This window comes from Micromonospora sp. NPDC048835, assembly GCF_040649995.1.
Taxonomy (GTDB): Bacteria; Actinomycetota; Actinomycetes; order Mycobacteriales; family Micromonosporaceae; genus Micromonospora.
In genome coordinates this window covers 115,344-218,808 of the sequence record NZ_JBEZGM010000011.1, presented here as the reverse complement: position 1 = coordinate 218,808, position 103,465 = coordinate 115,344, and the positions used below count along the sequence as shown (strand labels likewise).

107 protein-coding genes, 2 tRNA genes and 1 pseudogene (1 of these 110 running past the window's edge) are annotated in these 103,465 nt (G+C 71.6%); 44 read left to right on the top strand and 66 right to left on the bottom strand.

The window, feature by feature from the left end:
• Positions 1 to 208: 208 nt before the first annotated feature.
• The 8 genes from AB0C15_RS16280 to AB0C15_RS16245 form a co-directional block, all read right to left on the bottom strand.
• A complete protein-coding gene (locus AB0C15_RS16280; protein ID WP_357352552.1) occupies positions 209 to 1,531 on the bottom strand; it encodes a GTP-binding protein in 1,323 nt (440 codons plus the stop codon).
• The gene (gene cysD, locus AB0C15_RS16275; protein WP_357352550.1) at positions 1,531 to 2,442 is read right to left on the bottom strand and encodes a sulfate adenylyltransferase subunit CysD; all 912 of its coding nucleotides are present in this window, start codon (positions 2,440 to 2,442) and stop codon (positions 1,531 to 1,533) included. The genes AB0C15_RS16280 and cysD overlap by 1 nt, the downstream gene beginning before the upstream one ends.
• 75 nt (positions 2,443 to 2,517) lie before the next feature.
• Positions 2,518 to 3,348, bottom strand: a complete 831-nt coding sequence (locus AB0C15_RS16270) for an inositol monophosphatase family protein (protein ID WP_357352548.1) — start codon at positions 3,346 to 3,348, stop codon at positions 2,518 to 2,520.
• 134 nt (positions 3,349 to 3,482) lie between these two features.
• A complete protein-coding gene (gene pth, locus AB0C15_RS16265) occupies positions 3,483 to 4,073 on the bottom strand; it encodes an aminoacyl-tRNA hydrolase (protein WP_357352546.1) in 591 nt (196 codons plus the stop codon).
• Between the two features lie 95 nt (positions 4,074 to 4,168).
• Complete coding sequence (locus tag AB0C15_RS16260; RefSeq protein ID WP_357352544.1) at positions 4,169 to 4,867, bottom strand: 50S ribosomal protein L25/general stress protein Ctc; 699 nt, start codon at positions 4,865 to 4,867, stop codon at positions 4,169 to 4,171.
• A gap of 332 nt (positions 4,868 to 5,199) precedes the next feature.
• Entirely contained in the window at positions 5,200 to 6,180 is a 981-nt protein-coding gene (locus tag AB0C15_RS16255) for a ribose-phosphate diphosphokinase (protein ID WP_139584190.1), read from the bottom strand.
• A 58-nt stretch (positions 6,181 to 6,238) separates the two neighbouring features.
• Positions 6,239 to 7,771, bottom strand: a complete 1,533-nt coding sequence (gene glmU / locus AB0C15_RS16250) for a bifunctional UDP-N-acetylglucosamine diphosphorylase/glucosamine-1-phosphate N-acetyltransferase GlmU (protein WP_357352541.1) — start codon at positions 7,769 to 7,771, stop codon at positions 6,239 to 6,241.
• Between the two features lie 110 nt (positions 7,772 to 7,881).
• Positions 7,882 to 7,953, bottom strand: a tRNA-Gln gene (locus tag AB0C15_RS16245).
• 311 nt (positions 7,954 to 8,264) lie between these two features.
• On the opposite strand from AB0C15_RS16245, the gene AB0C15_RS16240 reads away from it, so the two are divergent.
• On the top strand, positions 8,265 to 9,230 hold the full coding sequence (locus AB0C15_RS16240; protein WP_357352539.1) for an acyl-CoA desaturase: 966 nt from the start codon (positions 8,265 to 8,267) through the stop codon (positions 9,228 to 9,230).
• 223 nt (positions 9,231 to 9,453) lie between these two features.
• Complete coding sequence (locus tag AB0C15_RS16235; RefSeq protein ID WP_357352537.1) at positions 9,454 to 10,152, top strand: TetR/AcrR family transcriptional regulator; 699 nt, start codon at positions 9,454 to 9,456, stop codon at positions 10,150 to 10,152.
• A 5-nt stretch (positions 10,153 to 10,157) separates the two neighbouring features.
• Here AB0C15_RS16235 and AB0C15_RS16230 read toward each other — a convergent pair whose 3' ends face one another.
• From AB0C15_RS16230 to AB0C15_RS16200, 7 genes are all read right to left on the bottom strand, one after another.
• The gene (locus AB0C15_RS16230; RefSeq protein ID WP_357352535.1) at positions 10,158 to 10,634 is read right to left on the bottom strand and encodes a DUF4383 domain-containing protein; all 477 of its coding nucleotides are present in this window, start codon (positions 10,632 to 10,634) and stop codon (positions 10,158 to 10,160) included.
• A gap of 215 nt (positions 10,635 to 10,849) precedes the next feature.
• Positions 10,850 to 11,305 (bottom strand): DUF4383 domain-containing protein, encoded by a 456-nt coding sequence (locus tag AB0C15_RS16225; protein WP_357352533.1) that lies wholly within the window; start codon positions 11,303 to 11,305, stop codon positions 10,850 to 10,852.
• Between the two features lie 99 nt (positions 11,306 to 11,404).
• On the bottom strand, positions 11,405 to 13,210 hold the full coding sequence (locus AB0C15_RS16220; RefSeq protein WP_357352531.1) for an ABC-F family ATP-binding cassette domain-containing protein: 1,806 nt from the start codon (positions 13,208 to 13,210) through the stop codon (positions 11,405 to 11,407).
• A 120-nt stretch (positions 13,211 to 13,330) separates the two neighbouring features.
• Positions 13,331 to 14,278: a 4-(cytidine 5'-diphospho)-2-C-methyl-D-erythritol kinase gene (locus tag AB0C15_RS16215; RefSeq protein ID WP_357352529.1), complete on the bottom strand. Its 948-nt coding sequence runs from the start codon at positions 14,276 to 14,278 to the stop codon at positions 13,331 to 13,333.
• Positions 14,275 to 14,859 carry a Uma2 family endonuclease gene (locus AB0C15_RS16210; protein ID WP_357352527.1) on the bottom strand — a complete coding sequence of 195 codons (585 nt, stop codon included), beginning with the start codon at positions 14,857 to 14,859 and terminating at the stop codon, positions 14,275 to 14,277. The genes AB0C15_RS16215 and AB0C15_RS16210 overlap by 4 nt, the downstream gene beginning before the upstream one ends.
• 32 nt (positions 14,860 to 14,891) lie before the next feature.
• The gene (gene rsmA / locus AB0C15_RS16205) at positions 14,892 to 15,761 is read right to left on the bottom strand and encodes a 16S rRNA (adenine(1518)-N(6)/adenine(1519)-N(6))-dimethyltransferase RsmA (protein ID WP_357352525.1); all 870 of its coding nucleotides are present in this window, start codon (positions 15,759 to 15,761) and stop codon (positions 14,892 to 14,894) included.
• Positions 15,755 to 16,654 carry a TatD family hydrolase gene (locus AB0C15_RS16200; RefSeq protein WP_357352523.1) on the bottom strand — a complete coding sequence of 300 codons (900 nt, stop codon included), beginning with the start codon at positions 16,652 to 16,654 and terminating at the stop codon, positions 15,755 to 15,757. Before AB0C15_RS16200 ends, rsmA begins: the two co-directional genes overlap by 7 nt.
• A gap of 129 nt (positions 16,655 to 16,783) precedes the next feature.
• On the opposite strand from AB0C15_RS16200, the gene AB0C15_RS16195 reads away from it, so the two are divergent.
• Positions 16,784 to 18,031: a hypothetical protein gene (locus AB0C15_RS16195; RefSeq protein WP_357352521.1), complete on the top strand. Its 1,248-nt coding sequence runs from the start codon at positions 16,784 to 16,786 to the stop codon at positions 18,029 to 18,031.
• Positions 18,032 to 18,074: 43 nt separating this feature from the next.
• Here AB0C15_RS16195 and metG read toward each other — a convergent pair whose 3' ends face one another.
• On the bottom strand, positions 18,075 to 19,877 hold the full coding sequence (gene metG / locus AB0C15_RS16190; RefSeq protein ID WP_357352519.1) for a methionine--tRNA ligase: 1,803 nt from the start codon (positions 19,875 to 19,877) through the stop codon (positions 18,075 to 18,077).
• Positions 19,878 to 20,035: 158 nt separating this feature from the next.
• Between metG and AB0C15_RS16185 the strand changes: the two genes are divergently transcribed.
• On the top strand, positions 20,036 to 21,031 hold the full coding sequence (locus tag AB0C15_RS16185) for a hypothetical protein (protein ID WP_357352517.1): 996 nt from the start codon (positions 20,036 to 20,038) through the stop codon (positions 21,029 to 21,031).
• A gap of 15 nt (positions 21,032 to 21,046) precedes the next feature.
• Here the strand turns inward: AB0C15_RS16185 and rsmI are convergent, their stop codons facing one another.
• Entirely contained in the window at positions 21,047 to 21,895 is an 849-nt protein-coding gene (gene rsmI, locus AB0C15_RS16180) for a 16S rRNA (cytidine(1402)-2'-O)-methyltransferase (protein WP_357352515.1), read from the bottom strand.
• A gap of 132 nt (positions 21,896 to 22,027) precedes the next feature.
• Here rsmI and AB0C15_RS16175 point away from each other — a divergent pair, with 132 nt between their 5' ends.
• The 3 genes from AB0C15_RS16175 (at position 22,028) to AB0C15_RS16165 (ending at position 26,123) form a co-directional block, all read left to right on the top strand.
• Positions 22,028 to 23,689: a phospholipid carrier-dependent glycosyltransferase gene (locus AB0C15_RS16175; RefSeq protein ID WP_357352570.1), complete on the top strand. Its 1,662-nt coding sequence runs from the start codon at positions 22,028 to 22,030 to the stop codon at positions 23,687 to 23,689.
• Between the two features lie 362 nt (positions 23,690 to 24,051).
• Positions 24,052 to 25,341, top strand: coding sequence for a VWA domain-containing protein (locus tag AB0C15_RS16170; RefSeq protein WP_357352513.1), 1,290 nt, complete (start codon positions 24,052 to 24,054; stop codon positions 25,339 to 25,341).
• Positions 25,342 to 25,364: 23 nt separating this feature from the next.
• Positions 25,365 to 26,123: a peptidase gene (locus tag AB0C15_RS16165; protein WP_357352568.1), complete on the top strand. Its 759-nt coding sequence runs from the start codon at positions 25,365 to 25,367 to the stop codon at positions 26,121 to 26,123.
• Between the two features lie 45 nt (positions 26,124 to 26,168).
• On the opposite strand, the gene AB0C15_RS16160 is transcribed toward AB0C15_RS16165, so the two are convergent.
• Positions 26,169 to 26,438, bottom strand: coding sequence for a hypothetical protein (locus tag AB0C15_RS16160; RefSeq protein WP_357352511.1), 270 nt, complete (start codon positions 26,436 to 26,438; stop codon positions 26,169 to 26,171).
• Between the two features lie 198 nt (positions 26,439 to 26,636).
• Between AB0C15_RS16160 and AB0C15_RS16155 the strand changes: the two genes are divergently transcribed.
• Both AB0C15_RS16155 and AB0C15_RS16150 read left to right on the top strand, forming a co-directional pair.
• A complete protein-coding gene (locus AB0C15_RS16155; RefSeq protein WP_357352509.1) occupies positions 26,637 to 27,293 on the top strand; it encodes a 4'-phosphopantetheinyl transferase superfamily protein in 657 nt (218 codons plus the stop codon).
• A 202-nt stretch (positions 27,294 to 27,495) separates the two neighbouring features.
• On the top strand, positions 27,496 to 28,266 hold the full coding sequence (locus tag AB0C15_RS16150; RefSeq protein WP_357352507.1) for a hypothetical protein: 771 nt from the start codon (positions 27,496 to 27,498) through the stop codon (positions 28,264 to 28,266).
• A gap of 57 nt (positions 28,267 to 28,323) precedes the next feature.
• Here AB0C15_RS16150 and AB0C15_RS16145 read toward each other — a convergent pair whose 3' ends face one another.
• The gene (locus AB0C15_RS16145) at positions 28,324 to 29,340 is read right to left on the bottom strand and encodes a hypothetical protein (protein WP_357352505.1); all 1,017 of its coding nucleotides are present in this window, start codon (positions 29,338 to 29,340) and stop codon (positions 28,324 to 28,326) included.
• 114 nt (positions 29,341 to 29,454) lie between these two features.
• Positions 29,455 to 30,540, bottom strand: coding sequence for a Gfo/Idh/MocA family oxidoreductase (locus AB0C15_RS16140; RefSeq protein ID WP_357352503.1), 1,086 nt, complete (start codon positions 30,538 to 30,540; stop codon positions 29,455 to 29,457).
• A 59-nt stretch (positions 30,541 to 30,599) separates the two neighbouring features.
• Between AB0C15_RS16140 and AB0C15_RS16135 the strand changes: the two genes are divergently transcribed.
• Positions 30,600 to 31,307 carry a hypothetical protein gene (locus tag AB0C15_RS16135; RefSeq protein ID WP_357352501.1) on the top strand — a complete coding sequence of 236 codons (708 nt, stop codon included), beginning with the start codon at positions 30,600 to 30,602 and terminating at the stop codon, positions 31,305 to 31,307.
• A 36-nt stretch (positions 31,308 to 31,343) separates the two neighbouring features.
• Here AB0C15_RS16135 and AB0C15_RS16130 read toward each other — a convergent pair whose 3' ends face one another.
• Both AB0C15_RS16130 and AB0C15_RS16125 read right to left on the bottom strand, forming a co-directional pair.
• Positions 31,344 to 31,877, bottom strand: a complete 534-nt coding sequence (locus tag AB0C15_RS16130) for an SUKH-4 family immunity protein (protein ID WP_357352499.1) — start codon at positions 31,875 to 31,877, stop codon at positions 31,344 to 31,346.
• A 280-nt stretch (positions 31,878 to 32,157) separates the two neighbouring features.
• Positions 32,158 to 32,757, bottom strand: coding sequence for a hypothetical protein (locus AB0C15_RS16125; protein ID WP_357352497.1), 600 nt, complete (start codon positions 32,755 to 32,757; stop codon positions 32,158 to 32,160).
• A 1,117-nt stretch (positions 32,758 to 33,874) separates the two neighbouring features.
• Here AB0C15_RS16125 and AB0C15_RS16120 point away from each other — a divergent pair.
• Positions 33,875 to 34,048, top strand: a complete 174-nt coding sequence (locus AB0C15_RS16120; protein WP_357352495.1) for a hypothetical protein — start codon at positions 33,875 to 33,877, stop codon at positions 34,046 to 34,048.
• Positions 34,049 to 34,365: 317 nt separating this feature from the next.
• Here AB0C15_RS16120 and AB0C15_RS16115 read toward each other — a convergent pair.
• The 6 genes from AB0C15_RS16115 to AB0C15_RS16090 form a co-directional block, all read right to left on the bottom strand.
• A tRNA-Ala gene (locus AB0C15_RS16115) sits at positions 34,366 to 34,439 on the bottom strand.
• 412 nt (positions 34,440 to 34,851) lie between these two features.
• A complete protein-coding gene (locus AB0C15_RS16110; RefSeq protein ID WP_357352493.1) occupies positions 34,852 to 35,634 on the bottom strand; it encodes a hypothetical protein in 783 nt (260 codons plus the stop codon).
• 177 nt (positions 35,635 to 35,811) lie between these two features.
• A complete protein-coding gene (locus tag AB0C15_RS16105) occupies positions 35,812 to 36,462 on the bottom strand; it encodes a GNAT family protein (protein WP_357352491.1) in 651 nt (216 codons plus the stop codon).
• 109 nt (positions 36,463 to 36,571) lie between these two features.
• On the bottom strand, positions 36,572 to 37,885 hold the full coding sequence (glp, locus tag AB0C15_RS16100; protein WP_091394702.1) for a gephyrin-like molybdotransferase Glp: 1,314 nt from the start codon (positions 37,883 to 37,885) through the stop codon (positions 36,572 to 36,574).
• Positions 37,882 to 38,844, bottom strand: a complete 963-nt coding sequence (locus AB0C15_RS16095) for a UTP--glucose-1-phosphate uridylyltransferase (protein WP_357352489.1) — start codon at positions 38,842 to 38,844, stop codon at positions 37,882 to 37,884. Before AB0C15_RS16095 ends, glp begins: the two co-directional genes overlap by 4 nt.
• Before the next feature lie 9 nt (positions 38,845 to 38,853).
• Positions 38,854 to 41,229 carry a diguanylate cyclase gene (locus AB0C15_RS16090; protein ID WP_357352487.1) on the bottom strand — a complete coding sequence of 792 codons (2,376 nt, stop codon included), beginning with the start codon at positions 41,227 to 41,229 and terminating at the stop codon, positions 38,854 to 38,856.
• A gap of 85 nt (positions 41,230 to 41,314) precedes the next feature.
• Between AB0C15_RS16090 and AB0C15_RS16085 the strand changes: the two genes are divergently transcribed.
• Both AB0C15_RS16085 and AB0C15_RS16080 read left to right on the top strand, forming a co-directional pair.
• Entirely contained in the window at positions 41,315 to 41,992 is a 678-nt protein-coding gene (locus AB0C15_RS16085) for a 5-formyltetrahydrofolate cyclo-ligase (RefSeq protein WP_357352485.1), read from the top strand.
• Positions 41,989 to 42,195, top strand: a pseudogene (locus AB0C15_RS16080) (FmdB family zinc ribbon protein); the annotation flags it as partial. The gene AB0C15_RS16085 and the pseudogene AB0C15_RS16080, both read left to right, overlap by 4 nt.
• 14 nt (positions 42,196 to 42,209) lie before the next feature.
• Here AB0C15_RS16080 and AB0C15_RS16075 read toward each other — a convergent pair.
• Together AB0C15_RS16075 and AB0C15_RS16070 are read right to left on the bottom strand one after the other, a co-directional pair.
• Positions 42,210 to 42,434, bottom strand: coding sequence for a hypothetical protein (locus AB0C15_RS16075; protein ID WP_357352572.1), 225 nt, complete (start codon positions 42,432 to 42,434; stop codon positions 42,210 to 42,212).
• Between the two features lie 648 nt (positions 42,435 to 43,082).
• Positions 43,083 to 43,265: a hypothetical protein gene (locus AB0C15_RS16070; protein ID WP_357352483.1), complete on the bottom strand. Its 183-nt coding sequence runs from the start codon at positions 43,263 to 43,265 to the stop codon at positions 43,083 to 43,085.
• A 178-nt stretch (positions 43,266 to 43,443) separates the two neighbouring features.
• Between AB0C15_RS16070 and AB0C15_RS16065 the strand changes: the two genes are divergently transcribed.
• Positions 43,444 to 43,887: a hypothetical protein gene (locus AB0C15_RS16065; RefSeq protein WP_357352481.1), complete on the top strand. Its 444-nt coding sequence runs from the start codon at positions 43,444 to 43,446 to the stop codon at positions 43,885 to 43,887.
• Between the two features lie 127 nt (positions 43,888 to 44,014).
• Here AB0C15_RS16065 and AB0C15_RS16060 read toward each other — a convergent pair whose 3' ends face one another.
• Positions 44,015 to 44,497 (bottom strand): DUF2231 domain-containing protein, encoded by a 483-nt coding sequence (locus AB0C15_RS16060; RefSeq protein ID WP_357352566.1) that lies wholly within the window; start codon positions 44,495 to 44,497, stop codon positions 44,015 to 44,017.
• Between the two features lie 201 nt (positions 44,498 to 44,698).
• On the opposite strand from AB0C15_RS16060, the gene AB0C15_RS16055 reads away from it, so the two are divergent.
• Positions 44,699 to 45,127: a Fur family transcriptional regulator gene (locus AB0C15_RS16055; RefSeq protein ID WP_357352479.1), complete on the top strand. Its 429-nt coding sequence runs from the start codon at positions 44,699 to 44,701 to the stop codon at positions 45,125 to 45,127.
• A gap of 59 nt (positions 45,128 to 45,186) precedes the next feature.
• The gene (locus tag AB0C15_RS16050; RefSeq protein WP_357352477.1) at positions 45,187 to 46,050 is read left to right on the top strand and encodes an oxygenase MpaB family protein; all 864 of its coding nucleotides are present in this window, start codon (positions 45,187 to 45,189) and stop codon (positions 46,048 to 46,050) included.
• A gap of 19 nt (positions 46,051 to 46,069) precedes the next feature.
• Here AB0C15_RS16050 and AB0C15_RS16045 read toward each other — a convergent pair whose 3' ends face one another.
• The 11 genes from AB0C15_RS16045 to AB0C15_RS15995 form a co-directional block, all read right to left on the bottom strand.
• Positions 46,070 to 46,990, bottom strand: a complete 921-nt coding sequence (locus tag AB0C15_RS16045) for a PD-(D/E)XK nuclease family protein (protein ID WP_357352475.1) — start codon at positions 46,988 to 46,990, stop codon at positions 46,070 to 46,072.
• Positions 46,991 to 47,033: 43 nt separating this feature from the next.
• Positions 47,034 to 47,648: a MarC family protein gene (locus tag AB0C15_RS16040; RefSeq protein ID WP_238646462.1), complete on the bottom strand. Its 615-nt coding sequence runs from the start codon at positions 47,646 to 47,648 to the stop codon at positions 47,034 to 47,036.
• Between the two features lie 41 nt (positions 47,649 to 47,689).
• Positions 47,690 to 48,562, bottom strand: coding sequence for a PHP domain-containing protein (locus AB0C15_RS16035; protein WP_357352472.1), 873 nt, complete (start codon positions 48,560 to 48,562; stop codon positions 47,690 to 47,692).
• A gap of 52 nt (positions 48,563 to 48,614) precedes the next feature.
• On the bottom strand, positions 48,615 to 49,877 hold the full coding sequence (locus tag AB0C15_RS16030) for a hypothetical protein (protein ID WP_357352470.1): 1,263 nt from the start codon (positions 49,875 to 49,877) through the stop codon (positions 48,615 to 48,617).
• The gene (locus AB0C15_RS16025) at positions 49,874 to 50,656 is read right to left on the bottom strand and encodes a SigE family RNA polymerase sigma factor (RefSeq protein WP_357352468.1); all 783 of its coding nucleotides are present in this window, start codon (positions 50,654 to 50,656) and stop codon (positions 49,874 to 49,876) included. Before AB0C15_RS16025 ends, AB0C15_RS16030 begins: the two co-directional genes overlap by 4 nt.
• Positions 50,657 to 50,759: 103 nt before the next feature.
• Positions 50,760 to 51,635, bottom strand: a complete 876-nt coding sequence (locus tag AB0C15_RS16020) for a PH domain-containing protein (RefSeq protein ID WP_357352466.1) — start codon at positions 51,633 to 51,635, stop codon at positions 50,760 to 50,762.
• Between the two features lie 6 nt (positions 51,636 to 51,641).
• Positions 51,642 to 51,800: a hypothetical protein gene (locus AB0C15_RS16015; RefSeq protein ID WP_007455302.1), complete on the bottom strand. Its 159-nt coding sequence runs from the start codon at positions 51,798 to 51,800 to the stop codon at positions 51,642 to 51,644.
• 116 nt (positions 51,801 to 51,916) lie between these two features.
• Complete coding sequence (locus tag AB0C15_RS16010) at positions 51,917 to 52,594, bottom strand: DUF6758 family protein (RefSeq protein ID WP_357352464.1); 678 nt, start codon at positions 52,592 to 52,594, stop codon at positions 51,917 to 51,919.
• 78 nt (positions 52,595 to 52,672) lie between these two features.
• The gene (locus AB0C15_RS16005; RefSeq protein WP_357352564.1) at positions 52,673 to 53,296 is read right to left on the bottom strand and encodes an RNA methyltransferase; all 624 of its coding nucleotides are present in this window, start codon (positions 53,294 to 53,296) and stop codon (positions 52,673 to 52,675) included.
• Positions 53,297 to 53,347: 51 nt separating this feature from the next.
• Positions 53,348 to 53,884 (bottom strand): hypothetical protein, encoded by a 537-nt coding sequence (locus tag AB0C15_RS16000; protein WP_357352462.1) that lies wholly within the window; start codon positions 53,882 to 53,884, stop codon positions 53,348 to 53,350.
• Positions 53,885 to 53,976: 92 nt separating this feature from the next.
• Complete coding sequence (locus AB0C15_RS15995; protein ID WP_357352459.1) at positions 53,977 to 54,492, bottom strand: MaoC family dehydratase; 516 nt, start codon at positions 54,490 to 54,492, stop codon at positions 53,977 to 53,979.
• 548 nt (positions 54,493 to 55,040) lie between these two features.
• On the opposite strand from AB0C15_RS15995, the gene trxA reads away from it, so the two are divergent.
• The 3 genes from trxA (at position 55,041) to AB0C15_RS15980 (ending at position 56,991) form a co-directional block, all read left to right on the top strand.
• Positions 55,041 to 55,403: a thioredoxin gene (trxA, locus tag AB0C15_RS15990; RefSeq protein ID WP_030329190.1), complete on the top strand. Its 363-nt coding sequence runs from the start codon at positions 55,041 to 55,043 to the stop codon at positions 55,401 to 55,403.
• A gap of 155 nt (positions 55,404 to 55,558) precedes the next feature.
• Positions 55,559 to 55,999 carry a hypothetical protein gene (locus tag AB0C15_RS15985; RefSeq protein ID WP_357352456.1) on the top strand — a complete coding sequence of 147 codons (441 nt, stop codon included), beginning with the start codon at positions 55,559 to 55,561 and terminating at the stop codon, positions 55,997 to 55,999.
• On the top strand, positions 55,996 to 56,991 hold the full coding sequence (locus AB0C15_RS15980) for an HTTM domain-containing protein (RefSeq protein ID WP_357352454.1): 996 nt from the start codon (positions 55,996 to 55,998) through the stop codon (positions 56,989 to 56,991). The genes AB0C15_RS15985 and AB0C15_RS15980 overlap by 4 nt, the downstream gene beginning before the upstream one ends.
• On the opposite strand, the gene AB0C15_RS15975 is transcribed toward AB0C15_RS15980, so the two are convergent.
• The gene (locus tag AB0C15_RS15975) at positions 56,955 to 57,374 is read right to left on the bottom strand and encodes a DUF393 domain-containing protein (protein WP_357352452.1); all 420 of its coding nucleotides are present in this window, start codon (positions 57,372 to 57,374) and stop codon (positions 56,955 to 56,957) included. The two genes, AB0C15_RS15980 and AB0C15_RS15975, sit on opposite strands and share 37 nt — an antisense overlap.
• Before the next feature lie 92 nt (positions 57,375 to 57,466).
• Here AB0C15_RS15975 and AB0C15_RS15970 point away from each other — a divergent pair, with 92 nt between their 5' ends.
• Both AB0C15_RS15970 and AB0C15_RS15965 read left to right on the top strand, forming a co-directional pair.
• Positions 57,467 to 58,513: an Rv2578c family radical SAM protein gene (locus AB0C15_RS15970; protein WP_357352450.1), complete on the top strand. Its 1,047-nt coding sequence runs from the start codon at positions 57,467 to 57,469 to the stop codon at positions 58,511 to 58,513.
• Positions 58,514 to 58,575: 62 nt separating this feature from the next.
• Entirely contained in the window at positions 58,576 to 58,983 is a 408-nt protein-coding gene (locus AB0C15_RS15965; RefSeq protein ID WP_357352448.1) for a CoA-binding protein, read from the top strand.
• 578 nt (positions 58,984 to 59,561) lie between these two features.
• Here AB0C15_RS15965 and AB0C15_RS15960 read toward each other — a convergent pair.
• Entirely contained in the window at positions 59,562 to 60,758 is a 1,197-nt protein-coding gene (locus AB0C15_RS15960; RefSeq protein ID WP_357352446.1) for an acyl-CoA dehydrogenase family protein, read from the bottom strand.
• A 177-nt stretch (positions 60,759 to 60,935) separates the two neighbouring features.
• Here AB0C15_RS15960 and AB0C15_RS15955 point away from each other — a divergent pair, with 177 nt between their 5' ends.
• Positions 60,936 to 61,475 carry a DUF4190 domain-containing protein gene (locus AB0C15_RS15955; protein ID WP_357352444.1) on the top strand — a complete coding sequence of 180 codons (540 nt, stop codon included), beginning with the start codon at positions 60,936 to 60,938 and terminating at the stop codon, positions 61,473 to 61,475.
• 82 nt (positions 61,476 to 61,557) lie between these two features.
• Here the strand turns inward: AB0C15_RS15955 and AB0C15_RS15950 are convergent, their stop codons facing one another.
• Positions 61,558 to 62,463: an SDR family NAD(P)-dependent oxidoreductase gene (locus AB0C15_RS15950; RefSeq protein ID WP_357352442.1), complete on the bottom strand. Its 906-nt coding sequence runs from the start codon at positions 62,461 to 62,463 to the stop codon at positions 61,558 to 61,560.
• Between the two features lie 117 nt (positions 62,464 to 62,580).
• Here AB0C15_RS15950 and AB0C15_RS15945 point away from each other — a divergent pair, with 117 nt between their 5' ends.
• Positions 62,581 to 63,135, top strand: a complete 555-nt coding sequence (locus AB0C15_RS15945; protein ID WP_357352440.1) for a DUF4190 domain-containing protein — start codon at positions 62,581 to 62,583, stop codon at positions 63,133 to 63,135.
• Between the two features lie 75 nt (positions 63,136 to 63,210).
• Here the strand turns inward: AB0C15_RS15945 and AB0C15_RS15940 are convergent, their stop codons facing one another.
• Positions 63,211 to 64,167: a CoA ester lyase gene (locus AB0C15_RS15940; RefSeq protein ID WP_357352438.1), complete on the bottom strand. Its 957-nt coding sequence runs from the start codon at positions 64,165 to 64,167 to the stop codon at positions 63,211 to 63,213.
• Between the two features lie 128 nt (positions 64,168 to 64,295).
• On the opposite strand from AB0C15_RS15940, the gene AB0C15_RS15935 reads away from it, so the two are divergent.
• Positions 64,296 to 65,120 (top strand): SDR family NAD(P)-dependent oxidoreductase, encoded by an 825-nt coding sequence (locus AB0C15_RS15935; RefSeq protein WP_357352562.1) that lies wholly within the window; start codon positions 64,296 to 64,298, stop codon positions 65,118 to 65,120.
• On the top strand, positions 65,113 to 65,406 hold the full coding sequence (locus tag AB0C15_RS15930; protein ID WP_357352436.1) for a hypothetical protein: 294 nt from the start codon (positions 65,113 to 65,115) through the stop codon (positions 65,404 to 65,406). Before AB0C15_RS15935 ends, AB0C15_RS15930 begins: the two co-directional genes overlap by 8 nt.
• Here the strand turns inward: AB0C15_RS15930 and AB0C15_RS15925 are convergent.
• The 3 genes from AB0C15_RS15925 to AB0C15_RS15915 form a co-directional block, all read right to left on the bottom strand.
• On the bottom strand, positions 65,403 to 66,779 hold the full coding sequence (locus AB0C15_RS15925) for a hypothetical protein (protein ID WP_357352434.1): 1,377 nt from the start codon (positions 66,777 to 66,779) through the stop codon (positions 65,403 to 65,405). The genes AB0C15_RS15930 and AB0C15_RS15925 overlap by 4 nt on opposite strands.
• Positions 66,776 to 67,300, bottom strand: a complete 525-nt coding sequence (locus AB0C15_RS15920) for a SigE family RNA polymerase sigma factor (protein WP_130406991.1) — start codon at positions 67,298 to 67,300, stop codon at positions 66,776 to 66,778. The genes AB0C15_RS15925 and AB0C15_RS15920 overlap by 4 nt, the downstream gene beginning before the upstream one ends.
• Before the next feature lie 82 nt (positions 67,301 to 67,382).
• Positions 67,383 to 68,342: a DMT family transporter gene (locus tag AB0C15_RS15915; protein WP_357352432.1), complete on the bottom strand. Its 960-nt coding sequence runs from the start codon at positions 68,340 to 68,342 to the stop codon at positions 67,383 to 67,385.
• 106 nt (positions 68,343 to 68,448) lie between these two features.
• Here AB0C15_RS15915 and AB0C15_RS15910 point away from each other — a divergent pair, with 106 nt between their 5' ends.
• Positions 68,449 to 69,168, top strand: coding sequence for an HAD family hydrolase (locus AB0C15_RS15910; protein ID WP_357352430.1), 720 nt, complete (start codon positions 68,449 to 68,451; stop codon positions 69,166 to 69,168).
• 8 nt (positions 69,169 to 69,176) lie between these two features.
• Here AB0C15_RS15910 and AB0C15_RS15905 read toward each other — a convergent pair whose 3' ends face one another.
• Together AB0C15_RS15905 and AB0C15_RS15900 are read right to left on the bottom strand one after the other, a co-directional pair.
• A complete protein-coding gene (locus tag AB0C15_RS15905; RefSeq protein WP_357352428.1) occupies positions 69,177 to 69,707 on the bottom strand; it encodes a hypothetical protein in 531 nt (176 codons plus the stop codon).
• 12 nt (positions 69,708 to 69,719) lie between these two features.
• The gene (locus AB0C15_RS15900) at positions 69,720 to 70,589 is read right to left on the bottom strand and encodes a PhzF family phenazine biosynthesis protein (RefSeq protein WP_357352426.1); all 870 of its coding nucleotides are present in this window, start codon (positions 70,587 to 70,589) and stop codon (positions 69,720 to 69,722) included.
• Between the two features lie 33 nt (positions 70,590 to 70,622).
• On the opposite strand from AB0C15_RS15900, the gene AB0C15_RS15895 reads away from it, so the two are divergent.
• From AB0C15_RS15895 to AB0C15_RS15885, 3 genes are all read left to right on the top strand, one after another.
• The gene (locus AB0C15_RS15895) at positions 70,623 to 71,909 is read left to right on the top strand and encodes a CBS domain-containing protein (protein WP_357352424.1); all 1,287 of its coding nucleotides are present in this window, start codon (positions 70,623 to 70,625) and stop codon (positions 71,907 to 71,909) included.
• Positions 71,902 to 72,552 carry a DUF1003 domain-containing protein gene (locus AB0C15_RS15890; protein ID WP_357352422.1) on the top strand — a complete coding sequence of 217 codons (651 nt, stop codon included), beginning with the start codon at positions 71,902 to 71,904 and terminating at the stop codon, positions 72,550 to 72,552. Before AB0C15_RS15895 ends, AB0C15_RS15890 begins: the two co-directional genes overlap by 8 nt.
• A gap of 76 nt (positions 72,553 to 72,628) precedes the next feature.
• Positions 72,629 to 73,777 (top strand): Mrp/NBP35 family ATP-binding protein, encoded by a 1,149-nt coding sequence (locus AB0C15_RS15885; RefSeq protein WP_357352420.1) that lies wholly within the window; start codon positions 72,629 to 72,631, stop codon positions 73,775 to 73,777.
• Positions 73,778 to 73,929: 152 nt separating this feature from the next.
• Here AB0C15_RS15885 and AB0C15_RS15880 read toward each other — a convergent pair whose 3' ends face one another.
• Entirely contained in the window at positions 73,930 to 74,352 is a 423-nt protein-coding gene (locus tag AB0C15_RS15880; protein WP_357352419.1) for a preprotein translocase subunit TatB, read from the bottom strand.
• 76 nt (positions 74,353 to 74,428) lie between these two features.
• Entirely contained in the window at positions 74,429 to 75,769 is a 1,341-nt protein-coding gene (locus AB0C15_RS15875) for a trypsin-like peptidase domain-containing protein (RefSeq protein WP_357352560.1), read from the bottom strand.
• A gap of 256 nt (positions 75,770 to 76,025) precedes the next feature.
• Here AB0C15_RS15875 and AB0C15_RS15870 point away from each other — a divergent pair, with 256 nt between their 5' ends.
• Positions 76,026 to 76,634, top strand: coding sequence for an O-methyltransferase (locus tag AB0C15_RS15870; RefSeq protein ID WP_357352558.1), 609 nt, complete (start codon positions 76,026 to 76,028; stop codon positions 76,632 to 76,634).
• A gap of 54 nt (positions 76,635 to 76,688) precedes the next feature.
• Here AB0C15_RS15870 and AB0C15_RS15865 read toward each other — a convergent pair whose 3' ends face one another.
• Together AB0C15_RS15865 and AB0C15_RS15860 are read right to left on the bottom strand one after the other, a co-directional pair.
• Positions 76,689 to 78,164, bottom strand: a complete 1,476-nt coding sequence (locus tag AB0C15_RS15865; RefSeq protein ID WP_357352417.1) for a leucyl aminopeptidase family protein — start codon at positions 78,162 to 78,164, stop codon at positions 76,689 to 76,691.
• 147 nt (positions 78,165 to 78,311) lie between these two features.
• Positions 78,312 to 78,479, bottom strand: a complete 168-nt coding sequence (locus tag AB0C15_RS15860) for a DUF3117 domain-containing protein (protein WP_007455245.1) — start codon at positions 78,477 to 78,479, stop codon at positions 78,312 to 78,314.
• A gap of 190 nt (positions 78,480 to 78,669) precedes the next feature.
• On the opposite strand from AB0C15_RS15860, the gene AB0C15_RS15855 reads away from it, so the two are divergent.
• Genes AB0C15_RS15855 through AB0C15_RS15840 form a run of 4 tightly spaced genes read left to right on the top strand, consistent with a single transcriptional unit; the run spans position 78,670 to position 82,898 of the window.
• Complete coding sequence (locus AB0C15_RS15855) at positions 78,670 to 79,488, top strand: PaaX family transcriptional regulator C-terminal domain-containing protein (protein WP_357352415.1); 819 nt, start codon at positions 78,670 to 78,672, stop codon at positions 79,486 to 79,488.
• A 4-nt stretch (positions 79,489 to 79,492) separates the two neighbouring features.
• A complete protein-coding gene (locus AB0C15_RS15850) occupies positions 79,493 to 80,284 on the top strand; it encodes an enoyl-CoA hydratase-related protein (protein WP_357352413.1) in 792 nt (263 codons plus the stop codon).
• A 59-nt stretch (positions 80,285 to 80,343) separates the two neighbouring features.
• Positions 80,344 to 81,642: a DUF1800 domain-containing protein gene (locus AB0C15_RS15845; protein ID WP_357352411.1), complete on the top strand. Its 1,299-nt coding sequence runs from the start codon at positions 80,344 to 80,346 to the stop codon at positions 81,640 to 81,642.
• A 14-nt stretch (positions 81,643 to 81,656) separates the two neighbouring features.
• Complete coding sequence (locus AB0C15_RS15840; RefSeq protein WP_357352409.1) at positions 81,657 to 82,898, top strand: DUF1501 domain-containing protein; 1,242 nt, start codon at positions 81,657 to 81,659, stop codon at positions 82,896 to 82,898.
• Positions 82,899 to 83,163: 265 nt separating this feature from the next.
• On the opposite strand, the gene AB0C15_RS15835 is transcribed toward AB0C15_RS15840, so the two are convergent.
• From AB0C15_RS15835 to AB0C15_RS15805, 7 genes are all read right to left on the bottom strand, one after another.
• Positions 83,164 to 84,384, bottom strand: coding sequence for a cellulose binding domain-containing protein (locus AB0C15_RS15835; protein WP_357352407.1), 1,221 nt, complete (start codon positions 84,382 to 84,384; stop codon positions 83,164 to 83,166).
• A gap of 35 nt (positions 84,385 to 84,419) precedes the next feature.
• A complete protein-coding gene (locus AB0C15_RS15830; RefSeq protein ID WP_357352405.1) occupies positions 84,420 to 85,853 on the bottom strand; it encodes a cellulose binding domain-containing protein in 1,434 nt (477 codons plus the stop codon).
• Complete coding sequence (locus AB0C15_RS15825; protein WP_357352403.1) at positions 85,850 to 86,881, bottom strand: pectinesterase family protein; 1,032 nt, start codon at positions 86,879 to 86,881, stop codon at positions 85,850 to 85,852. The genes AB0C15_RS15830 and AB0C15_RS15825 overlap by 4 nt, the downstream gene beginning before the upstream one ends.
• A 303-nt stretch (positions 86,882 to 87,184) precedes the next feature.
• Positions 87,185 to 87,808 (bottom strand): hypothetical protein, encoded by a 624-nt coding sequence (locus AB0C15_RS15820; protein ID WP_357352400.1) that lies wholly within the window; start codon positions 87,806 to 87,808, stop codon positions 87,185 to 87,187.
• A 13-nt stretch (positions 87,809 to 87,821) separates the two neighbouring features.
• Positions 87,822 to 88,403, bottom strand: a complete 582-nt coding sequence (locus tag AB0C15_RS15815; RefSeq protein WP_357352398.1) for a DNA-3-methyladenine glycosylase I — start codon at positions 88,401 to 88,403, stop codon at positions 87,822 to 87,824.
• A 42-nt stretch (positions 88,404 to 88,445) separates the two neighbouring features.
• On the bottom strand, positions 88,446 to 88,943 hold the full coding sequence (locus AB0C15_RS15810; protein ID WP_357352396.1) for an SRPBCC family protein: 498 nt from the start codon (positions 88,941 to 88,943) through the stop codon (positions 88,446 to 88,448).
• A complete protein-coding gene (locus AB0C15_RS15805; RefSeq protein ID WP_357352394.1) occupies positions 88,940 to 89,599 on the bottom strand; it encodes a DivIVA domain-containing protein in 660 nt (219 codons plus the stop codon). Before AB0C15_RS15805 ends, AB0C15_RS15810 begins: the two co-directional genes overlap by 4 nt.
• A 156-nt stretch (positions 89,600 to 89,755) precedes the next feature.
• Here AB0C15_RS15805 and folP point away from each other — a divergent pair, with 156 nt between their 5' ends.
• Complete coding sequence (gene folP, locus AB0C15_RS15800; RefSeq protein ID WP_357352392.1) at positions 89,756 to 90,625, top strand: dihydropteroate synthase; 870 nt, start codon at positions 89,756 to 89,758, stop codon at positions 90,623 to 90,625.
• A 67-nt stretch (positions 90,626 to 90,692) separates the two neighbouring features.
• Here folP and ndhC read toward each other — a convergent pair whose 3' ends face one another.
• The gene (gene ndhC / locus AB0C15_RS15795; RefSeq protein WP_357352390.1) at positions 90,693 to 91,070 is read right to left on the bottom strand and encodes an NADH-quinone oxidoreductase subunit A; all 378 of its coding nucleotides are present in this window, start codon (positions 91,068 to 91,070) and stop codon (positions 90,693 to 90,695) included.
• A gap of 129 nt (positions 91,071 to 91,199) precedes the next feature.
• On the opposite strand from ndhC, the gene AB0C15_RS15790 reads away from it, so the two are divergent.
• The 3 genes from AB0C15_RS15790 to AB0C15_RS15780 all read left to right on the top strand — a co-directional run bounded on the left by AB0C15_RS15790 (position 91,200) and on the right by AB0C15_RS15780 (position 95,824).
• Positions 91,200 to 92,669, top strand: a complete 1,470-nt coding sequence (locus AB0C15_RS15790; protein WP_357352388.1) for a hypothetical protein — start codon at positions 91,200 to 91,202, stop codon at positions 92,667 to 92,669.
• Between the two features lie 280 nt (positions 92,670 to 92,949).
• Positions 92,950 to 94,797 carry a 2-oxoacid:acceptor oxidoreductase subunit alpha gene (locus AB0C15_RS15785; protein ID WP_357352386.1) on the top strand — a complete coding sequence of 616 codons (1,848 nt, stop codon included), beginning with the start codon at positions 92,950 to 92,952 and terminating at the stop codon, positions 94,795 to 94,797.
• The gene (locus AB0C15_RS15780; protein ID WP_357352384.1) at positions 94,790 to 95,824 is read left to right on the top strand and encodes a 2-oxoacid:ferredoxin oxidoreductase subunit beta; all 1,035 of its coding nucleotides are present in this window, start codon (positions 94,790 to 94,792) and stop codon (positions 95,822 to 95,824) included. Before AB0C15_RS15785 ends, AB0C15_RS15780 begins: the two co-directional genes overlap by 8 nt.
• A 72-nt stretch (positions 95,825 to 95,896) precedes the next feature.
• Here the strand turns inward: AB0C15_RS15780 and AB0C15_RS15775 are convergent, their stop codons facing one another.
• Entirely contained in the window at positions 95,897 to 96,541 is a 645-nt protein-coding gene (locus AB0C15_RS15775) for an NAD(P)H-dependent oxidoreductase (protein ID WP_357352381.1), read from the bottom strand.
• 82 nt (positions 96,542 to 96,623) lie between these two features.
• Between AB0C15_RS15775 and AB0C15_RS15770 the strand changes: the two genes are divergently transcribed.
• Positions 96,624 to 97,103, top strand: a complete 480-nt coding sequence (locus tag AB0C15_RS15770) for a MarR family winged helix-turn-helix transcriptional regulator (protein WP_357352379.1) — start codon at positions 96,624 to 96,626, stop codon at positions 97,101 to 97,103.
• 30 nt (positions 97,104 to 97,133) lie between these two features.
• On the opposite strand, the gene AB0C15_RS15765 is transcribed toward AB0C15_RS15770, so the two are convergent.
• The gene (locus AB0C15_RS15765) at positions 97,134 to 98,147 is read right to left on the bottom strand and encodes a potassium channel family protein (protein ID WP_124777438.1); all 1,014 of its coding nucleotides are present in this window, start codon (positions 98,145 to 98,147) and stop codon (positions 97,134 to 97,136) included.
• A gap of 168 nt (positions 98,148 to 98,315) precedes the next feature.
• Between AB0C15_RS15765 and AB0C15_RS15760 the strand changes: the two genes are divergently transcribed.
• From AB0C15_RS15760 to AB0C15_RS15740, 5 genes are all read left to right on the top strand, one after another.
• Complete coding sequence (locus tag AB0C15_RS15760) at positions 98,316 to 98,828, top strand: SigE family RNA polymerase sigma factor (protein WP_357352377.1); 513 nt, start codon at positions 98,316 to 98,318, stop codon at positions 98,826 to 98,828.
• 11 nt (positions 98,829 to 98,839) lie between these two features.
• Positions 98,840 to 99,958 carry a hypothetical protein gene (locus AB0C15_RS15755; RefSeq protein WP_357352375.1) on the top strand — a complete coding sequence of 373 codons (1,119 nt, stop codon included), beginning with the start codon at positions 98,840 to 98,842 and terminating at the stop codon, positions 99,956 to 99,958.
• Positions 99,959 to 100,071: 113 nt separating this feature from the next.
• A complete protein-coding gene (locus AB0C15_RS15750; protein ID WP_357352373.1) occupies positions 100,072 to 100,569 on the top strand; it encodes a helix-turn-helix domain-containing protein in 498 nt (165 codons plus the stop codon).
• 137 nt (positions 100,570 to 100,706) lie between these two features.
• Positions 100,707 to 101,303 (top strand): ATP-dependent Clp protease proteolytic subunit, encoded by a 597-nt coding sequence (locus tag AB0C15_RS15745; RefSeq protein ID WP_357352556.1) that lies wholly within the window; start codon positions 100,707 to 100,709, stop codon positions 101,301 to 101,303.
• Positions 101,304 to 101,387: 84 nt separating this feature from the next.
• Positions 101,388 to 102,704 (top strand): M23 family metallopeptidase, encoded by a 1,317-nt coding sequence (locus tag AB0C15_RS15740; protein ID WP_357352371.1) that lies wholly within the window; start codon positions 101,388 to 101,390, stop codon positions 102,702 to 102,704.
• Positions 102,705 to 102,733: 29 nt separating this feature from the next.
• Here AB0C15_RS15740 and AB0C15_RS15735 read toward each other — a convergent pair whose 3' ends face one another.
• Positions 102,734 to 103,465, bottom strand: the 3' portion of a protein-coding gene (locus AB0C15_RS15735; RefSeq protein WP_357352369.1) for a primary-amine oxidase. Its footprint extends 495 nt past the window's final position; only the last 732 of its 1,227 coding nucleotides appear in the window; its start codon lies off the right edge, out of view — the gene reads right to left on this strand; the stop codon is at positions 102,734 to 102,736.

Sequence of the window (103,465 nt, the reverse complement as noted above, 5' to 3'; positions counted from 1 at the left end):
CCCAAAGATCACCCCCGCAACGACCTGCACCCCCACCCACCACCCCCACACCGTCAAGACCCCCCGACCAGCCAACTCAGGATGGAACTACCCCATGGAAGTAGTGGCCTCCCGCGTTGGGGAGGCCACTACTTCCTGGATCGTGCGCGATCCGGTCGGCGCGGGCGGGGGCCGCGGCCGGTGGGGTGGGTACTGGTGGGCGGGTTGGCTAGCCGGCTTCGACGATCATGGCGGCGCCTACCGTGCGGTTCGTCGCCTCGTCGATGATGACGAAGCCGCCGGTGGTGCGGTTGCGGCGGTACTCGTCGGCAAGCAACGGCACCGTGGTGCGCAGTCGCACCCGACCGATCTCGTTGAGCCGCAGCTCGTCGGCCGACTCGTCGCGGTGCAACGAGTTGATGTCCAGCCGGTAGTGCAACCCTCGGACGATGGCCCGTGCCGACCGGGTGGTGTGCTTGATGGCGTACTTGGCGCCGACCCGCAGGGGTGCCGTCTCGTCCATCCAGCAGACCATCGCCTCGATGTCCTGGGCGACCGTCGGTGCGTTGTTCGGCCGGCAGATCAGGTCACCCCGGGAGATGTCGATCTCGTCGGCGAGTCGTACCGTCACCGACATCGGGGGGAACGCCTCCGGGACCGGCCCGTCGGCCGTCTCCACGGCGGCGATCCGGCTGGTGAAGCCGGAGGGCAGCACCATCACCTCGTCGCCCGGCTTGAGCACGCCGGAGGCGACCTGACCGGCGTAACCGCGGTAGTCGGTGACCGTGGTGGACTGCGGGCGGATCACGTACTGCACCGGGAACCGGACGTCGACCAGGTTGCGGTCGCTGGCGATGTGCACCCGCTCCAGGTGGTGCAGCAGCGACGGGCCTTCGTACCAGGGCATGTTTTCCGACCGGGCGACGATGTTGTCGCCGCGCAACGCGGAGATCGGCACCACGGTCAGGTCCGGTACGTCGAGTTTCGCGGCGAACGCGGTGAACTCGTCGGCGATCCGCTCGTAGACCTCCTGCGACCAGTCGACCAGGTCCATCTTGTTGACACAGAGGACCAGGTGCGGCACCCGCAGCAGGGAGCACAGGAACGCGTGCCGGCGGGACTGCTCGACCAGGCCCTTGCGCGCGTCCACCAGGATCAACGCCAGGTCGGCGGTCGACGCCCCGGTGACCATGTTGCGGGTGTACTGGATGTGCCCGGGGGTGTCGGCGATGATGAACTTGCGCCGGGGGGTGGCGAAGTAGCGGTACGCCACGTCGATGGTGATGCCCTGCTCGCGCTCGGCACGCAGACCGTCGGTGAGCAACGCCAGGTTGGTGTACTCGTCACCGCGGGCCGCGCTGACCGCCTCCACGGCGGCCAGCTGGTCGGTGAAGAGCGACTTGGTGTCGTAGAGCAGCCGCCCGATCAGGGTCGACTTACCGTCGTCCACGCTGCCGGCGGTGGCGAACCGGAGCAGGTCCATCGGTCGGGCCTCCGGCCCGGCCCCGGCAACGGGCGGCGCGTCCGCGGACGCCACGATCTCGGTGCTCATCAGAAGTAGCCCTCCCGCTTGCGGTCCTCCATTGCGGCCTCACTGACCCGGTCGTCACCACGGGTGGCGCCGCGCTCGGTGATCCGGGTGGCCGCGACCTCCTCGATGACCTTCTCCACGGTGTCCGCGTCGGAGCGGACCGCGGCGGTGCAGGAGGCGTCGCCGACGGTGCGGTAGCGCACCTGTGCCTTGAACCGCTCCTCGCCCGCGCGGGGGCGGAAGAACTCGTTGACGGCGTAGAACATGCCGTCCCGTTCGATGACCTCACGCTCGTGCGCGTAGTAGATCGACGGGAGTGGGATGCGTTCCCGGGCGATGTAGTGCCAGACGTCCAGTTCGGTCCAGTTGGAGAGCGGGAAGACCCGGATCGACTCGCCGGCGTGGTGCCGGCCGTTGTACAGCGACCACAGCTCGGGCCGCTGGTTCTTCGGGTCCCACTGACCGAACTCGTCGCGGAAGCTGAACACCCGCTCCTTGGCCCGGGCCTTCTCCTCGTCCCGGCGGGCGCCACCGAACAGCGCGTCGAAGCGGTGCTTCTCCACCGCGTCCAGCAGCACCGGCGTCTGGATCCGGTTGCGCATGCCGTCGCCGGACTCCCGGACCATGCCGCTGGCCAGGGCCTCCGGCACGCTCGCCACCACGAGTTGCAACCCCAGCTCGGCGACCCGTTGGTCGCGGTATTCGAGGACCTCGGGGAAGTTGTGCCCGGTGTCGACGTGCATCACCGGGAAGGGGATGTTTGCCGGGGCGAACGCCTTCTGCGCGAGCCGCAGCATGACGATCGAGTCCTTGCCACCGGAGAAGAGCAGCACCGGGCGTTCCATCTCGGCGACCACCTCGCGCATCACGAAGATGCTCTCCGCTTCCAGGGCGTCCAGGTGGGAGACCTGGTACGCCGCGGGGGTGGTCATGACACCGGCTCGATTCGCTCGCTCATCCGATTTCCAGACCTTTCCGGTCGGGCATGTCAAGAAAGTTGGCTCAGGCTACCCGGAATGCTTCTGCAACGCTGCAAGCAACCGAGTGGCGAGATCCTTGCGACAGACCAGTAGGTCGGGCAGGCGCGGATCCGCCTCGTTGTATTTCAGCGCAGAACCGTCGATCCGGGAAGCGTGCAGTCCGGTGGCCGTCGCCACAGCGACCGGGGCCGCCGAATCCCACTCGTACTGCCCACCTGCGTGGATGTACGCGTCCACCTCGCCGGTGACCACGGCGGCGATTTTCGCTCCGGCCGAACCCATCGGCACCAGGTGCGCGCCGACGTCCTCGGCCAGGTCGGTCAGGAAGACCGGCGGCCGGCTCCGACTCGCGGCCAGGCGGATCTTCCGCTCGCCGGCCGTCGCCGCCTCCACGGTCATCGGTGGGTACGCCGGCGGGTAGTCCGTGCCCAGCACCCGGTGCTGCGCCGGCAACCCCACCGCCCCGGCGACCAGCCCGTGCGGGCTCGGCGCGTTGCGCGCCCAGAGCGCCACGTGCACGGCCCAGTCCGAGCGGCCCTCCTCGGAGAACTCCCGGGTGCCGTCCAGCGGGTCGATGATCCACACCCGGTCCGCGTTCAGCCGGGACACCGCCCCGGTGTTGACCTCCGCGGCCCAGGCCAACCGCGACCCCTCGTCCTCCTCGGAGAGCACCGCGTCACCCGGACGCCACTTCGCCAACTCCGTGCGGATCAGGTCGTGTGACACCTTGTCGCCGGCCGACTTCAGCGCGCCGGCATCGGCGAAACCCATCTCGGTGCGCAGGTCGAGCAGCGCCTGCCCGGCTCGGGACGCCAACCATCGGGCGAACGCGCCATCGATCATCGGAGGACTGCTCATCTGCCCGCTCCCGTCGCCTCGCCGCGCTGCCCGCACGGGCCGATCGGCCGCGACCCGCGTCGCCGGTCGCGGTACGCCGAAAGGCGCAGACTACCGGCCCGGCGTTTCCGATCCGGTACGCCCCGCCCGCAGTCTCAACTGCCGTGATAGAGGTTCTGCGTCGGCTCGACGCCCTTCACGATCACCGACTCCACCACGTCGGCGGCCCGGTCCACCAGGAAGTCCAGCTCCTTGCGCTCGGCAGAGCCAAAATCCGACAGTACGTAGTCAGCCGGATCCTGCCGCCCCGGCGGTCGGCCGACACCGAACCGCACCCGGGAGTAGTCCTTCGTGCCCAGCGACTTCGACATCGAACGCAGACCGTTGTGCCCGCCCTCGCCGCCGCCGAACTTGACCCGTACCTGGCCGAAGCCGATGTCCAGCTCGTCGTGCACCGCGATCACCTGCGCCGTCGGCACCTTGTAGAACTGCGCCAGCGCCGCGACCGGCCCGCCGGACAGGTTCATGTACGTCAGTGGCTTGACCAGCACCAGCTTCGGCCCGCCGAACCCCAGCCGCGCCTCGGCCACCTCGGCGACCGCCCGCTTGTGCCGGCCGAAACGCGCACCCACCCGCCCGGCCAGCAGCTCGGCCACCATGAACCCGACGTTGTGCCGGTTCCCGGCGTACTCCCGACCCGGGTTGCCCAGGCCGACCACCAGCCACGGCCCCGCCTCGTCCGTCACGACCCGCCCCTTCCGACGCCAAACGCAGCCGACTCCTGATATGCAGACAGGCGCCCCCGATCATCCGGGGACGCCTGTCGCACAGTACGAACCGATCAGGCCTCGGTGCGCGCCTCGGTCGTCTCGTCGCCCTCGGCGGCCGGAGCAGCGTCCGCACCCTCGGAGCCCTCGGTGGCCTCGCCGGTCTCGGCCTCGGCCTCGTCGGTGGCGACCTCGATCTCGGGCAGCGTCGCCTCGAGCTGCTCGGCGGTCGGGGCGGCGGTCACCGACGCGACGGTCAGCTCCGAGTCGGCGGCCAGCTCGACGCCGGCCGGCAGCTGGACGTCGCCGGCGGTCACCAGGGTGCCCGCCTCCAGGCCCTCGATCGACGCCTCGAGGTGGTCCGGCACCTTGGTGGCGTCGGCGGTCACCGAGAGGGTGTCGTGGTCGTGCACGATCAGGGTGTCCCGGGCGGCCTCGCCGGTCAGCTGGACCGGGACCTCGACGGTGACCTTCTCGCCGCGGCGAACCAGGATCAGGTCGACGTGCTCGAAGGTGTCGCGGATCGGGTCACGCTGGATCGCCTTCGGCAGCGCCAGCACCTGGGTGCCGTCGGTGATGTCGATCGCGAAGAGCTGGTTGGCACCGCCCTTGCGGATCGCGGCGGCGAACTCCCGCGACGGCAGCGCGATGTGCTTGGGCTTCTCGCCGTGGCCGTAAAGCACGGCGGGCACCTTGCCGGCCCGGCGGGTACGGCGGGCACCACCCTTGCCGAACTCGGTACGGGGCTCGGCGCTGATCTTTACCTCGGACACGGGGAAACTCCTGATGCTTTTCGCTGCGGCGGCTTGTCGTCTAACGGTGCTGGGGCGAGGGGCTCGCTGGGGCTCATGCGTCATGAACGACTGCCCGGAGCACCGCGTCGATGACGGTGCCTCCGTGCGGCGCTTTTCAGCGGCCCGCCGGGCACCCTCGCCGTGGCAACCGCACCAGTCTACCCGAGCGGTTTCCAAGGTTTCCGGCAGTCCCCGATCACGGCTCGGGACCGGCGCGGCGGTGAGTTCCCCACCAGTGCGCCGGCCGCGTCTCCGCACCTGTGCCAGCCCCGTTCCCGCCAGGTGTGACGTGGCGGGAACGGGGCTCGGGCTCAGCTCAGGCCACCGAAGAGGGTGGTCACCGAGCCGTCGTCGAAGACCTCCCGGATCGCCCGCGCCAGCAGCGGCGCGATCGACAACACGGTGAGCTTGTCCAGCTGCTTCTCCGGCGGGAGCGGCAGGGTGTTCGTCACCACGATCTCGCTGATCGAGCTGTTCTTCAGCCGCTCGATGGCCGGGTCGGACAGCAGCGCGTGGGTGGACGCGACGACGATCTCCGCCGCGCCCGACTCCTTGAGGATGTCGGCGGCCTTGGCGATCGTGCCCCCGGTGTCGATCATGTCGTCGACGATCAGGCAGACCCGGCCCTCCACCTCACCGACCACCCGGTTCGCCACTACCTGGTTCGGCTTCATCGGGTCGCGGGTCTTGTGGATGAACGCCAGCGGGCAGCCACCCAGCCGGTCGGTCCACCGCTCGGCCACCCGCACCCGGCCCGAATCCGGTGCCACCACGGTCATCGGCCGGCCGGCGTACCTGTGCTCGACGTACTCGGCCAGGATGTCCATCGCGAAGAGGTGGTCCACCGGGCCGTCGAAGAAGCCCTGGATCTGCGCGGTGTGCAGGTCGACGGTGAGGATGCGGTTCGCGCCGGCGGTCTTCAGCAGGTCCGCCACCAGGCGGGCCGAGATCGGCTCCCGGCCGCGGTGCTTCTTGTCCTGGCGGGCGTACGGGTAGAACGGCAGCACCACGGTGATCCGCTTGGCCGACCCCCGCTTCAGCGCGTCCACCATGATCAGGGTCTCCATGACCCAGGTGTTCACCCCGTGCGTGACGGACTGCACCACGAAGGCGTCCGATCCACGTACCGAGTCCTTGAACCGTACGAAGATCTCGCCGTTGGCGAACTCGTACGCGTCGGCCGGGGTCGGCGCGACGCCGAGCACCTCGCCGATCTCCTTGGCCAACTCCGGAAAGCCACGTCCGGAAAAGAGCATCAGGCTTTTGCGGTTTTCGGCGACGATGCTGCCCATGGGCCCGTCTGCTCCCGTTTTGTCGGCGGTACCCGACCCGGTGGTGGTGGGTCGGGGACTATTCGGTTGCAGTATCTCCCGGGCCGGATGCGCCGCCCACCGTCTCGGCCACCCCGTGCATTGCCTCACTGTCGCTTGCGGCACCGGCCGCCCCCGACGCACCCTCCGCGTCGCGGGCCCGCTGCGCCGCCTCCGCCGCAGCCGTGCCGGCGCGCCGCTTCACCACCCAACCCTCGATGTTGCGCTGGCGGGCCCGGGCCACACCCATCGCACCTGCCGGCACGTCGTCGACGATCACCGAACCGGCCGCCGTGTACGCCCCGTCGCCCACCTGGACCGGCGCCACGAACATGTTGTCCGCGCCGGTCCGTGCGTGGCTGCCGATGACGGTGCGGTGCTTGTTGACCCCGTCGTAGTTCACGAAGACCGACGCGGCACCGATGTTGGTCTGCTCGCCGATCGTCGCGTCGCCGACGTAGGTCAGGTGCGGCACCTTCGACCCGGCGCCGATCTGCGAGTTCTTCACCTCGACGAACGTGCCGACCTTGGCCTTGTCGGCCAACCGGGCGGCCGCTCGCAGGTAGGCGTACGGCCCGACGGTCGCACCCGCGCCCACCTCGGCACCGACCGCGTGGCTGCGGAGCACCGACGCGGCGGGGCCGACGATCGTGTCGATCAGGGTGACGTCCGGCCCGATCAGCGCGCCCGCGCCGACCACGGTGGCGCCGCGCAACTGGGTGTTCTGGTCGACCACCGCGTCCCGGTCCAGCGCGACCGTCACGTCGATCCAGGTGGTTGCGGGGTCGAGCAGGCTCACCCCGGTGCGCATCCACGCCTCGTTGACCCGGTCGCGCAGCAGCCGGCGCAGCGTCGCCAGCTCCACCCGGTCGTTGCAGCCAAGCGTCTCGACGTGGTCCACGGCGACGTGCACCGCCACCGGCTCGCCGGCCGCGCGGAGCAGGCCGAAGACGTCGGTCAGGTACTCCTCGCCCTGGTCGTTGTCGGTGGAGAGCTTGCCGAGCGCCTCGCGCAGCCGCACCGCGTCGAACGCGTAGATGCCGGCGTTGATCTCCCGGATCGCGCGCTGCGTCGGGTCGGCGTCGCGTTCCTCGACGATCTGCTCCAGGTGGCCGTCGGCGTCGCGGACGATCCGGCCGAGGCCGGTCGGGTCGGGCACCTCGGCGGCCAGCACGGTGGCCGCCGCGACGGCCTCCTCGTGCGCGGTCACCAGCGCGCCCACCGTCTCGGGTCGCAGCAGCGGCACGTCCCCGTTGATCACCACGACGGTGCCGGCACCGTCAGGCACGGCGTCCAGCGCGATCCGTACGGCGTGCCCGGTGCCGAGCTGCTCGGCCTGGAGCACCGGCGTCGCGTCCGGGGCGACCTCGGACAGGTGCGTCCGGACCTGGTCGGCGCCGTGCCCCACCACGACGACGGTGCGGTCCGCGCCCAGCGGGGCGGCGGCGCTCAGCACGTGACCGAGGAGGGTCCGGCCGAGCAGGGGGTGCAGCACCTTGGGCAGTGTCGACTTCATCCGCTTGCCCTCACCGGCGGCGAGTACGACGACGGTACGGAGGTGGGGCTGGGGCACGACGTGGCTCCCGTCGGGACGGCGGACACTCTCGCGGTCATGCTAGCCGCGAGGCCCGGCACGGTCCCCTCTTACCCCCACCGCGCCCGAAAACGGACGTAGATGGGCAGCTCGGCCGCCAGGGTTCGAACCTGAAATACGGGTACCAAAGACCCGGGTGTTGCCAATTACACCACGGCCGATCAGCGACGCGAGCACGTCGCAGCGGGATGAAGATCCCGCCGCTACACCTTAGCGCCCCGACCGCCGGACGCCAGCGCTCATCCCGCCGCATTGCCCGCGGTCGACGCCGTCGGCCGCCCGGGGGTGACCGGCCATCGATCCAGCGCCTCTCTCCGGACCCGACCCCGGACCCGCCTCACGAGCGGTTGAGCTGCGGCTTTGAGTGGTGACGCGAAGGCGATTCCAAACTTCCCCGTGCGATCTACGGTGCCGTAAGTTACGGTGACGTAGGCGTAACTTAGTGATCGTCACCATCCCCCTGCGAGGTCCCGTGTCTACTGCTCTGCTCGATTCGAACACCACCGCGCCCGGCCCCAAACCCCTGACCGACGGCAGCCAGTCCCCCGGCATCCTGGCCGCCCTCTGGGCATTCGTGGTGATCCCCTTCGTCGCCCTGCTGGTCGCCGTGCCGATGGCCTGGGGCGGCTGGCTCGGCTGGACCGACGTGATCATCGGCCTGGTCTGGTACGTCGTCTCCGGCCTCGGCATCACCGTCGGCTTCCACCGTTACTTCACGCACGGCTCGTTCAAGGCCAAGCGGTGGCTACGGGTGACCCTGGCGGTCGCGGGCTCGCTCGCGGTGCAGGGCGAGATCATCCAGTGGGTGGCCGACCACCGACGCCACCACGCCTTCTCCGACCTGGAGGGTGACCCACACTCGCCGTGGCGCTTCGGCACCAGCTTCTGGGCGTTGACCCGGGGCCTGTTCCACGCCCACGTGGGCTGGCTGTTCCGCCGCGAACTGTCCAACCGCGAGCGTTTCGCACCGGACCTCATCGCGGACCGGGACATCAGCCGGGTCGACCGGCTCTTCCCCGCGCTGGTGGCCGTCTCGCTGCTCGGCCCGGCGCTGATCGGCGGCCTGGTGACCTGGTCCTGGCAGGGCGCGCTGACCGCGTTCTTCTGGGCCGGGCTGGTCCGGATCGGCCTCCTGCACCACGTCACCTGGGCGATCAACTCGGTGTGCCACGTCTACGGCGAGCGTCCGTTCGCGATGCGCCAGGGCGACCGCGCGTCCAACTTCTGGCCGCTGGCGATCCTGTCGTTCGGCGAGAGCTGGCACAACCTGCACCACGCCGACCCGACCAGCGCCCGGCACGGTGTGTTGCGCGGTCAGGTGGACATCTCCGCCCGGGTGATCTGGGTGTTCGAGAAGGTCGGCGCGGCGACGCAGGTGCGCTGGCCAAAGCCGGAGCGCCTGGCCGCGAAGCTCGTGAAGCCCGTCGCACCACGCTGAAACCGGGCGGTGCACGGGGATGTCGCCTGGCAGGATGGCCGGATGACCGAGCCATGCGGGGGGACCGGGCGGCTCGGCGAACGGGGGCCGAGCCCGATCCGGGTACGGTCGAACGGCGCGTCAGGGCGGTCCGACCGCCCGACAGTGAGGCGACGACGTGAACGGGCACAGCGGAGGCACCATTCCACGGCAGGGCGTCACCGAGCGCCAGCAAGGCGGCGACATGCCTGAGGTCAGCGACGATTCGGTGGCGGCTGTCGGCGGCCGACGGGCGACGCCGACGGCGGCACCGAAAGCCAAACCGGCCTCCCGGGTCCGCATGTCGGCGGCCCAGCGACGGGAGCAGTTGATCGCCACCGGCCGGCAGCTCTTCGCCGAACGCGGTTTCGACGCCACCTCCATCGAGGAGGTGGCGGCCCGCGCCAAGGTCTCCAAGCCGGTGGTGTACGAGCACTTCGGCGGCAAGGAAGGGCTCTACGCGGTGGTGGTGGACCGGGAGGTCCGGGCCCTGTTGGATCGGATCACCACGGCGCTGACCGCCGGGCACCCGCGCGAGCTGCTCGAACAGGCGGCGCTGGCCCTGCTCGGTTACATCGAGGAGGAGACAAGCGGTTTCCGGGTGCTGGTCCGGGAGTCACCGCTGATGTCCGGCACGGCCAACTTCAGCAGCGTGATGAACGACGTGGCACACCAGGTCGAGCACATCCTGGGCGCCGAGTACAAGAGCCGGGGGTACGACCCGAAGCTCGCCGAGCTGTACTCGCAGGCGCTCGTGGGCATGGTGGCGCTGACCGGTCGCTGGTGGCTGGAGGTGCGTAAGCCACGCAAGGAGACGGTCGCGGCGCACCTCGTCAACCTGGCCTGGAACGGGCTGTCACACCTGGAGGCGAAGCCGACGCTGATCACCGCGCGGCGGCACTGACCCGATCAGCTGCGGTGCACGTCGGCCACCGGGTGCTTGCGGTTCTCCAGCTCGGCCTCGGCGGACTCGGGCGGGCCGACCTTGTCGTACAGGCCGGTGCCGAGCAGGATCAGGCCGAACAGCATCGACACGATCACCGTCGACATCGAGAAGTTGAGGAAGTTCGCCTCGGTCTGCAGCACCGACATCATCAGGATGCTCGTCACCAGGAACACCACGCCGGCCGTGAGGTTCATGTAGTGGCCGAGGTTGGTCCTCCGCGAGGCCCCGATGATCAGGACGATCCCGAAGATCACCGAGGCGAGCGAGAAGGCCAGGTTGGTCCGGAGCCCGAGGGCCCAGGTGCTGTTGCGGGCGAAGAGCGGATCACCGATCGTCTCGGCCACGCCCCACACGCCGAAGACCAGGATGTAGACGCCGACCAGCCCGGAGAGGACCCGGTAGAGCGGCCGTGCCGGATGGTTCACCGGAAAGTGCGGCATGCCCAGACCCCCTGAATAGACCGTTTCAGGGGAATTGTCACCCGAGGCAGAGCCAACTGTCCGAAGAACAACAAAGCCGACCGGGTCCGCCGAAGGCTGGACCAGGTCAGGTTTTCGCCGGAGCCCGAGCTGCGCAGGGATCAAGCCTGACCGCCCGGAGCAGATCGGGCTCCGGCGAAAACCCACGGCCGCAACCAGCAAGCCGCGACCAACGATCAGAGAACCAGGCGAGCCTTCTGGAACGCCTCCGCCTCGTCCTCCGAGCCGACCTTGCCGTACATGCCGACCATGAGCAGCACCAGGGCAGCCGTCATCACCACGACCACGGTGGTGATGGTGAAGTTGAAGATGTTGGCGTCGGTCCGGATGAACGCCAGGCCGGCCAGGCTGACCACCATGAGGCTGTACGCCAGCCACTGGTTGACCACCACGTCGATGTTGCGGCCGAGCGCGGTGCCGACCAGCACGACCACCCCGAGCAGCACGCTGAGCAGCGAGAAGCCGAGGTTGGTGCCCTGGCCGAGGACCCGGGTGTCGTCCTGGGCGAGGATCTCGTTGCCGGTGCTCGCGATGATGCCGAGCACACCGAAGACGACCAGGTACAGACCGGTGAGCCCGCCGATCGCCCGGTAGATCGGCCGCGCGGGGTGGTTGACGGGGGTGTGGGCCATGTCTGTGTCTCCAACGCCGTGGGGTAGGTGTCCCGACGATTGTCTCGCATGTGGTGGTGTGACGCCGCACACGGGGCCCGGGCCGGCGCGCCCGGTCGGTCAGGTCTCCGGCAGGTCCTCGGCGAGGGTCATCCAGCTCTCCTCGATCCGCTCCCGCTCGGCCCGCAGATCCTTGAGCTGGGTGTCCAACTCGGCGACCTTGGCGTAGTCGGTGGCGTCCGCCGCGAGCTGGTCGAGCAGCGTGGCCTCGCGCTGGTCGAGCTTGCCCAGTTGCCGCTCCAGCCGGGTCAGCTCCTTGCGGGCCTGACGAACCTCTGCGGCGGACATGCCACTGCCCGAGGGAGCCGCGGACACGGAGGTCGAGGCCACGCCCGCCCGAGCGGAACCGGCCCGCTCGGCGGTCCGCGCGAGGTACTCGTCCACCCCGCCCGGCAGGTGCACCAACCGGCCGTCGCCGAACATCCCGTACGCCGAGTCGGTGACCCGCTCGATCAGGTAGCGGTCGTGGCTGGCCACGATGATCGTGCCGGGCCACGAGTCGAGCAGGTCCTCCAGCGAGGCGAGGGTGTCCGTGTCCAGGTCGTTTGTGGGCTCGTCGAAGAGCAGCACGTTGGGCTCGCCGGCCAGCAGTCGCAGCATCTGCAACCGGCGGCGCTCCCCACCGGAGAGGTCGCTCACCGGGGTCCAGAGCCGGCGGTCGTCGAAGCCGAACACCTCGGCGAGCTGGGACGCGGAGACCTCCCGGTCGCCGAGCTGGACCCGGCGGGCGACCTCCTCGACGGCTTCGAGCACGCGCAGCTGCCCGGGCAGCTCGGACAGCTCCTGGGAGAGGAACGCGGGCCGGACGGTGGAACCGGTGCCGAGGCGGCCACCGTCGGGGCGGGTGATGCCGGCGAGCATCCGCAGCAGCGTGGTCTTGCCGGCACCGTTGGCACCGAGGATGGCGATCCGGTCGCCGGGGCCGACGAGCCAGGAGGTGTCGCGCAGGATCTCCTTCGGGCCGGCGTGCAGCTCGACGTTCTCCAGCTCGTACACCTGCTTGCCGAGGCGGGAAACCGCCATCCGCTGCAACGACATGGTGTCGCGGGCCGGCGGCACGTCGGCGATCAACGCGTTCGCGGCGTCGATGCGGAACTGCGGCTTGGACGTCCGGGCCGGCGGGCCACGGCGCAGCCAGGCGATCTCCTTGCGGAGCAGGTTCTGCCGGCGGGCCTCGGTGGCGGCGGCGACCCGTTCGCGCTCGGCGCGGGCGAGGGTCCAGGCGGCGAAGCCGCCCTCGTAGGCGCGGACGGTCTGGTCGGCGACCTCCCAGGTGGTGGTGCAGACCGCGTCCAGGAACCACCTGTCGTGGGTGACCACGACCAGGGCGCCCTTGCGCCCGACCAGATGCCGGGCCAACCAGTCGACGCCGCCGACATCCAGGTGGTTGGTGGGCTCGTCGAGGATGAGCAGGTCGGCGTCGCGGACGAGCAGCGCGGCGAGCGCCACCCGACGGCGTTCGCCACCGGACATCGGACCGACCGGCTGGTCGAGGCCGAGGTGCGGCATGCCGAGGCCGTCGAGGATGGCCCGGACCCCGGCGTCGCCGGCCCACTCGTGCTCCGCGCCCATGCCCTCGTCGAGCCAGGCGGTGCCGAGCACCACGTCCCGGACGGTGGCCTCGGGGGCGAGGGTGAGTTGCTGCGGCAGCCAGAGCGCGCGCAGGTCACGACGGTGGGTCACCCGGCCGTCGTCGGGCTCCTCCTGCTTGGTGAGCAGCCGCAGCAGGGTGGACTTGCCGGCGCCGTTGAGGCCGACCACGCCGATCCGGTCGGAGTCGTCCAAGCCGAGGGAGACGTCCGTGAGCAGCCGCCCGGCAGCGCCGTACCCCTTGGACACCCGGTCCAGATTGACGATGTTCGCCACGATCCACCCTTCATGATCAAGGCGCCCCGGTGCCGGCGGGCACCTGGACGCCTGCACCAAGGGTACGCGGACACCCTGGACGCCCGCGCCGCGCGCCGGCAGCCCCGGTGGGACGGGTCGTCAGCCCACCCGGGCGCCGGCGACCGGACCGTGCGCGACCCGCGCCACCCGGCAGACGCCCGCAGCCCTCAGCTCGGCGGCGATCCGTTCCGCGTCCGCCGCGTCGGCGGCGAGGAACACGCAGGTCGGGCCGGAGCCGGAGACGATACCGGTGAGCGCGCCGGCCTTCTCGCCGGCCTTCAGGGTGTCGGCAAGCGCCGGGCGCATGGCCAGCGCGGCGTCCTGGAGGTCGTTGCCGAGCGTCCGGGCGAGCACCCGCGGGTCGCGCTGACGCAGCGCGCCAAGCAGGTTGTCGGTGCTGCCCAGCGGGTCGCCTGCGGCACCGGAGTCGCGCAGCCGATCCAGCTCCCGGTACGCGGCCGGGGTGGACAGGCCGACGTCGGCGATCGCCACCACCCAGTGCCAGGACGTGGGGCGGGCCAGCACGGGGCTGATCGCCTCGCCCCGGCCGGTGCCCAGCGCGGTGCCACCGTAGATCAGGAAGGGCACGTCGGAGCCGAGGTCGGCGGCGATGCCGGCCAGCTCGTCGCGGGACAGCCCGGTGCCCCAGAGCGCGTCGCAGGCCACCAGCGCGGCGGCCGCGTCGGCGCTGCCACCGGCCAGCCCACCGGCGAGCGGGATCTGCTTGCGCAGGTGCAGCCGGGCGTGCGGCATCACCCCCGCGTACCCGGCGAGAGCGTGCGCGGCGCGGATCACCAGGTTGGTGTCGTCCAGGGCCAGCTCGCCGGTACCCTCACCCTCCATGGTCAGGGCGAGGGTGTCGCCCCGACGGGCCGTCAGCTCGTCGTAGATCGAGATGGCGTGGTAGATCGTGTTCAGCTCGTGGTAGCCGTCGCGGCGCAACGGCCCCACCCCGAGGTGCAGGTTGATCTTCGCGGGCACCCGCACCCGTACCGGGCCGATGGCCCCGCGTGGCTCGTCGTCGTCCGGTCGCCAGGCCTCGGTCACGGGGTGATGTCCCGCACGCGCAGGCGGATATCGAACGGCTTGGCCACGATCAGCTCCTCGGAGGAGGCGGCGGCCAGCTCGTACCTGCCGCCGACCAGGTCATACGCGTACACGTGCAGCGGGTCCTGCTCGATCCGCCAGTAGTGCGGGATGCCGGCGTCCGCGTAGTCGGCCGGCTTCTCCAACCGGTCCCGGCGACGGGTGCCGGGCGAGACAACTTCGATGGCGAGCACAACCTGAGCAGCCTCGAAATAGTGGTGGTCGGCCGCCACCGGACGTTTCAGCAGGACGACGTCGGGTTCGAGAGTGTTCCGATAGTTGATCGCCACCCCGACAGCGGTGGCCGGCGTCAAATCGGCCGGAGCGTGCTGCCGCAGCCACATCCACAACAGGTTGCCGATGTTCTGATGACCAAAGGTCGGGGAGGGAACCACGACGAGGACTCCGTCACGTAGCTCGACGCGGGGGGCGTCGTCGGGCAGGGCCAGCACGTCCTCGATGGTGTGGTTGGCCAGCCGCTGCCGAACGGGATCCGGGGTCCACATCCCGTGGGCGGCGGGCTCGATCGGCTGCGCGGTCACTCGTACACCTCCTCGGCGGGCACGGCGACAGCCTACTTCGCGGCCGGCGTACCCACCGGAGCCGACGCGGCGATGGCGGCGAACTGCTCGACGGTCAGTGACTCCCCGCGGGCGCCGGGGTCGACGCCGGCGGCGGTGAGCGCCGCGGCGGCACGGTCCGCGCCGCCCGCCCAGCCGGCCAACGCCGCGCGCAGGGTCTTGCGGCGCTGCGCGAACGCCGCGTCCACCACGGCGAAGACCCGGTCCCGGGGTACGTCGGCACGGGGCGGCTCGTGGCAGGTGAAGGCGACCAGGCCGGAGTCGACGTTGGGCACCGGCCAGAACACGTTCGGTGGCACCTTGCCGGCGCCCCGGGCCTGGGCGTACCAGGCGAGCTTCACCGACGGGATGCCGTACACCTTGGAGCCGGGACCGGCGACGAGCCGGTCGGCGACCTCCTTCTGCACCATCACCAGGCCGTGTCGCAGGGTGGGCAGCACGGCGAGCAGGTGCAGCACCACGGGCACCGCGACGTTGTAGGGCAGGTTCGCCACCAGCGCGGTCGGCTGCGGCTCGGCCAACTGCGCGGCGGCGATTCGCAACGCGTCCGCGCGGTGCACGGTGAGCCGGGCGGCGTCGGCCCCGGCGTGCCGTGCGACGGTCTCCGGCAGCGCCCCGGCGAGCACCGGGTCGATCTCCACGGCGTGCACGTGCCCGGCGGCCGGCAACAGCCCCAGGGTCAGCGAGCCCAGCCCCGGACCCACCTCCAGGGCCACGTCGTCGGGGGTCAGGCCGGCGGCGGTGACGATGCGGCGCACGGTGTTCGGGTCGTGCACGAAGTTCTGACCCAGCTTCTTGGTGGGCGCGACGCCCAGCCGGGTGGCGAGTTCCCGGATCTCCGCCGGGCCGAGCAGGCTCACCACGGGCCGAAGGCCCGGTCGCCGGTGGCGGAGATGGCCGCGCACAGGTCGTCCAGGTCGGTGCCGGTGGTCGCGGCGAGCGCGCGGACGGTGAGCGGAATCAGGTACGACGCGTTCGGCCGGCCCCGGTACGGCATCGGGGTGAGGTACGGGGCGTCGGTCTCCACCAGCATCTGGTCCACCGGGGTGAGTGCGGCGGCCTCGCGCAGCGCGTTCGCGCTGCCGAAGGTGACGGTGCCGGCGAAGCTCAGCAGGTAGCCGCGGCGGACGCAGTCCCGGGCGAAGTCGGCGTCACCGGAGAAGCAGTGCAGCACCACCCGGTCCGGCGCACCCTCGTCGTCGAGGATCCGCAGCACGTCGGCGTGCGCGTCGCGGTCGTGGATGACCAACGTCTTGCCGTACCGCTTGGCGATCGCGATGTGCGCCCGGAAGCTCTCCTCCTGCGCGGCGCGTCCCTCGTCGCCGGTCCGGAAGAAGTCCATTCCGGTCTCGCCGATCCCCCGGACCCGGTCGCGGGCGGCGAGCGACTCGATCTCCCGCAACGCCTCGTCGAGATCGCTCAGCCGGGGCGCCTCGTTGGGGTGCAGCGCCACGGCGGCAAGCACGGCAGGGTACTTGTCGGCGGTGTCCGCGCCCCACCGGGAGGAGGCGACGTCCACCCCCACCTGGACCAGCCGGTCCACGCCCACCTTCGTGGCCAACGCGATGGCCACGGCCACCGGGTCGTCGGCCGGCCCGCCGCCGGGCACACCGGCCTCGCTGACCGTGAGGTCCAGGTGGGTGTGGCTGTCCAGCACCGCCCGGGGCAGCGACTCGGGGGCGGGCGGAAACTCTCCGGCCCGCCGGGCGGCACGCTCGCGGCGGGATTCAGTGGGCTCGCTCATCAGCGACAGCATCACACACCGGGCCTGTCCATCTGCCCGCCACCCGACGTTCACCCCGACTACGTCGCGCGACTCTACCGTCGCCACCGAGCGGGCGCGACAGCGTGCGGACCGCATCCGATCGAGCAGGGAGGTGACGGCATGAGCGTCACCCCCCAGGCCGGTGGCACCGCCGACGAACGAACCGGACTGCACGTGGCCTTCGGCGGCGGCGTGTACCCGGCCGAGGAGATCGCCCGAGGCGCCGCGTACGAGTTGTTCAGCGCCGACGAGGTGACCGGCTTCGAGTGGGCGCCCCGCCCGGGAAGCGCCCTGCCGTGGCGGCGTTTCGTGCACGTCACCGAGGTGACGGCCGTGCACGGGGCGACCGAGCCGGCCGACGAGCCGGAGACGCCGCTGCTGATGCCCGCGCACCGCGAGCGGGGCTGGGCGTACCTGCACCAGCTCAGCCAGCAGCCGGCAGCGGCGGGTGACCCGATGCTGGCGATGGCCCGCGCCTCGGCGGTGGTCCGGCGGGGCACCCGGATGGTGAAGGTGCTCTCGGCCCAGCAGCTCGCCGGCTATCTACGGGGCTGGCTGCCGCACGGCTTCTGCTACCGCGAGCACGACGTGGCGCACCTGCGTACGCCGGCGACGACGACGGTGCTGCGTACCGATGGGGACGCCGGCCGGGACGGCCCGGAGGTGGCGTACGCGTTGCGCTGGCGCGCGTCCGACCCGGGCGACTACGACGTGCCGGCGGGCCCGGCACACCGCGGCCTGACCGCGCTCGCCGCCCGGGACCGGCTCGGCGCCCCGGTGCTGGGCACCGGCTTCGCGCCCAGCAACGGTCAACTCATCCCGGAGTTCATCACCCGGGACTTCGCCGACCTGCCGATGCCGGCGAACGCCGCCCTCCTCGCCTACCCGGCGGAGGGGGTGGAGGTGGTCCTCTACACCTACCAGGCCGAGCAGCGCGGCTGGCTGCGGATGGTGGGCCCGCAGTGGCGACACCTGCTGGCCGGGGTGGCGGGTCTGTCCCCGGACCAGGAGTACGTGCCGAACGCCGACGCGCCCCGCTCCACCCAACTGGTCGGCATGTACGGCGAGGACGAGTACGAGGCGGTCGCCGACCTGCCCGGTGGGTTCCGGGTGCTGGCGATGACCCGGGCGGCCCGCTACCCGGTGGACGCGGTGGCTCGTCGGGTCCGGTTCGCCCAGTGGCGGGGCGTGCCGTGCCTGGTGCTGCGGGAGGAGGCCGGCTGGCTGCGGTTGCGCCTGCGCTACCCGAACCCGGACACCGTGGTCACGACCGGCGCGCAGTGCCAGGAACGCGGCGTCTACGAGGCCTGGGCACCGGGCGCCGAGGTGACCGACGACCAGGTGATGGACGCCCGGTATTCGATGTGACGACGCGCGGCGGTGGGACGTCCCGCCGCCGCGCGTCGTGCGGTCAGTCGGAGAGCCGGGCCAACTCCTCGTCGACGATCGACGGGTCGAGCTTGCGGAACACCGGCTTCGGCGCGGCCAGCGCACGGCCCGCCTCGATCGACACCGACTCCCAGCGCGCGCCGACGGTGTAGTCCCCGGTGAGCACCGGGTACGCCGGACCGCCGTCCAGGTCGTCTACCTGCTCGATCACCGGCATCGGGGCGTGCACGCCGGTGCCGCCCAGCAGTTCGTGCACCTGCTGCGCGGAGTGCGGCAGGAACGGGGTGAGCAGCGTGTTGGCGTCGCTGATCACCTGGAGGGCGACGTGCAGGATGGTGCCCATCCGGGGCTTGTCCGCCTCGTCCTTGAGCTTCCACGGCGCCTGCTCGGACAGGTACCTGTTGGCCTCGGCGACCACCTTCATGGCCTCGCCGATCGCCTGCTTCTGTCGGTGCCGGCCGATCAGGTCGCCGACCGTGTCGAACCCGGCCCGCGCCACCGCCAGCAGCGCCTCGTCCGCCTCGGTGAGCCCGGCCGGGTCGACCGGCGGGATCGTCCCGAAGTTCTTCGCGGCCATCGAGACGCACCTGTTGACCAGGTTGCCCCAGCCGGCGACCAGTTCGTCGTTGTTGCGGCGCAGGAACTCGGCCCAGGTGAAGTCGGTGTCGTTGCTCTCCGGGCCGGCGGCGGCGATGAAGTAGCGCAGCGCGTCGGCGTCGTAGCGCTCCAGGAAGTCACGGACGTAGATGACCACCTTGCGGGACGACGAGAACTTGCGCCCCTCCATGGTCAGGTATTCGCTCGAGACCACCTCGGTGGGCAGGTTGAGTCGACCCAACTGACCCGGCTCGCCGTCGCGGGAGCCCTCCCCGGAGTAGCCGGAGAGCAGCGCCGGCCAGATCACCGAGTGGAAGACGATGTTGTCCTTGCCCATGAAGTAGTAGGAGCGGGCGTCCTTGCCCTCCCCGTCGGTGGACCAGAACTTCCGCCACGCGTCCGGATCGCCGGAGCGACGGGCCCACTCGATCGAGGCGGACAGGTAGCCGATCACGGCGTCGAACCACACGTAGATCCGCTTGTCCGACCGGTCCCGCCAGCCGTCCAGCGGAATCGGCACGCCCCACTCCAGGTCCCGGGTGATCGCCCGGGGTTGGAGGTCGTCGAGCAGGTTGCGGGAGAACCGCAGCACGTTGGGCCGCCACCCCTCGCGGGTGTCCAGCCACTGCCGCAGCACCTCGGCCAGGGCCGGCAGGTCCAGGAAGAAGTGCTCGGTCTCGACGAACTTCGGAGTCTCCCCGTTGATCCGCGACTTCGGGTTGATCAGGTCGATCGGGTCGAGCTGGTTGCCGCAGTTGTCGCACTGGTCGCCACGGGCGCTGTCGTACCCGCAGATCGGGCAGGTGCCCTCGATGTAGCGGTCGGGCAGCGTGCGCCCGGTGGACGGGGAGATCGCGCCCATGGTGGTCTTCGGCACGATGTAGCCGTTGCGGTACATCCCCTCGAACAGCTCCTGCACCACCGCGTAGTGGTTGCGGGTGGTGGTGCGGGTGAACAGGTCGTAGGTGAGACCGAGGCCGTGCAGGTCCTCGACGATCACCCTGTTGTACCTGTCGGCCAACTCGCGCGGGGTCACCCCGTCGGCGTCCGCCTGCACCTGGATCGGGGTGCCGTGCTCGTCGGTGCCGGAGACCATGAGCACGTCGTGGCCGGCCATCCGCATGTACCGGGCGAAGACGTCGGAGGGAACGCCGAAACCGGAGACGTGGCCGATGTGGCGGGGGCCGTTGGCGTACGGCCAGGCCACTGCCGCGAGAACGTGACTCATGAGCAGCAAGCCTAGTGACCCGTCCGGGGCGTCCGCGAACCAATAGGGGGTGCCCGACCGGCGGACCGGGCCGACCGTCTCGCCCGTTGGTCCGATTTGTCGTCGACACGCGGCTCAGCTGCCCGTTTCGCCTCCCGCAGCGGTGTGCAATGAACGTCGTGACGGGCAGAGGAGCGGCGCGGGACCACGAGGACCGTCCCACCGGGGCGGCGGTCGGCGACGACGTGGGGCCTGAGCCCGCCGCGCCTCGGGTCACCGGGGTCGCGCCGCAACCCCGGCTGGTGCCCGGCGCCGACCCGGGCGCGCAGCGGCCCACCCCGGCTGGGCGGTCCGCCACCTCGGCCCGGCCTGCTTCGTCGGGCCCACCGGCTGGCTCCGTGCCCGTCAGCCCGGTGCCCGCCAGCCCCGAGTCGGTCGAGGTGGAGCCGACCACCGGCGCGCCGGTGGACGCGGTGCCACGTCGGGTGCCGATCCGGAAGCAGGGTCGCCGGCAGCGGGACCACCGGCCCGACGGAGACACGCCTGACGACGACGGCGGGGCGTTCTGGGCACCCATCGAACAGGTGCACTGGGACGGCACCCCGGTCCGCAAGGACCCCGCGCCGCAGCGGGCCCACGGCTTCCGGTTGGCGCAGCGCCGGGCACCCCGGCGTACGCCCCCACCGCCGGATCCACTGCCCGGGCTCGCCGCGCTCGTGGTGCTGAGCCTGGTCACGGCCTTCTTCGCCTGGGTCAGCGCCGGCCCGTTCTGGCTCGCGGTCGGGCACGCCCGGACGGGCACCGTGGTGATCGACGCCTGCACCGGCGGCGGGCTCACCCAACGCTGCCGGGGGATCTTCACAGCCGAGGACGGCCGGTTCGTCGCCCACGGTGTCCGGGTCAGCGGCGTGCCCGTCGACGGGAGCGCGGCCGGTACGCCGATGCCCGCGCGGATGACCGGCCCGGACAGCGGCACCGCGTACGCGGACGTCGGCCTGGGCCGGCACCTGCGCTGGCTGCCCGGTCTGCTCGTGGTGCTCGGCTGCGCCGCAGGCATCGTCAGGTGGACCGGATCGGCCCGACTGCCGGGCCGCCGGCACCGTCGCTGGGCGGTGGTCGCCGCCGTCGCCGGCCCCACGCTGATCACGGTCGGCTTCCTGGCTACCGCGTGGTGACCACAACCACCTCGGTCAGCTGTGCACGATCGTGTAGACCTCCCGGCGGCGCAGCGCGTACTCGGTGGCGACGTCGGTGATGGCGTCCCGGCGGGACCGGCCGGCGGCCTCCCGCTCGGCGACGGCGGCGCGCAGGGTGTCGTCGTCGGGGCGTTCGGCGGCGGTCACCGGCGCTCCGGCCACCACCAGCGTGATCTCTCCGCGCGGGGCACCCTCGGTGGCCCACCGGGCCAGCTCGCCGAGCGGGCGGCGGAGCACCTCCTCGTAGGTCTTGGTGAGTTCGCGGCAGAGCGCGGCCGGCCGGTCCGCCCCGAACGCGTCGGCCAGGTCGGTGAGGGTCGCCCCGATCCGGTGCGGCGCCTCGAAGAAGACCAGGGTGCGCTCCTCGGCGGCGAGCGCGCGCAACCGGGACCGACGGCCGCCGGGGGTACGGGGCAGGAAGCCCTCGAAGCAGAACCTGTCGCAGGGCAGCCCCGAGACGGCAAGCGCGGTGGTGACCGCGCTCGGCCCGGGGGCGACGGTGACCGGCGCCCCGACCTCCAACGCGGCGCGGACCAGCCGGTAGCCGGGGTCGGAGACGCTCGGCATCCCACCGTCGGTGACGAGCGCCACCACGTACCCGGCGAGGATGGCCTCGACCAGCTCGGGGGTGCGCCGCTCCTCGTTGCCCTCGAAGTAGGAGACGATCCGACCGCCCACGGTGAGGTCGAGATCGCGGGCCAGCCGGGTGAGTCGCCGGGTGTCCTCGGCGGCGACCACGTCGGCGCTGATCAGCACCTCCCGGAGCCGGGCCGAGGCGTCGGCGGGGTTGCCGAGCGGAGCACCGAGCAGGATCAGGCGCCCAACTTCGGACATTTCACCCACAGATTCGTCTCCTTCACTGACTGGGAATACCGGTATCGGGGACGACGGACGCCACCGGACACCTTGGCAGCCTACGATCGCCGGGTGACGAGTGCGTCGACAGCGCAGAGCCCGAGCGCCGATCCGGACAAGATGATCCAGGTGCAGGGCGAGCCCAGTGCCACCCAGGAGCCGACGGCGCCGAGCGCCGAGGGCGGCGGGGTGGCCGCCATGGTCCGGCGACGGTTCGCCACCGTCGACAGCCAGGTCGACCGATTCTCCTGGTTGGCCACGGCGGTGGTGGTGGCGATCGCGGCGATCGTGCGGTTCGTCGGGCTGTCCAGCCCGAAGGGCAAGATCTTCGACGAGACCTACTACGCCAAGGACGCCTACGGGCTGATCTCCCGCGGCGTGGAGTGGAACTACAAGGACAACGTCCCGTCGTACGTGGTGCACCCTCCGCTGGGCAAGTGGCTGATCGGCGTCGGCGAGTGGGCGTTCGGCTACCAGGACGCCGATTCCAAGGTCTCCGTCCCGGGGCACCTGATGACCACCGCCCCGGAGTTCGGCTGGCGCTTCTCGGCGGCCGTGATCGGCACGCTGTCGGTGCTGCTGCTGATCCGCATCGGCCGGCGGATGTTCCGGTCCACGGTGCTCGGCTGCGCGGCTGGCCTGCTGCTCGCCCTGGACGGCTTCCACCTGGTGCTGTCCCGGGCGGCGCTGCTCGACATCTTCCTGCTCTTCTTCGTGCTGGCCGCGTTCGGCGCGCTGGTGCTCGACCGGGACGCCCGCCGCCGACGGTGGGCACGGGCTCTGGACGACGGGCTCGATCCGAGCCAGCCGGGCCGCGCCGGCCGGCCGCCGACCGGTTGGCGCACCTGGCCGTGGTGGCGGTTGGCGGCCGGGGTGCTGATCGGCTGCGCCTGCGCGGTGAAGTGGAGCGCCCTCTACTTCGTGCCGGCCTTCGCACTGCTGGTGATCTTCTGGGAGGTCGGCGTCCGCCGCTCGGCGGGAGTCCGCCGCCCCTGGCGGGACACGCTCGTCGACGAGCTGCCCTGGCTGGTGCTCGCGGGCGTGCTCATGGTCGGCACCTACCTCGCCACCTGGTCGGGTTGGTTGCTCACCGACGACGGTTACTACCGGCTCGCGTCGGCCTACCCGAGTGCCCCGCTCAGCGACCGCCCGGTGATCGGCCCACTGATCAACCTCTTCGAGTACCACCGGGCGGCGTACGGCTTCCACGCCCAACTCGACGACGCGCACAAGTACCAGTCCTGGCCGTGGCAGTGGTTGCTGTTGGGTCGGCCGGTGGCGTTCCACTGGACCAACAACGGCGCGTGCGGCGCGTCGAGCTGCGCCTCCGAGATCCTGCTGCTCGGCACTCCGCTGCTCTGGTGGTCGTTCCTGCCCGCCCTGGTGGCGTTGGTCTGGCTGGGTGTGGCCCGTCGGGACTGGCGGGCCGGCGCGATCCTGCTCACCGTGGCCGCCGGGCTGCTGCCGTGGTTCTGGTTCGCCCTCGACGGCCGGACGATGTTCTCGTTCTACGCCGCGCCGGCGGTGCCGTTCCTGGTGCTGGCCGTGGTGTACGTGCTGGGCGCGCTGATCGCGCCCGACGGGGGTGACGTGGGTGCGGTGACCCCGCTGGTGCCGGGTGACCCGAGCTATGAGCGCCGACTGGTGGGCAGCATCGCGGCGGGGGCGTACGTGCTGCTGGTGGCGCTCTGCTTCGCGTACTTCTATCCGATTTTTGTCGGCAAGTGGATTCCGTACTCGGACTGGCTGTCCCGGATGTGGCTCGACGGTCGGTGGATATAAGCATCGAAAAGCGACGCGCCGCACAGCGCGACGGAAGAAGGGCCCGCACGCTGAGCGTGCGGGCCCTTCTCACAAAGACGCGCGCCCCGATCGCCTGCCACGGGGGAAGCGGGCGATTGGGGCGCGCATGAAGAGCTTAACCACCACGCACCACCGGCACAACGGGTCGACTTGGGTCAGATTTCCGACGGATGCCGGCCGGGCCGACACCTCCCCTCACACAGTTGACCGAGGGTGACCCGGCGTGGACCCTGAGCGCGGTCGCGACCGGTCGACGGTGATCGTGGCCGGGCCGGAGCCGCCGGCTCCGCACTCCCGCACCCGAACGATCATCCAAAGTGGATCTCACTACACTGCGGGCCGTGATCAACTTCAGACGATCGACGGCGGTCCTTCTCGGACTGCTGGCGACCACCGCGCTCGCCGGGCCCGCCCCGGCCCGGGCCGACGAGGAGCCAGCACCCGAGCCACCCCGGGTCGAGCTGGTGCTCGACGTCAGCGGGTCGATGCGCGCGGCCGACATCGACGGACGCACCCGGATCGCGGTCGCCCAGCAGGCCTTCAACGAGGTGGTGGACGCGCTACCCGAGGAGACACAGCTCGGCATCCGGGTGCTCGGTGCGACCTACCGCGGCAAGGACAAGAAGGTCGGCTGCCAGGACACCCAGCAGATCGTGCCGGTCGGTCCGGTGGACCGCACCGCGGCAAAGGCAGCGGTGGCGACGCTCCGACCAACCGGGTTCACTCCGGTGGGGCTGGCACTGCGCTCCGCCGCGCAGGACCTGGGCGCCGGGTCCACCACCCGACGGATCGTGCTGATCACCGACGGTGAGGACACCTGCGCTCCCCCGGACCCGTGCGAGGTGGCCCGGGAACTGGCCGCCAAGGGCACCAGCCTGGTCGTCGACACCCTCGGCCTGGCCCCCGACGAGAAGGTCCGCCGGCAACTGCTCTGCATCGCCGGCGCGACCGGTGGGACCTACACCGCCGCGCAGAGCGCCGAGGAGCTGACCGACCGGATCAAACAGCTCGTCGAGCGGGCCGGCGACACGCACACCCGGGCACCGACGGTGGTGGGCGGTACGAGCGCGTGCGACTCGGCGCCGCTGCTGGCCCCCGGTGTCTACGCCGACCGGGAGACGTTCTCCGAGCACCGCTACTACCGGGTGCCGATCCGGCCCGGGCAGGAGCTGCGGGCCTCGGTGAGCATGGCGCTGGACCGAGCCGTCAACCGCGACTACGGGGTGTTGCTGCGGGCCACCGCAGCCGACGGCCGGGAACTCGTCCGGGGCGCGGACGCCGGCAGCGGACGGGCCGACGTGCTCTCCGCCGGGCTGCGCTGGTCGGCCACCGCCGACGACGAGGAAGAGGAAGAGGCCGAGCCCGCAGAGAGCGCCGCGCCGGTCGTCGAGCCCACCACCGTCTGCCTGGTGGTGAGCAACTCGTTCGCCCCGCGTCCGGGCACCGCGGCGACCCCGGGCATGCCGCTCGAGTTGACCATCGACGTGGTCGCCGCCGCCCCCGCACCGGACGGGCCGGACCTCGGCCGGGGCTGGGTGCTGCTCGCCCTGCTCACCGTCGTCGGGCTGATCACCGGGCTGCTCGCCGGGCTGCTCACCCGCTGGTGGGTCGCCACCTGGAGGGAAAACTGATGCGTACCGCACTGTTCCGGTCGATGGCGGTGCTGCTCACCGTCGGCGGGGTCGCCCTGGTGCCCGCCGCGGCCGTCGCCGCGCCGACCCCCTCCCCGGGTGCCACGCCGGTGAACCGCGCCGGCACGTCGTTCCTCACCGCCACCCCCATCACCGCCGGGCAGCCGGTACGGGTGGACGCCTCGATCGGCGACCACCTCTACTGGTCGTTCCCGGCGACTGCCGGCCAGGTACACGAGATCACCGCCACCGTCACCTTCCCGAAGGGACGCAGCGGGGCCTCCACGTGGACCGTGGACGTCTTCGACGGGCTCCGCCGACGCCAGGCGTGCACGGCGGGGGCACAGACCCCGACAGTGGACGCCAAGGCGTCGAACGTGGCGCTGGGGTGCACGCTGCGCGAGGTACGACCGTGGGCCGAGCCCTGGTCCGCCGATCCGCTGCCCGGCACGTACGTCATCCGGCTCTCCGTGATCGACCTACCGGAGCCGGATCTGGGCGCACCGATCGACGTCGACCTGCTGGTCGGCACCGTTGCCGACCGCGGCTCCTCGGCCGACGACGGCGAGTTGGCCGCGCCGCTGGTGCCGAACACCAAGGCCGGCACGGTGCTCAACGCCGTACCCCCGGTGGAGGCGGAGGCCGACGACGAGGGCGACTCGCTGACGGACTGGTTGCCGGATCTGGGCTCGCGCTGGGTCTGGACCGGCATCGGTGGAGCCCTCGCCGCGGTAGCTGGTGTGTTCGGCTTCGCGATGACCCGGCGCCCGCGACGTCGCTGAGCGCCCCCGCTGGCGGCCCCGCCCGGTGGCGGGGCCGCCAGCGGCTCAACGACGCCGGGAGCCGCGCGGCAGCCAGCCGATGAACCGACTCTGGAGCGACATCACCGGGGCGGCGCGCAGGTCCTCGGTGGCAGCGGCGAGGCACGAGCCCAGATAGACGCTGAGCATGGCGCGGTCACCCCCGTACTCCGCCAACAGCCGGGTGCGCTTCGTCGCGCACGGCCACTCGTCGCCGCAGGAGCCGCAGCTCCAGCAGGGGGTCTTCGGGGCGTGTTCGTCAGCACGCACCACCGGCTGTTTCGCACCGTCGGTCATCGCACGTCCTTCCAGATGTCCACGGGACTGGCGGCTGCCGTGCCGGCCAGCATTGATGGTGGTCCCCCCGGAGCCATCAGGGATGGCGCTGCGCGTCCCTCCGGTGTTACATCTTTGCGGTACCTTCGGCGGTCGTGGGAGTCGGAAAGTTGACGGTTGACCCGATGCGTCATTCCTACCGACCAGTAGGTGGGCGAAATGCGTGACCTGCTGCCCTCGACGGTCGCCGTCGCCGTCGCCGAGCCGGAGGACTGGACGGGCGAACTGCTCCCCGCTGAGCGTGCGGGCCTCGGGGAGCGGGCCGTGCAGACCCGTCGGCGGGACTTTGCCGCGGGGCGGAGTTGCGCGCGCCGGGCCTTGCGCGACCTCGGCCTGCCACCGACCGCCGTGCCGGCCGCCGCCAACCGCGCGCCGGTCTGGCCGGTCGGGGTGGTCGGCACCATCACCCACACCGCCGGCTACTGCGCCGCCGCCGCGGCGCACACCACCGACATCCGCTCCGTCGGGATGGACGCCGAGCAGCACCGCGAGGTCAACACGGGAGTACGCGGACTCGTGCTGCTGCCCGAGGAGGAGGCGGCCTGCGCGCGGCTGCCCCGCGGGACCTTCTGGCCGGTCGTGCTCTTCAGTGCGAAGGAGACCGTCTACAAGGTGTGGTACCCGGTCGTCGGCACCTGGCTGGACTTCCACGACGCCCGGCTCGACCTCGACCCGGACGCTGGCACCTTCACCGCCCGGATCGCACCGGCCCGGGTGGCCGCCGCAGCGGTCGACGACCCGCCGACGATGATCACCGGCCGCTTCGTGGTCGCCGACGGGCTGGTCCGTACCGCCGCTGTGCTTCCGCTGTGCTGAACCCGTCCGTTACTGAAAGCGATGAATGGAATACTGATCCACTTTGGCCCCCGGTAACCGGCAGGTCATCGTCCACGCTGGCCAGAACCGTGTCGGGTCGCGATCGGTGGGAAGCCCGCAGGCGTGCCAGCCGGGCGCCCCGCCACCCACGGTAACGTCGAAGAGTTCCCGCACCGCACGTACCGATGCGTCAAGGAGTACGGTGACCCACCCCCAGCCCTCCGTCGGGCCGCACGACCCCCAGCAGCCGAACCCCCAGCAGCCGAGCCGTTCGTTCGCGGCGACACCACAACCACCGTTCTCGGGGGCGGCGCACCCGGCGGCCGGCGGGCACCCGGACTCCGGCGGCGGATATCGGGCACCAGGCGGCCCGGGCTACCCGATCATCGCACCACCGGCGGTGCAGACGGACCGTTCCAAGAAGGCCGCTGTGGTGGTCGCGGTCAGCGCGGCAGTCTTCACCCTGCTCTCCTGCGCCGGAGGCATCGTGGCGGTCGTGATGGGCACCAAGGGCACCTCGACCACGGTGAGCGAGGCACGGGCCACCCCGTCGAACCCATCGTCGGTGTACGGCGACACCCGTGCGCTGTCACCCGGCGACACCCTGGTCGTCAACGGTGCGGCCGGCACCGTCGAGATCACCGTGACGAAGTTCAGCAGCGCCACCAAACCGTGCAAGTCCCACGGGCTGAAGCCCGGTGAGGGTGTGTACGTGATCGCCGACGTGACGGTCTCCGTCACCAGGGGCACCGCGTCGACGAACCCGCTCTACTTCCAGTGGGTCGCCGCCGACGGCACCAAGACCACCGCGATCGGTGGTGCCTTCTCCGGCTGCGGCAAACCGATGCCGGCCGTCGACGACCTGACCGCCGGCACCAGACGCACCGGCAGTGTGGTGTTCGACGTGCACGACACCTCGGGCGCGTTGGAGTACCAGGACCAGTTTCAGACCGCCGGTTCCTGGAAGCCGTGACGCGACGTGGGGCCGGCCCGTCCGGGCCGGCCCCACGCGCTCAGCGGTGTCGGTGACTCAGCAGCCCGTCCAGCGCACCGGAGTCACCCGGTCGGCGAGGACGTTGCGGAACCCGACGATGGTGCCCGTGTCCGAGATGGACCGCGCTCCGATGCCCACTCCCTCGCCGCCGCCCGGCAGGACCCGGGACGTGGCACCCCTGGCAACCCGGTCGCCGCCCACCACGACGCCCTTGGCGTTGACGTCGGCCAGTGCCGGCATGTCCGCGTCGAGCAGCGTGTGCGCGCCGTTGCGGAGGTCCCACCGCACCCTGGTCGAGCTGGTGCCGCCCAGCCACACCTGGCCGATCGCCCAGCGGCCGGCGGCCGCGCTGGCCGTGCTCCATTCGGCACCGGGGAAGGTGAGCGCGTCGATCCGGCCGTTCGGCCTGCGGACCCAGCTGTTCCAGTCCCCGAAGGGCCCGGCGCTGCCGACGATGGTCCCGTTGTCGGTGATCCCACCCGCCTGGGCGTCGACCGGGGCGTCGAGCACCTCGACGGTGCCCGGACGGGCGGCCGGCCAGCGCAGCGCGACGAACTCCCCGGCAACGATGTCGGTACCGTAGCCGACGATGTCGCCGGCGTCGTTGATGGCGCTGACGAAGATGCCACTGGACGGCAGCACCGGCAACTGCTCGAGCTTGCCGTTGCGGTACCGCCACGGCTGCCCCTGGCCGTTCTCCCCCCAACCGTTGCCGATCACCACGCCGTCGGCGTTGATGTCGGCGGGGGCGGCGTCACTGCGCGACTCCACCTCGGTGACCCGCTGCCCGTCCCAGAACAGCAGCAGGTACTGGTTGCCGGTCTCGCGGACCCGCAGCGCGTTGCCCGCGACGTAGCGCCCCGTCGGGTCGATCGCGGTCGCGTCGGCACGATAGGTGTCGGCCGGGTACGGCAGCGTGCTGATCTTGCAGGTGCGGAAGGCCGTCCCGCCGGGCGCGGCGGTCGCCGTGGCGGAGACGGCGACGCCGAGCGAGGTGGCCAGCAGACCGGTTGCGGTGGCTGCGAGCATCCTGCGTCGAGTGCTTCGATTCATCCTTGCTCCCCGTGTGGGGCCCGAGTGGTGGTCCCGGGCATCGGCTGATACCCGGTTTCACTTTTGATCTGCCGACGTGGTTGCAGCCTGTCGGCCAAACGACACAGTTCGGGCCTACCGCGCCCACGGCTGTCGGCCGGTGACGACCGGTTCGCCGGTGCGTACCGATTCTTCGATGGCGAGGCTGATCAGGTGGTCCTGGCATGCCTCGGCGAGCGGGTACGGCGCCGGCCCCTCCTCCCGCGCCCACGCCCCGGCGCGGGCGATGACGTCGGCCACCGCGATGTCGTCGTCGGACATCCCGCTGCCGACGAACGGATTGCGGTAGACCACGTCGCCGTCGAAGCTGATGTGCTTCAGGTCCAGCCCCTCCAGGTTGAGGTCCAGACCCGTCTGACGTCTGGTGAGGAACGACTCCACCGGCGTGGTCGGGTCGACCAGGCGGACCACCCGGTCGTCCACCAGCTCACCGCGGGAGCCCCGCACCACCAACCGACGAGTACGCAGCGGGTTCCACCACTGGTTGTCGGTGAAGTCGTACAACCCCATCCGCCCGCCGAAGTCGATCGTCGCGAGGGTGGTGGAGAGCTGCTGCGGGGTGTCGTCGCCGCTCCAGCCGGCCGGCGACAGCGGGTTGGCCAGCGGCGCGGCGAAGGCACGCGCGCTGACCTCGGCGCTGTCGTGCCCCACGTCGAGCAGGCCACGGATCAGCGACACCGCGTGGTAGAGGTGGGTCGAGGAGATCTGGACCGAGGTCGGCTCCCCGAGCACCCCGGCGCGGACCAGCGCCAGCCGGGCCGCGTGCCCGGGCATCAGCAGGTACTGCTCGGCGACCTGCACCAGGCCGCTGCCTCCGACGTCGGCCCAGAGCGACCGCAGACCCGCCAGGTCGGGGGCGGGTGGCGTCTCGGCGAGCACCGGTACGCCGGCCGCGACCAACTCCCTGGTCGCCTCGGGTGTCACCGGCCACGGCACCGACACGATGACGAAGTCCGGCCGCTCGTGGGCGAGCAACTCCGCAGTCGTGCGGAAGGTCGACACGCCCCAGTCGGCGGTCACGGCAGCTCCCCGCGATTCGGTACGCGTCACCACCCCGGTCACCCGGAACCGCTCGGGGAGCAGCCGAGCCAGCCGGAGGAAGAACTCCCCTCGCCAGCCACTGCCGACGAGGCCGAACCGGGTCTGCGCCACCGCTGCCATCCGCGCTCCTCACGTAGAGGTCCGGATGCTAACCGTTCTCATTCGCTACGGTTGCGCCGATGAGCACCGACCTGTTGGGCACCGCACCCGTGCCGGCGCTTCTTGACTACCACCTGGTAGGCGTCGGTGCCCCGAATCCCACTGTGGAGGGGATCCTCGTCGAGGAGTTCACCCGCCACCACGACTTCACCACGACCGGGCTGGACAGCGCAGCCTGGACTCCGGCTGTCGGCTGGTGGAGTGCTGCTGCGCTGAGCCGCGGCATGCGCACCGACCCCGAGGTGCTGGCGCGGGTGCTCCCCGCCTCGCGCCAAAGGGCCGAGGCCGTCTATCGCGCGCTCGGTGGCGGGCAACTACCGGGCGAGACGGTGCTCCGTACGCACTTCCGCGACCACCAGCCGATCGCCACCACCGCGCCGCTGCGGCTCGGCCCGGCCCACCCGCCGGCCGGCTTCCACGAACGGCGGGTGTACCGCGTTCTCTTCGTCAAGGATCTGGACGCCGAGCAGATGACCAGCCTGCGGACGGCCTGGCGGACACCTGCGGACTGCCCGAGCGGGTCGGCCGCGAGCGGTCGCCGCGACACCGGCACCGAGCAGATCACCTGGGAGCTGCGACGGGTCGGCCGGCACCTGGCCTGGGGTCTGGACCTGACGGCTCTGCTGAGCACCGATGCGACCGAGGCGGTGGGCTCGACCCTGGCCGAGCTGACGACGGTCCTGCGCGGGCACGGCCTGATACCCGTCACCACCGAACGCTTCTCCTGAGGACGGAGTGCCGGCTCGGTGCACCCGGAGACTCGGTCAGTAGAGCCACCTGTCGAGCGTCCCGGGCCAGAAGTGGGTCGTATGGTCGCCGGCTCCGAACGCGGGCGGGTCAAGGACCCTGATGCGTTCCAACAGGTCGGCGAGCTCCGCGAGCGCCTGCTCTTCGGCCTGTTCGTCCTCGTCCCAGCGGTCGATGACGGTCGAGCTGGTCAGCCAGCTACCGACCATGTGCAGCGAACAGAGCCAGTGGACGACCGTCGAGTTGACGAACTGGGCGCTGCCGTCCGACGACCACAGGTGCACCTCACCGGTCCTCGGCACGGCGGCGTACACACAGCCCGGGTTGCCGAGGGCCGCCAACCGGTACCTCGTCGGCTCCGCGCCGAACGACACCGCGCCGACGACGTCGTCGATCAGCGGCACCCCAGGGGAGACCAGCGCGGCCTTCTGCGGCTCGGGAAGCCGCCACCTCGCCACGTCCAGCTCAGGAGCACGCACCACCCGGCCGGCACCCGCCCAGGCGGTGACCGCCGCGTACGTGGGAGGTGACGGAAGATCACCAGCAGGCATGCCGACGAGGGTAGTGTCCGGGCCACCTCCAAGCGTCAAGTGGTGGTGACGCGGCAGGCCTGCCTGATGAAGGCACCTCCCACTTTCACGTGCGGTGGAGGCACGAGTGATGTCAACCAGCGGGGTTTCGATCTGCGGGTGATTCCGCTTTCGATCCGCGGTGCGGATCCTGCGGCACAGCCAGATCGCAGTGACCATGATTATCTACAGCGAAGCCACCTCGGAGGCAGCCCAAGCTGCCTTGCAGCGACTTGGTGGGCGGCTCGACCCCTGTCCGTAGTCAGCCGATTGAAGTCAGCAGATCCTCAACCAAAGCAGAAGCAGCGGCCGAAACGACGGGAGGATCTCCGATACCTTCCTCAGCTCTTCCCGCCATCACCGATCCCAGCGCATCGGGGCCCGCGGCGAACAGGTCCGCAGCAAATCCTAGAGCTTGGTCAGTCACCTGTCCGGCTAGATCATCAGCCCGCAACTCCCGCAGCTTGGCCGCAAGCTGCTCAGTTGGCACCGTTACGAGCAGACGGTAGATATCATGCGCATCCTTGTCCACAAGGCGCTTAGGCGTTTCCTGGCGCTCGCCGATCTTGTGCAACTTGGCCACGAGCAAAGCGGCGGGGCCTGCAACATTGGCCGTATAGACCCGACGGTCCCCCAGTGCGAGCGCATGTATTTCAACCGCGTCATTGTCGATAACCGCAGCCTCCAATCCGACGGCTCGCCTCGCAGCATTTTTGGAGTGCGGCGGGATTTTCACTGCGCGGCGACTTGATCCACCAGCAAGCGCTTCCGGAACCATCAAGTCAACGGGAATGCCTTTGGGGTTCAGCCACGCTCCAGGCTGGTGCGCCTTAACATCGAGATGAAAGCCGGCTGCGCTCATGGCCTCCTCTAGCAACGGCTCCTGCGGGAGCGCACGTGCGTCGAGTGCAAGGTCACAATCCTTAGTAGCCTCAGCTAAGGCGATCGAGGCGGCCCCCGTGTGCATATATATGGCTTGCGCTCCCACTACGACCACAGCATCGCTATGCTCGCGGAGGGCTTCCAGTGCATCCAGTAACGCGCTACGTACGGCTACCAGTAGGTCAGCGTCGCCAAGCCCGTTCATGCCTCTCCATCCAATCGAGGAGCTCCTGTCCCTCAGCAGGAGTCCGCCCAGGACCTGTTAGTAGGTCGACAGCAGCTTGGCTCGGAGCCACATAAAGTAGACCGTCATCCTGCATCAGTCGATCGAATACGACGTCATATTTGCCTTGAGCGACAAGTACGTTTGCGCCGGTATCAACAGCGCGCAGCTTGAGCCTTTCAACGGCTTGGTCGACGTCGTCTACATAAACCATCGCTAGTTTGGCGGGAGCGTACGGTGCTAAGCGATGAGCCGCCAGAGAGCCAGTCAATGCGTAGCGCAAACCTTGGGCTCCCCGCAGGCTTTCATTCAACGCCGGCAGACCTCGCAGGCTCAAGTATGAGCCGACAGTGTTGCTGCGCTGGAAACCGTAATCCTCACTCCATCGCTCTAGGATTCGACGCCACTCGACGTTCACTATCGGGCCGCGTCCATCACGTCTGACAAGCGCTTCGCGCTCAAGGAACTCAACCACTCGGTACGTCGCACCTGTCGACGCCCCAGACAGGCGTATCAAGTCTGGAACGGTCATGGGTTCAGCGATATCGACCAAGGCACGCACAACACGGGCTGCTGGAGACCCCTGCAAAGTTCCGCGCGGCCTGCCTGGCCCGCGCCAGGGATCTCGATCAGCACCCCTGTCACGCAGGTACAACGCTGGACGTTCAAGCAGGACGTGCATATTCCCAGTAGCGTCAACGTAGGAAACCCTGCGTTCTTCTAGCCATGCACGAGCGGAAGATCCAATGTATCGTGCGGCGAGCATAGGCACCGAACGATCGATGTGAGGCGGGCTGTAGGAGCGAAGTTGGTCAACGGCCGCAGCGAGATCGTTCGTGACGACTGAACGCTTCGCCTCAATGAGGAAGACCGCTTGCGTCCCATCAGGAGCGGTCAACTCGGCTACACCGTCGATCCGGCGGTCTACCCGTTGCCCAGCAAGGCGCATCGACCACCCAGGCGGCAGGCGATCCTGCACGAGTGCCACGGCGCGGCGGAGGACATCGACCTCGCGCTCCGGCGGCGGATCGAGGGAAGCTTTGCGTGAGGTTCGCATGCTTCACCTCCATGGCTGGGTTCGGGTAAGTGGCTAGTTCCGTTCCGAACGGAAACAGCATATATCCAGAACCCGTCAAGGTTGACCATCGCGCCGAAACCCGGCGCGTTAACCTCCCTGTCCAGGCGACTTCAGAGACGAACGCTAGGAAGACGGGGCTAAGCCTGGAGACTCGCGGTCGAGCCCACCTCGCAGCCTCCTGTGGCCACCTCGTCCTGGCGGCCCATCTCGCATGGCTGCTGTATTTCGCTGCTGTACAAGATTGAAAAAGGCCGTCTCCCGACACAGGAAACGGCCTTCGAACTGGGTGGAGCTGAGGGGATTTGAACCCCTGACCCCCTCGATGCGAACGAGGTGCGCTACCAGTCTGCGCCACAGCCCCCCACCGGCGAACCGGCTTCGGTCCCACCCGGCTTACACCGGGCGGGCCGGCAGCAAGGCTAACAGGTCGCCGGCCCGCACCGCGAATCCGCCCCCTACCCGGCGCTGCGACCTGCCCGAAGATCGACTCGCGCTTCATGAAACCGGGCCATCCCGGACGCCGCGACCACCCGACTTCCAGGAACCCGAGTCGATCAAGCCGCCGGCCGCAGCCAGGGCCAGTAACGGCACGTCCAGGCCAGGCCCTAGCCACGGCCCACGGCCACGGCGCCACGGCCAAGGCCAGAACCCGGCCAAGGGCCAAGGCCAAAACCCGGCCAAGGCCAAGGCCCGGCCAAGGCCAAGACCCGGCCAAGACCCGGCCAAGGCCAAGGCCAGGACCCGGCCAAGGCCAGGGCCCGACCAAACCCGGGTCAGGCGCCTCGGCCGGCCTCGTAGGGGCGACCGCGCAGGCCACCTGAGCGCCGGTAGGAGACCGACCCGCCGTTGACCGCCGCCGGCAGGTCGCCCGGCCGGTCCAGGCCCATGGCGGCTCGGCGTACCCCTTCCCGCTGGGCGGCCAGGCGGCGCTGCGCCTCCCGGCGGGCCGCTGCCCGGCGGGCCTGCTCCCGGCGCACCTCGGCCTGCCGGGCCGCCAACCAGGCGGCCTCCCGGGCTCGGGCGCGGCGGCGGCGCCGCCCGGCGAGGGCCCGGCCCCGCAGGTGGACGACGTACACGGCCAGGAGCAGGAAGGTGACCCCGAAGCCGACCCAGAAGCCGGGGCTGACGAAGAGCACGCCGATCAGCTCGACGACGTTGAGCAGCAGCAGGGCGGCGAGCACCCGGCGACGTCGGTACACGGCCGGGGTGTGCTGTCGGCGCGGCGACGGACGGCGACGGGACCGTTTCGGCGCGGCGGGCACGGCACGCAGCCGGCCCGAGCGGCGGGCGGCCGGGGGTGCGGAGACCGGCACGCCCAACGTGCCGGTAGTCGCGTTCTCGCTGAGGGTGACGACGAGTGAGCGCGGAGGGTGGACGGGTCGCCGTCCCGGCACAGTGCGGCGCCGTCGGCGGCGCTGGAGCACCCGCGCCGTCGACTGCGCCCGCTCCGCCACCAGCCGCTCGGTGGCGTCGTACCGGCGAACCAGCGCCGGGGCCAGGGCGAGCAGGCCGGCGGCGGCGAGGACGGCGAGGAGCACCGAGGTCGGCACCCTCACCCCTCCCGTCACCGAATTCGAAGCAACCGCTCTCCGACCGCAGGATCTTCCATCGATCACGCCTTGGCGCGTGGATCGTCCGGCCGGGGAGCGCTTGCCGCAGCTTGCAGTTACTTGAGGTTACGGCGCACCGACCGCGATGCCACCGCGCCGCGCCGATCCCGTCCGTGGGACGGCTCACCGAGCGGCGGCGCGTACCCGGTGCCAGCGGGCCAGCAGGCCACCCTCGGCAGCGATCTCCTCACTCGTCATCGCGTACCCGATGTGGTCCCGCCACGCGCCGTCGATGTGCATGTAGCGCACGTGGTACGACTCCTCGCGGAAGCCGAGCTTCTCCACCACCCGCCGGGACGGCCGGTTCTCCGGACGGATGTTGATTTCCACCCGATGCAGCCCGCCCGGGCCGAACGCGTGGTCCACGGCGAGCGCGAGCGCCGTCGGGATCACACCTTGACCGGCGACCCGTGCGTCCACCCAGTAGCCGACGTAGCCGGAGCAGAGCGCACGCCGCACGATGCTGCCCACGTTGATGTGCCCGACCAGCCGATCCCGGTCGGCCTCACGCAGGCAGACCGCGAACGGCATGCCCTCACCCTCCCGGGCCGAACGCCGCTGGTCACGGTGCACCCAACGGAACGCGGCAGGCGAGTTCATCTCGTCCCAGCCACCGGGCAGCGACGACTCCCAGGGCGCCAACCAGGCCCGGTTGGCGCGTCGCACCTCCGACCACGCCGCCGCGTCGGAGCGCCGATAGGGCCGCAGCAGCACCGGGCCGTCGGCCAGCTCCACCGGCCAGCCCGGAGACCGCGCGGGTCCGAAGAGACTCACCGGCACAGTCTCCCGCGCGGGACCGTGTCGCGCGCAAGTGGACCCACCGGTAGGTCCCGGTGACCCCCGGACGCCGCAGCAGTCGCCCTGCGGATCGACCGGGACACCGTCACCGGCGGCGGTCCAGCAGCAGGACGTCCACGGTGGAGCCGGCGGCAGCAGTGGTGACCCGCTCGCCGAGCACCAACAGCCCGTTGGCCTCGGCCAACCCGGAGAGGGTGAACGGCCCGCCGCTGAGCGGCTGGACCGTGTACCCGCCACCGCGTCGCTCGGCGACGTGCGCCGGACGGAACTCCCGCAGCCCGGTCGGGGACGAGACGGTCTCCAGCAGGTGCGCCCGCACACTGGGTCGGAACACCGGCTCGGCCCCGGCGAGCAGTTGGATGGCGGGGCGGGCCAGCACCTCGAAGCCGATCAGCGCGGCGCCCGGGTCGCCGGGCAGGCAGACCACCGGCACCTCCTCGGCGCCGACGGTGCCGAACCCGAGTGCGGTGCCGGGGTAGAGCGCCACGTCGGTGAAGGTGACCGGCCCGGCGCGACCGCCCTCGCGGCGGGAGAGGATCCGGCGCACCATGTCCCCGGGGCCGGTGCCGGTGCCCCCGGTGGTGATGATCAGGTCGGCGCGCAGCGTCTGGTCCTCGAGCAGCCCGCGCAGCCCCTCCGGGTCGTCGTCGCAGATTCCCACCCGGTACGCCAGTGCGCCCACCTCGGCCGCCGCCGCGGTCAGCGCGTGCGAGTTCGCGTCCACCACCTGGCCGGGCTGACTGCCCCGGCCCACGTCGACGAGTTCGTCACCGGTGGCCACGATGACCACCCGTGGGCTGGGCCGCACCACCACGTGCCCGATGCCGGTGGCCGCGAAGACGGCGACCAGGGCCGGGGACACGTAGGTGCCGGCCCGGGCGAGCAGGGTGCCGGCGGGCAACTCCTCACCGGCGCGGCGTACCCCGTACCCCCGTTTCGGGGTGCGGAAGATCTCCACGGCGGCCATGCCCTGGTCGGTCCACTCCACCGGGACCACGACGTCCGCGGCGACCGGCAGCGGCGCCCCGGCGGCCACCGAGAAGCACGAGCCGGGGGTGAGCCGGACCGGCCGCCAGCTCGCGGCGCCGAGATCGCCGACCACGTTGAGCCGGATGGTGCGCCCACCGGGCGTGCCGGAGGGGGCCGGGACGTAACTCGGCCCCCGGCCCCCTCCGGAAATGTCCTCCCAGCGCGCGGCGTAGCCGTCCACGGCCGCCTGGTCGAAGGCCGGGAAGGCGTGCGGCGCGACGACGTCCTCGGCGAGGACGTTACCGTGCGCCTGGGTGAGGTCGAGGTCGAGTGGCGGCAGCGCACGCAACCTGCGCAGCACGCTGCCCAGGTAGTCGGCGAGCGGCGTCAACTCGTTCGCGGCCGCCTCGGCGTCGGCCGTCGCGGTCATGTACCAGATCCGCCTGCCGCGTCGGCCTTGACGAAGTCGGCCAGCCAGGAACGGAACTCGGTGCCCAGGTCCTCGCGCTCGGCGGCGATCTGCACCACCGTCTGGAGGTACCCCAGCGGCATGCCGGTGTCGTAGCGGGTGCCCCGGTAGACAATCGCGTGCACCGGGGTGCCCTCGGTGCGCAGCAGCTCCATCGCGTCGGTCAGCTGGATCTCGCCGCCGCTGCCCGGCTTGGTCCGCCGGATCGCGTCGAAGATCGTGCCCGGCAACACGTAGCGGCCGAGCACCGCGAGGTTGCTCGGGGCGTCCTCCGGCTGCGGCTTCTCCACCATCCCGGTCACCTTGACGACCTCACCGATGTCGGTCAGCTCCGACTCGGCCGGCTCGACGGAGGCGATGCCGTACCGCTTGGTCTCGGCCGGGTCGACCTCGAAGAAGGCGAGCACCACACCGCCGGTGCGGGCCTGCAACTCGATCATCGCCGGCAGCAGCGGCTCCGACGGCTTGACGAACTCGTCGCCGAGCAGCACCGCGAAGGGCTGGTCGCCGACGTGCGACTCGGCGTAGCCGACGGCGTGGCCGAGCCCGAGCTGCTCGGGCTGTCGCACGGTGTAGACCTCGGCCAGCTCGCTGGGTCGACGCACGGCGGCGAGCCGTTCGGCGTCGCCCTTCTCTTCCAACCTGGCCTCCAGGTCCGGACGACGGTCGAAGTGGTCCACCATCGACGTCTTACCCCGACCGGTGATCAGCAACACGTCGCCGATGCCGGCCTGCGTGGCCTCCTCGACGATGTACTGCAACACCGGCCGATCCACCACCGGCAGCAGCTCCTTGGGGACCGCCTTGGTGGCCGGCAGGAACCGGGTGGCCAGTCCGGCGGCCGGGATGACGGCCTTGACCGCCAGGGGACGGCCAGTTGCGGCGACCGTCGATGAGGGGTTCGCTGAGTGCTCCGACATGCCGCGAGACTATCGGCCACGGCTCTGCCGCGGCGGGTGTGGCCCAGAAGACGCGCCGCCACCCGACCCCGGCCGGGCCGCGTCCGGGCCGGCCCGCGTGCCGCCCGTCGCGCTTCCTGGCGTGTCGTCGGCCGAATCCGGCCGGGCGTGCGCCGGGCCCGGCACCGATGATTCCGGTACGCCCGCCGCCGGGTCGGACCGGGCGGGCCCGCCCGGCTCCCGGGTGGCCTGCACGGGCTGGCCGGCGCGCGGCAGCCCGTCGGGTGGGCTGACCGCACACGCGAGCACCGGGATCTCCCGGGTCGGCAGATCCGAGCGCACCTCGGCGACCCGGTACGTGTCACGGCCCGCCGCCTTGGCCGCGTAGAGCGCGTCGTCGGCGGCCTCCAGCACCTCCCGCCCGGTGCTGCCGTGGTCCGGGAACACGGCGATGCCCACCGAGACGGTCACCAGGACCGGCCCGGCGTACGCCTCGACGGCGATGGGCGTGTCGCGTACGGCCGCACCGAGCCGCTCGGCCACGATCGCCGCGCCCCGCGCGTCGGTCTCCGGCAGCAGCAGCACGAACTCCTCGCCACCCTGGCGGAAGGCGAGGTCGACCTCGCGGATCTCCCCGCGCACCCGCCTGGCGAACTCGGCGAGCACGGTGTCCCCCGCGGCGTGCCCGTACGTGTCGTTGACGTCCTTGAACCTGTCCAGGTCCAACGCGAGGACGCTGAGCATCCGCCCGAAGCGGCTGGCGCGTTCCACCTCCCGCCGGATCGACTCGCGCAGGTAGCGGTAGTTCCACAGCCCGGTGAGCGGGTCGGTGAGGGAGAGCCGCTGCGCCTCCTCGTGCACCCGGACGTTGTCCACCGCGACCGCCGCGTGGCCGGCGAAGGTGCGCAGGGTGGCCAGGTCGTCGTCGTCGAACTCGTCGGCCCCCAGCCGGTCGTAGAGGGCCAGCACGCCGAGCGCGGCCGCCGCCCCCGCCTCGTCGGCCGACCCCGGGGTTCCGCCGACGGTGGCCGTGGCCCCGCCACCCGGGGCGGCGAACGGCACCGCCACGTACGTGCGGCAGCGCGGCTCACCCGTCGGCGCCTCGGTCGGCTCCGCCCTCCCCCGCTGCGGTTCCCCGGTGGCGGCGACCGCACCGACCACGCCAACACCGACCGGGACCCGCAACGTCGACGACCCGTCCGCCCCCTCGTCCGGCCAGCGCCCGTCCAACCCCTCCGTGCACTGCGCGACGAGCACCCCGCCGGTCTCCACGAGCAGTACGGCACCGGCCCGCGCGCCGGTCGCCCCGATGGCGCTGCGCAGGATCACCCGCAGGATGCGTTGCAGGTCGTGGGTGCTGGCCAGGGTGTCGCCGAGCACCGCGAGGTGCCCGCGCAACTGGTCCCGGTTACTTGTCAACGCCGCGACGTAGGAGCCGGTCTCCCTGGTCATCCGGTTGAACGCGGCGGCCAACCGCCCCAACTCGTCGCGGCTGCGTACCGGCACCCGCGCGGTCAGGTCGCCCTGGGCCACCCGGTCGACCGCCCCGGCCAACTCCGCCAACGGTCGGGTGGTCACCCGGGCCAGCCGCCAGGCGGTCAGCACGGCGAGCAACCCGGCAAGCACGACCACCCCGACCAGCGTGGCGTGCAGCCCCGGTGGCCGCTCACTGGGCACGGAGAGCACGAGTGGCAGCGGCTGCTCGTCGGACGGCCCGAGCCGGCGCACGTACCGACCCTCGTTCGTCTCGGTGACCTGCTCGCCCCGGACGGCGACGGCGGCGGCCAGCACCGCGTCGCGTACGTCCCGGGACTCGGTCGTGTGGGTAACCCGTGCGGCGCGCGCCCCACTGTCGAGCAGGGTGACCGCCGCCCCGGTCACCGCCGCCAGTCGGGCCACGAACGCCGGGTCGACACGTTGCGCGGCGGTCACCGTGCCCCGCCGGGTGCCGGCACGATCGTGCAGGTCGACCCGGGCGGCCAGTGCCCGGACCGCGCTTGTCGCACCGTCGGTCGGACCCCCCGGGCCCAGCGGCGAAGCGCCGTCGGGGCCGTCGTCCGGTCCGGAGCAGTGCTGCCACGGGCTGGACGGCGCACCTGGCGAAACGTAGGTGACCTGGCCCGCCACGTCGGTGATCTGCACCGCGGCGGCCAGGCCCCGGCCGACGAGTTGCGCGGCGGCGACGGCGGGGTCGGGGGTGAGCGCCACCGCGTCGGCGGTGGCGCGGAGCTGCTGGCAGAGCGCGTCGACCGAGGTACGCACGGTGGACGCCGCCACCGCCAGGCGCTCGGTGGAGCGGCTGCGGTCGACAGCCGCGACGGTCGAGGCGACGAAGAGCGCGCCGAGCAGGACCGGCCCGAGCACCACCGCGAGGAAGGCTGCCGTCAACCGCCCGCGTAGCGTCACTCGGTCCCCCCGGAAGTTCCGCCTCCGTTGCTTGCGATGCTGACACAGAGCAACCGTGGGAGAGGCGTTGCGTCAGGAGTGTTGCGTGCCAGAATTTTCTGATGAAGCGGAAGTGACCCGGGTGACGAAGCGGAACACCCGCGCCGACCTCCTCGCTCGCCGTCGTTCGCTGCCCGCCGCGACGAGGGCTGCCGCTGCCCGGCGCGTCCAGGCCGAGCTTGTCGATCTGGTACGCCGGCTGCGCCCCCACCGGATGACCGCGTACGTGCCGGTCGGCTCGGAACCGGGCGGCGGGGACCTCCCCGAGGTGCTGCGGGCGGCTCTGCCGGCGGACGCCGAGTTGCTGCTGCCGGTGCTCCTCGACGACCTCGATCTGGACTGGGCGGCGTATACCGGGCCGGGTGCCCTGGTCGCGGCAGGCCGGGGTATCCGGGAGCCGGCCGGAACCCGCCTCGGGGTGACCGCGGTCGCCCACGCCGAGCTGGTGGTCGTACCGGCTCTCGCCGTCGACCACCACGGTCGGCGGCTCGGGCGCGGCGGCGGCTCGTACGACCGCGCGCTCGCCCGGGTGCCCGAGGTGGCCCTGACGGTGGCACCCCTGCACGACGGTGAGCTGGTCGAGGCGCTCCCGGTGGAGCCACACGACCGCCGGGTGCGCGCGGTCGTCACGCCCGCCGACGGGGTGCGTACGCTTGACGGCGGCCCGGGTGCGGCGCACGGTGTCGCGCCCCACACGTCCGCTGGACGAACCCGGGGCGAATGACGCACCATTGGCACTCGAATACGTCGAGTGCCAACTGGCCGAGCCCAGATCCGGAGGAGAACGTGCCCACGTACCAGTACGCCTGCACCACGTGCGGTCACCAGCTCGAGGCGGTGCAGTCCTTCTCTGACGAGCCGCTGACCGAGTGCCCGGCGTGTCAGGGGCGGCTGCGCAAGGTCTTCAACTCGGTCGGCATCGTCTTCAAGGGTTCGGGCTTCTACCGCACCGACTCCCGGGCGTCCGGCTCCGAGACGGCGGCCGGCGGCACGACCAGCAAGCCGGCGAAGTCCGAGTCGTCCTCGGGTGACAGCTCGTCGTCCTCGTCCTCGTCGGGGTCGTCGTCCTCGTCCGGGTCGTCCTCGTCCGGATCGCCCTCGTCTGGGTCGTCGTCCTCGTCCGGGTCGTCTTCGGGGTCTTCCTCGGGTGGGTCGGGCGGCGGCAAGGCGGCAGCGGCCAGCTCCGCATCCTGATCGTCGAAGGCCCGACCAGACCGGTCGGGCCTAGATCCACTCGGGTTTCAGGAAGTCGGCCCGTCCCCGCGGCCCCGACAGCCCGGTTTCCTGGTCGCCCCAGGCCCGACCAGGCCCGGCCGGGCTAGATCCACTCGGGTTTCAGGAAGTCGGCCCGTCTCCCTCGCCTCGATGCCGCGCCTTCCTTGAACGCGAGTCGATCAAGGCGGGTCACAGGCGAGTCATAGCAGAACGAACCGACGGGCGGGCGTTTTCCACAGGCCGGGCGGTTGTCCACAGGCGTTGGGTGTGGGCCGGCCGAGGCGCTGAAATATGCCTAGCCTGCCGTCCATGGGTGCCACTGCGGCGCCCGGGGACGGGAGGCGGCAGCGGCGATGGTCGATCCGGATTCGGCGCGGGCTCTGCGTCCGCTGCGTCAGCTCACCCTGCCCGGCGGGCGCACCCTGCTCCGGGCCACAATGGTCGCCGCGCTGCTCGGCCTGGCCGCCGCAGTCCTGCACACCCCGGCCGGATGCCCGCCGACCACCGTGCCCTCCGACGCACCGACGGAGTCCGGCGAAACGCCCCGACAGCCGGCAATCCACGGTCGGCTGCCGGACGGACGTCGCGAGGCGCCAGCGTCAGTCCCAGTGCGGGGGGCGTTCGGCGAGCAGCCAGTCGTCGTTGCCGCCCGGCCGCTCGCCCCAACCACGGTCGGTGTCGTCAGAGGTCTGCTCGGGCAGCACCACGAAGTCTTCGCTCAGGTCGACGGTGCGGTCGTCGTCACCACGTACGCCGTGCGTGCCGGGGTCTTCGGTGCTCACGAGCGGCAAGACTAGCGCAGCCGACGGTGGGTGACCGGGGCCAACGACGTGGCACGCCGACCAGAAACGACCGAGCCGACCGCCGTGGCACGCCAGCCAGAAACAACCGAGCCGACCGCCGTGGCACGCCGACCCGAAACGACCGGGCCCGGCGGTGGCGTTGGTAGCGTCGGACGGCGTGACGACCCCCAGCGGTGGCAGCAACCCGGACGACTACTGGCGACGGCCCGACACCGGCGACGACGCGGTGGCCGACCAACCCCCCACCGCCCCGGTGACGACACCACCGGCCGGGCCCACCCCCCAACCGCCGCCGAGCCCCGGCGGCCCAGCACCGACCGGGCCCGTCGGCCCCTCACCCACCGGTCCCACCAACCCAGCTTCGACCGGGTACGCCCCCGGCGGGTACTCCGGCCCGCCGCCGAGCGTGCCGCCGCCGGCGGGGTGGCGTCCACCCGTACACCTTCAGCCGGCGCCGCCGCGACACCTGCCGCCGCAGGACGTGGCCGACCTGGACGCGGCCGAGCAGCGCTCGCAGCGGGTCACCTACGGCTTCGGGGCGGCGGCCGGCGTGGTGTTGCTGTTTCTGCTCTGTCTGCTCTGCTCGCGAGTCATCTTCTGATGTCCGCCTCCGGTGCGCCCGGCGAGAGGTGCTGGCCCGGGACGCCCCCACGCGTCGCCAGCCCGAAACGCCGCCACGGGACGCCAGCCCGAGACGCCGGCAAGGGGCACCGGCAAGGGGTGACAGCTCAGAGGGTGGTGCCCCAGACGGTCTCGGCGCCGGAGTGGCCGGTCAGGTAGACGTAGACCAGGGCGGCGATGGCGAGCGCCACGGTCGCCACCGACAGCACCGGGATGACAAGCGCGGGCAGCCGCGGCACCCGGGGGTGCCCACTCGTCGCCACGAGCAGCAGGATGGCCACGATCCCGAGTGGCACCACGATGCGGAAGAGGATGTCACCGTAGCGGGAGTGCTCGAAGATCTGGTCGAGGATCGGGCCCTGGAAACCCCGGGCCACAAGTGCGTCGGTGAGCGCCTCACCAGACTCGACCGCCACGAAGGCGGTCACCGGCGCGGCCAGGGCGAGGAGGCCAAGGGCCCAGTCGAGCCGGTGCCGCCAGCGCGGCAGCCCCACGTACGCGACGGCCAGCACCGCCAGGAGCGGTACGAACACGACGACCGCGTGGACCACCAGGACGTGTACCGGTAGGCCCAGGATCTCCTCGAACATCGAACCCTCCAGGTGGATCATGGTCAGGGGTGGTCAGCCTATGGTCCGCCGATCGTCCCCAGGCTCTCGACCGGACACACGCGCGCCGCGTCGATCAGGTTCACCCGGTGGGCCGTACTCCCGATCTTGCCTGGCTGTGTCGGTGGCCACCCGGAGCGGGCGACGGTTGTCGATGCTCAGCGGGCGTGCTGTCATTGGCGAATGTCCGGTGCGGAGGAGTTGCTGCGGTCGAAGGGCCTGCGGGTCACGCGGCCGCGCCTCGCGGTGCTCGACGTGCTGTCCGGCGGCGGCCACCTGGAGGTCGACGAGATCACCCGGCGGGTTCGTGAACGCCTCGACTCGGTCTCCACCCAGGCGGTCTACGACGTGCTGGGCGCGCTGTCCCGGGCCGGGCTGTCGCGCCGGATCGAGCCGGCGGGCAGTCCCGCCCGCTACGAATCGCGCGTCGGCGACAACCACCACCACGTAGTCTGCCGGGGCTGCGGCGAGATCGCCGACATCGACTGCGCGGTGGGCAGCGCACCGTGCCTGGAGCCGAACACCGCGCACGGCTTCGAGGTGGACGAGGCCGAGGTGACCTTCTGGGGGCTCTGCCCGGGCTGCCGGGCCCTCCGCTCCGCCGACGTCTGATCCCGGGCACCCGCGACCCGTCACCGGCGAGGTCGGCCCGACCGTGGCACTCTTGGGCGGTGGACTCCGATGACCTCGGCCTGTTCGGTCCGGGTTCGGTCACGTGGAAGGTGCACGAGGAGCCGATCCTGATCGTCGCCGGCCTGCGCTCGCTCTACCTCCAGGCGTTGCACCCCCGGGCCATGGCCGGGGTGGCACAGAACAGCAACTACCGCACCGACGCCTGGGGCCGACTGCTCCGCACCGCGACCTATGTGGCGACCACGGTCTACGGGACCACCGCCGAGGCGGAGGCTGCCGGAACCCGGTTACGTCGTCTGCACGACCGGCTGCGAGCCACCGACACGCTCACCGGCGAGGAGTTCCGGATCGACGAACCGGACCTGCTGCGCTGGGTGCACGTGACCGAGGTCGAGTCGTTCCTCAGCACGGCCCGCCGCGCCGGCCTGCCGCTGAGCGACGACGAGGTGGACGGCTACTACGCCGAGCAGCGCCGCGCCGCCGTCCTGGTCGGTCTGGACCCGACCACCGTCCCGGGCACCGCCGCCGAGGTCGCGGAGTACTACCGGGCCGTACGACCACAGTTGCGGATGACCCGGGAAGCCGCCGAGACGGCGGTGTTCCTCACCGCCCCGCCGCTGCCGTGGAAGGTCAGCCTGCCGGTCCGGTTGGGGCTCACGCTGGGCCCGCCGCGCTGGGCGTACCTGGGGATCGCGGGCACCGCGTTCGCGCTGCTGCCGGCCTGGGCACACCGGATGTACGGGGGCATCGGCCTGCCGACCACCGCGCTGTCGGCGGATCTGAGCGTGCGGGCGCTGCGGCTCGCCTTCGCCGCCGTCCCCCGGCGTTACCTGGAGGGGCCGTTGATCCAGGCGGCCAAGGAGCGGGCCGCGCGGCACGCCGCCGCCACACCGGCCGGCTGACCTGCCCCCCGGCAGGGGATCAACCGTCGGCGGGCCGGTCCATGGCCGCCCACGGCTCCTTGCCCGGAGCCTGCGCGCCGGTCGGGCAGTGCCGTCGGAAGTCGCACCAGCCGCAGCGCGGGCCGGGCGCCACCGGAAAGGCCTCGTCCGCGTCGGCACCGTCGGCGACGGCCCGTTCGGCGGCCATGATGTCGCGGGCCGTCTCTTCCGCGCGGGTCAGTTGCCGGGCCAGCGACTCGACCGTGTGGTCGTGGCCGGCGACGGTGCCGGTCGGCAGGTGGTGCAGCTCCACCCGGCGGCACGGCCGACGGAACACCCGCTCGGCGGCGTACGCGTAGAGCGCCAGCGCCTGCGAGCCCCGGGCGTCGTCCGTGTCCAGCCCGGTGCGACCGGTCTTGTAGTCGACGATGACCAGCTCCGGCCCCTCCGGCCCGGGGCGCGAGTCGATCCGGTCGGCGCGACCGTTGAACGCCAACACCGCAGTCTTGACCGCCACCACCCGCTCCACGCCGAGCGGGTCGGAATCCGGCTCCAATGTCTCGACGTACGCCTCCAGCCACCCCAACGCCCGCCGGTAGGCGGCCCGCTCCTGCTCGTCGTCGCGGTAGCCCTCGCGGACCCAGGTGCCCTTGAGCAGCGTGGCAAGCGCCTCGGGGCGCCGCCGGTCGGTGGGCAGCGCATACCAGTTCTTCAGGGCGGTATGCACGCTGGCGCCGAGCGAGTTGTGCGCCCACGGCGGACCCTTGGGTGGGGCGGGCCGATCGACGTAGGAGTAGCGGTAGCGGCGCGGGCAGTCGGCGTACGCGCCGAGCTTGCTGGGGGTGCAGACGAACAGCCGCTCCGGCATGCCCTCGAAGCCGAGCTGCTCGGCGTCACCGGCGCGCTGGCGGGGGGCACGGCCGCCGGCTGCGGGCCGGCCCGCTGATGAGGATCGTCGCACGCCTGCGATCCTGCCATCCGCCCCTGACATCGCGCGCGTGCCGTCAGGTCATGTTGACGTACTGCGTGACGAAGGCGAACACCGCGTCGGCGATGAGTTGCACGGCGATCGCGGCCAGCAGCAGGCCGGCGATCCTGGTCAGGACCTCGATGCCACCCGGTCGCAGGATCTTGACGATGCCGCCGGAGAAGCGCAGGACGATCCAGACGGCGAGCATCACGGCGAGGATCGCCACGGCGATGGCGGTGAAGTCCGCCAGCCCGTCGGCCTGCTGGACGAAGAGCATGGTGGCCACGATGGCGCCCGGTCCGGCCAGCAGTGGGGTGCCCAGCGGCACCAGTGCGATGTTCGAGGTGGCGTCCGAGCTGGGGCCGTCGGTCTTGCCGGTGAGCAGTTCGAGTGCGACGAGCACGAGCAGCAGCCCGCCGGCCGCCTGCAACGCCGGGAGGTCGACGTGCAGGTAGTCCAGCAGGGTCTGCCCCGCCACCGCGAAGACCACGATGACGCCCAACGCCAGCGTGACGGCCTGCCAGGCGGCCCGATTGCGATCACGGGCGGGCAGTGGGCCGGTCAGCGCCAGGAAGATCGGCATCATGCCCGGCGGGTCAGTGATCACCAGCAGGGTCACGAAAACCTCGCCGAACAGCTTCAGATCCACGCGATCAACCTAGCCGCGGGGCGATGGGCGAAATACCCGGATCACCCCGAAGCGACCTCGGTCACCCCGTCGGCGACGATCCGCTCGTACGCCTCGACGCTGGTGCTGAACGCGCCGAGCTGAACGGTCTTGTGGGTGCCGTGGAAATCCGAGGAGCCGGTGACGAGCAGACCCAGCTCGGCGGCGAGCGCGCGGACGTGTTCCCGCTCGGCGGGGCTGTGGTCCTCGTGGTCGACCTCGAGCCCGGCCAGCCCGGCGGCGGCCAGCTCGGCGATCAACTTGTCGGGCACCACACGGCCACGTCGGGTGGCCCGCGGGTGGGCGAAGACCGGCACCCCACCGGCCGCCCGGACCAGGCGGACGGCCCGGAACACGTCGATGTCCTCCTTGGGCAGCCGGTACCGCTCGCCCAGCCAGTCCGGGCCGAACGCCTCCCGGACGCTGCCGACCAGACCAGCGCGGATGAGGGCCTGCGCGAGGTGCGGGCGCCCCACGGTGCCGCCACCCGCGCCGGCCAGGATGTCCGGCCAGTTCACGTCGATGCCGTCGGCGCGCAGGAGGCCGACCATCCGTTCGCCGCGCTCCTCCCGGGCGGCCCGGACCCGCGCCAGCTCGGCCACCAACTCCGGATGATCCGGGTCGAACAGGTACGCGAGCAGGTGCAGCGGCACCGCCGGCTGCGCGCCGGACCAGCGACACGACAGTTCCGCGCCCCGGACCAGACGCAGACCTGGCGGTAGCGCGTCCACGGCGGGCGCCCAGCCGGCGGTGGTGTCGTGGTCGGTGATCGCCAGCACGTCCAGCCCGGCGTCGAAGGCCGCGCCGACCAGCTCGACCGGGGTCAGCGTCCCGTCGCTTGCCGTCGAGTGGGTGTGCAGGTCGATGCGGGGGGCGGATCCGGTACGCGAGGTCACCGCCCGACGCTACCGAGAAAACCGTGAGCCCGGCTCACTTGGGCTGCCGGGGTCAGAAGCCCTTCACCAGGATCGGCCGGTCTCCGGCGGGCAGATCGGGCACCGCGGTGGGGCTGGCCGGCTCTCCCGCCCGGGTCTGGCCGACGTCGACCCGGACCAGTTCGCCGTCGCCGTCGAGGTAGGAGGCGTTCGTCGCGTCGCTCCAGACGATCGCCCCGGTCGCCGGCGGCCCGGCCGCGACGGTGCTCGCATCCGGCCCGAGCCGCTGCAGGTCGACAAGCAGGGACCGGCCGACCTTGCCGGTCATCCCGTTGACCAGCAGCCACCGCCCGTCCGGGGAGACCCCGCCCACGCCGTCCTGGCTGAGGTGGGGACCGCAGCCGGTGCGTACTGGCTCCAGGTACCGGGTCGGAGTGAGGACGGCGAGGCAGGGCCGGTCCGGATCGCTCGTGGCGACCTGGCCCACGAGCCGCCCGTCGGGCAGCCGCCCGTAGATGTTGAGGCTCTTCCGGTCGAGGGCCGCCGGCAACGGCCCGGCACCGGGTCGCCAGAGGGTGTGACCGGCGCCGGCCGGGTCGAGTCGGACCAGCACGTTGTCGGCGACGAATCCGACGGGCTCCGCCGCCGTGGGGACGGGGGTACGCACCGCCCCGATGAGTTGGGTGCCGACCACACCCGCCACCAGCAGATCGCCTCGGTCGCGCCAGGCGACCTGGAGGCTGTCCGGGGCCAGTACGATCGCGCCCGCCCCGGCCAGCAGCACCTGCACCAGGCCGTCGTTCTGCACCACCCACAGCGAGCGCCCCGCGGTGGTCTGCGCGCCGACCACCAGCCAACCGCCGCCGTTGGGCAGGGGCTGTGCCTGTTCGGCCGGCCCGACGTCGGGCAGCACCAATCGCCGCCCGTCGGCGTCGACAAGCGTCACGCTGACCATTGGAGGGGCCGGTGTCAGGGGTGCGGGGCCGGGACCTGGCACGCTTGTCGTCGGGAATGGCCGGCTGGTCGGGTCCGGGTCACCGATCACCACGATGGGTGGACCGTCCCGCCGGGTCTCGGCACCGAGCTGGGCCATTCCGGCGCTGAGCAGCACGGTGGTGACCGCCGCGAGGGCGAGGCCGGCAGCGGTGCGGCGACGCCGGATCCGGTTCGCCCGGCGAATGGCCTGACCGGCCGGGTCGACGCCCAGTGGCCGGGCAACAGCGACCCGGTGCGAGAGAGTCTCCCGCACCGCACCTTCCAGATCGTCAGGCCGCACCTGGTAGGAACGCGACGGGCCGTCCGCCAGGTTGTCGCGCCGGCTTGGAAACTCGCTCACTGCTGCTCACCGGAGCCGGTGCCGACGGGCACGGCCGCCGGGGCGGGGGGCAGCACGACCTGCGGGGTGATCGCACTCGCCACGGCGGGACGCGGAGCGGCCGGGCGGGGTACGGGTCGGGCAGCCGCCCGCCCCGACCCGGGTGGGGCAGCGGTACCGGTGGCCGGGACCCGTCCGGGCCGGGAGCCGGAACCCGTCGTCCGGTCGGAGGTACCGGGCGTGGCCCCCGCACCGGCGGCAACTCGCGAACGACCGGAGACACCGGCTGCGGCGGCGAGGTCCGGTGCGTCCTCGCCCAGTCGCCGACGCAGCGTGGCCAGTGCCCGAGATGTCTGGCTCTTCACCGTGCCCGGTGAGATGTCCAGCATCGCGGCGGTCTGCGCCTCCGACATGTCCTCGTAGTAGCGCAGCACCAGCACCGCCCGCTGCCGGTTGGGCAACTGCCGCAGGTGCCGCCACAGCAGATCACGGTCGAGTTGCTGCTCGATCTCGTCGACACCGGCCCGCTCGGGCAGCACCTCGGTCGGGCGTTCGCCGTGCCAACGCCGCCGCCACCAACTGGTCGACGTGTTGACCAGCACACGTCGGGCGTACGGCTCGACCGCCTCGATCCCGCCGAGCCGCTTCCACGCGAGGTAGGTCTTGGTCAGCGCCGTCTGGAGCAGATCCTCGGCAGTGGCCCAGTCTCCGGTGAGCAGGTATGTGGTGCGCAGGAGCGCGGCGGAACGTGCCGCGACGAACTCGCGGAACTGCTCCTCCAACGAGTCCCTGCTCGCCACCGCCCACCTCCACACCCCTGCCGTCCTGGCAGAGTGCCACGTCAGGGGCACTCCGGTCCATGACGAAAGGTGCGCACTTGCTCCGATGTTCGGTCGAAAACTTTCACGCCCCGTCGTCGGCCTTGGCCTCGTCGGCCTCCTTGCCGAGCCGCGCCTCGACCGCCTGCGGCTCGTACATCTCCTCGACGACGCGCAGGTAGAGCTCGTTCGGGTTGGGTAGATTCTTGATCTCCCGGAGGGCCTGCTCCTGGCCGGCGGACTCCAGCACGAAGGTGCCGTAGTTGAGCGCCCGGCCGGTCGGGGTCTGCTCGTACTTCATGTCGGTGACCCGGACCAGCGGCATCATCGCCACCTTGCGGGTGACGATGCCGTTGACCACCATGACCCGCTTGTTGGTCAGGATGAACCGGTCATACCACCAGTCGGCGACCTTCCACGCCACCCAGCCCATCACCGCGAACCAGAGCAGCACGGCGATGGTGGTCAGCGCGCCCACGTCCTGGCCGGCGAGGAAGCCGGAGAGGTAGCCGAGCACGAAGGTCGCCGCGATGCCGATCAACAGCGGGTTGGTGAGGTGGATCCAGTGCCGCTTCCACTCGCCCCGGTAACGCTCGGTGGGGAAGAGATAGCGAGCCACGAGCGAACTGGGCTCGTCCTCGAGTGGCAGCACCCGTCGAGGGGTCGAGCCGGTCGCGTCGGCGCGCAACCCGGCCAGCTCGTCCTCGGAGATCTGCGGGGGCTGGTAGCTGGCCTCCGGATCACGGATCCAACCCCGACCGGAACGACCCTGGCCGGCATAGCCGGGCCCGTCGCCATAGCCGACATCGTCCGAAAGGGACGGACCGTCGGACAGGCCGGGACCGGCCCCGTAGCCCGGGCCGTCGTCGGGCCCGACCCGCGGGATCGGCTCGGTGTCACGCTCGCGGCGTTCCCGGTCGGGGTCGTCCGGGTCGAAGGGTGGACCGGAGGGGCTGCCCATCGGCGGCTAGGCGACGAGGCTGGTGAAGAAGTCGCCAAACCCCTGGGCGATATCCATGATCCCGCCGCCGAGCGACTTGAACACATCCGCCGCCGAGTTTGGCCGGTAGGCGACGAAGAAGATCAAGAATGCGATTCCGGCCCAGGTGAGGACCTTCTTGACCATGGCGGGCCATCCTCTCGCGCGGCGCCGGGTCCCATTACCGCAGCGGCACCCAGAGTATCAGTGTGGTGTCGTACAGTGAATATCTGCGTCCGTTCTCCGTCAAACCGGGAGACTTGTCAAGGTCTCCCAGGTAGGTACGGGGACGGTGCGCCGTACACGAGCTCGGGCGGAACCCACTCGGTCAGGTCGTGTAGCACGACATCTTCCGCGAGCAGGTGACCCGCACTCGCCGGCCAGGCTATCGCATGGAGCCACATTCCCCGAGCTTCGCCCGCGTACGCGCTTCGATCCGTCGAAGAATTCACCAACCACAGTGGAGTGGGGTGCCCGCCGACCTTGATCTTCGCCTGTCCGACGTGGTCAGGGTGGCCGGGCCCCGGGTCGGTCAGCGCGTCGACCAACTCCGGCCCCGGATCCGGGCCGGCCAGCCCGGCGAGCCAGGTGCCCAGGCCCACGCCGGGTTCCTCGGCCACGAAGACCAGATCGGCGGGACCGCCACCGAGTGGCGCCGGGCCCGCACACGCCACCGCGGTCGCCCGCACTCCCGTCCGTTCGTCCCCGGCGTACGCCACGCCGGTGAGTGTCCAACCGGGCGGCAACGGCCACGGGCACCACAGCGGAGTCACCGGCGGATCGGCGGTCGTGGTGATCCGCTCCACCACGCTCGCCACGATCTCCGCTCCGATGTGCTCAGGCACGTGCAGCGGCGGCACCGGGCCGCAGCGCACGCACCTGGAGTCGGTGTTCATCAGATCCGGCGCCCTTACCGGGCCCCCGCATCTCGGACAACTCACCGCGACACTCACATCCCCACCGTCGCCCCGGACCGCCGGCACGTCAAGCCGGAACGTCCGATTGGGCACCGGACGGGGTCAGTCCGGCGGCGGGCCGGCGTGCGTCCGGATCCAGGTGTGCATCGCGATTCCGCTTGCCACGCCCGCGTTGATCGACCTGGTCGAGCCGTACTGGGCGATGGAGTAGAGCTGTTCGCACGCGGCGCGGGCCGGTTCGGAGAGGCCGGGCCCCTCCTGGCCGAACAGCAGCACGCAGTCCCGTGGCAGCGTGCCGGTCTCCAGCGGACGCGACCCGGGCAGGTTGTCGATGCCAAAGACCGGCAGGTGCCGCCCGGCGGCCCAGGCGACGAACTCCTCGATCGTCTCGTGGTGCCGTACGTGCTGGTACCGATCGGTCACCATCGCGCCGCGCCGGTTCCACCGCCGCCGTCCGACGATGTGCACCTCGGCGGCGTTGAACGCGTTGGCGTTGCGCACCACCGTGCCGATGTTGAAGTCGTGCTGCCAGTTCTCGATCGCGACGTGGAAACCGTGCCGGTGCTGGTCCAGGTCGGCGACGATCGCCTCGTGCCGCCAGTAGCGGTAGCGGTCGACGACGTTGCGTCGATCCCCCTCCGCCAGCAGCTGCGGGTCGTAACGGCTGTCGTCCGGTGGGTCCCCCGGCCAGGGGCCCACACCCACCTCGAGCTGGTCGTCGGTCACGGTCATCAGAGGGTACGGACCGCGTCGACGCCCGGCGCGACGACCTGCCGGTCAACCGAGGTCGAGAGCGGCACCGAGCCGGTCCAGGAGACGCCGGTCCGCCGGACTGGCCGGTGGATCCACCCGGCCCGCGCCGGCGCCGGGCACCGCGCGACAGACCCGGCCCGCGACCGACTGCACCCACTGGCGGTACGCGGCCGAGTCGGCGGGGTCGGCCCGCCGCCGCAGGACCCGGCTCGCCGCCCGGCAGGCGGCCAGCAGGTCCACCAGGTCGGTGAGCCGCTCGGGGGGTTGCGGGGTGCCGTCGTGGCGGGCGTAGATCGTGGCGACCACCGCGCGGACCAGGTCACTGTCCGAGGCTCGGCCGGCGGCCACCGCGTCCAGGCCGGCCAGGCTCGCCATGACCCCACGTTCCGTCCGACCCGGAGCGGGTGCCGCGGCGGCCACGAGGACCCGACCGGGCAGCGTGGTGAGCAGGTCCCACTCGGCGGCGGAGTAGACAGCGGTGGTCAGGGGCACGCCTCGGCGGCCGGCAGCGGACGGCTCTCCCTCGACGGAGTGGCTCATCGGGACCTCCGGCGTCAGCATATGCCCCGAGACGAGCGCCGGGCCCCATCCCCAGCAGACCCGCCACGGGGATGGAGCCCGGTGCCCGTCGTCGGTCGAGCCCGCCGCGACGGTCAGCGCGGCTCGGGGAAGCTGGGCCGCTCCGGGTCCACTCCGTCGGGCACCGCAGTGGCCGCGTACTCCCGCTTGGGGACCATGACCTTGCGCCGGAAGACGCAGACCATCGTGCCGTCCTGGTTGTAGCCGCGAGTCTCCACCGACACCACGCCCCGGTCGGGTTTCGAGCCGGACTCCCGCTTGTCCAGCACCGTGGTCTCGCCGTAGATGGTGTCGCCGTGGAAGGTCGGCGCGACGTGCCGCAGCGACTCGACCTCCAGGTTGGCGATCGCCTTTCCACTCACGTCGGGCACCGACATGCCGAGCAGCAGCGAGTAGATGTAGTTGCCAACCACGACGTTGCGCTTGAACTGGCTTGCCGTCGCGGCGTAGTGCGCGTCCATGTGCAGCGGATGGTGGTTCATGGTGAGCAGGCAGAAGAGGTGGTCGTCGTACTCGGTCACGGTCTTGCCCGGCCAGTGCCGGTAGACCGCGCCGACCTCGAACTCCTCGTAGTAGCGACCGAACTGCATGCTGGTCCCTTCGACGGGCGGCGATGGAGTTCGGCACAGCATGCCTTATCGATGGTTAAGGCGACTGGTGGGGCGCGGTGGCGGCGGAAATGTCACACCTGTCACATGCCCGGGGGGAGACGCAATGAGCGGCGGGGCCCTCCCCGGCACCCGCCGCCCACGCTCTGATGTGAGAAATTCTGCCCTACGACTGCGTAGGTTCAACAGAGATCGCGGTCACATTTATCTTTTTGTAACACTACTCTCCGTGACGGAGCGAAGGTTGATCAGCGATCTCCGCAGGCCGGATACCTCCTTGTCAATGCCCAAGTTACCGATTCGTAGCGCTCAATCGCGTGGATCTCCCTGGAAACGCTCCCATTACCGCAGGTCACGCAAGTGCGCGATGCAAGTGCGTTCCGCAGGTCGGGTGTGAACAGACATGTGTCGATGGGCTGCGAGGCCCTCCGGCAGCCCCGAGCACGTTTCGTGCCCCACGACCCGGGAATTCGATACGGTCAGCCCTGGTTCTACGGGACGTACGCAAACCGCGGTGATCGGAGAGTGCAATGGCAACCGTTGAGCTGACCTCGGCGAACTTCGACGAGGTGACGGGCAACGACGGCATCGTCCTGGTCGACTTCTGGGCCGACTGGTGTGGTCCGTGCAAGCGGTTCGCCCCGGTCTACGAGCGCTCCTCGGAGAAGCACCAGAACATCGTCTTCGGCAAGGTCGACACCGAGGCTCAGCAGGAGCTGGGCGCGAAGTTCGACATCCGCTCGATCCCGACGATCATGGCGATCCGGGACGGCGTCATCGTCTTCGCCCAGCCGGGCGCCCTCCCCGAGTCCGCCCTGGAGAACCTGATCGAGCAGGTCGAGGCGCTGGACATGGACGACGTCCGCAAGCAGCTGGCCGAGCACAACCACTGAGTCGTCCGCTGACGACACGGAAGGCCGGGCCCGGTACGGGCCCGGCCTTCGTCGTACCCCGCCGCCAGCTCTCGCATGATCACCTTCCCGGTCAGGTCGGAGTGGCCGTCGGAGGGACCCGACACCTCCGGTACATCCCGTATCGTCACGACCCGATGGAGAATCTGACCACCCGCGGGCGCGTGACCCGGCTGGGCGCGACCGCACTCGGCCTCGTCCTGCTCGTCGGCGGCACCTTCTGGGGCAGCGACGACGACTTCCCGTTCGGCCCGTTCCGGATGTACTCCACCTCGAACCCGCCGAACGCCCCAGCGCCCGACACCCGGGTCGAGGGAGTGAACAGCGCCGGAGCGGTGATCGACCTCGACCAGAACGCGACAGGCATCCGACGCGCCGAGATCGAGGGTCAGCAGGCCCGGTACGCCGCCGACCCGACACTGCTCACCGAGGTCGCCGACGCGTACGCCGAACGGCACCCGGACGCCCCCGCGCTTGTCGAGGTCCGCATCGTCATCCGCTGGCACGGCATCCGCGCCGGCCGACCCACCGGCCAACACACCGACCAGACCGTCGTCCGCTGGCAGGCCACCCGATGACCCGCTGGCTGACCGAGGCCGTGCCCCGGGGCCGGGTGGCCGCGTTCCGGACCCTGATCTACCTGTTCGTCGCCGCCGATCTGGTGATCTTCACCCCCTGGGTACGCACCCGGGTCAGCGTGCCCGGCGACCTCTACCAGCCGCTCCTGGTCGGCCGCCTGCTCCCACTGCCGACGCCGACCGAGACCCTGGTGACGGTGATCTTCTGGGCGTTGCTGCTGCTCGCCCTCCTCGCCGCCACCGGACGGGCACCCCGGCTGCTCGGCTGGGCGGTGTGCGCGCTGTACCTGGAGTGGATGATCATCGCGATGAGTTACGGCAAGGTCGACCACGACCGGTTCGGGCTGCTCGTCGCTCTTGCCGTACTGCCCACCGCCGGTCGCGCCCGGCACGGCGACCCCACCCGCACCGAGGCCGGTGGCTGGGCCCTCCGCGTCACCCAGATCGCGGTGATCTGCACGTACTTCCTGGCCGCCTTCGCCAAGCTGCGCTTCGGCGGCCTGGACTGGCTGACCGGCTCGGTCCTGGCCCGCGCGATCATCCGCCGCGGCACCGACCTGGCCGACCTGATCGCCCAGGTGCCGTACCTGCTGATCGTCGCCCAGTTCGGCATCGTGGCGTTCGAGCTGCTGAGCCCGGTGGTCTTCTTCCTGCCACCCCGCTGGCGTCACGCCATGGTCGGCTTCTTCTACTCGTTCCACGCGGTCACCATCGCGACCATCACGATCTCGTTCGCGCCGCACCTGGCCGCGATGACCAGTTTCCTACCGCTGGAGCGGGTACGCCCGCTGGTCTGGGCCCGCCGGCTCGTCCGCCGCGACACTCCCGACGACGCGCCTCCAGCCGACCCGACGGAAGCCGACCCGGTGCCCACCGGCCAGCGCTCGACGGACGCCAACCCGGTGCCCACCGGACAGGGCCCGGCGGGCTCCGGCGCGGAGCCGGCGCTCGACGGTCAGGCTTCGGCGCTGGGGCGACCGCTCGGGCCGTAGAGCCGCTCCCGGGCCTCCTGTGGCAGGGCGCAGGCCGCCGTGCCCCCGGGAAGCCGGTGCCGGTTGCGCGCGACCCAGCGGTACAACGGCCAGGCCGCCGCGCGCACCGGCGGGAACCGCAGACCGGCACCGGCGACCCGCCAGAGTGGGCCGCTCGCCGCGAGGAGCTTCGCGATGGCGTCCGGGCCCGCCGCGCGCGCGCCGTCCGCGCCGACCCACTGCACGGCCTCCTCACACTCGGCCACGCTGAGGCCGAGCGCGGCCAGGTCGGCGAACTGCCAGGGCACCACCCGCGCGGACGTGGGGATGCGGCGCTCGATGAACTGCGCACAGGTCGTGCAGAACGCGCAGTCCCCGTCGTAGACGAAGGTCGACGTCTCCATGCCTCCATCCTTCCCTCTCTGACCACCTGGATGTGCACCGGTGTACGGCGGGTCACTTGCGCGGCGCTCGTACACGTGTTCGAATAGTGCCCATGCGCTGGGACAACCTCACCGCTCCCCCGGTTGAGGGAGACCCCGAGCGGGCAGCGCCAGCGACGCCACCCCTGCCGCTGGCGCTGCCCGGCGCCGTCACCCGCACCTTCGACACCCCCGAGTTCGCCGGGATGACCTTCTACGAGGTGCAGGCCAAGTCGATCCTCAACCGGGTGCCCGGGCAGTCCCGCGTCCCGTTCGAGTGGACGATCAACCCGTACCGGGGATGCACTCATGCCTGTCGATACTGTTTCGCGAGAAACACTCACACCTATCTCGACCTCGACGCCGGTGCCGACTTCGACCGCAAGGTGATCGTCAAGGTCAACGCCGGCGAGCTGGTCCGGCGGGAGCTGGCCGCGCCGCGCTGGCGGGGCGCGCACGTGGCGATGGGCACCAACGTCGACTGCTACCAGCGGGCCGAGGGTCGTTACCGACTGATGCCGCAGATCATCGGCGCCCTGCGCGACTTCGCCAACCCGTTCTCGATCCTCACCAAGGGCACGCTGATCCTGCGCGACCTGCCGCTGCTGCGCCAGGCCGCCTCGGTGACCACGGTGGGCATCTCGTTCTCGGTGGGGTTCGTCGACGAGCACCTCTGGCGGACCGTCGAGCCGGGCACACCACACCCACGCCGCCGACTGGACGCCGTCCGGGCGCTCACCGACGCCGGCATCCCCGTCGGGGTGCTGATGGCCCCGATCCTGCCCGGCCTCAGCGACAGCGACGAGTCGATCGAGGCCACCGTCTCGGCGATCGCCGCCGCGGGAGCGACGAGCGTGACCGCACTGCCGCTGCACCTGCGCCCCGGCGCCCGCGAGTGGTACGCACGCTGGCTCGCCGACGAGCACCCACACCTCGTGCCCCGCTACCGCGAGCTGTACCGGGCCGGGGCGTACGCGCCGCAGGCGTACCAGCGGGAGGTGACCGCACGGGTGCGGATCGCCGCACGCCGGCACGGGATGCACCGTGGCGAGCGCGGCGACAACCGCAACCTGCCCGAGCCACCGCCACCGGCGGCAGCCGAGCAGCTCACACTGCTGTAGGCCGCCGCCAACCGCGCGCCGGTCTGGCCGGTTACTGCTGTAGTCGGAGCTACAGTCGGCGGGTGCGTACCGCTCAGCAGATCCTCGCCGACTCCGCCGTGATCGCCGTCGTGGGCGCGTCCCGCGACCCGTTCAAGGCCGCGCACGGCGTGCCGTTGCAGATGCAGCAGTACGGCTGGCGCATCATCCCGGTCAACCCGACGGTCGACGAACTGTTCGGAGAACGGGCCTACAAGACGCTCGCCGACATCCCGCACCCCGTCGACCTGGTGGACGTGTTCCGGCCGGCGGCCGACGCCGTGCAGGTGGTCCGGGACGCGGCGGCGATCGGCGCGCCCGCGGTCTGGCTGCAACTGGGCATCGTCTCGGCTGAGGCCCGGCGCATCGCCGAGGAGGCCGGCATGGACTACGTCGAGGACCGCTGCCTCATCGTCGAACGCGCCGCCGCCAACCTGACCCGCCGACCCTGACCTACCCTCCCCGACCCGCACCCGGCCCCACCCCAGCTCTCGGCCCGCGCCCTGCCCCGGCCCCGCCCCACCCCGCCCCCTCCGGCCCTCGGCCCCCGCCCCCTCCGGCCCTCGGCCCCCGCCCTCTCCGGCCCTCGGCCCCCGCCCTCCGCCGATCTTGCACTTACTGTCCCGGCAAGACCGACATAAGGGTCAATCAGGCAACAGTAAGTGCAAGATCGGCGGACAGGTGGGGGCCCGACGGCCCATCCCTGCGCCTCTCACCGCCCCGCCACGCCCTTGCCTCGATCACGACCCCGGCACGCCCTCGTGTCGCGTCGATCATGAAGTTGTGGTGCCAGATTCACGGTCTTTTGCCGCATATACTCCCCACCACAACTCCTTGATCGACGGGGCGGGGCGGGAGCCGGGCCGGGGCGAAGGCCAGGGCGGGGCAGAGCCGGGCCGGGGCGAAGGCCAGGGCGGGGCAGAGCCGGGCCGGCGCGGAGGCCGGGGCGGGGTGGGGCCGGGCCGGCGCGGAGGCCGGGGCGGGGTGGGGCGGGGGCCGGGGCGGCGCGGGGGGTGCGCCGGCCGGGGAGTTAGAGCTTGTATTCCTTGAGGAGGCCTCGGGAGATGATGGTCTTCTGGATTTCCGAGGTGCCCTCGCCGATGAGCAGGAACGGGGCTTCCCGCATCAGCCGCTCGATCTCGTACTCCTTGGAGTAGCCGTAGCCGCCGTGGATGCGGAACGCTTCCTGGACGACCTCGGCGCAGTACTCCGAGGCGAGCAGCTTGGCCATCCCGGCCTCGACGTCGTTGCGCTGACCGGCGTCCTTGAGCCGGGCGGCGTTGACCATGAGGGCGTGCGCGGCCTCGATCTTCGTGCCCATCTCGGCGAGCTTGAAGGCGATCGCCTGGTGCTTGGCGAGTGGCTGACCGAAGGTCCTGCGCTGCTGGGCGTAGCTCACCGCCAGCTCGAAGGCGCGGAGGGAGATGCCGCAGGCGCGCGCGGCGACGTTGACCCGGCCCACCTCAATGCCGTCCATCATCTGGTAGAAGCCGCGGCCCACCTGGTCGGCGCCGCCGAGGATCGCGGTGTCGGGCACGGTCACGCCGTCGAGCACCATCTCGGTGGTCTCGACGCCCTTGTAGCCCATTTTTTCGATCTTGCCGGGAATGGTGAGGCCGGGGGCGGTCTCACCGAAGCCGGGCTCCTTCTCCAGCAGGAAGGTGCTCATGTTGCCGTAGACGGACTCGGCGCCGGTGTCGGTCTTGACCAGGGTGGCCACCACCGAGGAGTACGCCCCGTTGGTGAGCCACATCTTCTGCCCGTTGAGCACGTAGGTGTCGCCGGCGCGGACGGCCCGGGACTTGATCGCCGAGACGTCGGAGCCGGTCTCGGGCTCGGACATGGAGAACGCACCGCGTACCTCGCCGGTGGCCATCCTGGGCAGCAGGCGGGCCTTCTGCTCGGCGGAGCCGTGCTGCGAGATCAGGTACGCCACGATGAAGTGGGTGTTGACGATGCCGGAGATCGACATCCAGCCCCGGGACAGCTGCTCCACCACCAGCGCGTAGGTGAGAAGTGATTCGCCGAGACCGCCGTACTCCTCGTCGATGGTGAGGCCGAACAGCCCCATCTCGCGCATGCCGTCGAGGATGTCGGTGGGGTACTCGTCGGCGTGCTCCAGCCGCTGCGCGTGCGGGATGATCTCCTTGTCGGCGAAGTCCCGAACGGTCTCCAGGATCGACTGTTGCACATCGGTCAGGCCGGGCGTCTGGGCGAGTCGGGCCATCTCAGCCTCCGGGGATCCGCGCACTACTCGTGGGTAACTGAACGCTGGGTCAGTATCGGCCTCTCGGGTCGACGAGGCCAAGGTGACCAGTCCACACAACCGCTGTGAAAAGGTTCACCGCTACGGGTAGCGTCCGGCAAGAGGGACTTTTCCGGCACCGGCAGGAGGAGGACAGCCGTGAGCTACCCGCCGCCGTCGGGACCGCCCGGGGACGAGCCGCCGCCGTCACCCTACGAGCCACCGAAGGACCAGTCGCCGTACGCGCCACCGCCGGCCGGGCAGTCGCCGTACGCGCCTCAGCCGGACCAACCGGCGTACGAGCTGCCGACGGAACGGTCACCGTACGGGCCGCCGACCGGCGAACCGTCGCCGTACGGTCAGCAGGGGCCGCAGCAGTCGGCGCACTGGAGCCAGCAACCGCCGTACCCGCCGCAGGGCCCCTACGGCCAGTACGGCCCACCACCGTCCGGGCCGGGACGGGGCACCAACGTGCTGGCGATCCTGTCGCTGGTCTTCGCCTTCGTGTTTCCGCCGGCCGGCGCCGTCCTCGGCCACGTGGCCAAGCGGCAGATCCGCACCACCGGCGAGGAGGGCGACCAGCTCGCGACGTGGGGGCTGATCCTGGGCTACGTCTTCACCGGGCTCACCGTGTTGGCCTGCTGCGGTTGGCTGGCCCTGGTGGCCTTCGGCAACACCGGCGACAGCGGCAGCTACTGACCGGCCCGCCGGCACGGGTGGCTACTGACCGGCCCGCCGGTGCTCGCGGTTACTGGCCAGCCGCCGGCGGGGACCGTTGCGCTCAACGGAAGCGGGACTCGCGGACGCTGTTGCCGCCGTCCACCACGAGCATCTGCCCGGTGATGTACGAGGCGGCCGGCGAGCAGAGGAAACTGATCGCCGCGGCGACCTCGTCCGGCGTGCCCGGCCGCCCCACCGGGGTGCCCAGCCCCTGCTTGACCTCGGCCATGGTGGAGGCCGCGGTGTAGATGGTGCCGGGCGCCACCGCGTTCACCGTCACGCCGTCGGCGATCATCTCCATGGCCAGGGCGCGGGTCAGCCCGACGACCCCGGCCTTCGCCGCGGCGTACGCGGCCTCGGTGGGCAGGGCGTTGACCGGGCCGGCGGTGGCCGCCAGGTTGACGATGCGACCCCAGCCCCGCTCGGCCATCCCGCCGATGAACGCCCGGCTGCACAGGAACGCGGTGGAGAGGTTGCGGTCGATCTCGCCGCGCCACTCGTCGTAGGTCAGCTGCGCCACCGGCCGCAGCACGCCCTGGCTGGCCCGACTGGCGAGGCCGGCATTGTTGACCAGCACCTCGACGTCGCCCAACTGTTCGGCGACGGCATCGGCGAGGGCGCCGACCTCGGACTCGTCGGTCAGGTCCGCGACGAAGCCGGTCACGCCCAGCTCGGTCGCCCGCTCGTGGATGCGTCGGGTGGTGGAGACGATGGCCACCCGGGCGCCCAGGTCGGCGAGGCGCCGTGCGGTCGCGTACCCGATGCCGTCCGGGCTGCCCGCCCCGGTGACCAGGGCGACCCGCCCGTCGAGGCGCATGGTGACCGGGTCGGCGAGCGCGACCGGCTCGTCGGGGCCGGAGTGGCCCGCCGTCGCGGTGGTCCGGGCTCGACGGGCCGCACCCGGGCGGCTGACGTCCCGTCGGGGTCGACTGCCGGAGCGATCCGCGGCGCGCGCGTCGTATGCCATGCCAGGGATCCTGCCCGTTACGACCGGCCCGAGCAACGCGGCACCCGGAAGCAGGGGCGTCGGGTTTGGGCGTCGGTGGCTACCCTGTTCCCGCACCCGAGCCGACGGAGAGTTCGCATGACCAATCCCCCGCCGCCCGGCAACTGGACCGACCCCACCTGGTCGGCTCAGCCGTCGAGCCCCGCACCCGACCCGACCCTGGTGGCCGGTCAGCCGGTCCCCGCGCAGCCTGGCCCGGCCGACCCGTACGCCACCAGCCCGTACCCGCCGGTCGACCCGTACGCCGGCGCGCAGCCGCCGGCGACCCAGCCGATGCCCGGATACGCCGCGCCCGGCTACCCCGCGCCCGGTTACCCCGCGCCCGGCTACCCGCCGCAGTACCCCGGCTACGGCTACCCGCAGCCGCCGAAGACCAACGGGTTGGCGATCGCGGCGTTCGTGCTGGCGCTGATCGGCTTCACGTCCTGCATCACCGCGCCGATCGGCGCGATCCTCGGCCACGTCGCGCAGAAGCAGATCCGGCTCAGCGGCGAGGGCGGGGCGGGGATGGCGAAGGCCGCCATCATCGTCGGCTGGATCCTCACCGGGTTCCTGGTGCTGATCATCCTCTTCTACGTTGGCGCGATCATCTACGCGATCGCGACGAGCGACAACAGCAGCAGTAGCTACTGACCGACGGGCGGGCCGGCGTACCGCCGATCGTCGGGCCGGATCGGCTGCCGGCGGCGGTCGTCCCGGCCCGGCCGGTCACCCCTCCGGCGGGGTGAACGACGAGGTACGGCTCATCCCGGCGGCCCGGCCCTTCGCGGCGACCACCAGCGCCATCTTGCGGGACGCTTCGTCGATCATCTCGTCGCCGAGCATCACGGCGCCGAGCCGGCCGCCGGCCTCCGAGGTGTAGTGCTCGTACGCGTCGAGGATCAGCTCGGCGTGGTCGTAGTCGGCCTGCGCCGGCTGGTAGACCTCGTTTGCGGCGTCGATCTGGCCCGGGTGCAGCACCCACTTGCCGTCGAAGCCCAGCGCGGCCGAGCGCCTGGCCACCTCGCGGAACGCGTCGACGTCGCGGATCTGCAGGAACGGGCCGTCGATGGCCTGCTTGTCGTGCATCCGCGCAGCCATCAGGATGCGCATCAGGATGTAGTGGTACGGGTCGCCCGGGTAGTCCAGGATCAGGCCGCCGACCACCATCGACTTCATGTTGATCGACGCCATGAAGTCGGCCGGGCCGAAGATGATGGTCTCCACGCGCGGCGAGGCGGCGGCGATCGCGTCAACGTTGACCAGGCCGGCGGCGTTCTCGATCTGCGCCTCGATGCCGATCCGGCCGACCTCCAGGCCGATCGTCTTCTCGATCTGGGTGAGCGTCAGGTCCAGCCACTGCACCTGGGCGGCGGTCTGCACCTTCGGCAGCATGATGCAGTCCAGGTTCGCGCCGGCACCCTCGACGACCTCGATGACGTCCCGGTAGGTCCACGGGGTGGTCAGGTCGTTGACCCGGACCACCCGGGTCTTGCCAGCCCAGTCGCCCTCGTTGAGGGCGGCCACGATGTTCTTGCGCGCGTCCGGCTTGGCCAGTGGGGCGACGGCGTCCTCCAGGTCGAGGAAGACCTGGTCGGCCGGGAGGCCCTGGGCCTTGCCGAGCATCTTCACGCTGGAACCCGGCACGGCGAGGCAGGACCTGCGGGGGCGACCGACTGCGGCCATGGATGCGCTCCTTCCAGCGTCCGGCGGGCAGGCCGACGCCACCTGACGACAGATCCGAGACCTTAACGATCCCAAAGGGCGTTGTGACGCCACGGTAACCTCGCGCCATGACCGGGGTGAATGGACCTGTGGAAGATCTCACTGGGCGCCGACTGGTGGTGGTGACCGGGGCCAGCTCCGGCATCGGGCTGGCCGCTGCCGTGCACCTGGCCTGCCGGGGCGACCAGGTGGTACTGGTCGGGCGGGACCCGGCCCGCCTGCAGGCTGCGGCCGAACGGGTGCGGGAGACCTCCGGTGAGCGTCCGGAGCTGTTCCGGGCCGACTTCGCGATCCTCGACGACGTACGCCGACTGGCCGAGCGGCTCCGGGCGGCGTACGACCGGATCGACGTGCTCGCCAACAACGCCGGCGCGATCGCGCTGCAACCACTGAAAACCGTCGACGGCTTCGAGATGTCCATCCAGGCCAACCACCTGGCCCCGTTCCTGCTGACCAACCTGCTGGCCGACCGGGTGGGCCGGGTCGTGGTGACCGCCTCCGGCGCGCACCGCTTCGGCGCACTGGACCCGGACGATCTGAACAAGCCACTGCGTAGTTACCGGCCGATGGGCGCGTACGGCACCAGCAAGCAGGCGAACGTCCTGTTCACCGCCGAGGCGGCCCGACGCTGGCCGGACGTTGCCGCGTACAGCTTCCACCCCGGGGTGGTCCGCACCCGGTTCGCCAACGACAGCAGGATCGTCGCGTTCGGCATGCGTTTCATGCCGTTCCGCAGCCCGGAGAAGGGTGCCGAGACCCTGGTGTGGCTGGCGAACCAGGACAGCTCCCGGCTTGTCGACGGGGGCTACTACGTCGACCGTCGACCGCGTCGGCCGTACCGGAAGGCGACGAACCCGCACCTCGCGGCCCGGCTCTGGAAGGCCAGCGCCAAGGCGGTCGGTCTCGATGACTGACCGGGCCGATGAGCTGACACTCGTCGCGATCGTCGAGTTCGCCGTCGGGGCGGGGGCCGCCGGGCAGCGCTACGAGGACGCCGTGCTGGCCCTGTTGGAACGGCACGGCGGCCGGTTGGAACGGCGACTGCACGGCACCGACGGGCAGACCGAGGTGCACGTGATCCGGTTCGCCGAACGGGCCGGCTACGAGTCGTTCCTCGCCGACCCGGACCGGGCGGCACTGCGCGCGGCTCTCGCCGAGTCGGCACCGACGACCCGGGTGATCGAGGTGCGGGAGGGCTAGCGTCGCAGCCGCCGCCGGTCGCGCCAGCGTCGCAGCCGCGACAGCACGGGCATGGCGACCAGGACCGCCAGGACGAACCCCGCCGCGAGCGCCCAGAACGGCGGCGGCCCGTAGTGGGGACGGCCGGATTCGCGTACCGCGCCGCTGATCGCGAGATCGGCGGCGACCGACAGGTCGGTGATGCCCTCCGGGGTTCGGAAGAGCACGTCCGGGGCGGTCGCGCCCCGGCGGAGCACGACGAGTTCCACCGCCTCCGTGCCGACCTCGTGATAGGGCCCCCAGGCGACGTCGTGCTCCTCAGGGAGGTCCTCCGCCTCCGGCCCCGGCACGCCGACCAACGCGACAGCCTCGTCCGCCGAGCGCCACCCGAGCAGTTGCACGAACGAACGGGAGCGCAGCGGCGGGAACGCCGGGTCGGCCAAGGGGGTGCCGTCGACTGTGGACCGCAGGGCCACCGTCCAGGTGCGCCGGTAGGACGGCACCGGGCAGTCGGTGCAGGTGGACCGGCTCAGCACCGCCAGCGACCGGCCGTCCGGCAGCCAGGACCCGGCCCCGGCCAGCCGCCCGCCCGCCAACGGCAGCTTCCGGTACGGCGCGGCGACCCGATCCGCGCCCGCGTCGTCCACCCGGGTCAGCCAGACCTCGTCGCGGACCTGGAGGGCCAGGTCGTCGCCGTCCGGCGACAACGCGGCCGTACGCCCCGGCGGGATCCAGGCGGTGCCGGCCGGCACCCGCAGTACGTCCGTCCCACGATCCCGGTCGTAGACTCCGACGGACGGGGTGGAATAGGTGTTCGGGGACGTGAACGTGGTGTCGGGGTCGGCGTAGACCAGGCGTTTCCCGTTCGGCGCGAACGCGAGCGGGTAGCCGTCCGGGCGGTCCGGGAGGGTCTTGCCGGACTTCAGGTCGATCAGGGAGTCGCCCACCCAGGCGTACCGGCCGTCCGGGGAGAGCAACGCCTCGAAACCCGCGACGGCCGGGTCACCGTCCAGCACGCGGTAGCGGTCGTCGGCCGCGGCCACCACACCCATCCGCGTCTCGAACCAGTTGGTACGCACGGCAGGACCACCGAAGAGCATCGCCGCCACGCCCGGCGCGGAGTAACCCACCGAGGCGGTCCGCAGCGGCGGACCGACGAGCTTGGTCGGCAGGCCAGGAGTGTCGTGACGCGGGCCGGCGGGAGGCGGCAGGGCCACCGGGTGCAGCGCGTACCCGGCGCCCAGAAGCAGGACCAGGACGGCGAGTGCGCCGGCGACGACGGCCCGGCGACGACGGTGCCGGGTCCGCGCCGCGTCGAAGAGCCCCTCCGGTACGCGCGCGGGCGGCACGTCGGCGGCGAGGCGACGCAGCGCTTCGGAGAGCCGGGTGGTCACCGGGTCACCTCCTGCGGGTCACGGCCGACGAGTTCGGCCAGCTCGGGGGCCAGGACGCGGAGTCGGCCGAGGGCGTGCCGGGTCTGGCTCTTCACGGTGCCGACCCGGCAGCCGAGCAGTTCCGCAGTCTCCGTCTCGGTGCGGTCCTCGTAGTAGCGCAACACGAGGACCGCGCGCTGCCGCGCGGTCAGCCGGGCCAACGCCGCCGACAGCACCAGCCGCAGATCGGTGTCGTCACCGGGCCCGGCGCGTTCCGGCAGCGCCCCGTCCAGCCGCTCCGGCGGGCGGGCCCGCCGCCAGCGCCACCAACTGGCCGCCTGGGTGCAGAGCACCCGACGCAGGTAGGCACGCGGGTCCGCGATCCGCTCCCACCGCACCGCGACCCGAGCCAGCGCCACCTGGACCAGGTCCTCGGCATGGTGCCGGTCACCTGTCAACAGGTACGCGAGCCGGGTCAGCCCGGCGGTCTCGGCCCGGACGAAGTCGGCGAAGCCGTCCCGGGTGCGGTCCTCAGTCGTCAACGGATCGCCCTCCTCACCCGGACAGACGCCGGGCGGGCCCGCCACGGAGGGAAGCACCGCCCAGTTTCCTCGCGCCGTGCGCTCAGTCGTCGAGCGGGGTCGGGTCGGCGGGCAGGGCGGTGGGTGCGGCTGCACGGCGGCCGGCGCGGGCCCCGCCGAGCACCACCACCGCCACCCCGACCAGCAGCAACACCATCCCGAGCAACGCGTAGGGGCGGGGGACCTGGCCCAGCCAGGCCCACCCGAGCAGGGCCGCGCCGGGCGCCTCCAGCAGGATCAGCACGCTCACCGTGGTCGCCGGGATCTTCCGCAGGGCGTAGTTGAACATCGAGTGCCCGAGCAGTTGGGCGCCGACCACCAGGGCCAGGATGGCCAGCCAGGTACGCCCGTCGAACCCGGTCAGCCGGACGCCGCCGACCAGGCTCAGGGCCAGCAGGATGAGCGCGCAGATCCCGTAGCAGATGGTGGTGTACGTGGTGGTGCTGATGCTGGTCCGGGCCCGTTCGCCGAAGGCGGTGTAGACGGCGGCGAACATCGCACCGGTCAGCGCCAGCACGTCACCGAGGACGGCCCGGCCGGAGACCCCCACGTCAACTCCGGTGGCGACCGCCGCGCCGACGACCGCCACCGCGATGCCGACCCACACCGCCCTCGGCAGTGGACGCCCCTGGGCGCGGGCGATCAGACCCTGCCAGACCGGCTGGGTGGCGACCAGGGCGGTGGACGCGGCGACCGAGGTGAGCTGGGCGCTCGGCACCCAGGTCGCGAAGTGCCCGGCCAGGGCGACCCCGGACAGGACGCAGAACAGCCCCTCCCGCCGACCGGTGCCGACGAACAGCCTGCGGAGTTCGGCGCGACGTCGAGCCAGCGCGAACGGGCTCAGCACGGCCACCGCGAGCAGGTTGCGCCAGAACGCGATGGCCAGGGCTGGGGCGGCGGCGTACGCGATCAGCGGCGCGGACGACGACACGGCGACCACGGCCAGCCCGACCGCGCCGGTGGTCAACGGATCCAGGGTCGGCCGAGGTGAAGGTGGGGGCACGGGACGTAATCCTCACACGTATGACGGTCAGCACGGAGGGTCATCACTCCGTTACGATCACGCGGTTCCGCGCCGGCGAACCTCGACCGCCCGGAGGCGTTCCCCCATGCCCAGCTACCAGGCGGTGCTGTTCGACTTCTTCGGCACCCTGACCCGTTCGGTGCAGCGCGGCGTCGCGCACGTCGGCACCGCCGAGCTGCTCGGATGCCCCACCGACACCCTGACCGACGTGCTGGACCGCACCTACTACGAGCGGGCCAGCGGCCGGCTCGGCGACGCCGAGGCGACCCTGCGCTGGGTGTGCGGCCAGGTCGGCGTACACCCCAGTGACCATGCGCTGCGGGCGGCGGTGGCGTCCCGGCACCGGGCGGTGCGCGCCGACACCTGGCTGCGGGCCGACGCGGTGCCGGTGCTGGCGGCCCTGCGCCAGCGCGGCCTGCGCACCGGCCTGATCAGCGACTGTACGCACGAACTGCCGGCCTTCCTGCCACAGCTCGCCGTCGCCCCCCTGCTCGACGTGCGGGTCTTCTCGGTGCAGGTCGGGCGCTGCAAACCGGACCCGACGCTCTACCTGACGGCCTGCCAGCGGCTCGGGCTCGCGCCCGGCGACTGCCTCTACGTCGGCGACGGCGGCAGCCAGGAGTTGACCGGCGCCGAGCGGGCCGGCATGACCGCCGTCCGGCTCGCCGCGCCGGACCTGGCCACGCACATGGTGTTCAACGCCGACCGGGACTGGCGTGGCCCGACACTCGGCACCCTGGCCGAGGTGCTCGCCCTCGTCGACAGCGACGCGGCGGTCACCGGCGTCGGCAGTCGAACGGGCTGATCACGCGCTCAGCGGCGGCGCACCCGGTGCAGGCGGAAGGGCTTGCGGGTAGCCCGGACCGCCGGAGTCTCCCGAGGTGGCTCGGCCTGCGCGTCGGCCGGCAGGTCCGTTCCGAACAGCGGCGTGCCGGCGGGAGCGAGCCGGTTCACCGCGCAGCCGTCCGCGGCCCACCGGGCCACCAGGTCGGCGGTCGGACCGGGCGCGTTGAGGCGCTTCGCCGCCACCAGCGGCGCGGTGACGTCCCACGCCTCGGTGCCGGGCTGCAACCGGCTCACCCGGGCCGACCAGGTGACGATCCGGCCGCCGTGGTCACCGCGCAGGGTGACCCGGGCCTCGGTCGCGTCGGCCAGACCGGGCGCGGTCTGCTCGCCCGGCCCGCTGACCACGAGCAGCGCACCCTCCAGCGGGGCGCACCAGAGCGCGAGGGCCGGGCCGCCGGCAACGCTGACCCAGGCCACCGCCGCCTTCTTCATCGCCTCGTCGACAAGTGGGGTGCTCTCGGGGGCGTCCTCGTCCGTCACACCAACATCCTCCCGCATCGGCGCCTCCGTTCAGCCCACGAACGGCGGCACGGCGATCTCACCGCGGGCCACCGGCACCACCTGACCGGCGACCGTCGCGCCGACCGCCACACCGTTCGCCGCGGTGACCGTGCAGGCCAGTGCGGACGGCCGGTTCATCTCCACGCCCTGCCGGACCGCGTACTCCGACCGCCCCGTTCCGGGCAACAGGCCGCTCGCCACCAACCAGACACCGAGCCCGAGCGCCGCCGAGCCGGTGGCCGGGTCCTCCGGGACGCCCATCCCCGGCACGAAGACCCGGGCGTGCGCGGTTTGCGCCGCGGCGTCCCAGGAGAAGACGCTGACGTGCGACACCCCGTACCGCTGCGCCGCCGCGGCATTCACCTGCGCGCGGGCCACCGATTCCGGCCGCACCGGCAGGAACGGAAACTCCAGCCCGCAGCCGGCGACGCGGGGCGCGGGCCCGACGTGGTCGTCGGCGACCAGCCCGGCGATCTCCAGCAACGGCTCCGGGTCCAGCTCCGGCCCGAGCGTCGGTGCGCCGCCGGTCAACAGCGCCCCGGACTCGGTCACCTCGATCGGCAGCACACCTGCCCGGCACTCCTGGGTGATCTGACCCACACCGAACATGCCCCGCCGGCACGCGGTGACCGCCGCGCCGACACTCGGATGCCCGGCGAACGGCAACTCCTCCACCGGGGTGAAGATCCTCGCCCGGTAGGTGACGCCGACCTGGGTCGGCGGCAGCACGAACACCGTCTCGGAGAGGTTGAACTCCAGCGCGAGCGCCTGCATCTGCTCGGTGGCCAGTGCCTCCGCACCGAACACCACCGCCAGCGGGTTGCCGGCGAACGGGCGGTCGGTGAAGACGTCCACGATCTCGTAGGCCAAGGTCGACATGTTGATAAACACTAGGCGCTTAGGCTGGTGCCCGTGAGTACGCCGACCCGGGTCTACATCGCCCGCCTCGCCGGAGTCGCCGTCTTCGACCCGAACGGCGATCAGGTGGGCCGGGTTCGTGACGCCGTGGCACGGCTCCGGGCGACCAAGCGTCCGCCGGAGGTGGTGGGCCTCGTCGCCGAGATGCCGATGCGCCGTCGGATCTTCCTGTCCATCAACCGGATCACCTCCATCGACGCGGACGCCGTCGTGCTCGGTTCCGGCACCCTCAACCTGCGCCGGTTCGAGAAGCGCCCGAACGAACTGCTGGTGCTCCAGGAGCTGCTCGACCGACGGGTGCAACTCGACCCGGGCGGCCAGCCCGGCGCGGTCGTCGACGTCGCGATGGAGTGCTCCAGGGGCGGCGAGTGGTCGCTGACCCGGGTCGCCGTACGCGAACACACAGGTCGGCTCAGCCGCCGCGGCCACCTGCACCAGGTCGAGTGGGACCGGGTGCGCGGGCTCAGCGGCATCGCCGACAACCGGGGTACGGCCAACCTGCTCGCCGTCCTGGAGGACATGCGCCCCGCCGACCTGGCCAACGCGTTGCAGGACCTGCCCGACGCCCGGCGTAACGAGGTCGCGGCCGCGCTCGACGACGAGCGACTGGCCGACGTGCTCAGCGAGCTGCCGGAGCACGACCAGGTGGAGATCCTGGCCGCCCTCGACCGGGAGCGCGCCGCCGACGTCCTGGAGGAGATGGACCCGGACGACGCCGCGGACCTGCTCAACGAGCTACCCCCACCCGAGCAGGACGTCCTGCTGGACCTGATGGAACCGGATGAGGCCGACCCGGTGCGTCAGCTGCTGAAGTACACCCCGGGCACGGCCGGGAGTGTGATGACCTCGGAGCCGGTCATCCTGCCGCCGGACGCCACGGTCGCCGAGGCGCTGGCCCGGATCCGGGAGCCGCAGCTCTCCCCCGCCGTCGCCGCGCAGGTCTTCGTGACCCGGGCACCGCAGAACACGCCGACCGGTCGCTACCTGGGCATGGTGCACTTCCAGGCGCTGCTGCGCGAACCTCCCGCCGACCTGCTCGGCAAGGTGGTGGTCAACGACATCGACCCGCTGCGCCCCACCACGCCGCTGCCGGAGATCACCCGGCGGATGGCCACCTACGACCTGGTCGCCATGCCGGTGATCGACCGGAACAACCGGCTGGTGGGTGCGGTCACCGTGGACGACGTGCTGGACCACTCGCTCCCCCGGGACTGGCGGGACCGCGACGCCCTGGTCGCCCCGGGCGCCTCCGACTCCGCGCTGGACGCCACCGATGGCTGACCAGCGGCGGTCGGAGCGTCTCGACCAGCCACGCGAGCCCCGGGGGGTCAAGCTCCCCCGGTTCGACGCGGAGGCGTTCGGTCGGTGGTCCGAGGGCATCGCCCGGGGCATGGGCACCGCGAACTTCATCGTCGTCATGACGGTGGTGATCACGATCTGGTTCGTCTGGAACACGTTGGCCCCGACGGACCTGCGCTTCGACCCGTACACCTTCACGTTCCTGACCCTGGTGCTGTCGTTGCAGGCCAGCTACGCCGCCCCGCTGATCCTGCTGGCGCAGAACCGGCAGGCCGACCGGGACCGGTTGGCGGCGGAGGAGGACCGGCGGCGAGCCACCGCGCAGAAGGCGGACACCGAGTACCTGGCCCGGGAGATCGCCGCGCTGCGGATCGCGCTCGGCGAGGTCGCCACCCGCGACTTCCTCCGCTCCGAGCTGGCCCGACTGGCCGAGGAGCTGGACGAGGCGGGCCAACGACGGCAGCGACTGGAGCGCCGCCAGCAGGAGAAGGACAGCCGCCAGCAGCGCCGTGGGCAGCGGTCGACCGACGGTGCCGGCCTGGACGAACCCCGCGACGACGTGGACGGCGACTTCACCCGGGACCCCCGGCCGGACGGCACCGGCCCGCGCCGTTCAGAGGGCTGACCACCGGGCCATCGATTGGCTCACACCGCCCCGGGCAGCGGCGGCGGAGGATGCCCCGCGACGTAGCATTGCGGGCATGTCAGCACCCGTGAGCACCGTCGAGGACGCGATCCAGGCCGCCCTGGCCACCGTCAACGACCCGGAGATCCGCCGGCCCATCACCGAGCTGGGCATGGTCCGCTCCGCCACGATCGGTGCCAGCGGCGTCGTACGCGTCGAGCTGCTGCTCACCGTCGCCGGCTGCCCGCTCAAGGACAAGCTGCGTAACGACATCACCGCCGCCGTCGCCGCGGTGCCCGGCGTCACCGGCGTGGAGATCGACTTCGGGGTGATGACCCCCGAGCAGCGGCAGTCGTTGCAGTCGCAGCTACGCGGTGGCGGCGCCACCGAGGAGCCGGTCATCCCGTTCGCCCAGCCCGGCTCGCGCACCCGGGTCTACGCGGTGGCAAGCGGCAAGGGTGGCGTCGGCAAGTCCAGCGTGACTGTCAACCTGGCTGCGGCGCTCGCCGCCCGTGGGCTCTCCGTCGGCGTGGTCGACGCGGACATCTACGGCCACTCGGTGCCCCGGATGCTCGGTGCGGACGGCCGACCCACCCGGGTCGAAGACATGATCATGCCGCCGCAGTCGCACGGCGTGAAGGTGATCTCCATCGGCATGTTCACGTCCGGCAACGCCGCCGTGGTGTGGCGTGGCCCGATGCTGCACCGTGCACTGCAGCAGTTCCTGGCCGACGTCTACTGGGGCGACCTGGACGTGCTCCTGCTCGACCTGCCGCCGGGCACCGGCGACGTGGCCATCTCGCTGGCCCAGCTGCTGCCCAACTCGGAGATCCTGATCGTCACCACCCCGCAGACCGCAGCCGCCGAGGTGGCCGAGCGGGCCGGCGCGATCGCCCTGCAGACCCACCAACGGGTGGTCGGCGTCATCGAGAACATGTCCTGGCTCGAGCTGCCGGACGGCTCCCGGATGGAGATCTTCGGCGCCGGCGGTGGTACGGCGGTGGCCGAGTCGCTGAGCCGGACCATCGGCGCGCAGGTGCCGCTGCTCGGCCAGATCCCACTGGACACCCGGGTCCGCGAGGCCGGCGACGCCGGCACCCCGGTCGTGCTCGCCGCGCCGGAGTCCCCGGCAGCGCAGGCACTCGGCACGGTCGCCGACCGGCTCGCCGTACGCCGTGAGTCGCTGCTCGGCAGGCCGCTCGGCCTCAAGCCCGCCGGCCGCTGACCCCACGCCCGGCGCGCGCACGCTGCGCGTCGCGCGGTGCTGCGCAGCGTGCGGTCCCGCATGATCGACTCGGTTTCCAGGAAGTCGCGGGGTCCTACGCCCTTCGACCGGGCGGTTTCCTGGAAACCGAGTCGATCGGGTGACCGGACCGGTCAGGTGGCGTCGTCGTAGCTGGCGCGGGGGGCCGGCGCGGTGGGGCTGCTCGTGGCCGTGCCGGAACGGGCCTCGTTCGACCGGAGGTCGGCGGCGCTGGCCACGTCCTTGAGGTCGTTGTGTACGCCGCTGACGTCCGCGCGCAGGTTGTCGTAGACGCCCTGTAGCGGCTTGCGGATCGCCGCCTCGTCCTCCTCGCTGAGGAGGTGCTTGCGGATGAACGCCTTCGGGTGCAGGTCTTCCAGTTGGATGTCGGTGCCGAGTTCGCGGCTCAGGTCGCCGGTGGCGTTGCGGGCCATGTTGCGCAGGTTGCGCACCAACCGCAGGCCGTCAGTGATCACGGCGGGGAGCCGGTCGCCGAAGATCAGCAGCGCCAGGAGCAGCAGCGCACCGATCTCCCACCAGTTCAGGTTGTCGAGCATCCCGCAGGCCTCCTCTCGGCGTCAGCAGCAAGACTACGCACGCCGGAGGGCTTTCCGGCAAGGGGTGCGCCGCTGTTCACTTCGCGTCCGCAGCCAGTGTTACCGAGGTGTTCTGCCGGGTGGTGCCCCGCCGATACTCGACTGTCACGACCGAGCCCGGCGCGTACTTGCGGACCAACGCGGTGAGGTCCGTCGGCTCGGTCATCGGCCGCCCGTTGATCTTGAGGATCACGTCACCGACCTTCAACCCGGCTATCTCAGCGGGGCCGGACGGGGCCACCTCGGCCAGCCGCAGGCCACCCCCGACGACCCCGGTCGGGCCGTCGACCCGGGCCCCGATCACCGTACGCCGGGCCTTGCCGGTGCCGATGATGTCCTGGGTCACCCGCTTGGCCTGGTTGATCGGGATGGCGAAGGCGAGCCCGATGTTGCCCGCCTCCTGCCCCTCGGCGACAAGTGACTTGATCGTGGAGTTCACCCCGACCACCCGGCCGGCGCCGTCGACGAGCGGGCCACCCGAGTTGCCGTGGTTGACCGCGGCGTCGGTCTGGATGGCCGCGTAGTAGCGCACCGGGCCGCCCGGCTCACCGGCCTGCATCGTCCGGTCCAGGGCACTCACGATGCCTGCGGTGACGGTGTTTGCCAGCGACAACGGCGAGCCGATGGCGAGCACCGGGTCGCCGACCGCAAGCGCGTCGGAGTCCCCGAACTCCACCGGTCGCAGCCCGGGACGACTGACCTTGATCACCGCGATGTCCGACTCGGCGTCCTGGCCGACGATCGTGGCCGGGGCGGTGCTGCCGTCGTTGAAGACCACCGAGGCCTTGCCGGTGCCGCCGGCCACCACATGGTCGTTGGTGATCACGTGGCCGTCGGCGGTGGCGATGAACCCGGAGCCCTCGCTGGTGCCGCCGAGGCTGCTCACCCGGACGGTGACCACGCTGGGCAGGACACGGTCGGCGACCCCGGCCAGTGACTCCGGTTTGCGTTGCGCCAACGCCGGCACCTCCGCTGGCGCACCACCGAGGACCGTCGCCCCGGCACCGCCGCGGACCGCGAACGCGTAGCCAAGCGCACCGCCGAGCGTGCCGGCCAGGAGGGCGGTGAGCACGGGGATGAGCAACAACTGCCGCAGTGTCGGCCGGCCCGGTGCGTCGGGGTCGGTGACCGGCTCGGGTTCGGCACCGGGGGCCACCATCCCGGGCATCACCACAGCGGTCGGTGCCGCCGGGTCGCGCCACGGGTCGGCGAGCGCGTCCGACCACCAGGGCGACGCGTCGGCCGAGGGGGGCCCGCCCGAAGCTGGTGCCGGCCAGCTCGGCGGCCCCACCGACGGGGCTCCTGCCCCGGGCGGTCGCGCCGGAGTCTCACCGCCCCGGCGCCAGTCCCAGCCGTCGGTCACGTTGGTGCCTCCCAGTCCGTCCTGGATCCCGCACCGCGTCGCCCGGCCATGGGCCGGTCCGGTCGCGCCTGACGGGATACCGCCTCCAGGATTGCACGGAAGTACGCGGTGCAGTCAGCGGTTGCCCCGGTGATCGCTTCCGGCGGAGGCGCGGCTGCGCCCCACGACGGTCGCCTCTACGCTCACAGTGCCAACCCGCCCCCGCACCACGCACCGCCCCCGGAGGTGCCCCATCGCCACGGTCGCCGGTTCCGGCAGTTCGACGCAGGCTCTGCAGTTCGCCGAGTCCTACGTCACCGAGGATCTCGTGCTGCGTACCGCCCGCAGTCTGGCCCGGGAGGTGGGCCTCGACGCGGTCACCCCCGGCGCGGGGGCGGCGTTGCGGCTGCTCGCCGCCGCCGGCAATGCCCGTGCGGTGGTGGAGATCGGCACCGGCACCGGGGTGAGTGGCGTCTGGTTGCTGCGCGGCATGCGCGCCGACGGTGTGCTCACGACGATCGACGTGGAGGTGGAGCACCAGCGGATCGCCCGTCGGATCTTCACCGAGGCGGGCTTCGCGGCCGGCCGCACCCGGATCATCACCGGTCGGGCGCTCGACGTGCTGCCCCGGCTCGCCGACGGTGCGTACGACCTGGTCTTCGTGGATGCGGAGGCGACCGGCTTCCACGCCTGTGTCGAGGCGGCGCTGCGGCTGTTGCGACCGGGCGGCGTGCTGGCGCTCAACGGCGTGCTGGCCAGTGGCCGGATCGGCGACCCGGCCGCCCGGGACGCGGAGACGGTGACGGTTCGCGAGACGATCAAGGCGGTCCGGGAGTCGGAGCACTGGACCCCCGCGCTGCTTCCGGTCGGGCACGGGCTGCTCGCCGCGGTGAAGTGCTGATCCGGGCGCCGGACGGGTCAGCGCCCCGGGCGGGCCGGGGCGCCGACCCGCTGCCTAGTTGACCTCGGCGAGCCAGCGGAGCAACGACCGGACGCCCCAGCCGGTGGCGCCGCGACTGACCTCGGCCTGGTCGCCATCGGCCCAGGACGGGGCCGACATGTCCAGGTGCAGCCAGCGGTCCCGTAGTTCGCCGGTGAACTCGCGCAGGTAGAGCGCGGCCAGCACCGAGCCGGCGCCCTGCGTCGGTGCGCTGTAGAGGTCGGCGATCTCGCTGCCGAGGTACTCGACGTAGTCGGTGTGCAGCGGCATCCGCCACGCCGACTCGCCGGCCGCCTCGGCCGCGGCCAGCACGCTCGCGGCGAGTTCGTCGTTGTCGCTGTACAGGGCGGCGGTGCGCTTGCCCAGCGCCACCGAGTTCGCGCCGGTGAGCGTGGCCACGTCGAGCAGCAGGTCCGGCTCGAGCTGCTGGACCGCGTACGCGAGCGCGTCGGCGAGGACCAGTCGGCCCTCGGCGTCGGAGTTGGTCGTCTCGCTCGTCGTACCGCCGTAGTGCCGGATGACGTCGCCGGGGCGGAAGGCCGCGCCGCTGACCATGTTCTCGGCGAGGGGGGCCAGCGTGGTGATCCGGACCGGCAGCCGCAGTGCGGCGGCGCCCACCGTGGCGGCGACGACGGCGGCCGCGCCGGCCATGTCCTTGCGCATCAGCTTCATCGACGCCACCGGCTTGATCGAGATGCCGCCGGTGTCGAAGGTGATGCCCTTGCCGACAAGCACCACGTGGGTGCGCGCGTTGGCGGGGTGCCAGTCCAGTTCGACGAGTCGGGGGCCGCTGGCGGAGCCACCGCCCACGGCGAGGATCCCGCCGAAGCCCTCGGCGGTCAGCTCGTCCGGGCCGCGGACCCGCAGCCGCAGGTCCGGAAGATCGGAGGCGGCGGAGGCCACCTGGTCGGCGAACCACTGCGGGGTCTTCACCGAGGAGGGAGTGTTGGTCAGATCCCGGGCGAGGTGGGTCATCGCCGCCGTGGTCCGGGCCGTTTCGAGGGTGTCCTCGTACGCGGTCGGGTCGGCGAGCAGCAGGTCGACGCCGGTGAGCGCCGGTTGGTCACCCGCCTCGGTGAGTCGGAACCGGTACGGGGCGAGCAGCAGCCCCTCGGTCAACCCGCGAACTGCGGCCGGGGTCACCTCAGCCGGTAGCGCGAGGGTGATATGCGTCTCAGCCGCTGCGGAGCGGGCCAGGGCCGCGCCGGCGGTCCGCCAGGCCGCCTCGTCGCCGGCACCGATGCCGAGCAGCAGCAGCCGGCCGGGGGTACGCCCGGGGCGCAGCTGGGTGTGGATCTCGCCGGTGCGGCCGGTCAGTCGGGCCGCTGACACCAGCGCGTCGGCCTCGTCGGCCGTGCCGTCCGGGGCCACCACGGCGGTCGACACGGGCTGGGCCGAGGTGTCACCGTCCGCCGTCGAATCGGCGGGGCGGACGGGCAGGACGAGGACGTCGAGCCGGTCGGGCTCGGCGATCAGACGGATGGCGAGCACGCGGAACCGAACCTCCAGGGAAGTGTCGCGGATCGGCAGCGAACCTGCCTGCCCGCAGCGTTGAAGACCCTGAGCCACCGGCGAATCCGGTGGCCCAGGGTCCGAAGAACGTTCCGGGCGGTGTGAGCCGCCCGGAGCACTCCTTACTCAGCCGGCCGCTGCCTTCAGTGCGTCACCGAGCGCGTTGGCCTCGTCGGGAGTCATCTCGACGACGAGCCGGCCACCGCCCTCCAGCGGGACCCGCATGACGATGCCCCGCCCCTCCTTGGTGACTTCCAGCGGACCGTCGCCCGTCCGCGGCTTCATCGCCGCCATGTTGTCTCCCCTCAGACCTACACCAGGGTCGGTGGGTTGCCCCACAGCCACTTCGTCACGACCACCCGCAACGGTCACGGGGGTGTCAACAAACGATTTTCCCTGATGAACACCGCCGGACCCAAACCGGAGCAGCATTGATGTAACAGCATCTAGCTTATCTTGAGAAGGCCTGTCACAATGTGCGGTCATGCAGGCACGGTCGGCACTCTTCGACCTGTACGGCGACCACCTCCGGCCGAGGGGTGGCCGGGCACCGGTTGCTGCCCTGGTCAAGCTACTGGCGCCGCTGGGAATCGCACCGCCAGCAGTTCGCACCGCCGTGTCCCGGATGGTGCGTCAGGGCTGGCTCGAACCCCTCCGGTTGGCCTCCGGGCCGGGATATTCGATCACACCGAAAGCCGCCCGGCGACTCGACGAGGCAGCAGCCCGGATCTACCGGACCGGGCGGGTCACCTGGGACGGCCGGTTCGATCTGCTGGTGTTGGAGGCCCCGGGCTCCCGGCGGGACCGCCAGCGGCTCGCCGCCAACCTGAGCTTCCTCGGTTACGGGACGCTCGACGAGCAGACCTGGGTCGCCACCCGCCCCGCCGAGGACGTCGACCTCCTCCTCGCCGAGACCGGCATCCGGTTCGAACGGTTCACCGCCGCACACTTCTCTGGCACCCCCGGCGCGATGGGCGTGGTCCGACGCGCCTGGGACCTGGCCGAGATCGGCCGCGCCTACGAGCGGTTCGTCGCCGACCAACGCCCGCTGCTCGCCGCGGTCACCGTCCGCAGCAGCGACGAGGAGGCGTACGCGACGCGGTTCCGGCTCGTGCACGCGTGGCGTACGTTCCTCTTCCAAGATCCGCAACTGCCCCCGGCGCTGCTGCCCGAGCGGTGGCCCGGCACGGCGGCGGCAAGCTTCTTCGACCGGCACGCGGCCCGCCTGCGTCCGGCCGCCGACCGGTACGTCGAGCAGTGCCTCGACGCCGGCAACCGCATCGTCCGACAGAAGGGTCGTTAGACACGTGACCGAGCCGCTGCTTGTCGACCGGACCGATGCCGTCGTCACCCTCACGCTGAACCGGCCGAACGCCATGAACGCGTTCGACGTGGCGCTCAAGGAGGCGCTGCGGGACGCCCTGGCCAAGCTGGAGAGCGACAGGTCCTGCCGCGCGGTCGTCCTGGCCGGGGCCGGTGGGTCGTTCAGCGCCGGGCAGGACCTGCGCGAGCACGTGGCCACCCTGGAGAATTCCGCAAGTGACCCGCTGGGCACCGTACGGGCGCACTACAACCCGATCGCCGCCCGGCTGGCCAACCTGCCCAAGCCGGTGATCGCCGCGGTCCGTGGGATGGCCGCCGGGGCGGGCGCGTCGCTGGCCTTCCTGGCCGACATCCGCATCGGTGGTCCGAGCACGAGTTTCCTGATGGCCTTCGCCAAGGTCGGTCTGGCCGCCGACACCGGCGCCTCCTGGACGCTGCCCCGACTGGTCGGCCACGCCAAGGCGGTGGAGCTGCTGATGCTTGCCGAGCCGGTCCGCGCCGAGGAGGCCTGCCGGCTGGGCCTGCTCAACCGGTTGACGGACGACGACGAACAGGTGTTGCCGGTCGCCCAGGAGTTGGCCGCCCGGCTCGCCGCCGGCCCGACCGTCGCGTACGGGGCGATCAAGCGGCAGCTCTCCATCGCCGACGCCGGCACCCTCGCCGACGCCCTCTCCGCCGAGGCGCAGGCCCAGTCCATCTGCGGTGCCACCGCCGACCACCGATCGGCCACCCTCGCCTTCGTCGCCAAGCAGAAACCGGTCTTCGAGGGACGCTGAACGCGATCCGGACACCACCCTTACCGTCCTCGAACACCCGCCGCCTAGCGTCGGCCGGTATGAGCGATCGTGAAGCGGTGGCACACCTGCTGCGCCGGGCCACCTTCGGGCCGACCGCCGACGAGGTGGACACGGCCGAACGGGCCGGGCCGGCGGCGACCCTGGACCGGCTGCTCACCCCGCCCGCGACGGACCGGGGTGCGGCGGCCACGCCGCTCCCGACGCTGCCGGCGGACCCGTACGCCGGGCTGAGCAAGGACTCCACCCGCGAGCAGCGACAGCAGGCGAACGCGGAGCGCCGCACGCAACTCCAGCAGGTCACCGAATGGTGGCTGGACCGGATGGTGGCCGCCGACGACGGGCTGACCGAGAAGCTGCTCTTCTTCTGGCACGGGCACTGGGCCACCAGCGCGCAGAAGGTCAAGTCGGCGCGGTTGATGGTGGGTCAACTGGAGACGCTGCGCCGGCATGGTCGTGGGCCGCTGGGCCCGCTCGTCGCCGCGATGGTGCGCGACCCCGCCCTGATCGTCTGGCTGGACGGGCAGAAGAACACCCGCAAGGCACCGAACGAGAACCTGGCCCGCGAGCTGATGGAACTCTTCACCCTCGGCATCGGTGCCTACGGCGAGGCCGACGTCAAGGCCGGAGCGCGGGCGCTGACCGGCTGGGTGGTGGACCGGCGTACCGGGGTGGCCCGCTTCGAGCCCAAACGGCACGACCCCGGCGAGAAGACGATCCTCGGGCAGAGCGGCCGGTTCGACGCCGCGGCGTACGCCGGTCTGCTGGCCGCCCAACCGGCGGCGGCGACCTTCGTGGCCGGGCGGCTCTGGTTCCGGTACGCGGGCAGCGACACCCCGGCACCGGACGGTCTGGCCGGTGCGGACACCATCGCGACACTGCGTGCGGTCCTCTCCGCGCCTGCCTTCACCCGGACCCGCGGCACGCTCGTGAAGCAGCCGGTGGAGTGGCTCGTCGGCGCGCTGCGGCAGCTCGGAATCCGGCCGTCCGCGCTGCCCGAGCAGCAGCGCAAGCAACTGCTGACCGGCCTGAACGCGCTGGACCAGGTGCCGCTGCGTCCACCGAGCGTGGGCGGTTGGCCGGCCGGGGCCGCCTGGCTGACCACCTCCTCGTTGCAGGCCCGGCTGCGGACGGCCGGAGTGCTCGCCGCTGCCACGGCACCAGCGGTACTGGCCCGGCTGACCGCCGCGCCCGCCGCCGGGCGACCGGACGCGCTGGCCCGACTGCTCGTGGTCGACGGCTGGGGGGCACGCACCCGCGCCGCCCTCACCCCGCTTGCCGGTGAGCCCCGCAAGCTGCTGATCGCCGGACTGGTCAGCCCCGAATACACCGTCAGCTGAGCGGAGGAGTCGACATGGACACCCTGACCCGACGCAGGTTCCTGCTGACCAGCGGAGTGGTCGGCGCGGGCGCGCTGGCCGCCGGGGCCGGCGCGTACAGCCTGCGGGACCTGCTGGACACCAGCGGAGACGGCGACCCACAGTCCCGCACGCTGGTGCTGGTGACCCTCTACGGCGGCAACGACGGGCTCAACACGGTCATCCCGTACGGCGACCCGGCCTACCGGGCGGCTCGCCCCGAGCTGGCGTACCCGGACGGGGAGCTGCTGCGGTTGGACGACGACTTCGCCCTCAACCCGGCACTGGCCGGCCTGCACGAGCGCTGGTCCGGTGACGGATTGGCGATCGTACGCGGGGTCGGCTACCCGAAGCCGGACCGCAGCCACTTCCGGTCGATGGACATCTGGCACACCGCGCAACCGGACCGGCCCGGCAACACCGGCTGGCTCGGGCGGTGGTTGGACCGGGTCGGTGGCGACCCCCGGCTGGCGGTCTCCTTCGAGCCGGCGCTCCCGCCGCTGCTGGCCGGTGCGCAGAGCGCCGGCGCGGCCGTGCCGGTGACCGACCGCAAGGCCGCAAAGGGCCTGTCGGCGGAGACGCTCACCGCCTTCGCCGCCGCCGAGGCGGGCGAGTCGACGGCCCGGAGTCGCGCCGCCGCCTGCTTCGCCGACATGCGCTCGGTGGACGAGATGATCCGCGAGGTCCGTGACTCCGCCGACCCGGACACGGCGGACCCGGACGGCGAGCAGGCTCCCGCGACGGCCACCGGAGGGGCACGCACACCGCTCGACGCGCAGCTCGACCTGGTCGCGCAGTGCGTCGAGGCGGGAGTGTCCACCCGGGCCTTCTCGGTGTCGCTCGGCGGTTTCGACACGCACGCCGACGAGAAGCAGTTGCAGGCCGTGCTGCTGGGCCAACTGGACCGGGCGTTGACCAGGTTCGCCGACCGGATGAGTCGTACCGAGGCGGGCCGGAAGGTGGTGGTGGCGGTCTACTCCGAGTTCGGCCGTCGGGTACGCGCCAACGCCTCGGACGGCACCGACCACGGCACCGCCTCGGACGTGCTGTTGCTCGGCGCGGGCGTCCGTGGTGGCTGGCACGGCGCAGCACCGAGCCTCACCGACCTCGACGACGGCGACCTGAAATACACCACCGACTTCCGGGATGTCTACGCCACGCTGCTTGAACGGGTGCTGGACACCGACCCGGGCCCGGTCCTCGCCGACTGGCGGGGACGAGTGGAGAAGCTCTTCTAAGGCCTGTTTCATAAGAACTGGCCGGCCTGCGGCGGGCCCGGACGACGCCCGGCGGCGTTGCGGTTTCGTCCGGATACAACACCGGTATCCGGACGAAACCGCGCCTTGCCGGATCGCCGCCCGGACCCCGCCTCGGCTCGACCGCCCTTATGAAACAGGCCTTAGTCGCACCGCCGTTCGAGATCGTCGGTGCCGACTCGTTCTCGCCGGGATCACGCACCAGGCGGGCACGTTGCCGCCTGGGACGGCCCGCGAGGGCTGACTGTCACTTCAGGTGGGCGGCGAGGGGGATGTTCTGCGCCCTGAGGGCGGTGGCGATCAGGCCGGCGATCTGTCTGGCGCCGGCGGCCTCGAAGTGGGTGTGGTCGTTGCAGAAAAACGCACCGACCGCGCCCGTCGAGTAGTTACCGTTGTTCGGGCACAGCCTGAGCGTGTTGTAGAGCGCCACGCTCCGCGCGTGCAGGTCGATCACCGGTACGCCGTTCGCGGCGGCCGCAGCCGTCGTCTCGGCGACGAAACCGCGATTGCCGACGGCGGTGCTGCCGCTGCACGTGATTGCCGCGACCGGGGTGACGAAGATTGGCTGCACGCCTCTGGCTTTGGCAGCCGTCGCCATGACGCCGAGCAGCTCCTTGAAGCGGTTGGCGCCAACGTGTCGCGGGCAGGCCGAGTCACCGTCGTTGATGCCGAACTGGATGATCAGATAGTCACCGGCCTTGAAGCCGCTGTCGGTGTTCACCATCGCCGACCACCTGGCGCTGTAGGCGGTCGAGCTGAGCGCGCACTCGCCGGCCGAGTTCTTGGTGGAGGTCACATTGCCCTCGTACAGCCACGTCTGGATGCTGCGACCGCCGACGGCACTGTTCTGCACGGTGACGTTCGAGTTGAGGTAGGACGCGAACTGGCTGCCCCAGCCGATCGGACAGGAACTGGCATTCATCATCGTGGAGTCGCCGGCCATCCACACTTTGACCGGCACAGGTGGCGACGACGTGGGAGGGGTGGTCGGCGGTGTGGTCGGGTCGGTGCAGGGTGTTGACGTCGGCGTCGGCGTCGCGGTGGGGGTCGCTGCCGGCGGGCCGGCACAGGTGACGCCGTTGAACGAGAACGACGACGGCACCGGGTTGCTGCCGCTCCACGAACCGGTGAAGCCAAAGTTGACCGACGCGCCGGAGCCGACGGCACCGTTGTAGCTCACGTTGGTGGCGGTCACCGCCGTGCCGGTGACCGTGACGGTGGCGTTCCATGCCTGCGTCACGCCCTGCCCGGGGGCGAGGCTCCAACCCACTGCCCAACTGGTCACGGCGTCACCGAGGTTGGTGACGACGACGTCGGCTCCGAACCCGCCGGCCCACTGGCTGGTAACCCGGTAGGCGACACCGCACGCCGGGGTGGCGGCCCGGGCGGTGGCGATGCCGAGCCCGCCGGCCATGACGGTCAGCACCGTTGCCGCCAGGACCACGAAACGCGCTCGCCGTACCTTCATCGGGGAACTCCTGACGTGATCGGAGACGCTCGCCATCAGGTGGTGGCAGCGCACGGGGAGCCGTTGAGGGCGAAACCGGTCGCTCCGCCGAGCGGGCTGTCGGTGACAAATCCGAAGCTTGTCGACCCGGCGGCCGGGATCACCGCGTTCCAGGGCACGTTCACCGCCGCGGCCGCAGCACCGGACTGGGTGACTGTGGAATTCCAGGACTGCGTGATCCGCTGACTGCCGGGCAGGGACCAGGTCAGTGTCCAACCGTCGACCGGGACGGTGGAGGTGTTGCTGAGCGTCACGTCGAACTGGGCACCCGTACCCCAGTCACCGGTCTTGCGGTAGGTGACCGCGCAGGCCCCGGCCACCGGAGTGGTCGGCTCAGGAGTGGGGGTCGGGGTCGGGACCGTGGTCAGTTGTGCGCTGAGGACCGGGGCCAACCTGTCGGTGATGGCCTGGTGACCTGCGTCGTTCGGGTGCACCGAGTCGCTCAGGCCGCCGGACGGCAGCCAGCCGGTCGTGTCCACGTAGAACACGTCGGCGTCACCCGCGGCGTTGCGTGCCCGCACTGCCGCCTCCGTCTCCGCCGCGTAACGCCCGATGAACGTCCGCATGGCGAAGAGCTTGGCGTTCGGAAACCTGGCCCGGATCCTCGTGAGGAAGCTCGTGTACGTCGCCTGGAAGGCCGCGGCGCTCACGCCGTGGCTCCTGTCATTGGTCCCCAGGTTGATCACCACGCCATCGGCCGTGTAGCGGGAGAAGTCCCACTGGTCGGTGCCGGCCTGGCCACCTGACGACATCCAGTAGCGGGTCGTGTGCGCCCAGCATCCATCGGTCGTCTCGGCCAGACACATGCCACCGATCGCGATCTGGGTGTGGTCGTAGCCGAGCCTCTCACCGACCTTGAAGCCGTAGTCCGTCACGGCGAGTTGACTGCTCGTGGCGCCCGCGGTGATCGAGTCACCGACGAACTCGACCAGCTTGGGGCGGACCGGCGGCGTGAACGTGCGCGCGCCCGACTCCAGGATCAGCCCCTGGAAGACCGCGTCACCGGTGTAGGAGCCGGCCACCTGCCGGTAACTGACGATCAACGTGTGGTTGCCGGCAGCCAGCGCGGTCGGCGTCAGGTTGATCGTGCCGGAGCCGGTGAAGGACGTGAACGCCCTACCGTCGATGCTGGCCCACAGTTGGATGGTGTTGCGCTGCCTGAGCTTCACCGTCCTGCCGGTGAACCCGACCCGCAGGTACGCGCCGGCCCAGTAGGGCACGTAGGCCGTGGCGTTCGTCTTGTTCCACCGGCCGACGAAGCTGATGTTCGAGTCGGCCGGGGTGCCGTCACCGACAGCAGCCTCGGCGCTGAGGACCGGCAGACCTGCGGCGAGCACGCCGGCTGCGACGGCGATGAGCGCCGCGGTACGCGTCCTCGCCAAAGCGTTCATGAGCGTCCCGAGTCGGGTACGCGGGGAGATCTTCGTCATCGGATGGGGTTCCAGCCGTCGTTGCCCGCCAGGTAGGCGGTGGGGGTGTACTGGGTGGCGGTCGAGGCGCTCAGCTGCGGCCGGTTGGCGTTGACGACCGCACCGGCCCCGGTGCTGCTGTACTCCGCGAACCGGGCGGTCCTCCAGGAGAAGCCGGACATGTCCGTCCAGGGGTCGGTGCGGATGTGTGCGCCCATCGCTACGCCCCGGTAGAGGACCTGACCGCGGGCGTTGACGTCGCCGCTGGGGTGCCAGGGCCGGCCCAGATAGACGGTTCTGGCGGGGGCGTTGCTGGTCAGTGTGGTGCCCCAGAACAGGAAGCCGAACCTGTTGTTGATGTCGGTGGCCGCAGCGGTGATGTAGCCGTTGTTCGACGACGAGCCCCGGGTGAGCGAGTGCACGGTGCCGTTCTGGAAGACCATGGTGCCCCGCCCGAAGACGAAGTCGACGTCACCCTCTACGTAGGAGTTGCGGACGTAGAGACGCCGGACCGAGCTGACACTTGGTGCGTTGACCAGCAGGGTGTCCTGGTTGCCGAGAATGCGGACGTTGTCGAACTGCACCCGGTCGCCGGAGGTGTTGACAGCGACGGCCTGCTCGGCGTCGAGGGTGTTGGCGGCTTCGTTGAAGTCGTTCGACATGGTCAGGTTCTTGATCGTGGTGTCATTGGCGTTGACGAAGACCGAGGCGCTGCCGGACGTGCCGTAGGTACCGCCAGCGGGCTTGATCTGGCCTGCCGCGTGCCCTTCGACGATCACCACCTGGGCGGCGGAGCCGCCGGCGCCGGCCAACGTGAGGTAGGGCTTGTTGGCCGGGATGGTGACCACGCCCCGGTAGGTGCCGGGTTTGATGGTGATGGTGACCGGAGCGCCGTTGTTCGCCGCGACACTGTCGATCGCCGCCTGCACGTTCGTGTAGTTGCCGCTGCCGTCGGCGGCCACGGTGATGGTCGCGGAGGCGGACGCGGCAGAAGCCATCGGGACAGCGGCGGCGAGAGCGCACACCGTCACCACCGCCACCGAACGCACGCGAAGAATCCTGCCGGATGTGGTCATAAGCATCCTCCGATCCCACGGGGCCTCCGCCGAAGGTCATGCCGATCCGGCAGACGACGACGAAAGTTAACGCTAACATCGCTAAATGGAAATATAAAGATGCAGCGGCCGCAGGGGTGAGCAGCGGTTACCCTGCCGTGGGTGCTGGGCGTCGGCGTGGCCACCGCTGGCAGCGTCGCGCCGAGGCCAGGGCGTCGTCGACTGCCTCGAACGACACGAGGCGGGTCAGCTCACCCTGATGGCCTGGAGCGAACCGCCCAACCGAACGGCACGGTTCTAGTCGTCCTCTTCCGGATCCTGGTTGGCCTGCTCGCCCAGCACGAAAGCCTGCATGGCCAGCTCGTCACCGGCCGGCGAGACGAACGCGGGCAGCTCCCGGGGCCCCAACTCCTGCACGTAGGACCAGAACAGACGAACCGCCTCGGCCGGCGTGCCGGCCTCGATCGGCAGGTCGAGGCTGACCAGCCAGGTGCGCCGGGCCGGGGGCGGGCCGAGCTGGTCGGCGAGCGCCCGGAAGGCCGCCGGGTCGAGGGCGGTGACCGGCCCGTCGAGCGTCAGCAGGTCGGCCGGCACCGGCTCGTCGAAGACCCTCCGGGTGTACGCGACGACGAGCGTTTCCGGCTCGACCGGGGACTGCGGGTCGTCCGGGTCCTCGCGGTGGCGCTGCCCCGGCGCGCTGACCCGACCGAGGGCAACCAGCCGTGGCGGCCCGTCGACCAGAACGGCCACCTGGTCGCCCGGGGCCGGCCGGACGACACCGGTCAGCCCGGTCAGCTCCAGCGTGTCGTGGTGCACGAGCCGCTCGGCCTCGTAGCGCTCGGCGGGCAGCAGCACCGCCCAGGTGCCCACCCCGTCGGTGTGGCCGGCCGCACCGGCCCGGTGCGCGGTCTCGGTCGTCATGTCTGACATCTCATCACGCCACCGGTGGGACGGTGACGTGACAGCCGACGATGTGATCGTCGACCATGCCGGTGGCCTGCATCAGCGCGTACGCGGTGGTCGGGCCGACGAACCGGAAGCCGCGCTTCTTCAGGGCCTTGGCCATCGCCGTCGACTCCGGGGTGATCGGCGCGAGCTCGGCGAACGAGGCCGGGCGGGCCGGCCGGCGCTCCGGCGCGAAGGACCAGAGCAGCACGGACAGACCCTCCGGCAGCTCCAGTGCGGCGCGGGCGTTCGCGATCGCCGCCTCGATCTTGGCCCGGTTACGGACGATGCCGGCGTCGGCGAGCAGCCGGGTCACGTCGGAGTCGTCGTAGCTGGCGACGGTCGGCAGGTGGAACTCGTCGAAGGCCAGCCGGAACGCCGGACGCTTGCGCAGAATGGTCAGCCAGGACAACCCGGACTGGAACGCTTCGAGCGTCATCCGCTCGTAGAGCTGGTCGTCGCCGCGCAGCGGCCGCCCCCACTCCGTGTCGTGGTAGACGGCGTAGTCGGGGGTGCTCGACCCCCAGGCGCAGCGCGCCAGCCCGTCGGCGCCGATCACCAGGTCAGTCACCTCGCCCACGCTAGGGCATGGCACCGACACCGGGCCGCACGGTCAGGGCAACCGGCCCTGCTCGACCAGGCGGGCGAACCTCTTCAGCGCCTGGGTGAGGCCGAGCTTGGAGCCGGGCCAGAGCACCGGCCAGGCCAGTCGACCGGCTCGGCCGCCCGGCAGGTGGAACCACTCGTGCCAGACGACCTGGGTGCGGTCCCGGCCAAGCTGGGTACAGCGCAGCACCCCCGGGCCACGCAGGAGGTGGCCGTGGTGCACGACGCCGATCTCGTACGGCTCGTCGACCCGGACCACCCGCATCTCGTCGCGCAGGGTCGCCCGGCCGATCGCGGTCACCGCCTCGATCCGGCTGCCCTCGCGCCCGTCGCCCTCGACCACTCGGACGCGGGTGAACGGGATCCAGTCGGACTGACGTTCCCAGGCGAGCAGGGCGGCGAAGACCCGCTCCGCCGGTGCGTCGACGATCACCGTCGCGGTCACCTCACCAGCACCCGGTCGGGCCGCCTCCCGAAGATCGTCGGCACCCTCCGGGTCGGTCACGCGGACTCCGACCGGACCACCGCGTCGCGCTTCTCGGTGCCGTCGGCGGGCTGCCCACGATCGGCCGACTCGTCGTCGGCGGGGGTCGCGGCAGGCGCCACACCATCGGAATCCGCCGGGGACGAGGTGGCGGCCGGCAACGAGCCGGGGGTCGTCGAGCCGACCGGGGCCGAACCGGCCTCGCCGTTCAGCGGCGCGTCTTTGCCTGGCTCGGCCGCCGTACCCGGCTCTGCCGCCCCGCCCGGTTCCGCCGCCTCTGCGGGCGTCACCTGGGCCTCGTCGGCGGTCGTCGCCTTGCTGACGGACTGCTCGCGGGCCTGGCGCAGCACGTCCGCGTCGTCGGTGCGCCCCTCACGCAACGCGATGACCTCCGACTCCAGTACGCCGATCAGCTCGGACTTGTAGCCGATGTCGTAGGCGGCACGGCGCATCGCCTGATCGACCTGGTCCATCCGGTACCCGCGCAGCCCGGTGTCGAAACGGACCGCCCCCACGTCGGATTCGCGCAGCGGGCGGCTGCCCGGCAACGCCACGGCCTGCGAATCCGGCTCGGCTGGCACCAGCCCGGGATCACGGCCGCTGACCAGCACCGTCACGCCGAATATCACCGCCGCGACGGTCAACGCCACGACCAGGAGGAGCAGAAGCTGACCCATGTACTGATCGTGGCATGGCAGCCGGCCCGGAGCGACCCCGCCACCCGTCCCGATCGTGATCGGTGCCGACGCCCGGGGCGGATCGCGGACGGGCGACCGACTAGCGTCGGGACCGGCCGACGCGGCGGCGACGGCGCGAACTTCCAGGAGGCGGGCATGGCCGGGGCGCTTCGGCTGGGTGGGCACACGTTCGCCCCCGGCGAGCTGGTGGTGATGGCGATCATCAACCGCACGCCGGACTCTTTCTTCGACCGAGGGGCCACCTACGCCGCCGACAGCGCCCTACGGGCGGTGGAGCGGGCGGTGGACGAGGGCGCGGCCATCATCGACATCGGCGGGGTCAAGGCCGGCCCCGGCGCCGAGGTCGACGTCGCCGAGGAGATCCGCCGCACGGTGGACACCATCGCCGCCGTCCGAGCCGCGTTTCCCGACGTGGTGATCTCCATCGACACCTGGCGGGCCGAGGTGGCGACGGAGGCCGTGGCGGCCGGCGCCGACCTCCTCAACGACACCTGGTCGGGTGCCGACCCCGCGTTGATGCGGGTGGCCGCGCGGACCGGCGCCGGCCTGGTCTGTTCGCACGCCGGCGGCCTCACACCACGGACCAGACCGCACCGGGCGGCCTTCACCGACGTGGTCGCCGACGTGGTCGCGACGGTGACCGGGCTCGCCGAGCGCGCGGCGGCGGCGGGGGTACGCCCCGACGGGATCCTCATCGATCCGGCGCACGACTTCGGCAAGAACACCCGACACTCGCTGGAGATCACCCGCCGACTGGACGAGCTGACCGCAACCGGCTGGCCGGTGCTTGTGGCGCTCTCCAACAAGGACTTCATCGGTGAGACGTTGGGCCTGCCGGTGGCCGAGCGGCTGGAGGGGACGCTCGCCGCGACGGCGGTCTCAGCCTGGCTCGGCGCCCGGGTGTTCCGGGCCCATCAGGTCGGCCCGACCCGTCGGGTGCTGGATCTGGTGGCCTCGATCCGCGGCGACCGCCCGCCCACGGCGACCCGGCGGGGGCTGGCCTGACCGGTTGTCGCGGTAACCGACAGCGAACGGCCGGACGGACCGACACGATCGCCGGAGGCCGTAGCGCTCAGCTCCAGCGGAGGATGTTCCTGCGCCAGGCGTAGAGGATGCCGAGCGCGAGCACCGCCACGAACACCGCCATCTCCACCACCGTCACCAGACCGAAGCCCGGTCGGTCGAAGACCACCGCCCAGGGGAAGAGGAACACCGCCTCGACCGCGAACAGCACGTAGAGGTAGGCGTACACGTAGTAGCGGATCTGCATCTGCGCCCAGTCGGCACCGACCGGGTCGAGCCCGCACTCGTAGCTGGCCCGCTTACCCGGCGGGTCGGCCGGACGTGCCGGGCGTAACACCCGGTTGGCCGAGAACGCCGTAACGAAGAAGAGAACGCTGGCGAGCAGCAGGAGCCCGAGCGTCGCGTACGAGCCCAGGTATCCGGTCACAGTCGGCAGCCTACCGTCCACTCGGACGGGCCGTCCCAAACACGTTACGGATTTGTTTCCAGATGGGACTAGTGCGCTGAGGCAACTGTTACCGAATACTGAACGCCCACCCATGTCACCGGAGGACAGATGGCCCGCGTGAAGGCACCGCCCGGTTACCGGGCGGAGGGGCGGCGTGCCACACCTCTGCTGGCGACCGCGCTCGCGCTCGGTCTGTTCGCGGCGCTCGCTGCGGGCCCGGGCTGGGCCAGCGCGGCCACCCCGGACGTCGACCCGGCCGCGACGTCGGCCGACCCGGTGAACGAGCCCGGAGAGGAGGGCCCCCCGACCACACCGGCGGAGGAGCCCACCCCGACCGAGGTCCCGGGCGGCGAACCCGAGCCGAGCGAGCCGGCACCGGAGACCACCCCACCCCCTCCGGCGACGACGCCGGCAGCGCCGGTGACCACCGCCCCGGAGGTCCCCCCGGCGCCGACCACCACCGCGCCCGCGCCGGTCAGCACCACCCGACCGCCCACCCCGGCGCCCCCGACGGCTCCTCCGATCGCGCCGAACCCCCCGGCCCCACCGATCCGTCCGCCCGCGCCGGTGTCAGCGCCGCCGGAGCAGAGCCCGCTTGCCGTGCAGGTCACCACCGGCGACGTCACCGTCACCGAGGCGTACTGGAACACCGCGAGCACCGCCGCCACCCTGCAGGTCACGGTGCACAACACCGGCAGCACCGCGGAGCGGATCCGACTGTCGTACACGCTGCCCGCCGGGCTTACCGACGCCGGCACCAGGGGCTGTGCCGCCGCCGGCGGCGGGGCGTACCGCTGTGGGGCCTGGACGGCCGAGGCGGGTGCCCGGTTCAGCACGGTGCTGCGCCTGCGGGTCGCCGGCACGGCGTGGAAGCAGATGCCGCTCAGCGGCTCCGTCCAGGTCGTCGCGGACGCGCCGGGGGTGCCCGGCGAGGCGACCGACGACCAGGGCTTCGCGGTGCTCTTTCCGCCCGGCCCGCCGATGCCCGGCATCGCGCTCGCCGCCGACGAGGTGGCCTTCGACATCAGCGGCGGCCCGAGCGTCCTCACGCTCCGGCTTGGCAACACCGGCACGGTGGACGCCGCCGGCCGGGTCGAGGTCGTCCTGCCGGCCGGGGTGACCGTGCCGACCCCACCGCTCGGCTGCGTGGCGGTCGACCCGACGCGTACCCGTTGCGACGCCGGTGTGGTGCTGGCCGGCGCGACCGCCGAGGTGCAGTTGCCGGTGGAGGCGACGCCGCAGGCCCAGCGGGAAGCGCCGTTGTCCGGCGCCCTGATCGGTCAGCTCGATCCGCGCAGCGGCCCGACCCGTCGGGTGCAGATGAGCTTCCGGATCACCGCGGCGGCCGCCCTCGCCACGCCGGTGGTCTCCCCGCCCGCACCGACCGGCTCGCAGGGCGTGCTCCCGGCCGGGGCCGCGAGCGGAGACGGCGGGATGACCTCGGTGCGGCGCACCGCGGTCATCCTGATCGTGGTCTCCGCACTGTTGGGGGCGCTGGCCCTCACCTTGGCCACGACCTCGCTGCGCCGTCGGTTCGGCGGCCCGGCGCCCGAGCCCGCGCCAAGCCCCGCCGACTGATCGACGGATGGGCCCGGCACCGGTGCGGCCGGGGTCATCGACGCGACCGGGTGGTGATCTGAATTACGGCGGGCGGGGCGTAACACCGCAAAGGCGGGCACTTCTCCTCCCGGTCGGGTCCCAGTCGGCGGACCTCCGGCGGTGGTTAGGTCTCCCTTAGACGTAGGCTCTCAGGTGAGGAACGACAGCGGCCGGACCAGCCTGGGCGGTGCGGTGGAGCGTTGCGTCAAGGAGGTTCCGTGGCCGGGCGAGCCCCGCAGTCGCGAACGAAGGTGGCACAGTGACCAAGCAGATCCGTCAACTCGACCGGGTGGTCATCCGGTTCGCCGGTGACTCCGGCGACGGCATGCAGCTGACCGGGGACCGGTTCACCTCGGAGACGGCGCAGCTCGGCAACGACATCTCGACGCTGCCGAACTTTCCCGCCGAGATCCGGGCTCCCGCCGGCACCCTGCCGGGTGTGTCGAGCTTCCAGGTGCACTTCGCCGACTACGACATCCTCACACCTGGTGACGCGCCAAACGTGCTGGTGGCGATGAACCCGGCGGCCCTCAAGGCCAACCTGGCCGACCTGCCGCGCGGCGCGGACATCATCGTCAACACCGACGAGTTCACCAAGCGCAACCTCGCCAAGGTCGGCTACCAGACCAGCCCACTGGACGACGACTCGCTCGTCGGCTACGTCGTGCACCCGGTGGCGCTGACCTCGATGACCGTTGGCGCGCTCGCCGCCCATCAGGTGTCCAAGAAGGACGCCGAGCGGTCGAAGAACATGTTCGCCCTCGGCCTGCTCTCGTGGATGTACTCCCGGCCCTACGAGTCGACCCTGCGCTTCCTGGAGCGCAAGTTCGCGGCCCGTCCCGAGCTGGTCGCCGCGAACGTCGCCGCCTTCAAGGCCGGCTGGAACTTCGGCGAGACCACCGAGGACTTCGCGGTCCGCTACGAGGTCAAGCCGGCGAAGATGAAGCCGGGCACCTACCGCAACATCACCGGCAACGCGGCGCTCTCGCTGGGGCTCGTCGCCGCCGGGGTCCGCTCCGGGCTGCCGGTCTTCCTCGGCGCGTACCCGATCACGCCCGCGTCGGACATCCTGCACGAGCTGAGCAAGCACAAGCGCTTCGGTGTGCTCACCATGCAGGCCGAGGACGAGATCGCCGCCGTCGGCGCCGCACTCGGCGCCTCCTACGGCGGGTCGCTCGGGGTGACCACCACCAGCGGCCCCGGTGTGGCGCTCAAGAGCGAGACGATCTCGCTCGCGGTGGCGCTGGAGCTGCCGCTGGTGATCGTGGACGTGCAACGCGCCGGCCCGTCGACGGGCATGCCGACCAAGACCGAGCAGGCCGACCTCAACATGGCGCTCTACGGTCGGCACGGCGAGGCCCCGGTCGCGGTGATCGCGCCCCGGTCACCGTCGGACTGCTTCTTCGCGGCACTCGAGGCGGCCCGGATCGCGCTCACCTACCGCACCCCGGTGATCCTGCTGTCCGACAACTACGTCGCCAACGGCTCGGAGCCGTGGCTGCTGCCCGATGTGGAGTCGCTGCCCGACCTGCGGGTCGAGTTCGCCACCAAGCCCAACGGCGAGGACGGCACCACCTTCCTGCCCTACCTGCGTGACCCGCAGACCCTGGCGCGGCCGTGGGCAATCCCCGGCACGGCGGGCCTGGAGCACCGGATCGGCGGCCTGGAGAAGGCCGACAAGACCGGGGACATCTCCTACGACCCGGCCAACCACGACTTCATGGTGCGCACCCGGGCCGCCCGGATCGAGACCATCCCGGTGCCGGACATCGAGGTGGAGGACCCGGACGGCGACGCCCGGGTGTTGGTGCTCGGCTGGGGCTCGACGTACGGGCCGATCGGTGCGGCCTGCCGCGGGGTACGCCAGCGTGGCCTGTCCATCGCCCAGGCGCACCTGCGGCACCTGGCGCCGATGCCGGCGAACCTCGGTGAGGTGCTGCGGTCGTACGACAAGGTGGTCATCCCGGAGATGAACCTGGGTCAGCTCGCCCACGTCATCCGGGCCCGCTACCTGGTCGACGCGATCAGCTACAACCAGGTCCGCGGCCTGCCGTTCACGGCCGCCGAGCTGGAGACGACGCTTGAAGAGGTGCTGAAGAATGTCTGAGCCCGTCGCCGTCAAGCTCACCGCGAAGGACTTCAAGTCCGACCAGGAGGTGCGCTGGTGCCCCGGTTGCGGTGACTACGCGATCCTGGCGGCCATCCAGCAGTTCATGCCGGAGCTGAACATCCCCAGGGAGCGCACCGTCTTCGTCTCCGGGATCGGCTGCTCGTCCCGCTTCCCGTACTACATGAACACGTACGGCATGCACTCGATCCACGGTCGGGCCCCGGCGATCGCGACCGGCCTGTCGGTGTCCCGGCCGGACCTGTCGGTCTGGGTGGTCACCGGCGACGGCGACGCGCTCTCCATCGGTGGCAACCACCTGATCCACGCGCTGCGGCGCAACGTCAACCTCAAGATCCTGCTGTTCAACAACCGGATCTACGGTCTGACCAAGGGCCAGTACTCGCCGACCTCCGAGGTCGGCAAGGTCACCAAGTCGACCCCGGCCGGCTCGGCGGACGCCCCGTTCAACCCGCTCTCACTCGCCCTGGGCGCGGAGGCCAGCTTCGTCGGCCGCACCATCGACTCCGACCGCAAGCACCTCCAGTCGGTGCTGCGGGCCGCCGCGGAGCACGAGGGTTCGGCCTTCGTGGAGATCTACCAGAACTGCAACATCTTCAACGACGGCGCGTTCGAGCAGCTCAAGGACCCGTCCACCAGGGACGACTACCTGATCCGCCTGGAGCACGGCCAGCCGATCACCTTCGGGGCCGACGGGCAGTTCTGCGTGGTGCACCCGCCGGGTGCCTTCGGCCTGGAGGTCCGGGAGACCAGCTCGGTCCGCCCGGAGGAGATCGTCGTGCACGACGCGACGGTGACCGACCCGGCGTACGCCTTCGCGTTGTCCCGGCTGCCCGGCCTGGACCTGCGCAACACGCCGATCGGTGTGTTCCGCTCGGTGGCCCGACCGTCCTACGACAGCGTGGTGCAGGAGCAGTTGGCCACGGCGAAGGCGAAGGTCACCGAGACCCCCGAGCAGCAGCTCGCCGGCCTGCTGGGCAGCGGCGACACCTGGACCATCGTCTGATCAGCAGTCCGTGACGAGAACGGCCGTCCCCGATACGGGGGCGGCCGCTCTTCTCGTCGTACCGACGATGCCTCAGCGCTTGGCGGTGGCCGGCGTCCAGAGGTTGTCGATCTCCTTCTCGGCCGCCGCGAGGCTCGCCTCGTGCAGCGGGATCAGCTCGGCCATCGCCGGCACCGACGGTGCCAGGGTCAGCTCGGCGCTGATGAAGCGCGGCTGCATGCCGGTCATCGACAGGCCGTGCGGAAGCCACGGCTCGGCATGGTCCCAACCGGAGCGGGGGGTGCCCTCGCCGTAGCCGCCGCCTCGGGTGGCGAGCACCACGAACTCGCGGCCGCCGAGCAGACCCTCCTGCGTCGTCGGGTCGTACGCCAGTCCGGGAACGATCAGGTGGTCGACCCAGGACTTGACGCTGCTGGGCGCTCCGAAGTTGTAGAGCGGCAGGCCGAGCAGCACGACGTCGGCCCGCTTCACCTCGTCGACCAGCCGCTCGCTTAGCTCCCAGGAGTCGCGCTGCGCCGGGCTGTGCTGGTCCGGCGGCGTCATCCGGGCGAGGCCGCCGTCCGCGTCCAGGTGTGGCAGCGGTTCGGCGCCCAGGTCCCGGTAGGTCACGGTGCCGTCCGGGTGCGCCGCACGCCAGGTGTCGACGGCGCGGGCGGTGAGCCGCCGGCTGACCGACCAGTCACCGCGGATGCTCGAGTCAATATGCAGCAGATGCATCATTTCTCCTTCAGGGATCGTCTGTGGAGCACCAACTATTTATAGCAGGCAGATGTTCCGCTGGGTCGGTAGACTGGGTCACATGTCCGCCCAGCCGCTCGACACCTCCGAGCACCGCTCGGGCGCGCTCCTGGACCACCTGGCCCGGCGGATGCGGCTACGGTCGGAGTCGGTGCTCGCGCCGCTGGGGCTACGCCCCCGGCACCTGGTCGCGCTCACCGTGCTGCGCGCCGGCGGCGGCACCGGTCAACAGGCGCTCGCCGCCATCCTGGAGATGGACAGCACCAACATCGTCGGGCTGCTCAACGACCTGGAGGCGGAGCAGCTGATCGAGCGCCGGCGCTCCCCCGAGGACCGCCGCCGACATGTCGTCGAACTCACCGAAAACGGTGCGAAACGCCTCAGCGAGGCGGAATGTGCGCTTGCCAGCGCCGAGGACGAGGTGCTGGGCGCGCTGAATCCGGCCGAGCGGGAGACGCTCTACGAGTTGCTCAGCCGGGCCTCCACCGGCACGCCGATCACCTGCACCGAGGCGATCTGCGCCACCGACGACACCTGCTGACGCCGCGTCACCCAGCGGCGGGCGGGACGGTCAGGCGGTCGTGGCCGACTGGGGACGGTCGTCGCGTACGTGCACCAGCATGTCGCCGGTCTCGATCACCGCACCGGCCCGGTCGGCCAGGGTGACCACCTTGCCCCGCCGCACCAGAGCGATCACCAGCGAGTCCAGTTCGCGCGGCGAGCGCCCCACCTCGTCCCGCTCTGCCGAACGCATGGCCAGCGCCATGCCCTGACCCGGGGTGAGCAGGTCCTCCACCACGTCGATGAGCGGCGGCGCCGAGGTGGAGAGGCCGAGCAGCCGGCCTGCGGTGGCCGAGGAGACGATCACGTGGTGCGCACCACTCTGCTTCAGCAGTGGCGCGTTCTCCGCCTCCCGGGCCGCCGCGATGATGCGGACCTGACCGGCGGTGAGCTGCCGTACCGTCAGCGCGACGAGCACCGACGCGTCGTCACTGTCGGTCGCGATGATGACGGCCTTGGCGTTCTTGACGTGCGCCTCGTTCAGCACCGACGAGCGGGTCGCCGACCCCTCGATCGCCACCAGGCCGGCGGACGTGGCCTGCCGCAGGGCGGCGGCGCTGCGTTCCACGACCACGATCCGCGAGCGGTCCAGGCCGTTCTCCATCAGGGCCGAGACAGCGCTGCGCCCCTTGGTGCCGTAGCCGCAGATGATGACGTGGTCCTTCACGGCTCTCCTCCACCGCGACAGGCGACGGCCGGTCCGGTACTGCTCGGTCAGAACTTCAAGGGTGGTGCCGACCAGGATGATCAGGAAGATCACTCGGGCCGGGGTGATGAAGAGGACGTTCACCAGCCGGGCCGACGGCGCGGCCGGGGTGATGTCGCCGTAGCCGGTGGTGGAGAGCGACACGACCGCGTAGTAGAAGCAGTCGAGGAGGGTGAGCCCGTCCTCGTTGACATCGCGGTAGCCGTCCCGGCCCAGGTAGACCGCGGCGACCACAGCGAAGACCAGGCCCAGGGCGGCCGCGAGCCGGAGGCTCAGCGCGCTCAGTGGGCCCCGCCGCTGCGCGGGAAAATGGATCACCGTCGAACCTGCTCCCCCGCCGTCTCCTGCACGCCCACAACATAGCGGGTACGGCATCGATCGCACGTCCGGGTTGCACACCGGACAACCCGCACCGCTCCCCCACCCGACTACCTGACGACAACGACGAACCGGCGCAGGCCGGTAGACGGAGGGGGCGCGACCCTCGTGACGACAAGCGGCAGACGGCGAGCCGAGGCCGACCACGAATACACCGAGTACGTCAGGTCCCGGATGGTGCGGTGGCGGCGCACCGCCTACCTGATGTGCGGGGACTGGGACCGGGGGGACGACATCCTGCAACGGGTGCTCACCGAGCTGTACCGCTCGTGGACCAAGGCGCGGCAGGCCGATCACCTGGACGCCCTGGTCCGCACCATGTTGGTGCGACGACTGATCGACGAGCGACGGCTGCGCTGGTCCCGGGTCCGGCTCGGCGCCGCGCTCCCCGAGCGGGCGAGCGCCACCACCGATCCCACCGACCGGATCACCCTCGTCGGCGCGCTGCGCAACGTTCCGCCCCGGCAGCGTGCGGTGCTGGTGCTGCGGTACTTCCAGGACCTCAGCGTCGAGGAGACCGCCCGAGCCATGGGCTGCTCGACGGGGACGGTGAAGAGCCAGACCGCCAAGGGCCTGGCCACCCTGCGCAGCCTGCTCACCCCCACCCTGACCGCCAACTGAGAGGAGCGACGATGCTTGACGAACGCCAGATCGGCGACCTGATGCTGACCGAGGTCGAATCCGCCGAGCAGCCCTCCACGGTGCTGGACGTGGGCCGGGCGATGACCACCGCGCGGCGGCAGCGCCGCCTCGCCCGGGGAGCCGGCGCCGCACTGCTGGCGGCGGCGCTGACCGTCGGCGGGCTCACCGTCCCCGACCTGCTGATCCCGGACCGCACGCCCGCCACCGGTCCGGCCGGCCCGGCGGCCGCCGACGGCGAGACCGGGCTGCCGGCAGCGCTCACCACTGTCGACCCACAGCGGGTGTACGTCCGGTTCGGCTGGCTGCCGGACGGGATGCGCGATCTTCACTACCAGGCCGGGCTGCTGCTCTCCGGTACCGGTGTGTACCTCAGCGCGACCAACGGCCGCAACGACGACAGGAGTCAGTTCGTGGCGGTCGCACTCCTGCCCAGGGGGATGCAGCCATCGGCACCGCAGCGGGACAGCGGTGAACCCGCGGTGGTCGGTGAGTCCACCGCCGGCCCTCGACTCAACGGCGGCGACAGCGTCTTCGTCAGCTACTCGGGTGCCGAGAAATCGGAGGCGATCCTGCGCTGGCGGTACGCCCCGGACGGTTGGGCACAGGTCCGGGTGTTCGGGATCGAATCGGACGTGCGGGACGTGGCGGCGCGGGTGGCCGGTTCGCTGCGCTTCGGCACCGATGCCGTTCCGATGCCGGCGACCGTGGCGGGCGTACCTGCCAACCTGCGGATGATCACGCTCAACGTGTCCGAGTCACTCGACGAGCCCAGAACCTGGTACGCGGATTGGACCTGGACTCCGGAACCGGCCACCGCCGACCCCGGTCAGCAGCGGGCCCGGACGTTGAGCGTCGGCATCTCCCGCTACCGCAACGTGACCGACCCCGCCGACCGGGCGTTCGTCGACCCGAACACCACCCTGGATGGGCACCCGGCGCGGTTCAGGGGAGAGAACGGCAACGAGTCGCTGACCGTCTACGACGTCGACGGGGCGAACGTGTCGATCTACGACAGCGCCCTGCTCCCGGCCGGTGGCACCCGGGCCCTGTTCCCGGCGGTCACGTTGGTACCCGACCCGGCCACCTGGCACACCCACCTGAGCCGGTGAACGACCCGGGTCCGCGCCGTGGGAGCGGCGCGGACCCGGACGGGTCAGCCCGGACGGCCGGGGACGGGCATGATGGGGGTGTTCCCGACGACGACCGCGAAAGTGAGGCCGGCATGTCGTTGCTGCGACGAGTCATCGGTGGAGTGCTCCGTCGCCACCGTCAGCGCCAGGGCCGGACGCTGCGCGAGGTTGCCGCGTCGGCCGATGTCTCCGTGCCCTACCTCTCAGAGGTCGAGCGGGGCCGCAAGGAGGCCTCGTCGGAGGTGCTGGCCGCGATCTGCCGAGCGCTCGGCATCAGCCTCGCCGACCTGCTGGGCGAGGCCCGCGACGACATGCGCCGGGTCGAGCCGCGCCTGCCGGTCGCGCCACGCGCCGCGCTCACCCACCTGGAGCGGGTCGATGCGACTCGGCGGGAGATCGGCAACGCCACCCTGCTGGTGGGTCCACGTGTCAGCGGGTTCGTCCTGCACCGCGCGCCGGTGGCGAGCGGGCCGACCCTCAGCGTCGACGGAAATGCCTCCGCTGGTGGCTCGCGCCCCGGTCCGCGTACCGCTGCCCTGGCTGACTGCGCACAGACCCGGCTGGGCCTGCGGCGGCTGACCGTCGCGTAGGCCGCGTGGGTTCTGCCGTCGGCGGATCTGCCGGCGGCAGAATCACTGGGCCGGCCACCGCCCTCGCCGCACGCTGGAAGGGCCGGTCCACCGGGTGGCCCACCGCCCGCCGGCACGGCGGAAGGCGGCGGCACATGATGGGGTACGGCGTGCAGATGCTCAACGGTGGGCAACCGTCCTTCGGTGACCACGTGTTCGAGCGACTGCTCCGGGAGCGGATCGTCTTCCTCGGCACCGAGGTGACCGACGAATCGGCCAACCAGATCTGCGCGCAGATCCTGCTGCTCGCCGCCGAGGACGCCGACCGGGACATCTACCTCTACATCAACTCGCCGGGCGGGTCGGTGAGCGCGGGGATGGCGGTCTACGACACGATGCGCTACGTCCGCAACGACGTGGCGACGCTGGCGCTCGGGTTCGCCGGCTCGATGGGGCAGTTCCTGCTCTGCGCGGGCGCGGCCGGCAAGCGGTACGCGCTGCCACACTCGCGGATCATGATGCACCAGCCGTCCGGCGGGATGGGCGGGACGGCCGCGGACATCACCATCCAGGCGGAGAACATGCTGCACGTGAAGCGCACCATGCAGGAGTTGATCGCCGAGCACAGCGGACGGACCCTCGACGAGATCCAGCGCGACTGGGACCGGGACCGGTGGTTCACCGCCGAGCAGGCCCGGGAGTACGGCCTCATCGACCACGTGGTCACCCGAGCCGAACAGCTACCGACGCTCTGATCAACGTCTGGTGGCTCCGGTACCGCCAGAGCGATCCACCCATTAACCTCCGTAGATATGGTGCCGGGAGCGGAGGGAGCGGGAATGACGCGCGGGATCGAAGGCGGCTGCTGCGGTGACGACACGCCAGGCCACACCGTGAGTCGCCGCACGGTGTTGCGCGCGGCGGCGCTGGGCGCGGGCGCCCTCGGCACCGGTGGCCTCCTGGCCCCCGGGGTCGCGCAGGCCGCGCCCGCGATCTACAACCCGTTCACCGCCTACCCGATCACCGACACCTGGGAGGGCCACCTCCGGCGCGGCTCGCGCGGTGGCATCGACTTCGGGATGGGGGTGGGCACGGCGCTGCCGGCCTGCGGCGCGGGCACCATCCAGAACATCCCGAACAACGGCGGGGGCGGGCACACCGTCACGATCCACCACGCGGACGGTTACCGCAGCCAGTACCTGCACCTGTCGCAGTTCCTGCTCGCCGACGGCTCCAGCGTTGGCGCGGGCACGATCGTGGGCCGCTCCGGCGGCGCGGCCGGCGCACCCGGCTCGGGCAGCTCGACGGGACCGCACCTGCACTGGCACATGATCAACCCGTCCGGCGCCCTGATCAGTCCGCTCGTCTACATCCAGCAGAACCCGGCCGACCAGCCCCGTCAGGTGTTCGAGGCGGCAAGCAACGCCGGCTGGCGTGCCCTGCCGGTCTCCGGCAGCACGGGCGCGGTGACCGGCACGGCGGCGGCCGCGATCACACTGGGATCCACCAAGATCCTCTACTCGCTCAACGGTGGCCGGATCTACGAGGCCGCCAGCGACACCGGCTGGACCAACCTGTGGACCGGCATCCACGGCGCGCAGGGCACCGCCCTGGCCGCGCTCACCGTCGACGGGGTGAAGCACATCTACACCGTCGTCGACGGGTGGGTGCACGAGGCGGCGAGCAACAACGCCTGGCGCAACCTCAACACCGGCATCGGCGGCGCGAGTTCGTCCTCGATCTCGGTGATCGCCCTCAACGGCGTCATGTACGTCTACAGCATCGTCGGCGGCTACATACACGAGGCGCACAGCGCCAACGCCTGGCGGAACCTGAACACGGGTGTCCCGGCCGAGGCGGTAGCGGCGACCACCCTGGGCGGCACGAAGATCATCTACGCGCTCAACGGTGGGCGGATCTACGAGGCCGCCAGCAACGCCGGCTGGGCCAACCTGTGGACCGGCATCCACGGCGCGCAGGGCACCGCCCTCGCCGCGCTCACCGTCAACGGGGTGAAGCACATCTACACCGTCGTCGACGGGTGGGTGCACGAGGCGGCGAGCAACAACGCCTGGCGCAACCTCAACAGCGGGGTCCGCGGGTCACGGGCGGCAGCCCTCGGGTTGGACGGCGTCAAGCTCATCTACGCCGTCTGAGTCGCCCCGTCCGGGGTCCGCCAGCCCGTTCAGGGGCGACCGTTGATGCTCGCCCGTGCGCTCGGGGCCAACGGGTTGGTGGCGGTCAGGTCGCGGGGCAGCAGGTCGAAGCCCTGCCAGTGCACCCGCATCGGGCTCTGGTCCTCGTCGCGCGGCAGGTGGTGGAAGCCGATCCGCACCCACAGCACCGGGTCGGTCAACGTCTCGCCGTTCACGTAGTCCACCACGGAGCGGGCCGCGCACTCCGGGTCCAGGTTGAACGAGGCGAACTTCTCGCAGGCGCGGGCCTCGGTGACGGTCAGGTCGGGTGCCATCTCGGGCCGGCTCTCGTAGTCGTCGTTCGCGCCGGTCACGAGTTGGTAGGAGCGCGGGTGCCCGTCGGCGTTCGGCGCGGCGTCGCTGACCACCCGCCACCACCTGCGGTTCGCGCCAGTCAGCGCCCGTTCGGTGGGGATGGCGGTGCGGGTGGTGGCGAGGATCGCCGAGCGGCGGCCCTGCTGCCCGGTGGGGGCGGTGTCGAACTGCTCGACCCGCTCGCTGCCCAGGCCGGGATCGACCCGCCAGACCGCGTTGTGGTGGTGCGCGGCGGCGTGGTCCGAGGCGCCCGGGCCGATCGGCTGGCCGTACCGCGCGGAGGTGTAGTCGGTCGGGGACAGGTCGCCGGTGGCGCCGAGCCGGGCGGTGAACCGGCCGTCGTCGCCGAAACGGTACTCGGTGACGTACTCGTACCAGCCGACCTTGGAGATGGTCCGCAGCACCAG

What these genes read in the sequence shown, in the direction of transcription:
- AB0C15_RS15995 (WP_357352459.1), bottom strand. Translation starts at nt 54,492, where the DNA reads ATGCAGTTCGGTCGCTACTACGAGGAGTTCGAGGTCGGCGCGGTCTAC.
- AB0C15_RS15750 (WP_357352373.1), top strand. Translation starts at nt 100,072, where the DNA reads ATGTCGTTGCTGCGACGAGTCATCGGTGGAGTGCTCCGTCGCCACCGT.
- AB0C15_RS15890 (WP_357352422.1), top strand. Translation starts at nt 71,902, where the DNA reads ATGGCTGACCAGCGGCGGTCGGAGCGTCTCGACCAGCCACGCGAGCCC.
- AB0C15_RS16175 (WP_357352570.1), top strand. Translation starts at nt 22,028, where the DNA reads ATGATCCAGGTGCAGGGCGAGCCCAGTGCCACCCAGGAGCCGACGGCG.
- AB0C15_RS16060 (WP_357352566.1), bottom strand. Translation starts at nt 44,497, where the DNA reads ATGTTCGAGGAGATCCTGGGCCTACCGGTACACGTCCTGGTGGTCCAC.
- AB0C15_RS15770 (WP_357352379.1), top strand. Translation starts at nt 96,624, where the DNA reads ATGTCCGCCCAGCCGCTCGACACCTCCGAGCACCGCTCGGGCGCGCTC.
- AB0C15_RS15840 (WP_357352409.1), top strand. Translation starts at nt 81,657, where the DNA reads ATGGACACCCTGACCCGACGCAGGTTCCTGCTGACCAGCGGAGTGGTC.
- AB0C15_RS15745 (WP_357352556.1), top strand. Translation starts at nt 100,707, where the DNA reads ATGGGGTACGGCGTGCAGATGCTCAACGGTGGGCAACCGTCCTTCGGT.
- AB0C15_RS16235 (WP_357352537.1), top strand. Translation starts at nt 9,454, where the DNA reads ATGCCTGAGGTCAGCGACGATTCGGTGGCGGCTGTCGGCGGCCGACGG.
- AB0C15_RS15775 (WP_357352381.1), bottom strand. Translation starts at nt 96,541, where the DNA reads ATGCATCTGCTGCATATTGACTCGAGCATCCGCGGTGACTGGTCGGTC.
- AB0C15_RS15780 (WP_357352384.1), top strand. Translation starts at nt 94,790, where the DNA reads ATGTCTGAGCCCGTCGCCGTCAAGCTCACCGCGAAGGACTTCAAGTCC.
- AB0C15_RS16155 (WP_357352509.1), top strand. Translation starts at nt 26,637, where the DNA reads ATGCGTGACCTGCTGCCCTCGACGGTCGCCGTCGCCGTCGCCGAGCCG.
- AB0C15_RS15740 (WP_357352371.1), top strand. Translation starts at nt 101,388, where the DNA reads ATGACGCGCGGGATCGAAGGCGGCTGCTGCGGTGACGACACGCCAGGC.
- AB0C15_RS15820 (WP_357352400.1), bottom strand. Translation starts at nt 87,808, where the DNA reads ATGACGACCGAGACCGCGCACCGGGCCGGTGCGGCCGGCCACACCGAC.
- metG (WP_357352519.1), bottom strand. Translation starts at nt 19,877, where the DNA reads ATGAGTCACGTTCTCGCGGCAGTGGCCTGGCCGTACGCCAACGGCCCC.
- AB0C15_RS15845 (WP_357352411.1), top strand. Translation starts at nt 80,344, where the DNA reads ATGAGCGATCGTGAAGCGGTGGCACACCTGCTGCGCCGGGCCACCTTC.
- AB0C15_RS15755 (WP_357352375.1), top strand. Translation starts at nt 98,840, where the DNA reads ATGCTTGACGAACGCCAGATCGGCGACCTGATGCTGACCGAGGTCGAA.
- AB0C15_RS16225 (WP_357352533.1), bottom strand. Translation starts at nt 11,305, where the DNA reads ATGGCCCACACCCCCGTCAACCACCCCGCGCGGCCGATCTACCGGGCG.
- AB0C15_RS15805 (WP_357352394.1), bottom strand. Translation starts at nt 89,599, where the DNA reads ATGGGTCAGCTTCTGCTCCTCCTGGTCGTGGCGTTGACCGTCGCGGCG.
- AB0C15_RS15900 (WP_357352426.1), bottom strand. Translation starts at nt 70,589, where the DNA reads ATGTCGACCTTGGCCTACGAGATCGTGGACGTCTTCACCGACCGCCCG.
- AB0C15_RS16145 (WP_357352505.1), bottom strand. Translation starts at nt 29,340, where the DNA reads ATGAATCGAAGCACTCGACGCAGGATGCTCGCAGCCACCGCAACCGGT.
- AB0C15_RS16140 (WP_357352503.1), bottom strand. Translation starts at nt 30,540, where the DNA reads ATGGCAGCGGTGGCGCAGACCCGGTTCGGCCTCGTCGGCAGTGGCTGG.
- AB0C15_RS16195 (WP_357352521.1), top strand. Translation starts at nt 16,784, where the DNA reads ATGAGCGTCACCCCCCAGGCCGGTGGCACCGCCGACGAACGAACCGGA.
- AB0C15_RS15985 (WP_357352456.1), top strand. Translation starts at nt 55,559, where the DNA reads ATGGAGAATCTGACCACCCGCGGGCGCGTGACCCGGCTGGGCGCGACC.
- AB0C15_RS16270 (WP_357352548.1), bottom strand. Translation starts at nt 3,348, where the DNA reads ATGAGCAGTCCTCCGATGATCGATGGCGCGTTCGCCCGATGGTTGGCG.
- AB0C15_RS15860 (WP_007455245.1), bottom strand. Translation starts at nt 78,479, where the DNA reads ATGGCGGCGATGAAGCCGCGGACGGGCGACGGTCCGCTGGAAGTCACC.
- AB0C15_RS16280 (WP_357352552.1), bottom strand. Translation starts at nt 1,531, where the DNA reads ATGAGCACCGAGATCGTGGCGTCCGCGGACGCGCCGCCCGTTGCCGGG.
- AB0C15_RS15970 (WP_357352450.1), top strand. Translation starts at nt 57,467, where the DNA reads ATGCGCTGGGACAACCTCACCGCTCCCCCGGTTGAGGGAGACCCCGAG.
- AB0C15_RS16000 (WP_357352462.1), bottom strand. Translation starts at nt 53,884, where the DNA reads ATGCTGACGCCGGAGGTCCCGATGAGCCACTCCGTCGAGGGAGAGCCG.
- AB0C15_RS15940 (WP_357352438.1), bottom strand. Translation starts at nt 64,167, where the DNA reads ATGGCCGCAGTCGGTCGCCCCCGCAGGTCCTGCCTCGCCGTGCCGGGT.
- AB0C15_RS15975 (WP_357352452.1), bottom strand. Translation starts at nt 57,374, where the DNA reads ATGGAGACGTCGACCTTCGTCTACGACGGGGACTGCGCGTTCTGCACG.
- AB0C15_RS16020 (WP_357352466.1), bottom strand. Translation starts at nt 51,635, where the DNA reads ATGGGCAGCCCCTCCGGTCCACCCTTCGACCCGGACGACCCCGACCGG.
- AB0C15_RS16015 (WP_007455302.1), bottom strand. Translation starts at nt 51,800, where the DNA reads ATGGTCAAGAAGGTCCTCACCTGGGCCGGAATCGCATTCTTGATCTTC.
- AB0C15_RS16160 (WP_357352511.1), bottom strand. Translation starts at nt 26,438, where the DNA reads ATGACCGACGGTGCGAAACAGCCGGTGGTGCGTGCTGACGAACACGCC.
- AB0C15_RS16255 (WP_139584190.1), bottom strand. Translation starts at nt 6,180, where the DNA reads ATGGGCAGCATCGTCGCCGAAAACCGCAAAAGCCTGATGCTCTTTTCC.
- AB0C15_RS16200 (WP_357352523.1), bottom strand. Translation starts at nt 16,654, where the DNA reads ATGCTGTCGCTGATGAGCGAGCCCACTGAATCCCGCCGCGAGCGTGCC.
- AB0C15_RS15885 (WP_357352420.1), top strand. Translation starts at nt 72,629, where the DNA reads ATGTCAGCACCCGTGAGCACCGTCGAGGACGCGATCCAGGCCGCCCTG.
- AB0C15_RS15960 (WP_357352446.1), bottom strand. Translation starts at nt 60,758, where the DNA reads ATGGCCCGACTCGCCCAGACGCCCGGCCTGACCGATGTGCAACAGTCG.
- AB0C15_RS15905 (WP_357352428.1), bottom strand. Translation starts at nt 69,707, where the DNA reads ATGCGGGAGGATGTTGGTGTGACGGACGAGGACGCCCCCGAGAGCACC.
- AB0C15_RS16165 (WP_357352568.1), top strand. Translation starts at nt 25,365, where the DNA reads ATGGCGGTGCTGCTCACCGTCGGCGGGGTCGCCCTGGTGCCCGCCGCG.
- AB0C15_RS16130 (WP_357352499.1), bottom strand. Translation starts at nt 31,877, where the DNA reads ATGCCTGCTGGTGATCTTCCGTCACCTCCCACGTACGCGGCGGTCACC.
- AB0C15_RS16230 (WP_357352535.1), bottom strand. Translation starts at nt 10,634, where the DNA reads ATGCCGCACTTTCCGGTGAACCATCCGGCACGGCCGCTCTACCGGGTC.
- AB0C15_RS15855 (WP_357352415.1), top strand. Translation starts at nt 78,670, where the DNA reads ATGCAGGCACGGTCGGCACTCTTCGACCTGTACGGCGACCACCTCCGG.
- AB0C15_RS15910 (WP_357352430.1), top strand. Translation starts at nt 68,449, where the DNA reads ATGCCCAGCTACCAGGCGGTGCTGTTCGACTTCTTCGGCACCCTGACC.
- AB0C15_RS16055 (WP_357352479.1), top strand. Translation starts at nt 44,699, where the DNA reads ATGTCCGGTGCGGAGGAGTTGCTGCGGTCGAAGGGCCTGCGGGTCACG.
- AB0C15_RS16125 (WP_357352497.1), bottom strand. Translation starts at nt 32,757, where the DNA reads ATGAGCGCAGCCGGCTTTCATCTCGATGTTAAGGCGCACCAGCCTGGA.
- AB0C15_RS15980 (WP_357352454.1), top strand. Translation starts at nt 55,996, where the DNA reads ATGACCCGCTGGCTGACCGAGGCCGTGCCCCGGGGCCGGGTGGCCGCG.
- AB0C15_RS15835 (WP_357352407.1), bottom strand. Translation starts at nt 84,384, where the DNA reads ATGAAGGTACGGCGAGCGCGTTTCGTGGTCCTGGCGGCAACGGTGCTG.
- AB0C15_RS15930 (WP_357352436.1), top strand. Translation starts at nt 65,113, where the DNA reads ATGACTGACCGGGCCGATGAGCTGACACTCGTCGCGATCGTCGAGTTC.
- AB0C15_RS15880 (WP_357352419.1), bottom strand. Translation starts at nt 74,352, where the DNA reads ATGCTCGACAACCTGAACTGGTGGGAGATCGGTGCGCTGCTGCTCCTG.
- AB0C15_RS15790 (WP_357352388.1), top strand. Translation starts at nt 91,200, where the DNA reads ATGGCCCGCGTGAAGGCACCGCCCGGTTACCGGGCGGAGGGGCGGCGT.
- trxA (WP_030329190.1), top strand. Translation starts at nt 55,041, where the DNA reads ATGGCAACCGTTGAGCTGACCTCGGCGAACTTCGACGAGGTGACGGGC.
- AB0C15_RS15950 (WP_357352442.1), bottom strand. Translation starts at nt 62,463, where the DNA reads ATGGCATACGACGCGCGCGCCGCGGATCGCTCCGGCAGTCGACCCCGA.
- AB0C15_RS15830 (WP_357352405.1), bottom strand. Translation starts at nt 85,853, where the DNA reads ATGACGAAGATCTCCCCGCGTACCCGACTCGGGACGCTCATGAACGCT.
- folP (WP_357352392.1), top strand. Translation starts at nt 89,756, where the DNA reads ATGGCCGGGGCGCTTCGGCTGGGTGGGCACACGTTCGCCCCCGGCGAG.
- AB0C15_RS16135 (WP_357352501.1), top strand. Translation starts at nt 30,600, where the DNA reads ATGAGCACCGACCTGTTGGGCACCGCACCCGTGCCGGCGCTTCTTGAC.
- glp (WP_091394702.1), bottom strand. Translation starts at nt 37,885, where the DNA reads ATGACCGCGACGGCCGACGCCGAGGCGGCCGCGAACGAGTTGACGCCG.
- AB0C15_RS16095 (WP_357352489.1), bottom strand. Translation starts at nt 38,844, where the DNA reads ATGTCGGAGCACTCAGCGAACCCCTCATCGACGGTCGCCGCAACTGGC.
- cysD (WP_357352550.1), bottom strand. Translation starts at nt 2,442, where the DNA reads ATGACCACCCCCGCGGCGTACCAGGTCTCCCACCTGGACGCCCTGGAA.
- AB0C15_RS15945 (WP_357352440.1), top strand. Translation starts at nt 62,581, where the DNA reads ATGACCAATCCCCCGCCGCCCGGCAACTGGACCGACCCCACCTGGTCG.